General features: G+C 36.6%; 116 protein-coding genes, 1 pseudogene and 1 riboswitch (2 of these 118 running past the window's edge). Of the genes and pseudogenes, 84 read left to right on the forward strand and 33 right to left on the reverse strand.

Annotated elements, in window-relative coordinates; translation table 11 throughout:
- The 3 genes from pepT to M1D60_RS00555 all read right to left on the reverse strand — a co-directional run.
- Nucleotides 1-158, reverse strand: partial view of a peptidase T gene (gene pepT / locus M1D60_RS00545; RefSeq protein ID WP_456277286.1) — the start only. Its footprint begins 1,075 nt before the window's first position; only the first 158 of its 1,233 coding nucleotides appear in the window; the start codon lies at nt 156-158; the stop codon falls past the left edge of the window.
- 39 nt (nt 159-197) lie between these two features.
- Nucleotides 198-806, reverse strand: coding sequence for a hypothetical protein (locus M1D60_RS00550; protein ID WP_456277287.1), 609 nt, complete (start codon nt 804-806; stop codon nt 198-200).
- Between the two features lie 87 nt (nt 807-893).
- The gene (locus M1D60_RS00555; RefSeq protein ID WP_456277288.1) at nt 894-1,340 is read right to left on the reverse strand and encodes a hypothetical protein; all 447 of its coding nucleotides are present in this window, start codon (nt 1,338-1,340) and stop codon (nt 894-896) included.
- A gap of 382 nt (nt 1,341-1,722) precedes the next feature.
- Here M1D60_RS00555 and M1D60_RS00560 point away from each other — a divergent pair, with 382 nt between their 5' ends.
- The 26 genes from M1D60_RS00560 (at nt 1,723) to M1D60_RS00685 (ending at nt 29,818) form a co-directional block, all read left to right on the forward strand.
- On the forward strand, nt 1,723-2,463 hold the full coding sequence (locus M1D60_RS00560) for a YveK family protein (RefSeq protein ID WP_456277289.1): 741 nt from the start codon (nt 1,723-1,725) through the stop codon (nt 2,461-2,463).
- Entirely contained in the window at nt 2,456-3,160 is a 705-nt protein-coding gene (locus tag M1D60_RS00565) for a CpsD/CapB family tyrosine-protein kinase (RefSeq protein ID WP_456277290.1), read from the forward strand. The genes M1D60_RS00560 and M1D60_RS00565 overlap by 8 nt, the downstream gene beginning before the upstream one ends.
- Before the next feature lie 256 nt (nt 3,161-3,416).
- Complete coding sequence (locus M1D60_RS00570) at nt 3,417-3,557, forward strand: hypothetical protein (protein ID WP_456277291.1); 141 nt, start codon at nt 3,417-3,419, stop codon at nt 3,555-3,557.
- Between the two features lie 20 nt (nt 3,558-3,577).
- On the forward strand, nt 3,578-5,407 hold the full coding sequence (locus tag M1D60_RS00575) for a polysaccharide biosynthesis protein (RefSeq protein ID WP_456277292.1): 1,830 nt from the start codon (nt 3,578-3,580) through the stop codon (nt 5,405-5,407).
- Nucleotides 5,408-5,422: 15 nt separating this feature from the next.
- Nucleotides 5,423-6,313 (forward strand): UTP--glucose-1-phosphate uridylyltransferase GalU, encoded by an 891-nt coding sequence (gene galU, locus M1D60_RS00580; protein ID WP_456277293.1) that lies wholly within the window; start codon nt 5,423-5,425, stop codon nt 6,311-6,313.
- Nucleotides 6,314-6,320: 7 nt separating this feature from the next.
- Nucleotides 6,321-7,469 carry a glycosyltransferase family 4 protein gene (locus M1D60_RS00585; RefSeq protein ID WP_456277294.1) on the forward strand — a complete coding sequence of 383 codons (1,149 nt, stop codon included), beginning with the start codon at nt 6,321-6,323 and terminating at the stop codon, nt 7,467-7,469.
- On the forward strand, nt 7,454-8,557 hold the full coding sequence (locus M1D60_RS00590; RefSeq protein WP_456277295.1) for a glycosyltransferase family 1 protein: 1,104 nt from the start codon (nt 7,454-7,456) through the stop codon (nt 8,555-8,557). Before M1D60_RS00585 ends, M1D60_RS00590 begins: the two co-directional genes overlap by 16 nt.
- A gap of 3 nt (nt 8,558-8,560) precedes the next feature.
- On the forward strand, nt 8,561-9,451 hold the full coding sequence (locus tag M1D60_RS00595) for a glycosyltransferase family 2 protein (protein ID WP_456277296.1): 891 nt from the start codon (nt 8,561-8,563) through the stop codon (nt 9,449-9,451).
- A gap of 19 nt (nt 9,452-9,470) precedes the next feature.
- Nucleotides 9,471-10,541 carry an EpsG family protein gene (locus tag M1D60_RS00600; protein ID WP_456277297.1) on the forward strand — a complete coding sequence of 357 codons (1,071 nt, stop codon included), beginning with the start codon at nt 9,471-9,473 and terminating at the stop codon, nt 10,539-10,541.
- A 301-nt stretch (nt 10,542-10,842) separates the two neighbouring features.
- A complete protein-coding gene (locus tag M1D60_RS00605; RefSeq protein WP_456277298.1) occupies nt 10,843-11,445 on the forward strand; it encodes a sugar transferase in 603 nt (200 codons plus the stop codon).
- A 1-nt stretch (nt 11,446) separates the two neighbouring features.
- A complete protein-coding gene (locus tag M1D60_RS00610) occupies nt 11,447-12,085 on the forward strand; it encodes an acetyltransferase (protein ID WP_456277299.1) in 639 nt (212 codons plus the stop codon).
- Nucleotides 12,086-12,139: 54 nt separating this feature from the next.
- Nucleotides 12,140-13,264: a DegT/DnrJ/EryC1/StrS family aminotransferase gene (locus M1D60_RS00615; RefSeq protein WP_456279538.1), complete on the forward strand. Its 1,125-nt coding sequence runs from the start codon at nt 12,140-12,142 to the stop codon at nt 13,262-13,264.
- Between the two features lie 34 nt (nt 13,265-13,298).
- Complete coding sequence (locus M1D60_RS00620) at nt 13,299-13,649, forward strand: helix-turn-helix domain-containing protein (protein ID WP_456277300.1); 351 nt, start codon at nt 13,299-13,301, stop codon at nt 13,647-13,649.
- Between the two features lie 17 nt (nt 13,650-13,666).
- Nucleotides 13,667-14,818: a glycosyltransferase family 1 protein gene (locus M1D60_RS00625; protein WP_456277301.1), complete on the forward strand. Its 1,152-nt coding sequence runs from the start codon at nt 13,667-13,669 to the stop codon at nt 14,816-14,818.
- Nucleotides 14,790-15,971: a glycosyltransferase gene (locus tag M1D60_RS00630; protein ID WP_456277302.1), complete on the forward strand. Its 1,182-nt coding sequence runs from the start codon at nt 14,790-14,792 to the stop codon at nt 15,969-15,971. Before M1D60_RS00625 ends, M1D60_RS00630 begins: the two co-directional genes overlap by 29 nt.
- Nucleotides 15,972-15,981: 10 nt before the next feature.
- Nucleotides 15,982-17,019, forward strand: a complete 1,038-nt coding sequence (locus M1D60_RS00635) for a glycosyltransferase family 2 protein (protein ID WP_456277303.1) — start codon at nt 15,982-15,984, stop codon at nt 17,017-17,019.
- Between the two features lie 47 nt (nt 17,020-17,066).
- A complete protein-coding gene (locus M1D60_RS00640; RefSeq protein ID WP_456277304.1) occupies nt 17,067-18,260 on the forward strand; it encodes a glycosyltransferase in 1,194 nt (397 codons plus the stop codon).
- 14 nt (nt 18,261-18,274) lie between these two features.
- Nucleotides 18,275-19,474: a glycosyltransferase gene (locus M1D60_RS00645; protein ID WP_456277305.1), complete on the forward strand. Its 1,200-nt coding sequence runs from the start codon at nt 18,275-18,277 to the stop codon at nt 19,472-19,474.
- Between the two features lie 56 nt (nt 19,475-19,530).
- Nucleotides 19,531-20,712 (forward strand): glycosyltransferase, encoded by a 1,182-nt coding sequence (locus M1D60_RS00650; RefSeq protein ID WP_456277306.1) that lies wholly within the window; start codon nt 19,531-19,533, stop codon nt 20,710-20,712.
- A gap of 16 nt (nt 20,713-20,728) precedes the next feature.
- Entirely contained in the window at nt 20,729-21,703 is a 975-nt protein-coding gene (locus M1D60_RS00655) for a glycosyltransferase (RefSeq protein ID WP_456277307.1), read from the forward strand.
- On the forward strand, nt 21,700-22,599 hold the full coding sequence (locus tag M1D60_RS00660) for an SP_1767 family glycosyltransferase (protein ID WP_456277308.1): 900 nt from the start codon (nt 21,700-21,702) through the stop codon (nt 22,597-22,599). Before M1D60_RS00655 ends, M1D60_RS00660 begins: the two co-directional genes overlap by 4 nt.
- A 40-nt stretch (nt 22,600-22,639) precedes the next feature.
- Nucleotides 22,640-24,181: a lipopolysaccharide biosynthesis protein gene (locus M1D60_RS00665; protein WP_456279539.1), complete on the forward strand. Its 1,542-nt coding sequence runs from the start codon at nt 22,640-22,642 to the stop codon at nt 24,179-24,181.
- A gap of 115 nt (nt 24,182-24,296) precedes the next feature.
- Nucleotides 24,297-25,325 carry an acyltransferase family protein gene (locus M1D60_RS00670; RefSeq protein WP_456277309.1) on the forward strand — a complete coding sequence of 343 codons (1,029 nt, stop codon included), beginning with the start codon at nt 24,297-24,299 and terminating at the stop codon, nt 25,323-25,325.
- A gap of 89 nt (nt 25,326-25,414) precedes the next feature.
- Entirely contained in the window at nt 25,415-26,425 is a 1,011-nt protein-coding gene (locus tag M1D60_RS00675; RefSeq protein ID WP_456277310.1) for a glycosyltransferase family 2 protein, read from the forward strand.
- On the forward strand, nt 26,422-27,717 hold the full coding sequence (locus M1D60_RS00680) for a glycosyltransferase family 4 protein (RefSeq protein ID WP_456277311.1): 1,296 nt from the start codon (nt 26,422-26,424) through the stop codon (nt 27,715-27,717). Before M1D60_RS00675 ends, M1D60_RS00680 begins: the two co-directional genes overlap by 4 nt.
- Before the next feature lie 121 nt (nt 27,718-27,838).
- Nucleotides 27,839-29,818 (forward strand): asparagine synthase-related protein, encoded by a 1,980-nt coding sequence (locus tag M1D60_RS00685; RefSeq protein WP_456277312.1) that lies wholly within the window; start codon nt 27,839-27,841, stop codon nt 29,816-29,818.
- A gap of 217 nt (nt 29,819-30,035) precedes the next feature.
- Here M1D60_RS00685 and M1D60_RS00690 read toward each other — a convergent pair whose 3' ends face one another.
- Nucleotides 30,036-31,472 (reverse strand): DDE-type integrase/transposase/recombinase, encoded by a 1,437-nt coding sequence (locus M1D60_RS00690; RefSeq protein WP_456277313.1) that lies wholly within the window; start codon nt 31,470-31,472, stop codon nt 30,036-30,038.
- A 166-nt stretch (nt 31,473-31,638) separates the two neighbouring features.
- Between M1D60_RS00690 and M1D60_RS00695 the strand changes: the two genes are divergently transcribed.
- From M1D60_RS00695 to M1D60_RS00735, 9 genes are all read left to right on the forward strand, one after another.
- Entirely contained in the window at nt 31,639-31,776 is a 138-nt protein-coding gene (locus tag M1D60_RS00695; protein ID WP_456277314.1) for a paeninodin family lasso peptide, read from the forward strand.
- Between the two features lie 95 nt (nt 31,777-31,871).
- On the forward strand, nt 31,872-32,786 hold the full coding sequence (locus M1D60_RS00700) for an aldolase (protein WP_456277315.1): 915 nt from the start codon (nt 31,872-31,874) through the stop codon (nt 32,784-32,786).
- Between the two features lie 48 nt (nt 32,787-32,834).
- Nucleotides 32,835-34,013 (forward strand): nucleotidyltransferase domain-containing protein, encoded by a 1,179-nt coding sequence (locus M1D60_RS00705; protein ID WP_456277316.1) that lies wholly within the window; start codon nt 32,835-32,837, stop codon nt 34,011-34,013.
- Between the two features lie 15 nt (nt 34,014-34,028).
- Nucleotides 34,029-35,831 carry an ABC transporter ATP-binding protein gene (locus M1D60_RS00710; protein ID WP_456277317.1) on the forward strand — a complete coding sequence of 601 codons (1,803 nt, stop codon included), beginning with the start codon at nt 34,029-34,031 and terminating at the stop codon, nt 35,829-35,831.
- Between the two features lie 188 nt (nt 35,832-36,019).
- Entirely contained in the window at nt 36,020-36,313 is a 294-nt protein-coding gene (locus M1D60_RS00715; RefSeq protein WP_456277318.1) for a lasso peptide biosynthesis PqqD family chaperone, read from the forward strand.
- Nucleotides 36,314-36,336: 23 nt separating this feature from the next.
- Nucleotides 36,337-36,777 (forward strand): lasso peptide biosynthesis B2 protein, encoded by a 441-nt coding sequence (locus M1D60_RS00720; RefSeq protein ID WP_456277319.1) that lies wholly within the window; start codon nt 36,337-36,339, stop codon nt 36,775-36,777.
- A gap of 71 nt (nt 36,778-36,848) precedes the next feature.
- Complete coding sequence (locus tag M1D60_RS00725) at nt 36,849-37,046, forward strand: hypothetical protein (RefSeq protein ID WP_456277320.1); 198 nt, start codon at nt 36,849-36,851, stop codon at nt 37,044-37,046.
- A 458-nt stretch (nt 37,047-37,504) separates the two neighbouring features.
- The gene (locus tag M1D60_RS00730) at nt 37,505-39,316 is read left to right on the forward strand and encodes an ABC transporter ATP-binding protein (protein WP_456277321.1); all 1,812 of its coding nucleotides are present in this window, start codon (nt 37,505-37,507) and stop codon (nt 39,314-39,316) included.
- 83 nt (nt 39,317-39,399) lie between these two features.
- Entirely contained in the window at nt 39,400-41,136 is a 1,737-nt protein-coding gene (locus M1D60_RS00735) for an ABC transporter ATP-binding protein (protein WP_456277322.1), read from the forward strand.
- 63 nt (nt 41,137-41,199) lie between these two features.
- On the opposite strand, the gene M1D60_RS00740 is transcribed toward M1D60_RS00735, so the two are convergent.
- From M1D60_RS00740 to M1D60_RS00755, 4 genes are all read right to left on the reverse strand, one after another.
- Nucleotides 41,200-42,204, reverse strand: coding sequence for a hypothetical protein (locus M1D60_RS00740; protein ID WP_456277323.1), 1,005 nt, complete (start codon nt 42,202-42,204; stop codon nt 41,200-41,202).
- Nucleotides 42,205-42,302: 98 nt separating this feature from the next.
- Nucleotides 42,303-42,755: a signal peptidase I gene (locus M1D60_RS00745; RefSeq protein ID WP_456277324.1), complete on the reverse strand. Its 453-nt coding sequence runs from the start codon at nt 42,753-42,755 to the stop codon at nt 42,303-42,305.
- Nucleotides 42,745-43,011, reverse strand: a complete 267-nt coding sequence (locus tag M1D60_RS00750; protein ID WP_456277325.1) for a PqqD family protein — start codon at nt 43,009-43,011, stop codon at nt 42,745-42,747. Before M1D60_RS00750 ends, M1D60_RS00745 begins: the two co-directional genes overlap by 11 nt.
- Nucleotides 43,012-43,794, reverse strand: a complete 783-nt coding sequence (locus M1D60_RS00755; RefSeq protein WP_456277326.1) for a hypothetical protein — start codon at nt 43,792-43,794, stop codon at nt 43,012-43,014. It lies immediately after the preceding gene.
- A gap of 231 nt (nt 43,795-44,025) precedes the next feature.
- On the opposite strand from M1D60_RS00755, the gene M1D60_RS00760 reads away from it, so the two are divergent.
- The 5 genes from M1D60_RS00760 (at nt 44,026) to M1D60_RS00780 (ending at nt 47,618) form a co-directional block, all read left to right on the forward strand.
- The gene (locus M1D60_RS00760) at nt 44,026-45,129 is read left to right on the forward strand and encodes a nucleotidyltransferase family protein (protein ID WP_456277327.1); all 1,104 of its coding nucleotides are present in this window, start codon (nt 44,026-44,028) and stop codon (nt 45,127-45,129) included.
- A gap of 27 nt (nt 45,130-45,156) precedes the next feature.
- Nucleotides 45,157-45,618, forward strand: a complete 462-nt coding sequence (locus M1D60_RS00765; protein WP_456277328.1) for a VanZ family protein — start codon at nt 45,157-45,159, stop codon at nt 45,616-45,618.
- An 83-nt stretch (nt 45,619-45,701) separates the two neighbouring features.
- Complete coding sequence (locus tag M1D60_RS00770; protein ID WP_456277329.1) at nt 45,702-46,001, forward strand: DUF5658 family protein; 300 nt, start codon at nt 45,702-45,704, stop codon at nt 45,999-46,001.
- A gap of 84 nt (nt 46,002-46,085) precedes the next feature.
- Nucleotides 46,086-47,345, forward strand: coding sequence for an MFS transporter (locus tag M1D60_RS00775; protein WP_456279540.1), 1,260 nt, complete (start codon nt 46,086-46,088; stop codon nt 47,343-47,345).
- A 78-nt stretch (nt 47,346-47,423) separates the two neighbouring features.
- Complete coding sequence (locus M1D60_RS00780; protein WP_456277330.1) at nt 47,424-47,618, forward strand: hypothetical protein; 195 nt, start codon at nt 47,424-47,426, stop codon at nt 47,616-47,618.
- Between the two features lie 6 nt (nt 47,619-47,624).
- On the opposite strand, the gene M1D60_RS00785 is transcribed toward M1D60_RS00780, so the two are convergent.
- Complete coding sequence (locus tag M1D60_RS00785; RefSeq protein WP_456277331.1) at nt 47,625-48,959, reverse strand: hemolysin family protein; 1,335 nt, start codon at nt 48,957-48,959, stop codon at nt 47,625-47,627.
- 384 nt (nt 48,960-49,343) lie between these two features.
- Here M1D60_RS00785 and M1D60_RS00790 point away from each other — a divergent pair, with 384 nt between their 5' ends.
- From M1D60_RS00790 to M1D60_RS00925, 28 genes are all read left to right on the forward strand, one after another.
- A complete protein-coding gene (locus tag M1D60_RS00790; protein WP_456277332.1) occupies nt 49,344-49,790 on the forward strand; it encodes an ABC transporter substrate-binding protein in 447 nt (148 codons plus the stop codon).
- A 147-nt stretch (nt 49,791-49,937) separates the two neighbouring features.
- Nucleotides 49,938-50,903, forward strand: a complete 966-nt coding sequence (locus M1D60_RS00795) for an ABC transporter substrate-binding protein (protein WP_456277333.1) — start codon at nt 49,938-49,940, stop codon at nt 50,901-50,903.
- Nucleotides 50,904-51,292: 389 nt separating this feature from the next.
- Nucleotides 51,293-52,285, forward strand: coding sequence for a Gfo/Idh/MocA family protein (locus M1D60_RS00800; RefSeq protein WP_456277334.1), 993 nt, complete (start codon nt 51,293-51,295; stop codon nt 52,283-52,285).
- Between the two features lie 76 nt (nt 52,286-52,361).
- Nucleotides 52,362-54,077 (forward strand): ABC transporter ATP-binding protein, encoded by a 1,716-nt coding sequence (locus M1D60_RS00805; protein WP_456277335.1) that lies wholly within the window; start codon nt 52,362-52,364, stop codon nt 54,075-54,077.
- A gap of 134 nt (nt 54,078-54,211) precedes the next feature.
- Nucleotides 54,212-54,970, forward strand: a complete 759-nt coding sequence (locus M1D60_RS00810; protein ID WP_456277336.1) for a threonine/serine exporter family protein — start codon at nt 54,212-54,214, stop codon at nt 54,968-54,970.
- A 15-nt stretch (nt 54,971-54,985) separates the two neighbouring features.
- Complete coding sequence (locus M1D60_RS00815; RefSeq protein ID WP_456277337.1) at nt 54,986-55,438, forward strand: threonine/serine exporter family protein; 453 nt, start codon at nt 54,986-54,988, stop codon at nt 55,436-55,438.
- 114 nt (nt 55,439-55,552) lie between these two features.
- Nucleotides 55,553-56,269 carry an MBL fold metallo-hydrolase gene (locus M1D60_RS00820; protein ID WP_456277338.1) on the forward strand — a complete coding sequence of 239 codons (717 nt, stop codon included), beginning with the start codon at nt 55,553-55,555 and terminating at the stop codon, nt 56,267-56,269.
- Nucleotides 56,270-56,271: 2 nt separating this feature from the next.
- Nucleotides 56,272-56,841, forward strand: coding sequence for a WHG domain-containing protein (locus tag M1D60_RS00825; RefSeq protein ID WP_456277339.1), 570 nt, complete (start codon nt 56,272-56,274; stop codon nt 56,839-56,841).
- A gap of 153 nt (nt 56,842-56,994) precedes the next feature.
- Nucleotides 56,995-57,870, forward strand: a complete 876-nt coding sequence (locus M1D60_RS00830; RefSeq protein ID WP_456277340.1) for a carbon-nitrogen hydrolase family protein — start codon at nt 56,995-56,997, stop codon at nt 57,868-57,870.
- Between the two features lie 25 nt (nt 57,871-57,895).
- A complete protein-coding gene (locus M1D60_RS00835) occupies nt 57,896-58,570 on the forward strand; it encodes a GNAT family N-acetyltransferase (RefSeq protein ID WP_456277341.1) in 675 nt (224 codons plus the stop codon).
- A 177-nt stretch (nt 58,571-58,747) separates the two neighbouring features.
- A riboswitch (cyclic di-GMP riboswitch) is annotated at nt 58,748-58,830 on the forward strand.
- Nucleotides 58,831-58,950: 120 nt separating this feature from the next.
- On the forward strand, nt 58,951-60,672 hold the full coding sequence (locus M1D60_RS00840; protein WP_456277342.1) for a methyl-accepting chemotaxis protein: 1,722 nt from the start codon (nt 58,951-58,953) through the stop codon (nt 60,670-60,672).
- Between the two features lie 357 nt (nt 60,673-61,029).
- Nucleotides 61,030-61,755, forward strand: a complete 726-nt coding sequence (locus tag M1D60_RS00845; protein ID WP_456277343.1) for a GntR family transcriptional regulator — start codon at nt 61,030-61,032, stop codon at nt 61,753-61,755.
- A 96-nt stretch (nt 61,756-61,851) separates the two neighbouring features.
- On the forward strand, nt 61,852-62,913 hold the full coding sequence (locus M1D60_RS00850) for a PhnD/SsuA/transferrin family substrate-binding protein (RefSeq protein WP_456277344.1): 1,062 nt from the start codon (nt 61,852-61,854) through the stop codon (nt 62,911-62,913).
- A gap of 275 nt (nt 62,914-63,188) precedes the next feature.
- A complete protein-coding gene (gene phnC / locus M1D60_RS00855; protein WP_456277345.1) occupies nt 63,189-63,977 on the forward strand; it encodes a phosphonate ABC transporter ATP-binding protein in 789 nt (262 codons plus the stop codon).
- Nucleotides 63,967-64,752, forward strand: a complete 786-nt coding sequence (locus tag M1D60_RS00860; RefSeq protein WP_456277346.1) for a PhnE/PtxC family ABC transporter permease — start codon at nt 63,967-63,969, stop codon at nt 64,750-64,752. The genes phnC and M1D60_RS00860 overlap by 11 nt, the downstream gene beginning before the upstream one ends.
- A gap of 44 nt (nt 64,753-64,796) precedes the next feature.
- Nucleotides 64,797-65,618 (forward strand): PhnE/PtxC family ABC transporter permease, encoded by an 822-nt coding sequence (locus tag M1D60_RS00865; RefSeq protein ID WP_456279541.1) that lies wholly within the window; start codon nt 64,797-64,799, stop codon nt 65,616-65,618.
- A 416-nt stretch (nt 65,619-66,034) separates the two neighbouring features.
- Nucleotides 66,035-66,472 carry a phosphonate C-P lyase system protein PhnG gene (phnG, locus tag M1D60_RS00870; RefSeq protein WP_456277347.1) on the forward strand — a complete coding sequence of 146 codons (438 nt, stop codon included), beginning with the start codon at nt 66,035-66,037 and terminating at the stop codon, nt 66,470-66,472.
- Nucleotides 66,459-67,097, forward strand: a complete 639-nt coding sequence (phnH, locus tag M1D60_RS00875; protein WP_456277348.1) for a phosphonate C-P lyase system protein PhnH — start codon at nt 66,459-66,461, stop codon at nt 67,095-67,097. The genes phnG and phnH overlap by 14 nt, the downstream gene beginning before the upstream one ends.
- Entirely contained in the window at nt 67,085-68,209 is a 1,125-nt protein-coding gene (locus tag M1D60_RS00880) for a carbon-phosphorus lyase complex subunit PhnI (RefSeq protein WP_456277349.1), read from the forward strand. The genes phnH and M1D60_RS00880 overlap by 13 nt, the downstream gene beginning before the upstream one ends.
- A 17-nt stretch (nt 68,210-68,226) precedes the next feature.
- On the forward strand, nt 68,227-69,087 hold the full coding sequence (locus M1D60_RS00885; protein WP_456277350.1) for an alpha-D-ribose 1-methylphosphonate 5-phosphate C-P-lyase PhnJ: 861 nt from the start codon (nt 68,227-68,229) through the stop codon (nt 69,085-69,087).
- Nucleotides 69,078-69,929, forward strand: a complete 852-nt coding sequence (locus tag M1D60_RS00890; protein ID WP_456279542.1) for an ATP-binding cassette domain-containing protein — start codon at nt 69,078-69,080, stop codon at nt 69,927-69,929. Before M1D60_RS00885 ends, M1D60_RS00890 begins: the two co-directional genes overlap by 10 nt.
- 21 nt (nt 69,930-69,950) lie before the next feature.
- Nucleotides 69,951-71,147, forward strand: a complete 1,197-nt coding sequence (gene phnM / locus M1D60_RS00895) for a phosphonate metabolism protein PhnM (RefSeq protein ID WP_456277351.1) — start codon at nt 69,951-69,953, stop codon at nt 71,145-71,147.
- A gap of 14 nt (nt 71,148-71,161) precedes the next feature.
- Nucleotides 71,162-71,773, forward strand: coding sequence for a DapH/DapD/GlmU-related protein (locus M1D60_RS00900; RefSeq protein ID WP_456277352.1), 612 nt, complete (start codon nt 71,162-71,164; stop codon nt 71,771-71,773).
- Nucleotides 71,774-71,788: 15 nt separating this feature from the next.
- A complete protein-coding gene (gene phnL, locus M1D60_RS00905; protein ID WP_456277353.1) occupies nt 71,789-72,505 on the forward strand; it encodes a phosphonate C-P lyase system protein PhnL in 717 nt (238 codons plus the stop codon).
- 18 nt (nt 72,506-72,523) lie between these two features.
- On the forward strand, nt 72,524-72,961 hold the full coding sequence (locus M1D60_RS00910) for a GNAT family N-acetyltransferase (protein ID WP_456277354.1): 438 nt from the start codon (nt 72,524-72,526) through the stop codon (nt 72,959-72,961).
- Nucleotides 72,958-73,821, forward strand: coding sequence for a PHP domain-containing protein (locus M1D60_RS00915; protein WP_456277355.1), 864 nt, complete (start codon nt 72,958-72,960; stop codon nt 73,819-73,821). Before M1D60_RS00910 ends, M1D60_RS00915 begins: the two co-directional genes overlap by 4 nt.
- 146 nt (nt 73,822-73,967) lie before the next feature.
- Complete coding sequence (locus M1D60_RS00920) at nt 73,968-74,597, forward strand: DUF4004 family protein (RefSeq protein ID WP_456277356.1); 630 nt, start codon at nt 73,968-73,970, stop codon at nt 74,595-74,597.
- Between the two features lie 12 nt (nt 74,598-74,609).
- A complete protein-coding gene (locus tag M1D60_RS00925) occupies nt 74,610-75,398 on the forward strand; it encodes a polymer-forming cytoskeletal protein (RefSeq protein WP_456277357.1) in 789 nt (262 codons plus the stop codon).
- A 46-nt stretch (nt 75,399-75,444) separates the two neighbouring features.
- Here the strand turns inward: M1D60_RS00925 and M1D60_RS00930 are convergent, their stop codons facing one another.
- The 4 genes and pseudogenes from M1D60_RS00930 to M1D60_RS00945 form a co-directional block, all read right to left on the reverse strand.
- On the reverse strand, nt 75,445-75,954 hold the full coding sequence (locus M1D60_RS00930; protein WP_456279543.1) for a peptidoglycan-binding domain-containing protein: 510 nt from the start codon (nt 75,952-75,954) through the stop codon (nt 75,445-75,447).
- A 27-nt stretch (nt 75,955-75,981) separates the two neighbouring features.
- Nucleotides 75,982-76,494: pseudogene (locus M1D60_RS00935) on the reverse strand (peptidoglycan recognition protein family protein); the annotation flags it as partial.
- A 99-nt stretch (nt 76,495-76,593) separates the two neighbouring features.
- On the reverse strand, nt 76,594-78,120 hold the full coding sequence (locus tag M1D60_RS00940) for an FAD-dependent oxidoreductase (protein ID WP_456277358.1): 1,527 nt from the start codon (nt 78,118-78,120) through the stop codon (nt 76,594-76,596).
- A 480-nt stretch (nt 78,121-78,600) separates the two neighbouring features.
- Nucleotides 78,601-80,160, reverse strand: a complete 1,560-nt coding sequence (locus tag M1D60_RS00945) for an ABC-F family ATP-binding cassette domain-containing protein (RefSeq protein WP_456277359.1) — start codon at nt 80,158-80,160, stop codon at nt 78,601-78,603.
- Between the two features lie 204 nt (nt 80,161-80,364).
- Between M1D60_RS00945 and M1D60_RS00950 the strand changes: the two genes are divergently transcribed.
- Nucleotides 80,365-80,826, forward strand: a complete 462-nt coding sequence (locus M1D60_RS00950) for a DUF3052 domain-containing protein (protein ID WP_456277360.1) — start codon at nt 80,365-80,367, stop codon at nt 80,824-80,826.
- A 43-nt stretch (nt 80,827-80,869) separates the two neighbouring features.
- Here the strand turns inward: M1D60_RS00950 and M1D60_RS00955 are convergent, their stop codons facing one another.
- Nucleotides 80,870-82,432 (reverse strand): glycine betaine uptake BCCT transporter, encoded by a 1,563-nt coding sequence (locus M1D60_RS00955; protein ID WP_456277361.1) that lies wholly within the window; start codon nt 82,430-82,432, stop codon nt 80,870-80,872.
- 465 nt (nt 82,433-82,897) lie between these two features.
- Between M1D60_RS00955 and M1D60_RS00960 the strand changes: the two genes are divergently transcribed.
- From M1D60_RS00960 to M1D60_RS00970, 3 genes are all read left to right on the forward strand, one after another.
- Nucleotides 82,898-84,091 (forward strand): glycine C-acetyltransferase, encoded by a 1,194-nt coding sequence (locus M1D60_RS00960; protein ID WP_456277362.1) that lies wholly within the window; start codon nt 82,898-82,900, stop codon nt 84,089-84,091.
- A 45-nt stretch (nt 84,092-84,136) separates the two neighbouring features.
- A complete protein-coding gene (locus tag M1D60_RS00965) occupies nt 84,137-85,078 on the forward strand; it encodes an L-threonine 3-dehydrogenase (protein ID WP_456277363.1) in 942 nt (313 codons plus the stop codon).
- Between the two features lie 70 nt (nt 85,079-85,148).
- Nucleotides 85,149-86,321, forward strand: coding sequence for a class I SAM-dependent methyltransferase (locus M1D60_RS00970; RefSeq protein ID WP_456277364.1), 1,173 nt, complete (start codon nt 85,149-85,151; stop codon nt 86,319-86,321).
- A gap of 179 nt (nt 86,322-86,500) precedes the next feature.
- Here M1D60_RS00970 and rarD read toward each other — a convergent pair whose 3' ends face one another.
- Nucleotides 86,501-87,442, reverse strand: coding sequence for an EamA family transporter RarD (gene rarD / locus M1D60_RS00975; protein WP_456277365.1), 942 nt, complete (start codon nt 87,440-87,442; stop codon nt 86,501-86,503).
- Nucleotides 87,443-87,558: 116 nt separating this feature from the next.
- Here rarD and M1D60_RS00980 point away from each other — a divergent pair, with 116 nt between their 5' ends.
- Together M1D60_RS00980 and M1D60_RS00985 are read left to right on the forward strand one after the other, a co-directional pair.
- On the forward strand, nt 87,559-88,710 hold the full coding sequence (locus M1D60_RS00980; RefSeq protein WP_456277366.1) for a GNAT family N-acetyltransferase: 1,152 nt from the start codon (nt 87,559-87,561) through the stop codon (nt 88,708-88,710).
- A gap of 156 nt (nt 88,711-88,866) precedes the next feature.
- On the forward strand, nt 88,867-89,112 hold the full coding sequence (locus M1D60_RS00985) for a hypothetical protein (RefSeq protein ID WP_456277367.1): 246 nt from the start codon (nt 88,867-88,869) through the stop codon (nt 89,110-89,112).
- Nucleotides 89,113-89,181: 69 nt separating this feature from the next.
- On the opposite strand, the gene M1D60_RS00990 is transcribed toward M1D60_RS00985, so the two are convergent.
- Nucleotides 89,182-90,681: a glycine betaine uptake BCCT transporter gene (locus tag M1D60_RS00990; RefSeq protein ID WP_456277368.1), complete on the reverse strand. Its 1,500-nt coding sequence runs from the start codon at nt 90,679-90,681 to the stop codon at nt 89,182-89,184.
- A 196-nt stretch (nt 90,682-90,877) separates the two neighbouring features.
- Here M1D60_RS00990 and nfsA point away from each other — a divergent pair, with 196 nt between their 5' ends.
- Entirely contained in the window at nt 90,878-91,627 is a 750-nt protein-coding gene (gene nfsA, locus M1D60_RS00995; protein WP_456277369.1) for an oxygen-insensitive NADPH nitroreductase, read from the forward strand.
- Nucleotides 91,628-91,683: 56 nt separating this feature from the next.
- Nucleotides 91,684-91,944 carry a hypothetical protein gene (locus M1D60_RS01000; protein WP_456277370.1) on the forward strand — a complete coding sequence of 87 codons (261 nt, stop codon included), beginning with the start codon at nt 91,684-91,686 and terminating at the stop codon, nt 91,942-91,944.
- Nucleotides 91,945-91,946: 2 nt separating this feature from the next.
- On the opposite strand, the gene M1D60_RS01005 is transcribed toward M1D60_RS01000, so the two are convergent.
- The 4 genes from M1D60_RS01005 to M1D60_RS01020 all read right to left on the reverse strand — a co-directional run bounded on the left by M1D60_RS01005 (nt 91,947) and on the right by M1D60_RS01020 (nt 95,641).
- Entirely contained in the window at nt 91,947-92,519 is a 573-nt protein-coding gene (locus M1D60_RS01005; protein ID WP_456277371.1) for an LOG family protein, read from the reverse strand.
- A 78-nt stretch (nt 92,520-92,597) separates the two neighbouring features.
- The gene (locus tag M1D60_RS01010) at nt 92,598-93,572 is read right to left on the reverse strand and encodes a nuclease-related domain-containing protein (RefSeq protein ID WP_456277372.1); all 975 of its coding nucleotides are present in this window, start codon (nt 93,570-93,572) and stop codon (nt 92,598-92,600) included.
- Nucleotides 93,573-93,830: 258 nt separating this feature from the next.
- Nucleotides 93,831-94,322: a peroxiredoxin gene (locus M1D60_RS01015; protein ID WP_456277373.1), complete on the reverse strand. Its 492-nt coding sequence runs from the start codon at nt 94,320-94,322 to the stop codon at nt 93,831-93,833.
- A 68-nt stretch (nt 94,323-94,390) separates the two neighbouring features.
- Complete coding sequence (locus tag M1D60_RS01020; RefSeq protein ID WP_456277374.1) at nt 94,391-95,641, reverse strand: FAD-dependent oxidoreductase; 1,251 nt, start codon at nt 95,639-95,641, stop codon at nt 94,391-94,393.
- 313 nt (nt 95,642-95,954) lie between these two features.
- Between M1D60_RS01020 and M1D60_RS01025 the strand changes: the two genes are divergently transcribed.
- Nucleotides 95,955-96,410, forward strand: a complete 456-nt coding sequence (locus M1D60_RS01025) for an Rrf2 family transcriptional regulator (RefSeq protein WP_456277375.1) — start codon at nt 95,955-95,957, stop codon at nt 96,408-96,410.
- 133 nt (nt 96,411-96,543) lie between these two features.
- On the opposite strand, the gene M1D60_RS01030 is transcribed toward M1D60_RS01025, so the two are convergent.
- Complete coding sequence (locus M1D60_RS01030; RefSeq protein WP_456277376.1) at nt 96,544-97,776, reverse strand: aminopeptidase; 1,233 nt, start codon at nt 97,774-97,776, stop codon at nt 96,544-96,546.
- 209 nt (nt 97,777-97,985) lie between these two features.
- Between M1D60_RS01030 and M1D60_RS01035 the strand changes: the two genes are divergently transcribed.
- Nucleotides 97,986-98,384 (forward strand): thiol-disulfide oxidoreductase DCC family protein, encoded by a 399-nt coding sequence (locus M1D60_RS01035; RefSeq protein WP_456277377.1) that lies wholly within the window; start codon nt 97,986-97,988, stop codon nt 98,382-98,384.
- Nucleotides 98,385-98,534: 150 nt separating this feature from the next.
- Nucleotides 98,535-99,944, forward strand: coding sequence for an NADP-dependent phosphogluconate dehydrogenase (gene gndA, locus M1D60_RS01040; protein WP_456277378.1), 1,410 nt, complete (start codon nt 98,535-98,537; stop codon nt 99,942-99,944).
- 166 nt (nt 99,945-100,110) lie between these two features.
- On the opposite strand, the gene zwf is transcribed toward gndA, so the two are convergent.
- Nucleotides 100,111-101,601, reverse strand: a complete 1,491-nt coding sequence (gene zwf / locus M1D60_RS01045; RefSeq protein WP_456277379.1) for a glucose-6-phosphate dehydrogenase — start codon at nt 101,599-101,601, stop codon at nt 100,111-100,113.
- Nucleotides 101,602-101,806: 205 nt separating this feature from the next.
- Here zwf and M1D60_RS01050 point away from each other — a divergent pair, with 205 nt between their 5' ends.
- The gene (locus M1D60_RS01050) at nt 101,807-102,826 is read left to right on the forward strand and encodes a YkvI family membrane protein (RefSeq protein WP_456277380.1); all 1,020 of its coding nucleotides are present in this window, start codon (nt 101,807-101,809) and stop codon (nt 102,824-102,826) included.
- 295 nt (nt 102,827-103,121) lie between these two features.
- Here M1D60_RS01050 and M1D60_RS01055 read toward each other — a convergent pair whose 3' ends face one another.
- The 4 genes from M1D60_RS01055 to M1D60_RS01070 form a co-directional block, all read right to left on the reverse strand.
- Nucleotides 103,122-103,598, reverse strand: a complete 477-nt coding sequence (locus M1D60_RS01055) for an Hsp20/alpha crystallin family protein (RefSeq protein WP_456277381.1) — start codon at nt 103,596-103,598, stop codon at nt 103,122-103,124.
- Between the two features lie 377 nt (nt 103,599-103,975).
- The gene (gene pssA, locus M1D60_RS01060; protein ID WP_456277382.1) at nt 103,976-104,659 is read right to left on the reverse strand and encodes a CDP-diacylglycerol--serine O-phosphatidyltransferase; all 684 of its coding nucleotides are present in this window, start codon (nt 104,657-104,659) and stop codon (nt 103,976-103,978) included.
- A gap of 210 nt (nt 104,660-104,869) precedes the next feature.
- Entirely contained in the window at nt 104,870-105,694 is an 825-nt protein-coding gene (locus M1D60_RS01065; protein ID WP_456277383.1) for an HAD family hydrolase, read from the reverse strand.
- 12 nt (nt 105,695-105,706) lie between these two features.
- The gene (locus M1D60_RS01070) at nt 105,707-107,338 is read right to left on the reverse strand and encodes a glycoside hydrolase family 13 protein (RefSeq protein WP_456277384.1); all 1,632 of its coding nucleotides are present in this window, start codon (nt 107,336-107,338) and stop codon (nt 105,707-105,709) included.
- 79 nt (nt 107,339-107,417) lie between these two features.
- Here M1D60_RS01070 and M1D60_RS01075 point away from each other — a divergent pair, with 79 nt between their 5' ends.
- Nucleotides 107,418-107,669 (forward strand): YwdI family protein, encoded by a 252-nt coding sequence (locus M1D60_RS01075; RefSeq protein ID WP_456277385.1) that lies wholly within the window; start codon nt 107,418-107,420, stop codon nt 107,667-107,669.
- A gap of 317 nt (nt 107,670-107,986) precedes the next feature.
- The gene (locus tag M1D60_RS01080) at nt 107,987-108,292 is read left to right on the forward strand and encodes a hypothetical protein (protein WP_456277386.1); all 306 of its coding nucleotides are present in this window, start codon (nt 107,987-107,989) and stop codon (nt 108,290-108,292) included.
- Nucleotides 108,293-108,321: 29 nt separating this feature from the next.
- Here M1D60_RS01080 and M1D60_RS01085 read toward each other — a convergent pair whose 3' ends face one another.
- From M1D60_RS01085 to pxpB, 3 genes are read right to left on the reverse strand one after another with little or no spacing between them, the layout of a single operon-like run.
- Entirely contained in the window at nt 108,322-109,251 is a 930-nt protein-coding gene (locus M1D60_RS01085; RefSeq protein ID WP_456277387.1) for a 5-oxoprolinase subunit C family protein, read from the reverse strand.
- The gene (locus tag M1D60_RS01090) at nt 109,248-110,015 is read right to left on the reverse strand and encodes a LamB/YcsF family protein (protein ID WP_456277388.1); all 768 of its coding nucleotides are present in this window, start codon (nt 110,013-110,015) and stop codon (nt 109,248-109,250) included. The genes M1D60_RS01085 and M1D60_RS01090 overlap by 4 nt, the downstream gene beginning before the upstream one ends.
- Before the next feature lie 3 nt (nt 110,016-110,018).
- The gene (gene pxpB / locus M1D60_RS01095; protein WP_456277389.1) at nt 110,019-110,705 is read right to left on the reverse strand and encodes a 5-oxoprolinase subunit PxpB; all 687 of its coding nucleotides are present in this window, start codon (nt 110,703-110,705) and stop codon (nt 110,019-110,021) included.
- Between the two features lie 260 nt (nt 110,706-110,965).
- Here pxpB and M1D60_RS01100 point away from each other — a divergent pair, with 260 nt between their 5' ends.
- Nucleotides 110,966-111,337 (forward strand): DUF423 domain-containing protein, encoded by a 372-nt coding sequence (locus tag M1D60_RS01100; RefSeq protein ID WP_456277390.1) that lies wholly within the window; start codon nt 110,966-110,968, stop codon nt 111,335-111,337.
- A gap of 90 nt (nt 111,338-111,427) precedes the next feature.
- Here M1D60_RS01100 and gerQ read toward each other — a convergent pair whose 3' ends face one another.
- The 3 genes from gerQ to hemQ all read right to left on the reverse strand — a co-directional run bounded on the left by gerQ (nt 111,428) and on the right by hemQ (nt 113,384).
- Nucleotides 111,428-111,916: a spore coat protein GerQ gene (gerQ, locus tag M1D60_RS01105; RefSeq protein WP_456277391.1), complete on the reverse strand. Its 489-nt coding sequence runs from the start codon at nt 111,914-111,916 to the stop codon at nt 111,428-111,430.
- Between the two features lie 82 nt (nt 111,917-111,998).
- Nucleotides 111,999-112,424, reverse strand: coding sequence for a cell wall hydrolase (locus tag M1D60_RS01110; protein ID WP_456277392.1), 426 nt, complete (start codon nt 112,422-112,424; stop codon nt 111,999-112,001).
- Nucleotides 112,425-112,643: 219 nt separating this feature from the next.
- Nucleotides 112,644-113,384: a hydrogen peroxide-dependent heme synthase gene (hemQ, locus tag M1D60_RS01115; protein WP_456277393.1), complete on the reverse strand. Its 741-nt coding sequence runs from the start codon at nt 113,382-113,384 to the stop codon at nt 112,644-112,646.
- Nucleotides 113,385-113,606: 222 nt separating this feature from the next.
- Between hemQ and pta the strand changes: the two genes are divergently transcribed.
- Nucleotides 113,607-114,572 carry a phosphate acetyltransferase gene (pta, locus tag M1D60_RS01120; protein ID WP_456277394.1) on the forward strand — a complete coding sequence of 322 codons (966 nt, stop codon included), beginning with the start codon at nt 113,607-113,609 and terminating at the stop codon, nt 114,570-114,572.
- 26 nt (nt 114,573-114,598) lie between these two features.
- Here the strand turns inward: pta and M1D60_RS01125 are convergent, their stop codons facing one another.
- Nucleotides 114,599-115,343, reverse strand: partial view of a lipoate--protein ligase family protein gene (locus M1D60_RS01125; RefSeq protein WP_456277395.1) — the 3' portion only. 95 nt of this gene lie beyond the right edge of the window; 745 of the gene's 840 nt are visible here — the last part of the coding sequence; its start codon lies off the right edge, out of view — the gene reads right to left on this strand; its stop codon occupies nt 114,599-114,601.

Below are 115,343 nucleotides of genomic sequence, written 5' to 3' on the forward strand. Positions count from 1 at the left end.
ATCGTTACTTCCTCCATGCCAATCGATTTAAGCTCTTCAACAAGCAGGTTTGCCAGTGTTAACTGACCAGGTGTAGATGGACAAGTCGTGCTGTCTGCATCAGATTGGGTATCGACCTTAACATATGTAGTTAAACGGGAAATCAATTCTTGTTTCATTTTGGTGGCTCCTTTTATATGGTTTCTTTCTATTGTACCTTATGTAGTGATTTCTGTAGAAATATTAACTTTGGTTTTACGACTCTTTAAGAGAAAAGGAATGCTGAATGAACCGAATGAAAAGCCTATAATCGTCATCATACTAGCGGTTAAAGCAGTGACGACACCTTCTGTTAGAAAGAAAAAAGCGAAAGGTAATAAACAGAGTAAGCCTGAGCTAACGGAAAAAGCAATTGCTATGTAAAATATTGCTTTAGTATTCTGCTCTATCTTATACAACTGAAAAACCAATGAGAGTGCCCCTGTAAATAAGAACGCAGTACCAGGTAGAAGAAATAAAAGTCCATATGGGACGCTAGATAAAGAGTAATAAGTCTCAAATAAATGAAATGTTGAATTCAAAACGAATGCAATCGTGAGAAGTGTGATGGAAAAAGTAAGCTTCAGCTTAAATTTAGAAACAAGTACAAACAATCCACTTAGGCATAATAAAGGAAATAAAAACTCTACATAATCTAATGGATCGGATGACTGATAGCCTGTATGAAGGACTCTATCTAAAAACAGCCAATCATACAGAGGCTTTATTCCCCAAAGTAATCCTCCGACTAGACTGATCCAGGTAAATATTTTCATTTTTAAGGTCAAAAAATTCCCTCCTTCCGTAACATTCTTATATATATTCAGACAAGCTGGATTTTTTCCAAAAAAATAAAGGGTCCTTTAAAGGATCCCTTACCATTTATACCACGGCCAACAATAGTACTTCTTCCATATTTCTGCAGATGTTAAGCACTTTCCATACTTATTTCTTTCACAATCATATTCTTTGTCTTCATCTCGATCTTTTCTGTCTTTCCAATAATCTTCCCAATCTTTTTCATCCCAGTCTTTGTAGCCCCATTTCCAGCCCCAATCCCAATCCTTATTATCATCATGATGGTCCCACCAATCTCTATCGTAATTCGTGTCTCTGTCCCAATAGGAAGTCCCACTTATATACTGATCTTCATCTATAAAAATCTTGGAGAGAAAGGAATATAAGTTTGAGAAGGAAAAATCATAGGAATTAGAATAGCTGTAACTAGTATAGGAGTCTGAGTTAGCACTAGCTTGGTTGGGGATAAAGAGTAATAATATAAATGAAAGTACAATAAGTGACCTTGTTATAAACTTCAACATTTCACCTCTTCCAAATACGTTCTTTATTAAGAATTATAAAATAATATTTTTATCCTGTAAATGAATTTTTCTTTATTTATATTGTAGATAGGTAGAAATATTACAATAAATTTATACTCTGTTTATAAATGTTGATATTTATATATATATAATGAAAGATGGATACTTTTGGTTCTAATAGATCAACTTTATAAAAATACTGAAAACAAACTATTTAAAGAACAAAAAATACAAAAATATTGTTGACACGTTCTTTATATAAAACTAAAATGAGGATAAGGTAATCGAAGTTCATACAATTAGGTGTTTTGTTTTTTTGTCAGTATGTTCTTTATAGAGTTCTTTTTATACTAATGTCAATACCTCAAAAAAGGTGGTTTAAATGGATAACAATACCCAAACTAACTTAAATGAAAAGGTTAAGGAGATAAATTTAAAGGAATATTTTGACGTAATAAAAAAAAGGTTTTGGATACTCGTTATCGTTACAGCAGTCTTCACTTTAGCAGGATACCTTCACAGTATTTACGTGCAGGCACCTCCCCTTTACCAAGCTTCTAAGAGAATGGTTGTCAATACAAGTGCCGAGTATATGAGTACATTACTTGTTCTTGTTGAAGATCCAATTGTTCTAGACAAAGTAATTGAAGAGTTAGATTTGGATATGTCATCAGGGGCGTTAGCAGGACAACTTAATGCATTTAATATAAATGACTCACAAGTTGTGAAAGTAACTGCAACCAATTTCGATTCTGACCTAGCTTTAAAGATTGTGAATACCACTGTAGCAATCTTTCAAAATGAGATTAAAAGTCTATTAGGCTTTACAGACATGAGGATTATCCCAGAAACAAGAGAAGAAGGTCAGATTACAGCCATTTACCAAGATAACGATAGGACGTTATTGGCATTAGGAATTGGTATAATAGCTGGGATTGGTTTGATATTCCTCCTCGATTCTTTAGACAATAGTGTTCGAACACGAACTGATGTAGAAAAGTATTTAGGCCTTCCATTAGTTGGGGTTGTCTCTTCCATGAACAAGCGGAATATTGCTCCCAAAAGAGAAGATGATGATTATGACCAGGAGATCGAGATAAGAGGTGAATCCATAAATGCATAATAACTCAACACCCATTAAGGAAAATAAACAAAATATCATTAAAAACTCCATTAAAAAGATTATTAGAAAGAAAAAGAAGCGAAACCTGATTTGTTATACAAGTCCTACTTCATTAATAGCAGAACAGTTCAGAACCATCCGGACCAATATTCAAATAGTAATGGGCGAGGGTAAAGGACAAACGATCCTCATAACTTCATCTCAATTAGATGAAGGGAAATCTACTATGTTAGCAAACTTAGCTGTATCCATTTCCCAACAGAAAGGGAAGGTTCTATTAGTAGATGCGAATTTAAGAAATCCATACGTACATTCAATATTTAAATTTCCAAATAAAGAGGGCCTATCGACCTTATTAAAAGGAGAAGCTTCATTATCAGAAGTTGTTCGTTATACAGGTATAACTGGTTTAGATGTATTGGCAAGTGGACCGATTCCAACCAATCCTGCAGAGATGTTAGGATCAAAGGAAATGAAGGAGTTTTTAGGAACAATCAAAGATACATACGATATTGTTCTAATTGATACTCCACCCGTAATAGAATCTTCAGAGACCCGAATACTCGCTAACTTATGTGATGGTGTCATTCTAGTTGTTCAAAAAGGAAAAACCCTATTAGACAAAGCCATTGATGCAAAGAAAATATTAGAGTTTGCCAATGCCAAGGTAGTCGGTGTCATACTAAATGAAAAATAAGAAGTTTTTTTTTAGATTAACCGTTCTTTATTAAGAATTTAATGTGTTCTAAGAAATACAATTTGGTGATGCCTCCTTACCAGTATCAATGGAGGCACTCGGTCATGCTGTGGGTTGAGAAACCTTAGACACCTGTTGTCAAAAGTGTGATGTGAGGATGGGTTAGATGCCCTTATTATTTTAAAGTTTTTATGTATGTCCTCTCCTGTAAGAGAGTGTATACGTAAGAACTTTAATATTAGAAAGGGTTGTTTTAATGGAGAATTTTGATAAGTATCCAAAGTCTATAAAGAAAGCTATCCGTTATATCAAGCAGGATGCTTCGAAAGAACAGCTAGAGGAGATAAGGAAATTTATAGACTATGCAATAAAAAAGAGATCACTAACCCTAGACTAGTTAGTAGAGAGGAGGAAAGTATGACATACCGCCAGAGGTTATCACTGTTTATTTTCATTGATTCATGTATTGTCTTAACTGCTATTTATTTATGTAGCTTTTTAGTAAATGGTAGTACACACGTAATTACACTTCCTATCATAGTTAGTTCAATCACAGTCCTCATTAGCCATCATTTATTTTCAACCATGTATAAGCTTTATAAAAAAGCCTGGGAGTATGCAAGTATCGGGGAATTATTAATAATTTTTAAAGTAGTGACTTATTCAATTTTAACAACAGCAGTTATTCAGCAAATTGCGGTTCAAGAGATTTTCTTCCGTCAGCTAGCGGTTACTTGGATGTTACACATGCTCTTTATTGGAGGTTCTCGTTTCTTGTGGAGAATGTACCGAGACAATGTTTTCCTTAAGGTAGTAAATAAAAAGACAACATTAATTATAGGTGCAGGTGCAGCGGGAACGATGGTTGCGAGACAACTTCTACATAACAATGACCGTGATCTCCAACCGGTAGCTTTTATTGATGACAATGTAAAAAAGCATAACCTCGATATACTTGGCCTACCTGTTATAGGGGGAGTTGAACAAATTGAAACAGTGGTGAAGGACTTATCCATTGATCATATTATTATTGCTATTCCTTCCTTAAGTAAGATGGAGCTTAATCAAATTTTTCAAGAATGTGCTAAAACAAAAGCCAAAACGCAAATCCTCCCTAGAATTGAAGATTTAGTTACTGGGAAATTAACTGTTAACAACTTTCGTGATGTCCAGGTAGAAGATTTGTTAGGTAGAGAGCCAGTTGAATTAGATATCGAGGGCATTTCAGAATATGTCACTAATAAAGTAGTACTTGTAACGGGGGCAGGAGGATCGATTGGTTCTGAGATTTCTAGACAGATTTCAAAGTTTAAACCAAAACAACTCATACTGTTAGGTCATGGTGAAAACAGCATCTATTCAATCGAAATTGAATTAAGAGACACATTTAAAGACTCAGGAATTGAGTTTTCAACAGAAATTGCTGACCTCCAGGATCCTAAAAAGATGATGGATGTGATGAGTGCATATACACCGGATGTGGTGTATCATGCTGCAGCTCATAAACATGTTCCATTAATGGAGCGAAATCCAGAAGAGGCTGTTAAGAATAATATAATGGGAACGATGAATGTGGCGAGGGCTGCAAGTTGGGTGGGAGTTGGAACCTTTGTTATGATCTCCACTGATAAAGCAGTAAATCCAACGAGTGTCATGGGAGCCACTAAACGTTTAGCTGAAATGATTGTTCAGCATATGGACCAAGACAGTAAAACAAGATTTGTAGCAGTTCGATTTGGAAATGTTTTAGGAAGTAGAGGAAGTGTTATACCGCTATTTAAAAAGCAAATTGAAAAAGGTGGGCCAGTAACGGTTACTCACCCTGAAATGATTCGGTATTTTATGACGATTCCGGAAGCATCAAGGCTTGTGATTCAAGCGGGGGCAGTTGCAAAAGGTGGAGAAATTTTTGTCCTAGATATGGGAGAACCAGTCAAAATTGACGATCTTGCTCGAAACCTTATTAAACTATCAGGTTACTCCGTTGATGAAATCGGTATTGAGTATAGTGGGATAAGACCTGGTGAAAAGTTGTTTGAAGAGCTTCTACAAGCGGATGAAGTGACGGACCAACAAGTGTATCCAAAAATTTATATAGGAAAAACAGCTGAGTTATATATAGAAGAAATCGAGGAAATTTTAGCCCACTATTCAACTATGGACCGGTCCACTTTAAGAGATCGGTTAGTGAGGCTTGCAAATAATGTAACGAAACAACAAAAAGCAGTGTTATCCATACCAAGTTAAGAGGAGTGTAATGAGATGAAGGTAAAGAAGGCTATTATTCCGGCAGCTGGACTAGGAACAAGATTCCTGCCAGCAACAAAAGCAATGCCAAAAGAGATGTTACCAATTGTTGATAAGCCAACGATTCAATACATAATTGAGGAAGCCATTGAGTCTGGTATTGAGGATATTATCATTGTTACAGGTAAAGGGAAGCGCGCAATTGAAGACCACTTTGATCACTCATTTGAACTAGAGCAAAATCTGTTAGATAAAGGAAAGTTTGAATTACTAGAAGAGGTTCAGAAGTCTTCTAAACTAGTAGATATCCACTATATCCGACAAAAGGAACCAAAGGGATTAGGACATGCAATTTGGTGTGCACGTAAATTTATTGGAAACGAGCCATTTGCGGTATTGTTGGGGGATGACATTGTTCAGGCTGACACTCCTTGCTTAAAGCAGATGATGGATCAGTATGAAAGATATAATGCTTCTATCTTAGGAGTACAAACAGTAGGAGAAGATGAAGTTTCTCGTTATGGAATTGTGGATGGTAGTCAGCTTGGGGAACGGTTTTATAATGTAAATAATCTAGTTGAGAAACCTAAAAAGGAAGAAGCTCCTTCTAACTTAGCGATCATGGGACGTTATATTTTAAACCCGATGATATTTGATATATTAAACAATCAAAAGCCAGGAGCTGGTGGGGAGATTCAGTTAACGGATGCGATTGCTACTCTTAATCAGTTCGAAGCTGTCTATGCTTATGATTTCAAAGGTACTAGATATGATGTTGGGGAGAAGATGGGCTTCATTCAAACAACGATTGAATTTGCGTTGCAGCGTGAAGACCTTAAATACAGCCTACTAGAGTATCTTTCTACAGTGATGGAGAAAGAATTAGCTAAGAAAGCTTTAAGTTAGGTGGGATATGGCAAAGAAATTACTTTACTGTGCAACAGTCGACTATCATTTTAAAGCCTTCCATTTACCTTATTTAAAATGGTTTAAGGAACAAGGCTGGGAAGTTCATGTAGCAGCACATGGAGAGATGGAATTACCTTATGTAGATCAAAAATTCAATCTTCCTATCCAGCGTTCTCCATTTAATAGAAAGAACCTGCTAGCTTTTAAGGAATTAAAAGCAGTAATTGATCAAAATGAGTATGAAATCATTCATTGTCACACTCCAATGGGTGGAGTGTTAGCTCGCTTAGCGGCACGTAACGCTAGAAGGAAAGGGACTAAGGTTATTTACACAGCTCATGGCTTTCACTTTTGTAAGGGTGCACCATTAGTAAACTGGATAATCTACTATCCAATTGAGAAGTTCCTTGCACAACATACAGACTGCCTCATAACTATTAACCAAGAGGACTATGAGTTAGCAACGAAAAAACTAAAGGTACCTCATATCGAACATGTTCATGGAGTCGGAGTAAATACAGATAAGTTTAAGCCTTTAACTGAAAAAGAAAAACCGTTATTAAAAAAGTCATTTGGATATAAACCAGATGACTTTTTATTATTTTATGCTGCTGAGTTTAACAAAAATAAAAATCAACAGTTCCTAATTAGGGCAATTGCTTTGATAAAGGAAGAAGTACCCCAAGCAAAACTTTTACTTGCTGGTGAAGGAGTATTACAACAACAATGTAAGGATTTAGCAAAGGAACTTGGTGTACTTCAAATGGTTCAGTTCTTAGGCTATCGAAACGACATCGAGGAAATCCTTCCAATGTGTGATGTAGCGGTGGCTTCGAGTTTAAGAGAAGGATTGCCTGTAAATATTATGGAGTCGATGGCTTGTGGGTTGCCGGTTGTTGCGGTGGATAATCGAGGACATAGGGAGTTAGTTAATAATCTAAATGGATTTATTATATTACCAGAAAATCTTAATGAGTTTGCAAACAAACTATTATTGCTAGCACATGATAGTAAAGTCACACAAAGTCTTGGATCCAGTGGAAGAAGTACTGTTCAAAAATCTTACAGTATCTCTAAGGTATTGGATGAAAAAGTAGGAATCTATCAAACTTATATGAATGAAATGGAGGGTGTAAGGTGGGCGGTCCATTAAGGGTATTACATGTAGTAGTAAATATGAACCGAGGTGGAGCAGAGACACTCATCATGAACCTCTATCGTAATATAGATCGGTCAAAAGTTCAGTTCGATTTTCTAACGAATAAAGAAGGTGTGTTTGACTCTGAGATAAGGGAACTTGGTGGTGTTATTCATAGAATTCCATATATCACGGATGTGGGTCACTTTGGTTATGTAAAAGCTCTGGATAAATTTTTTAAAAATAATAATCAGTACAAAATCGTCCATTCACATCTGGATAAGATGAGTGGTTTGGTGTTGAGGGTTGCAAAAAAGGCAAATATTCCCAAGAGAATCGCGCATAGTCATAATACTCGGAGTGAAGGTGGGTTGGCTTCAAGAATGTATAAGACATATGCAGGGTCCTTTATTACAAAAAGTGCCACCGAGTTTTTTGCTTGCTCAAATACTGCAGCGAAGTGGTTATTTAATAGGACAGATATGAATCATAAAATCTTAAACAATGGAATTGAATCAGATAAATTTGCTTACAATGATACTGCACGTAATGAAATTAGAGAAGAACTAAACATACCAAAAAGTACAGTAGTATTGGGGCACGTTGGAAGGTTTAATCATCAAAAAAATCACCAATTCCTTATAGAGGTATTTGCTGAGTATAAAGTTGATGAACCAAACGCTGTTTTAGTGTTAGTTGGTGAAGGAGTACTTAAAAATGAAATAGAGCAGAAGGTAAAAAAATATAATTTAATTGATTCAGTTAAATTTCTAGGGGTGCGAGAAGATATACATTGTTTACTTCAAGCTTTTGATGTTTTTGTTTTCCCATCACTACATGAGGGATTACCGGTAACATTGATTGAAGCACAGGCCTCTGGTTTACCATGTATCATATCAGACACTATAACTACTGAAGTAGATATGGGATTAAATTTAATTCATTTTAACTCATTGAGTAACAAGGATCATTGGATCCAGACAATAAGAAGAAATATATCACCTAATAGGAAAATTAACAATAACATTCTAATAGCAAATGGATATGACATTAGGCAAACAGCCAAGGATATGCAAGCATCATATTTATCACTAGTGGGGTGAATTATGAAAAAACTTACAGTCTTCACACCGACTTATAATAGAGCATATTGCTTAGATAGGTTGTACGCTAGCCTTAAAAATCAAACAAATAAAGAGTTCATATGGCTAGTGATAGATGATGGTTCCACGGATAATACAAGACAAATTGTTGATAACTGGATATTAGAAGATGAAATTGAAATTATTTATCACTGGCAAGAGAATCAAGGAATGCACGGTGCACATAACACGGCCTACAAACTTATTGAAACAGAATTAAATGTTTGTATAGACTCTGATGACTATATGCCGGTGGATGCGGTTCAGAAAATCATAATGTTTTGGAATATGCATGGAAGTGAAGGAGTAAGTGGTCTGATTGGCTTGGATTCAGATAAAAATAACAATGTAATTGGAACACTACTTCCTGAAGAGTTAAAAACTTCTACTCTATTTAATCTGTACTATAAGCATGGTGTAAGAGGAGATAAAAAGCTTGTTTATAGGACTGACCTAATAAAGGAATATCCTTATCCTATTTTTGAAAATGAACGATATGTAGGATTAGCCTATAAATACTATAAGTTAGATGAAAAATATGAAATGTTATTAATGAATGAAGTACTCTGCTGTGTTGAGTACCTACCAGATGGATCATCCCTTAATATGTTTAATCAATATAGAAAAAATCCAAAAGGATTTGCTTTTTACCGGAAAGAATTAATGAAACTACCCTTTGTTAAATGTTCTTTTAAATATAGGCAAGCAATTCATTATGTATCAAGTAGTTTATTAGATGGCAATATTAATTTATTTAGAGAGTCACCACAAAAGTTACTTACTTTACTGGCACTTCCCTTCGGATTAATCCTTTATTCGTTTATAAGGATAAAAACAAGGACTGTGCAAATTTAAACCCATAGGGAGATATAAAATGTCAATACTATGGTTAACACTAATTTTAGTATTTCTATTTGCCTTTTTTGCAAGATATGCATCAAACTTCCAGTTAGTAGACTCTCATGATATGGTCAAACCGAATATTTTGTTTACAATGCTATCAATGTTGACGTTAGTTATAGTTTCAGGATTAAGGAATAATATTGGTGATACTTATTTTTATATACATAGTTACAATACAATGGATTTTACCTGGGATTACATTCTTAAGGAAAAAGACATTGGCTTTGGAATATTACAAATGATATTACAGAGTATTTCAGAAGATCCTCAGATTATGATCTTAGTAACAGCGATTATTACTAACATCTTAATTGTCACTGTGCTCAGAAAATACTCGAGATTGCTGGATATTAGCTTATATGTATATATAACAGGTGGTATGTTCCTTGTTACAATGAACGGTATTAGACAATCTTTGGCAGCAGCAATCATTTTTCTAGGTACGAAATTTTTAATAGAGGGTAGGTTTTATAAGTATACTACTTTAGTAATAATAGCTTCTCTATTTCATCAAAGTGCTTTAATCCTTATTCCAATCTATTTTCTAGTAAGGACTAAGGCTTGGACAAAGGCAACTTCTTTATTGGTCTTCTCAGCTATTATAATAGTTATTGGATTTGATCAATTCTCTACTATTTTATTTAGTACGATAGAGAATACCCAGTATGCACATTATCAGAATATTAATGAGGGTGGGGCTAATATAATAAGAGTTATCATTTATTCAGTGCCACTTTTAATTGCATTTTTAGGTAGAGAGAAATTTAATAAAATCAATAAGAATAACGATATAATAGTTAATATGTCTATCATCGGATTAGTGTTTATGATAATAGCAACTCAAAACTGGATTTTTGCTAGATTTACTATTTATTTTAATCTTTATCAAATTTTACTAGTCTCTTGGATCGTTAAATTATTTACCAACAAAGATCAAAAATTTATTTATTACATGATATTAATTTTTTACTTTATGTTCTACTTCTATGAAAGTGTAATGACTTTAAATATCATATATAAAAGTGACTATTTAACCTGGTGAATATTTGAGAAGTATTCTAATAGCTAATCTAATTTTAGGACTACATTTAAAAATAACGTTAAGAAGGTTCGTGCACAAAACACGGACCTTTTTATATTCAAGGAAGTGGATAAAACATGTGGGGTTCTAATGAACTTACGTTGACACAACTTAAGGAACTACTTATTAACATTAAAGATTATGAAAAAGAGAATATACATTTAGAAGTTAAAGAAATAATCGGAGAAATTAAGGATAAACTTCTTATAAATATCACAACTTCAAAATAAAATTTTTCAAATAAAGTTGGGGTGTAATACTGTTGAAAAGAATAAGCGATTTATGTATTGCAATAATACTCATAGCCATATTCTCACCGATTATTTTAGTTACTGCCTTTATGATCAGAATAAAAGTAGGTACACCAATATTGTTTAAGCAGCTTAGGCCTGGTTTAAATGAGAAACCATTTTATCTTTACAAATTTCGAACTATGACAAATGAGACTGATAAAAATGGAAATGTATTATCAGACCAAATGAGATTAACGGAACTTGGGGAACTTTTAAGAAGGTATAGTTTAGATGAATTACCTCAGTTATTTAATGTCATTAAAGGTGATATGAGTTTAGTTGGGCCGAGACCCCTATTAATGGAATACCTATCTCTGTATACAAAGGAGCAAGGAAAACGGCATCTTGTAAGGCCTGGTATTACCGGATGGGCACAGATAAATGGTAGAAATGCAATTTCATGGGATGAGAAGTTCAAATTAGATACTTGGTATGTGGAAAATCAAAGCTTTGCTCTTGATCTCAATATAATCTTAAAAACGATTATTAAAGTGATTAAACGTGAGGGGATTAATCAAGAGGGACATGTTACGATTGAAAAATTTAAAGGCTCAAAAGAAATGAGTATGTGACATGAATATTATAATAATAGGAAACGGCGGCCATAGTAAAGTAGTTCAGGACATTATTCACATGAATAAGGATTATAAATTAATTGCTATTCTTGATGATCAGATTAACTCAAGTAGGACAGAAAATGAAATTATCTATGCACCACTATCCTTTATTCATTATTTATCAAATGAAGAAACAAAGGTATTGATAGCTATAGGGAGTAATCAAGTAAGAAAAAGAATAACAGAGCAACTCGAATTAAAAGAGGATCGGTATATAACCGTTATTCACCCCTCAGCTATTATTAGTCCATCAGCTAAAATAGGCAGTGGAACTGTCATCATGCCGAATGCAGTAGTTAATTCGGGAGCCTATATTGGAAACCATTGTATTATCAACACAGCCTCCGTAATAGAGCACGACAATCATATAGAAGATTTTGCTCATATTTCACCTAATGCAACTCTAACAGGGAATGTGAAAATTGAAGAAGGGGTCCATATAGGTGCAGCAGCTACCGTCATACCTGGAAAAACGGTAGGTAGTTGGTCGACTGTCGGAGCTGGGTCAACGGTTATTAATGATATTCAGCCTCTTAAAACCGTGGTAGGTAGCCCTACTAGGATTATTAATAAATTGGAGCATAAAGTAATATAAAAAAGGAAGGTGATACCAGTGGCTACTAATCGTATATATTTATCTCCACCACATATGAGTGGATTGGAATTACAGTATATTAAGGAAGCATTTGATTCCAATTGGATTGCCCCACTTGGACCACATGTGGATGCCTTTGAAAAAGAATTAGCCTCTTATGTAGGAGTCAATGAAGCTGTTGCCGTTAGTTCAGGAACTGCAGCGATTCATTTGGCTCTTTCTTTATTAGAAGTGGATAAAGGTGATACAGTCTTTTGCTCCAGTTTAACCTTTATCGCAAGCGCTAATCCAATTATCTATCAGGGGGCAGAGCCAGTATTTATAGATTCTGAACCAGATACGTGGAACATGTCACCTCAAGCATTAGAGAGAGCAATGAGGGATGCACAATACGAAGGTAAGCTTCCAAAGGCAGTCATTGTTGTGAATCTATACGGACAAAGCGCAAAAATGGATGAAATTCTATCAATCTGTAATCACTATGGCGTTCCTATCATAGAAGATGCTGCTGAATCACTCGGATCTACTTATAAAGGAAAACCAAGTGGTACATTTGGTAAGTTTGGAATCTACTCTTTCAATGGAAATAAAATTATTACTACTTCTGGTGGAGGTATGCTTGTTTCGAATGACATAGATGCTATGAGAAAAGCAAGATTTCTAGCCACTCAAGCAAGAGACCCAGTACCTCATTACCAACATAGTCAAATTGGTTTTAATTATCGTATGAGTAATATACTAGCGGGTATTGGAAGAGCTCAATTAAAAGTACTAGATGAAAGAGTTCAAGGTAAACGGCAGGTGTTTAAACTGTACCATGATGAACTAGCGTATATCCCAGGAATAAGATTTATGCCTGAGTTAGAAGAAACAGTGTCAAATCGGTGGTTAACTACATTAACAATAGAAGAAAAGATAACCGGAGTATCAGTACATCAAATACTAGAGTTAATGGTCCAACGAAATATCGAAGCTAGGCCAGTTTGGAAGCCACTTCATCTACAGCCTGTTTTTCGTAATAGAAGATACTACCCTCATTCAGAGAATTTAAGCATCTCTGATCAACTATTTGAATCAGGAATATGTTTACCTTCTGGTACAAATATGACTAAAGAAGAACAGTCAAGGGTAGTTGACTGTGTAACAGATAGTATTTTGCTAGAGGTGAAGAACCTATAAATAAAGAAAAAAAGCGGATGATAGAGGGATAAAAATGATAGGAAAAAACATATTAGAGATTCGGAAAAATAGAGGTCTCACGTTAACAGAATTAGCAGAACGTGCCTCAATTTCGAAGTCTTATTTAAGTAATATTGAACGAGATCTAAACCAGAACCCTTCCCTTCATGTAATGAAGAAGGTAGCAACTGTGTTAGATGTAGATATAAAAACATTACTAAAATACGAGGGAAATGAAGAGAAATCAGTTCTAATTGAAACTGAATGGATCGAGTTTGTAAATGAGTTAAAAGAAACAGGAATTGATAAGGATCAATTACAAGATTATAAAACTGTTATAGAGTTTATAAAATGGCAAAACCAAAGTGTTGAGAATAAGTCTTAGGGATAAAGGGAGAAACCATGGATCATAAGCCATTAAAAATCCTTCATGTTGTAGGAGCTATGAATCGAGCTGGTACAGAAACAATGTTGATGAATGTATATCGAAATATCAATCGGAAAAAGATTCAGTTTGATTTTATATCATTTAGTAACGAAGAAGCACATTATGATCAAGAGATTAAAAGGCTGGGTGGAAGAGTAATTATGCTTTCCAGGACACAATCTATTAAGGAAATATATAAAGCGATTACAAGGTATGGTCCTTACGATGCTGTTCATGCACACACACTTTTCCACTGTGGAGTAACAATGATTGCAGCATATTTCGCAGGAGTCAAAATAAGAATATCACATGCACATACAACTCAAGATTATAGTAGCACTTTAATTAGGAAGTTCTATATAAATTCTATGAGACTAATAATCAATAATTTCTCAACTAAATTATTGGCATGTAGTGAAGAAGCAGGAAAATATTTGTTTGGGGAATTAGGAATCCTAAGTGGGAAGTACTCTTACTTTCCTAACATCATTAATTACTCTCAACTACTAGAAAATCCCAAAGCAAAGGTTAATGAATTTAAATTAAATCAAGGGATAGGTAGTAGTTTAGTTATTGGACATATAGGACGCTTTATTGAGCCAAAGAATCATTCATTTTTGCTTGATATTTTTAAAAACGTTCAAAAAAAAGTGCCCGATGCAAAACTATTATTGGTAGGTGATGGAGATTTAAGAAGTGCTATAGAAAGAAAAGCTAAACAAGATGGAATTTCTAAGAATATTCGATTTGTAGGAGTAAGAGAGGATATACCCACATTGCTACATTCCATGGATGTGTTTGTGTTTCCATCAAAGTATGAAGGGTTAGGTCTTGTCTTATTAGAAGCACAAGCAAGTGGGGTACCTTGTTTGGTGTCTGAAGCCATTCAGCCTGAAGCAGATATACAATTAGGTTTGATAGAAAGATTAACTTTGAATGAATCTACAGAAATATGGGCTGAAAAAATCCTTGAATTAAGAGAAAATAAAGAAAGAAGCACTACAAAAATTACAAGGTATTTTGAAGAAAGCGGATACTCATTGGAAAAAGGGATATCTAAACTAGTAGATATATATAAACGTAATGGTGGAGAGGGTTATGAAGAATATATTGATCGCCTCCTTTGATATGGAGGTAGGAGGGGTAGAACGAAGCCTCATTAGTTTATTAAATAAATTTGATTATAACAACTATCAGGTAGATTTAATGCTTTACAGCCACACAGGAGATTTTATGAAGTTACTACCTAATGAACCAAACTTATTAAATGAAATACCAGCTTACAAAACCTTCAGAATGTCAATCTCAGAGGTCTTAAAAAAAGGAAACATCCCTATAGGGGTTTCACGAATTCTTGCTAAGATGATTGCAAGTATACGGAGTAGCTCTTCAGAGGTTGGGTACAAACAGATGCAATATATGTGGAAATATGCAGTTCTATTTCTTCCGAGAGCAAAGAAGGAGTACGATGTCGCTATCAGCTATTTGTGGCCTCACTACTTTGTAGCGGAAAAGGTTAAGGCAAAAACAAAAATTGCTTGGATACATACTGATTTCTCAACAGTAGATACAGATACAGAAGTGGATCTAGAAATGTGGAATAAATTTAATTATATCGCTGCCGTTTCTGATGAGTGTAAAAATGCTTTTATAAAAAAATATCCTGAATTGAAAAATAAAGTAATAGTCATTGAAAATATTACATCTACTGACATTGTTGAATCATTATCAAAGGAGATAGTTGATAATCCGATGTTAGAAGATCAAAGGTTCAAAATAATTACGGTTGCAAGGCTATCACATGCAAAAGGAATTGACCAGGCAGTAAAAGCTTTAAAACAGTTAAAAGATAAAGGCTATGAAAACATATCATGGTATGTTGTTGGTTATGGTGGGGATGAACAAGTGATAAGAAAATTAATAGAAGAAAACGACCTTGAAAACCAATTTTTCTTGTTAGGAAAAAGAATAAATCCATATCCATATATTGAAGCTGGAGATCTTTATGTTCAGCCTTCTAGATATGAAGGGAAGGCGGTTACGGTTGTAGAAGCACAAATTCTAGGAAAACCTGTTATGATTACTAACTACACTACTGCAAAGAGCCAAGTTATAAATGGCGTTGATGGGTATATCTGTGAACTTTCGGTTGAAGGAATCGTAGAAGGGATAGAGTATTTATATCAAAGTGATTCTATAAGAAGAACAATAGCTGACTATTGTAGGTCCAAAGATTTCAGAAATGATACTGAATTGAAGAAAATCTACCAAATTATTTAGGGGGAGCAATATGAATAATAAAAATCCACTTGTTAGCATTATTGTTCCAATCTATAAGGTAGAGAAATATATTCACAGATGTCTGGAAAGCATCACTTCTCAATCCTACTATAACTTAGAAATTATTCTAGTTAACGATGGTTCTCCTGATGACTGTGGGATAATCGCAGATCGGTATGCTGAGGTGGATCGGAGGATAAGAGTAATTCACAAGGAGAATGGTGGACTATCCGATGCTAGAAATTATGGAGTGAAAGAGGCTACGGGCGAGTATATAGTGTTTATTGATAGTGATGATTGGATAAAGCACAATATGATTGAAGAATTAGTCAAAAATGCTCTAAATCTTAATGCTGATGTAGTGCAATCAGCTTTTTATTATGCTTATGAAGACAAATTTTTATTTGATAACAGATATTACGATAGAGATGCTGCACCACAGATAATAGATAAAGAACAGTTAATGAAGCAACTTATAAAAAATGAAAAAGTAAAGAATTTTGCATGGGGGAAAATCTACAAAACTAACCTTATTAAAGATATTCCTTTTAAAAAAGGTGTTTTGTTTGAGGATGTATTTTGGGCTCACCAAGTTCTGCATAGGGTAAAGGTATTTGTTTTGTTAAATCAGCCTCTATGCTATTATTTCCAACGAGATAATAGTATCGTTTCAACTTACACTATTAAAAACCTTGATTTTATTAAAGGTTTGCTAGAAAGGCATAAATTTATTAATAAATACTATGGAAATCTAAGTAGTGAATCATTAGTATCAATTTTGAAAGCCTCTCTAATACATTACAGATTACTATTAATAAATAAAGGGAAGGATCCGAAGAAATTTTATAGGAAAAAATTGCAAATGTATATAAAACAAAATAGGAATGAATATTATAAAGTATTTAAGAAACATCCTGAACTTGTATTTCAGTTATTCTTATTTAACCTAACCCCGTATTTATATTTGCTATATCTAATAATTAAAAAGGTAATTAGAATATTAAATTTAAAGAAGGATGCTTCTGGTCTAGAAGAGATAACCCTTTAATTATAAGAATCTAAATCTTACTTTTGTTCATGAATAGAGGTTGAAATATGAAAAAAAAATTGCTGTTTGTTATTGATTCATTACATTGCGCAGGAGCAGAAAAAAGCTTAGTAACATTACTATCATTATTAGACTTCTCAAGATACAATGTTGATTTAATGTTGTTTACTTATGGTGGGGTATTAGAGGAATTAGTCCCTACAGAAGTAAATATTCTAGGTCCTTTAGAATATACAGAGTACACTAAACTTTCGTTAAAAGAATCTGTAATTCAAGCAATCAGAAATAAATCAAAAATCAAACTATTGCTTTCAAGGTTAAGATACTCTTCAACTATTCGGTTGGGGAAATACGGTAATCCTGAGAAGGCAAGGTTTTTTTGGAAGAGCACTTCAGGAGTAATAGAGGTGAATCCAAAAGAATATGATGTAGCAATTAGCTATGCACAGGGAATTCCTACCTTTTATGTTGCAGAAAAAGTGAAGGCTATTAAAAAGATAGCTTGGGTTAATGCAAGTTACAGTCTAGATAAGAGAGATAAAATCTTTCAAAAGAATTATTATGACATGTTTGAAAAAATTGTAGTTGTGTCAGAATCGGCAAAAGATATCTTTAAAGAGACCTTTCCAGAGTATAAAACAAAAGTAGAGGTTATATTTGATATTATTAATCCAGATTTTATTTATAAAATGGCTGATCTAGATATATCGCAGGAAAGTCAATTTGAGGGGATTAAAATTCTTACTATTGGAAGATTTGATTATCCCAAGGGATACGATATTGCACTTGCAGCTTGTAAATTACTTAAGGAACACGGAGTGAATTTCAAATGGTATGTTCTGGGGAATGGACCTTTAGAAAGACAAATAGAGGAATATATTAGAAAAAATAACCTAACAGGCTATTTTGAGTTATTAGGTGTAAAACCAAACCCTTACCCATACATAAAGGCTTCTGATATATATGTTCAAACATCTAGGACAGAGGGGTTTGGTTTAGCTATTGCAGAGGCAAGAATGCTAAATACTCCAGTAGTCACAACGAGGTTCGATGCCGTTTATAATCAAATGGTGGATCAGAAAAATGGCTTAGTGGTAAATATGGATGCTGAATCAGTTTTTGAAGGTATTATGAAGTTTATAAATGACTCAGATTTATATAATAGAGTTGTTAGCTACTTGAAGGAAGAGAAGAAGGGGAATTTAGATGAAGTTGAAAAGATATATAAATTAATTGGTTAAAAGGAAGATTCTTAATGAAGAAAAAGATTTTATTTATGGTTATCAATATGAACATCGGTGGAACAGAAAAAGCACTATTAAACATGATTGCAGAAATACCCAGGGATAAATATGACATAACTGTTTTTATGTTAGAAGAAAAAGGTGGATTTTTAAAGTCCCTTCCATCGCATGTAAATATTAGAGTACTTGATAATTATACAGATATTAAGTGGAAAATTGAAAAGTCCCCTAGAATCCTAGCCGAGGAATTTTTAACTTCAGGTGAATATAAACAAGCGTTCACTTATACTATTTTTTACCTCATAGAAAAATTAACTAAAGATAAAAGTATTTATATGAGGTATATCCTTAGAGATTTTTCAGTTTTTGATGGAGGGTACTACGATTTAGCTATTGCTTATGCTGGGCCAATGGATCTAATTTCTTATTATGTTTCAAATATGATAAATGCAAAATATAAAGTTCAATGGATTCATTTTGATATTACAAAAATAGGGTTTAATAAATTTTTCGCAAAGAAAATATACATAAAGTTTAATAGAATCTTTGTAGTATCAGAAGAAGGTAAGGATAAGCTAAAAAGATTAATTCCTAAATTAAATGATAGAATAGACATATTTTCGAATGTTTTATCTAATAAAACAATATTAAAATTAGCTGATTTGGAAGATGGGTTTGTTGATGATTATAATGGAATTAGAATCCTTACTGTTGGGAGGCTAAGCAAGGAAAAGGGGCAAGATTTAGCAATTTCTGTTTTATCAAGACTAAGAAATGAAGGGTATAATGTTCGATGGTATTTTGTTGGTGAAGGGAATTCCAAAGAGGAATATACAAACTTAGCAAAGAATTATGGAATCGAGAATGATATTATTTTCCTTGGTAGCACCTCAAACCCCTATCCATATATAAAACAATGTGATATGTATGTGCAGACATCTCGGCATGAAGGGTATTGCATAACATTAGCGGAAGCAAGAAGTCTTTGTAAACCTATAATAAGTACTGACTTTAATGGTGCTAAAGAACAACTAAAACAGAATGAAACAGGATATATTGTAAAGTTTAACCAAAATGAAATGTATGAAGCGATAAAAAGGTTAATTGGTAATAGAGAATTAAGAGAGAAACTCAGTTCAAATTTAAGAAAAGAAGAAGTAGATACTACGAGAGAATTAGAAAAGTTATATTCAGTTATAGATGGTTCTTAAAAATACCTCAAGGTACTTGAGGTATTTTTAAGTTTCATTTTTTAGGAGGAACTATTTTGAAAAAAATATTATTTGTTCTATCTAGTATGAACATAGGAGGGGTTGAAAAATCTCTATTATCCCTATTGTCAATAATGTCAAAAGAAAAGTTTGATATAACAATTTTACTCTTAGAGAAGAAGGGGGGGTTTTTAGATTCTCTTCCGGATTGGGTAAGGGTAGAGGAGGCCCACTGGTATGAAGAAATAAAGCCAGCGATTATGCAGCCCCCACAACTAACATTAAGAGAGTATTTTAATAATGGAAAACTATTAAAAATGCTGGAATTTGGCGGAATCTACTACATATCAAAGAAACTTAATGATAGATACTTATTTTATAAACATGTATTTAAGAATATAAAAAAGGACCAAACCAGATATGATATTGCAGTATGTTACCAGGGACCTACTGATATCTTAGATTATTTCGTTGCCTACAAAGTAAATGCAGCGCAAAAAGTCTCCTGGATTCACTTTGATGTAACCAAGCATATCATTAATGAGAAATTATATACAAGATTATATAGCGATTTTGATAAATTGTTAATCGTGTCAAAAAAGGCAAAGGAGAGTTTGATATCAATTCTCCCTTTATGTAAAGAAAAAGCTGATGTTTTTTATAACATTGTTCCCTATGACTTAATCAAAGATATGTCTTCGGATCCTCTTATTCTCGACCAAGACTTTGAAGGGCTAAAAATAGTTACTGTTGGAAGGTTATCAATAGAGAAGGGGCAAGATCTTGCAATAAAAGTACTGGCAAAACTTAAGCAAAATGGATATAACGTGAGGTGGTACTGTATAGGAGAAGGAAATGATAGACAAACATTTGAAGAATTAATCGATATCTATGGTTTAAAAGAAGAGTTTATTTTATACGGATCAACCTCCAATCCATATCCCTTAATAGCGCAAGCTGATTTATACGTGCAAACTTCAAGACATGAAGGATATTGCTTAACTCTAGCGGAAGCAAAATGTTTAAAGAAGCCAATTATAACTACTAATTTTATTGGTGCTTATGAACAGATAAAAGATGGATATAACGGATTTATTGTTGAAGATAGTGAAGAAGAACTCTATAAAAAAATCCAGTACCTTATAGAAACCCCCAATGTCAAAAATATGCTAGTAGATAATTTAAATTTAGAATTCCAGGCAATCCCCTCTCAAATAGATAAGTTAGTCAATATATAATGAAAGGACGTATATTATGAAACCCAAAATTAGTATTATAGTTCCTGTATATAAAGTAGAGCCCTATTTAGAGAAATGTATAGAATCAATATTGTCACAAACTTTTCGCAACTTTGAGTTAATCCTTATAAATGATGGATCCCCCGATAACTGTGGTAATATTTGTGACGGGTACTCGAAAAAAGATAGTAGAATAAAAGTTATCCATAAGCAGAATGGTGGCCTTTCTTCAGCAAGAAATGCAGGTTTGGAAATTGCTCAAGGAGATTACATTGGATTTGTGGATAGTGATGATTGGATAGAACCTGAAATGTACGAGTTATTACTTAATTTGTGTGAAGAGAATAACTGTGAAATTAGCAGCTGTTCAAGCATTATTCATTATTCAGATAAGACTATAGTTAATGGTGGCCATACTAAGCAGATTTACAATAGAAATGTAGCTATGAGGATAATGCTCGAAGGAGATCTCTATGATGAAGTAGTATGGACAAAAATTTTCAAGAGAAATGTAATTGGTGATATACGATTTACAGAAGGTATTGTTTATGAGGATACAGATTTTACTTATAGAGTAATACATAATAGTAGTAGTGTAGGTTGCATTGGGAAACCTATGTATCATTATATAAAACGTGAAAATAGCACAATGGATCAGGCAATTAAAAATATAAGAATTGATTCAGTCCTAGTTTATAATAACATGTTTAATTTTTTAGAGAATAATTATCCTGAATTAAAAAAGCTCATAGTTAAAAAGCTTACCGATAGCTGTCTACATGTTTTGAGATTAATTTCTATTAATAATAGATTTGATAGCTATAAAAATGAATATTATAGTGTGGTATCTATTTTAAATAACTACTTTACTTTATCTATTAGATTAGAATATCCACGAGCTGTAAAAATTTTATTAATAGCTACTAAAATTCAACCTTTCTTATATAGATTTATATTAAGAGCTATAGTTTTAAGAAAGGAGTTAGTATGAAACGATCTGTTCTAAAGGTTTATTACATTCTACTTCCATTTAAAAATTTCTTAGTAATCCTTTATAACAGGCTTATAGCTTTTACGACAAAACCTCCAATTGTAAATTCGTTAGATAAAACTATATATGAGGTTGTTAATAATAGAAAAAGTGTAAGCAGATATGGTGATGGGGAGTTTTCCCTTATGAGGGGAAAAAATTTACTATTTCAACCATGTAACGAAGAACTCAAAAATAGACTAAGAGAAATAATAAAAAGCCAGGAAAGTAACCTTATTATATGCATACCTGATGTCTTCCAAAATATTGATTGGTGTGAGGAGAAACCCAAGAAGTATTGGAAAACTTATCTTGAATTAAATAGATACAGAATTTATAAAATGTTGGATAAAAAAAAGATGTATTATGATGCGCTTATGACGAGATTATATATAGATCGAATTGATAAGTACAAAACAGGAGAGAGATTTAATAAATTAAAGACATTATGGAAGGAAAGAGATGTAATCATTGTTGAAGGTAATAAAAGTAGACTAGGTGTAGGTAATGATTTATTTAGTAATTGTCTATCCATAAAAAGAGTTATTTGTCCATCAATAAATGCATATGACAGCTATGGTCAGATTTTAAGGGAACTCAAAAAGCATCATAAGAATACACTAATATTAATAGCGTTAGGGCCAACTGCAACTGTGCTTGCTTATGATTTAGCAGTCGCAGGATATCAAGCGGTAGATATAGGTCATATAGATATCGAATATGAATGGTTTCTACTAGGGGCAAAGGAGAAAAAACCAGTATCCAATAAATATATCGGGGAAATCCCAGGTGGAAATGAAGTTGGAGATTTAAAAGATGAAAAATATGCAAGTGAGATTATAAGAACAGTAAGATAATTAATACATGTCAAAAAAATTTGCATATAAAGGATTAATTATGAGAACTAAACTTTCATTTAGAAATATGTATGTTGGAATACTATCACAATTAATAATAGTTTTATTAGGTTTTATCTCTAGAAAGGTATTTATTGATAGTCTAGGTATTCACTATCTTGGACTCAATGGGCTCCTCACTAGTATATTATCAATGATGGCATTGGTTGAAAGTGGAATTGGAATAAGTATAGTTTATTTACTTTACAAGCCTCTTGCAGAGCAGGACCATCCGAAAGTTATTGCACTAGTACAGTTATATAAAAAGTTTTATTGGATACTATCATTAATAATACTACTGATTGGTTGTTGTATCTTCCCCTTTTTACACAACTTTATAAAGGATGGAGCATCAATTTCTAATCTTACAATTATTTATTTCTTATTTATTGCTAAGAGTATGGTTTCTTATCTTAATGCACATAAATGGTCACTTATCACTGCAGATCAAAGAGGTTATATAATTACAAGTTTAAATACAATCTATCAAATAATTACAACAATTATTAAAATCGTTATTTTGCTCTTAACCCAGGACTTTATTTTATATTTACTCGTTGAATTAATCATATATATCATACAAAATATTGCAAACGGTAGAGTTGTGGATAAAAGGTATCCTTATATAAAAACAAATATAAAATATAGACTTGATAGTGAAACTAGGAAAAACTTAATTAAAAATGTAAAAGCATTATTCCTCCATAACATTGGGGGTTTTCTTGTATTTGGGACAGATAATTTACTTATTTCATCATATATTGGGATAGCAACAGTAGGGCTATATTCAAACTATACTATGATAACTCAGCAAATAACCGCCTTAATAAATCCAATTTTGGGGGGAATAGATGCAAGCGTTGGGAATTTAATTGCAACTGAAAATAGAAATAAGAATTATTCAATATTTAAGATAACCTACTTGATGAATTTTTGGATATTTTCTATTATAATAATTTGTTTATTTAATTTACTTGAACCCTTTATTAATTGGTGGATAGGCGAAGGATACTTATTAGATAGGTTAACATTTACATTTATATTAATAAATCTTTATTTAACGGGAATGAGAACCGCTATAGCAATTTTTAAAAACAAGGCTGGCTTATTTACACAAGATAAATTTGCGCCATTAATAGAGGGGGGAATAAATTTAGTTGCATCATTAATCCTAGTTAAATATTTTGGACTTGCAGGTATTTTTATGGGTACAACAATAAGTACACTTTCTACTATTTTCTGGACTCAACCAGTAATTGTATATAAAAATCTATTTGTGCAAAGAGTATATTCTTACTTTTCAAAATACGCCTATTTTGGGGCCTTAACATTAATGACATGTATTTTAACAACATTTATTTGTAATCAAATAGTAGTGGAACAGGGCTTTCTATCCTTAATAATCAAGGGTATAGTTTGTTTAATTATTCCTAATATCATTTATTTAATATTGTTTCATAAAACAGAGGAATTCCAATATATAAAGAAAGTCTTAGGAGGATCATTACTCCGTGTAAAAAGTAAAGCTACACTTAGTGGTTAATGGGTAATAATTGAAAAAGACCATATTGTAATACAGGGATACTTTTAAAGATAACTAAGGCTACAAATTATATTAATCTAATGTATAATATGCTAAAAAATGAGGGGGTGGAGTAATGTCAACGAGACTAAAGACAATAGATATAGTAAGAGGAATCACAATTCTATTAGTAGTTGGAGGGCATGTGGGTATCCCTTTTAACAGTTTCTTTGCCAGTTTTAGAATGCCGCTTTTCTTTATAGTCTCTGGTTATTTATTTAGCTCAACAAAGTACGGAAATAATGTCTTGGGTTTAATAAAGAGTCGTTTTTGGACACTGCTTGTTCCTTACTTTACAACGGGAATTACTGCTCTGTTTTTTTTGTTTTTACTACAGTATATTGGTAGAGATGGACCAGACATCTCTGATAATCTTATTGGAATTATACTGAGTAATGGCTTAGAGGTAGGTACTCTACCAAATGGTCCGATCTGGTTTTTAACATGTTTATTTTGCTCATTAATAATCTTCTGTCTAATGATCAGTATGTTAGGTAATAGCAATAATATATTCCAAGTGATGATATTCCTTATTTTAGGGGGAGCTGGATATATTATTAGTCGTTATATACACCTTCCTTGGAGTATGGATATTGCCTTAATTGTTCAACCATTCTTATATATAGGCTATAAACTAAAGCAACTAGAGCTACTGAGAAATAAGATGAACCTTATTTCAGTTATATTTTTACTATCCATATTTATATGCTCATATTATTTCAATGGCTTTGTTAGTATGTTTGCCAGGGAATACCATAATATTTGGTTATTTTATCTAGGTGGAATATCAGGCAGTCTTTTAGTTCTTGAAGGATGTAAATATTTATCAAAACTAAATCTTGTAAATAGGCTACTAACTTATATAGGGAAAGAATCACTTTCTATATTGACTTTACATTTTGTTTTTGCTCACACTACTTTCACGATAGCTTATGAATTACTTTTCGGACATTTCCCAAACTGGTATATAAACAGTTTCTTTATAATAACCATTTGTTTACTTGCAAATAGTTTAATTAAGAAGATTCCAACTCTAAACATGTTATTTAATGGAATAAGATTAGAAAAAAGAGGAAGAAACTCTAATGTACAAAAAGCTTCATGAGGGCTATAATGCACTCATTTTAAATCTAATCCATTACTAGTATTAGTGATTTTATAAAATGGACATTTTATATAATGAAAGGATCTTTCATGAATCCTAAGATAAGTGTTATCATGCCTGTTTATAATGTAGAGACATATTTAAGAAAAAGTATTGAGTCCGTCCTGATGCAAACGTTGAGTGATTTTGAGTTAATAATAGTAAACGATGGTTCTACGGATAAGTCAGAAGCAATCTGTGAAGAAATGTCAAAAATAGATCAACGTTTAAAGGTTTTCCATACCGAACACAATGGAGTATCATCTGCTAGAAACTTGGGTTTAAAGATAGCGAAGGGCGATTACATAAGTTTTGTAGACAGTGATGACTTTATCCATGAAGAAATGTATCAAATTTTATATGATACTGCTCAAAAAACAGAAGCCGATTTAGTTGTATGTGACTTCAAAAGAGTTAATGCTCAGGAACTATTAAAAATAGAGGGTTTTTCAAATTTTGAAATAAAAAATTACACCAATATTCAAGCACTATATCACCTATATAATATCCAGGATGGGATTTGTAAAAGTGGAGCAGGACAAACAATTAAATGGATTACGGTATGGAATAAATTATACAAGAGATCATTGTTTTCTAATATTGAATTTCCTGAAAGGAGAATCTTTGAAGATGAATTAATCTCCCATCAAATACTTTATAGGTGTAATAAGATTACATTCATCCCTCTTAAGCTTTATTATTATGTGAAAAGGCCACAAAGTATATTGAACTCTCCTTTTACCAAACAAAAATTAGATAAAGTTCATGCTCTTCAGCATAGAGTTGATTTCTTTAAACAAGTCAATGATAAGAAATTATATGCTATGGCATTATCGAACTATTCTGACGTATTTTTCTGGTATTACATAAAAGGAAAGAAAGATCTAGTAAATATATCCAATGAATTAGATTTAATGAAAAGAGAATATAGAAAATATTTCCTTTGCTTAATGAAAAACCCATATCTCACATTGAAACAAAAAGTTATTATTCTTCTTTTTACTATTGTACCAATTCAGATAGAGAATAGATTAATAGAAAGTAATAGGAGAGATACATGAAGATATGCTTTTATTTAGATAATAGTAGAAGAAAAGAAGTAGATTATTCTAATCCTAAACGAGGTAATCCTGGAATTGGTGGAACAGAGTTCATGATTTGGACTATTAGTTATTATCTCCATGAATTATATGATGATTTAGACATTCATATTTTAGCCCCAGTCATTAACAAATTACCTAAGGGAATAAATACACATGAGTGTTTTAGCACAACCCAAGCGGTTAAGTTAGCTAAACACATAAGTGCAGATATATTGATAATACGAGGTTTAACATATAAAAAAGAGGTTTATGACCTTATTGATGAATTGAAATTAAAGACACTTATCTGGTCACATAATTTTGAAACACACGACTCCCTAAAAAATGTTGGGAATTGTAATTATGTAAAAAGATTTATAACAGTTAGTAAAGAACAGTATGATCGTCTTCGTGATCATGAAGTTTTTTTAAAAGCATGTTACATATACAATGGCATTGATTTAACTAATTATCCTCAATATAGTAGTATTGAGAATAAAGAGAACATTGTTTGTTATGTTGGTGCGATCAGTCCAATTAAAGGATTTGAAGTGTTAGCGCGTTGTTGGAGTCGAATCGAAGTGGCAGTTCCTAATGCTCAACTATATATAATTGGTGGTGGGAATCTTTACAATAATAATACAAAGTTAGGCCGATATGGTATTGCAAAAGAAGAATATGAAAGTAGCTTTGTACATTATCTAACAGACCATACGGGAAATATAAAGCGTAATATAAGATTGTTTGGTGTCCTAGGTAATGAAGAAAAACTTAAGGTGATGTCACAGGCTAAAATAGGTGTTGCAAATATTGCAAAAGATGAAACTTTCTGTCTGACTGCAGTTGAATTTGAAGCAATAAAGATTCCAGTAGTGGGAAAAAAGGGGTATGGATTACTCAATACAGTTAGCCATAGGAATACAGGTATTTTAATAGAATCAGAAAAGCAATTTATAAACTCTGTAATCTGGTTACTAAAAAATGAAGAGGTAAGAGGAAGGTTGGGTAGTAATGGTTTTAGATATGTGAAGGAGAACTTTGATGTTTTTGACATCTGCAAACATTGGTATCAACTATTCTATGATGTTTTAAATGAAAAAGAGCCAACTATTAATATAAGGTCATCAAACTATAGATATAACCATAAATGGCTAAGGGAGCTAAATAGAAGATTAAAGACAAATAAACTTTGTAATGGTTTACCTGCATTATTAGAATATCCTGAATGTATATACAGTAGTGCTATATATAAAAAAGTAAGGGGAAACTAAAAAATTGGTCATATATAAATTTTATCTAAATGGTTATAGTAATGTTGACTCATGATTCTTAATAGCGTATATTTATTTTATTAAGTTCTTTAAAAAGAACGAGAGTGAGTTGGAGGAATAAATGAGCGCAATTGTTGGATCCATCAATACCGGGAATTTACCTATTAATAATGAAGAGATAAATGGACTCATGTCCTCCTTAGAAAAGTTTCCTTCTGATGCTGTTAAGATGATAAGAGAAGAAAACTATTTTCTTGCCTGCTCCTTGCAGTGGATAACTCCAGAATCAGTGGAAGAAGAGCTTCCTTATTATAGTCATATGAAGAAATTAGCAATTACTTCTGATGCCATAATTGATAACCGAGAAGAATTATTTGAATCACTACAGGTAAAAAAAGAATATAGAAATAACATTCCTGATAGTCAATTGATTCTCTTAGCATATGAGAAATGGGGAGAAGAATCACCTAAATATTTAGTTGGTGACTTTGCCTTTATGATCTGGGATGAAAAGAAACAAAAATTATTTGGAGCTAGGGACTTTTCTGGCGCTAGAACTCTATATTATTTTTCTAGTCATGAAAGGTTTGCTTTTGGAACAATTATTCAACCCTTACTAAATTTACCATATATAAAAAACGAATTTAATGAAGAATGGTTAGGCGAGTTCTTAGCAATTCCTTGGAATTTTGAATCTATTGATACATCATCAACGGTCTATAATAATATAAAACAGCTACCGCCTTCACATAGTATTACTGTTGTGAATGGGAGAGTTGTAATAAAGAGATATTGTACTTTTAATCTTGATAAAAAAATAAAATTAAAATCAAACAGTGAATACGAAGAGGCATTTCTAGATGTATTTAAAACTGCCGTGAAATCAAGATTGAGAACACACAGAAATGTAGGTGCCCATTTAAGTGGGGGACTGGATTCTGGCTCAGTTTCAAGTATAGCTGCGAACATGCTAAATGGAAATCAAAAAAAGTTACATACATTTAGTTATATTCCAGTTGATGGCTTTAAAGATTGGACACCTAGAAGTAGGGTTGCGAATGAAAAACCTTTTATACAATCAACTGTTGATTATGTAGGAAATATAGAGCCAAACTTCTATAGTTTTGATGAAAAAAACCCTTATTCTGAGATAGATGACTGGCTAGATACAATAGAAATGCCTTATAAGTTCTTTGAAAACTCATATTGGTTAAGTGGAATTTATGAAAAAGCTTACGACAAAGATATTGGGGTTTTACTAAATGGGCAGAGAGGAAACTGGACAGTTTCCTGGGGACCGGCTACTGACTTTCAGGCTTTACTATTTAAGCAGCTAAAATGGACTAAGTTACAAAGAGAAATTTCATTATATAGTAGAAACTTAGGTGTACCCAAGGGTAGAATTGGAAAATTGGTTAGAAAAAAGGTTATCTCATCTATAAAAAATAAGTTTGCTCGCACTAATGATCCAAATGATAGTGTTTTTCCTATGATGATAAACCCTAATTTTGCTGAAAAATTAAAGGTATATACAAAGCTTCAAGAGCAAAATGTTGATTTAACAGGTAAATCTGTAACCAATTCGTATGAAGTTAGAAAACTTCAGTTTAATAATCTTTACTATTGGAATATAAATGGAACCTATTCAACAAAGCTATCCTTACGTTATAAAGTCTGGGATCGTGATCCAACCAATGATTTAAGGGTCATTAACTTTTGTTTGTCTGTTCCTGAAAACCAATATGTTCAAAATGGCATTGATCGTTCTTTAATAAGAAGGGCTACAAAAGGGTTATTACCAGATAACATAAGGCTTAATCAAAAGATTAGAGGAATACAGGGTACAGATGGTATTTATCGAATGACCCCGAATTGGAATCTATTTATTAATGAACTTCAAGAGGTAGTGAATGATCCTCTCGCCAAGCATTATCTAAATATTCCTCTTATGGAGCAATACATTGCAAAATATAAAAATGGTGCTAAAGCTAACGATGTTTTTGGATTAGATTTTAAAATGTTGATGAAAAGTCTAATTTTTATCAGGTTTTTAAGACGGTCTATTTTGGGTAGTGTCAAAAGTTCTATGAAAACTACCTGAAGATTTAAACCCTCTCCTAGTTATTGGGATGGAGGGCCACGCAACCGCTCTTGACAAACACGCCAATGGTTTGATGGTAGTTTAACAAGGGCGAAGGGGACAAAAAGATGGCAAGCCAAATAGCCCTTGGTTATTTCCATTTTAAACCATTGGCAAGTTCGGTTTGTCAAGAGTTCGCTCCGCCGATTGCTGAATTAGGGCTCTGCTAAACAAAAAGTTAGGCAGTCTGTTCTACAATCCAATGTTGTGCTAACTCAATCAATTTTGTCCACCGTGCAGGCATATTAGGAAGCCCTAATAGTTCTGGATTAACGACTGGCACCTTTCCTTCCAAAGAAGCATGTGGTCTTAGAAAGTTAAAATAAGCCACAAATAAGGTGACATAGGATACTGATCCATGTTCCGATCCAAACCCGTGAGTAGATCGATAATTGCTCTTAAAAGTGCGATTAAGTCTCTCAATAATTTGTTTCAATGGTCGGAACTCCTTTGATACTTCATCCTCATTGGTTAGCCCAATAACTTGTGTGACATCAAATGAGATTCCGTGCTGAGCGAAAAAGTGTTGTGCTAGTAGATAGATGGGATTACCATCTACCACGAATGTAAGGTTCTCAGGAATGTCTTTCATTTTTAACAACACTTCATCAATTGCACGAATGGCAGACGTTGTATCTCGGTTTGCTGACACTGGATAGGAAAGGATGATCTTTTTCACCGCGTCAAAGAAAAAGAAAAGGTAGTGCCATCGGCCGTTTACTCTGATGTAGGTTTCATCACCACAGAATTGATCAGATAGTTCATATGGATAATGATCCACATAAGGCTTAAGCATTAATGACACGCTGTTTTCGTAGTTCAATATGGTCTGGTGTGAAATAAGCACACCATGAACATCCTGCATAATGGCAGCTGTTTTACGGGCCGAAAGGCCATAGTTGACATGATAGGTTAATATCAGTCCTAATGTATGTGGCGAAGCATGAAGCCTAGATAAATCAACCTTTGGTCTTTTTGGAGAATCCTTCGACAGTGGTTGAAATTCAATGTGAAACTGACGGAAAATGTATCTTAATTTAAATGCCTGAGGATGTTTTTTAAATTGATTTCTCTCTTTAGATGACATCGCGTTTAACTTTTTTTGATAATACGGACACTCATCGTTCTTGCATTTGAACACGTGAAAGTCTTTTCTTTCTTTGATCTTTTCAAGATTTTTGGAACAATGCGGGCACTTTAATACGGCTTCTTTTGAAAAACGGTTTTTATCACTGAACAGACAGGAACAGACCTTACACTGATACTGCCCTTTATCTCCATTATTGGTATAAAGGTAAGTAGATGGAGCACCACACTTTGGACAGATCGTAGATTTTGGTACCGTAACCTTTGTGTTCTTATGCCTGCGTACAGGTTTCAAGGGTTTACCATTTTTCTCTACGTATTCCCTGAGGAGAACTTGATAATCTTGTTTTTCTGGAATTTCAATGATCGGCAGATCATCAACCTGGAGTTTACGATAAGGTTTATTTATAGGCTGTTCAGTCGGTTTATCAAACATATTTTTTCCAATAAGTAAAGTTAGTAATGTTCGAATAATTTGTTCTTGGTAGTTTATAAAAGTTAATAAATAGGTTATAATTTGAGGGTACAAATTGTCGCTTCCTTTCTAAGGTTGTTGAGAGTGTCGTAACCTCAATTATCCTTAGAATTCAGGGGGTGGCAATTTTTTTGCTTATAAAGCCCTCTATAACAGTATTCTATAACCTATTTCTTATAAAAGTTTTGACAATACGCTATTTTGAAGGGGGGTGAAAAATATGAAAATGGAATGGAAAAAGCCATCTCTAGAAGTATTAAATGTTAGTATGACTATGGCAGGTCCTGGTATTGCGAATCCAGATGCGGTTCAACCGGATCCGGATGCACATGAGCACGATGTCGTGAATTATAGTTAAGTTAATATATTAAACCGACTCTACTAATTAGAACAGCGGCCCTTATATTGAGATATAAGGGTTTTTTAAAAGTAAGTTTATATGGAGTGAAAAATATGAATATAACCTTAAAAAACAAGATAGTCTACAAGGCTTTTGGATTAATAATAGATAGTGAAATTCCACTACCTGAAGTAAACAATTATCAATCAGGGGAGTATTCTCCACAGGTTATCATAAGAGTTAGAGAATTAACAGAGAAATGGGATCGATTAGGTATAAAGGGGAACTTTAAAGGAAGGAAGAATTCGGTTATATTCAGAGTTCCAAATACAGCGATTTTTTTGATTGAAGAAGGAGAAAGAGTTATCGTTTCACCAATAAAGGGTTCAGATGAAGAAAAAATTCGACTATATATATTAGGAACATGCATGGGAGTTCTATTAATGCAAAGGGGTATTTTACCTTTACATGGTAGTGCAATTTCCATTATGGGTAAAGCCTATGCAATTGTCGGAGATTCTGGAGCTGGGAAATCCACTCTGGCTTCTGCCTTTATAAGTAGAGGAAATCAATTATTAAGTGATGATGTGATAGCTGTTTCTCTTTCCCAAGAAAGATCAATTGTTTATCCTTCTTTTCCCCAACAAAAGTTGTGGGAAAAAAGCCTTAATGAATTTGGAATGGACAAAGGAAAATATCGTCCACTTTTTGAAAGAGAGAATAAATTTGCTGTTCCTGTTGATAAAAACTTTTACTCTGAACCATTACAACTTGCTGGAATCTTTGAGTTAAATATAAATAATAAAAATGAAATATGTATAAGAGAGATTTCAAAACTCGAACAGCTATATAGATTGTATCTTCATACTTATCGACAATTTCTCATTAAAGAACAAGGATTAACCGATTGGCATTTTAATATAACATCACAATTGGCTAATAAGGTAGATTTCTATAAAATTGAAAGACCAAACGAGAGATTTACAGCAAATGAATTAGCTGATCTAATCCTTGAAAAGATTAAATGAAATGTAGGAAGTAATAGAAGGAATTAGATGGAAAGTTAGGTGTTATAATTGCAATCTAAGAATGTTCTTAAATTAGAGAAGGTATCGAAGGAGCTATTACTATTACTAGAGATAATAAGTAAGGAAGAAAAACTACTTATTAACATGAACGTAACTGAAGGGAATTATAATTGGAATCAATTTATTGATCTAGCATTTCACCATCGAATTTATTCTTATATTTATCCAAAGCTTAAAGCTGTTAATTGGATTCCTCAACAAGTGCTCAAGGCTCTGTCATCACAATATAAGAGAAATATATTATCTATGCTTCAACTATGTGGAGAAATGGATGTTGTTAATAATAGTTTTATAAAGAATGATATTCCTTTACTATTTTTGAAAGGTCCAGTCTTAGCTGATAGTTTATACGGTGATATTTCACTAAGAACATCATGTGATATTGATGCATTAATTCCAATTAATCAACTGGATAAGGCTGAGGCGATATTATTGGAGTTTGGTTATGTTAAGGATGACTATATTGAAACAGTTTTAGGCGATTGGAAATGGCGCCATCATCACATAACATTTTTCCATCCTCTTAAGAGAATAAAGTTAGAATTGCATTGGAGATTAAGTCCGGGTCCGGATTTCGAACCGAAATTCAAAGATCTATGGAATCGGAGGAGAGAAAGTTCCCTTAGGACCTCTTCCACGATTAACTTCTTAGGCAAAGAAGATCTTTTTATGTTCCTTATTACGCATGGAACCAGACATGGTTGGTCTAGGCTCCGCTGGCTTTTGGATATAAAAAAATTAGTTGAACTTGGTTTGAATGAAGGAAAACTAAAGCCTTTACTAAAGAAGTATCAGTCTAAACAATTAACCGGCCAAGCTTTAATCTTGGTATCAGAGCTTCTGGAAACGGTGATTCCTCATAAGCTACTCTCATTAATCAGCCAAAAGAAGTCCAGATTAAATGCTCAGCAAACTATTTTTTATTTGGAGCGGCAAGTGAATTTACATTCAGAGCCACTAGAAAAAGAGGTTTCAGATTATCATAAGAACTATTTACTTTCTATTAAAACGATAAAACAAAAACTACTCTTTAATCTAAGCTGCTTACATCCGTACCCTACTGACTTGAAAACCTTACCATTACCAAAAACATTTCATTTTCTTTACTTCCCTTTACGTCCTTTTTTATGGTATTTACGGATAAAGAGGAAGAATGCTCTAATATAAAGGGAGATTAGGTTCATGAAATATATATTATATTATATTAAAAAATTAAATAGTTCCTCGGGTAAGATTCTATATCTAAACTCAATAGGAATGGTGCTGCTTAGTCTATTGGAGGCAATTGGGATACTGCTGTTGATTCCATTAGTTAGTATTAGCGGTATACTTGATACAAGTGATATCATTCCCCAGTTTAAAAGTTTTTCATTGTTTTTTGAGTCAATACCAGAAACCGCAGGGTTATTAATTATATTATCAACTTACTTTTGTATTATAGTGGGACAAAATCTAGTACAACGTAATCTGACCATTAAGAATGTAAAGATTCATGAAGGGTTTAGTCGTAGTCTAAGAATTGAAATTTACAGTTCTTTATTAAAGGCTAATTGGTCCTTTTTTATTAAGAAAAAGAAGACTGACTTAGTCAACTTATTGACAACAGAATTAGCTAAAGTAATAGGAGGAGTTAAACTCTCACTTCAATTGTTTTCTAATATAGTATTTACAATAATTCAAGTTGGAATTGCCATTTGGGTATCACCAACTTTATCAATATTTGTACTTTTAAGTGGACTTATTCTTAGTTTTTTCTCAAAGAAGTTTATAAAAAAATCAAAGCAATTGGGAAAACAAACATCGATTCATGCTCAAAACTATTTAGGCGGTATAACTGAACAATTGAATGGAATTAAGGATATTAAGAGTAATACATTAGAAGAATCACACGTTTCTTGGCTACATTCTTTAACAGCAAGAATGAGTCAAGAACAGATAGATTATATTAAACTCCGTACAGGGTCACAACTATTTTATAAGGTTGCTTCAACATTTCTTATTGCTTTGTTTGTTTTCTTATCACTAAAATTATTTCAAGGTAAGCAGGAACAACTACTGCTCATTTTACTAATATTTTCACGTCTATGGCCAAGGTTTACGAGTATTCAATCAAATCTTGAACATTTGTCCATGTCCATTCCAGCTTTTAAGTTTATTTTCAATTTACAAAGAGAGTGTAATAAGGAAAGAGAATTTGAATTACCTTTGGATCAATATGAATTAGTAAGCCCGCAGCCAATTAAAATAGGTCTAGAAGGCCGAAATATAACATTTAGATACAACAAATCTGAACCAGTTTATTCTTTAAGAAATCTAAACTTTTTTATCCCGAGTAATCAGATGACTGCAATAGTAGGGCATTCTGGTGCTGGGAAAAGTACCTTAATAGATTTGTTAATGGGTCTAAACCGACCGGAATCAGGTGAAATTTTAATTGATGGTAAGAAAGTAAATGATGAGGATATACTTTCGTTAAGAAGATCAATAGGATATGTATCTCAGGATCCATTCTTGTTTAATACTAGTATTAGAGAGAACCTTCTACTGATTAAGCCAGATGCTAAAGAGGATCAATTATGGGAGGCACTAGAATTTGCTTCTGCAGCAGATTTTGTAAGAAAGCTATCTCAGGGTTTGGATACTATAATAGGAGATCGTGGAATAAGGTTATCAGGTGGAGAATGTCAACGTATAGTTTTGGCTAGAGCCATTCTAAGGAAGCCTACAATTTTAGTTTTAGATGAAGCTACCAGTTCACTGGATACGGAGAATGAAGTGAAGATTCAAGAAGCGATAGAACGGTTAAAAGGGAGAATGACAATCATTGTAATTGCCCATCGATTTTCAACAATAAGAAATGCAGAGCAAGTCATAGTATTAGAAAATGGTCAAATTATTCAGCATGGTAGCTTTAAACAACTAGCTTCTGAAACTAAAAGTAAGTTTAGTAAATTATTGAGTAGTCAAATGGAAGCAGTTAGATAATCATGTGGTTTTGTATTGACAGTGTTGAGAACTCATGATATTTTATTATTAGTTTATTCTCCATTGAGAACAAAGATGCATTGAAATTCTTACTCCTATTTTAAATATGGAGTTTATTATTTGAATTATTGTTCTTTTTAGTGAACAATAACATTTAATTATTTATATGGAAAAGAGGAGTGATAAAAATGCTGAAAATTGAATTTATTACATTAGAAGATGCAATTCAACAATCTGAAGGAAACCTTGTCAGTGACATGGATGGAGAAAAAGTAATGTTAAGTATTCAAAATGGAAAGTACTATAACTTGGGGGAAGTTGGTGGAGAGATTTGGGACTTGATCCAGACTCCTAAAAACATAAGTCAGTTGGTATCAAGTCTAACGGAGAAGTATGAAGTAGAAAAAACTGAGTGTGAGCAACATGTCCTTTCTTTTATACAACATCTTTATGAGGAAAACTTGATTAAAGTAAATGTATGAAAACTGATGAGTAGGCGATTAGAATGAGGATATTAAAGTTATTCCTATCTTTAGACCATAATATGAAATGTCTTTTATTTGAAGCGTACTTTAGTTTAGCTTGGGCTAGGGTGCTAAAAGCTCTTCCATTCTCTAAAATAACTCCTTTTCTAGGAGAGCAAATGAAAGAAACCAAGGAACAGATAGGCAGCCAAGAAATGAAAGTAATTCGACGTGTTTCACAGGCAATAGGTATTATGAGTGATTATACCTTTTGGGAAAGTAAATGTTTAGTGAGGGCAATTGCAGGGATGAAAATGTTAGAAAAACGAAATATAGATTGTACTCTTTATCTCGGGACAGCCAAAGAAAATGGAAGTATGAGTGCACATGCATGGTTAAGAAGCGGACCTTATTATGTAACAGGTGCAGATGTTATGAAGAGGTATTCTGTGGTGGCTAAGTTTGCGAAGGAAATAAAATGATATTTTCATTTTAGATAGAGAATAGATTATTTCGCTTGCTGAGTCGTTAAAAAAAGTAAGGAGGTGATAAAATGACAAACTTTCTTTATGAAGCACCCAAAGTGCTTTTACATCAAAAGTTACAATTCGAAACAGCACAAAGTTGGAATAAGGGAAGAGGTAATTTAAAGCATCCTGGGACTGGTAATGACGGTATAAATTATCCTAATCAACCATATACAGGTACTCGTAAAAGTAATGGTGGGGGTAATGGAAATGGGAAAAATTAATTATTTATTGACCTCAACTAATATTGAGATTTATTAAACTATAATCAAGATGTTTTTAGCGTGAATAATGAAGTTAATAGTGATCACTAAATTTGTTACGAACTCCTTGGACTGAGGGACGACAAGCAAAGTTGCAGGGTAAGGTTAAATAAGAAAGTATTTATAAACACCCTCCAACAGGAAGTAATAATTTACTTTTATTAATGAAAATGATAACTGTAACTTTATTCTATATAATGTCTCTTTATTAAGATAGGAGACATTATTTTTATATAACATTAGAAAGGCTTAATTACTATGGGATTGGATCCTATCGAGAGGAAACGAGTCTTTTAGAGTTACAATATAAGTTGAGAATCTTGAAGTAAACAGGTTACTAATATCAAGTACTTAAGGATTTTATTAGGAAATATTTGAAGAAAATAGATGGAATAGAAGTTGTCTTTAGAGGTGTATAGATGAAGGTAAAAGCACTTATACATAATATAGAAGTAAGCAAGTATATTTCATTAAGTGAAATCAAAAGGACATTTCTAACCTTATATCCTTATATTTACACGCACAGAAAAGCATATATGGGTATGTTTTTTATCATGTTCATTGATATTGGATTAGCAGTAGGTTATGCATGGTTTTTTGGAAACATTATGGATGCTGCAGTTGAAGCAGATTTTGATAGATTAAAATTTCTCTTAGTCGTAGGAATTAGTTTAACACTATTAAGTATAATAACTAACTATATTGATATCTACTTAGAAACAATTGCTATCAATGGAGTGAAGAGAGACTTAAATATTGACCTGTATAAAAAAGTGCTAATCCTATCAGGAAAAGATACATCAGAAATCCATTCTGGTGAAATGTTATCCTATTTTACAAATGATCTAGATTATGTGGATGGGTTAATAGGAAGAGGGCTATTAAATCTAGTAAGATTTCCTATTATATCAATAGCTGCTTTTATTTATTTAGTTAATATTAGTTGGAGTTTATCCCTCTTTAGTCTGATACTCTCCCCGATAGCAGTGGTTGGAGGAGCGGTGTTTGGTTTCTTGCTTCGAAATAATAATCGCAAGGTTCTTTCTTTAATAAGTAACATCAATAAAAATCTAAATGATACATTTAATGGATTACAGGTGATTCGTTCATTTACATTGGAAAAGATTTTTCATAATAAGTATTCAAGCTATCAACAGGAGCTTTATTTATTAGATTTAAAGGATGCTAAACTTCGTGGTTGGTTTTACACAGGTGGGGCAGCTGTCGGATCTATAACGTTCCTAACCAGTTTGGTTTTAGGAGCTTATTTTGTTTCAAATAGTGTAATAACTGTTGGTGCACTATTTACTTTCATCAATCTAGTCAATTATTTGGTTTCACCACTTACTGGTCTTGCAGGACAATGGGCCGGATATCAATACTCAGCAACTGCATTGGAGAGAATCATAGATTTGTTAGAGAAAAAAACTGAATATAGTGAACTTCCGTCCTATTCCCCATCAAAGCTTTCACCTATTTCCTCTATAAGAGTTAACAATATCACGTTTAGTTATGATGGACATAGTAATGTGTTTGAAAATCTACACTTTGAATTTCCGATTGGTAAGATGATTGCACTGGTTGGACCCAGTGGGGCTGGTAAATCGACTTTAGTAAATTTGCTTCAAGGTCTTTATTTACCTCAAAGTGGTTCAATATTATTAAATAATCAATCTATTTCTGATATGAAGGTATCCGAGCTAAGAAGTTCAATAGCTTATGTTCCTCAAGAGACATTTTTATTTAGTGGTACATTAAGAGAAAACTTAGAGTTAGCTAAACCCAATATATCGGAACTAGACATGATTCAGGCTTGTAAGGCAGCAAACATCCATGAGTTTATTCAATCATTACCAAAAGGGTATAATACTGAAATTGGCGAACGAGGTATTAGGCTTTCAGGCGGTCAGAAGCAGCGAGTAGCTATAGCAAGAGCTCTATTAAAAGATGCACCTATTTTATTATTGGATGAAGCTACTTCAGCATTGGACAATGAAACAGAATATAGGGTAAAAGAAGCTTTGAATTTGGTAGTGGAAGATAGAACGACAATTGTCATTGCACATCGATTATCAACAATACAGCAGGCTGACTTAATTGTTGTAATGGATGAAGGAAAGATCGTGCAATCAGGTACACATGACGAACTCATACATCGTCCAGGATTATATCAACAATTACATAGAAGTCTTTCTTATAATCAGGTTGAAGAAGAACTTCTAATTCTATAAGAGAAAAGTTGAGAAGAATTTTTTTCAATTCTAAAGGGATTTATTATTATTGTTTAACTTTGCACCATTTAGGAGGCAGTACAGTGAAAGAACTACTACACTACATAAAAAAGCTATATTCATATTCAGGGAAAATCCTATACATAAATCTAGCTGGTATGGTAGTTGTTAGCTTACTAGACGGGGTAGCAATTCTTTTTTTAATCCCTATGCTTAGTGTTAGTGGTATCCTTTCACTGTCTGAGGGTCCATCAACTTTATGGGGATTATCTAATGGGCTTACTTCGTTTCCTGTAATGATAGGGCTAACTATTATTCTAGGAGCATATCTCTTTTTAGTTCTATGTCAAAACTTCTTACAGCGGAGTATTACGATCCGGGATATTAAGCTTCAACAAGGATTTATGAATCAAATAAAGGAACAAGTATACCAGAATTTATTGGAAGTGAAATGGGAGTTTTATTTAAGGAATAGAAAGTCTTACATCATTAATACCATGACAAAAGATATTACTAGAGTAACGATGGGAATCAAGATGTTTATGCAGTTTTTGACTAACATTGTATTCACCCTTATGCAAATAGGACTTGCCTTTTGGATTTCCCCACAGATTTCTAGTTTAGTGGTGATTTGTGGGTTAGGACTGGCCTTTTTCTCATGGAGGTTTGTTAAACAATCCAAGGATTTGGGAAAAGAAAATATTCAGTTATCTCAAGAATATCTTGCAGGTATGTCAGATAATCTACATGCAATTAAAGATATAAAGACTAATTCATTAGAAGCATCCCGTATGTTTTGGCTTAAATCATTAAACAGTAAAATGCTCATGGAACAAGTGAATTTTACTAAAATACAGACTAATTCTCAGGTTATTTATAAATTTGTATTAGCTTTTATCCTTTCCGCTTTTATTCTATTAGCAGTAACCTTCGTTCAAACAAGGCCTGATCAGTTATTAATAGTAATTCTTATTTTTGGCCGGCTATGGCCTAGATTTGTAACCATTCAATTTAATCTTCAACAGCTAGCATTAATGTTGCCATCTTTTAAAATATTGTATGATCTCCAATCTGAAACAAGTAAGGCTAAGGAAATTAAAACTATTCCTACACAAGAATATATGGAGATTAATGAAAAGATAGAGTGTAAGAATGTCCATTTTAAATATAAAGGTAACCATCATTATGCACTTCAAGGTATTAGTCTTGAAATTCCTGCTAAATCAATGACGGCCGTTATAGGTGAGTCTGGGGCTGGAAAAAGTACATTGGTGGATTTATTAATGGGGTTGAATTTACCGGAGAGTGGTGCTGTCATAATCGATGGTATTCCATTAAAAGAGGAGAATTTATTATCCTATCGAAAACAAGTAGGTTATGTTCCACAAAACCCCTTTTTATTTCATACAAGTATTAAGGAAAACTTGTTAATTATGAATCCAGAAGCTACTGAATCTCAATTGTGGGAAGCTTTAGAAATCGCTTCAGCTGCGGAGTTTGTTAGAAGATTACCAGAGGGCCTTGGGACAGAAATTGGAGACCAAGGGATACGATTATCTGGTGGGGAAAGACAACGTCTTGTTCTTGCAAGAACTCTATTAAGAAAGCCGGCTCTTTTAGTGTTAGATGAGCCGACGAGTGCATTAGATCCAGAAAATGATGAAAAAATACAGCGTGCTTTGCAGAAATTAAAGCAGTCCATGACTATTATCATTATTGCTCACCGAATGTCTACGATTCGTCATGCAGACCAAATTATTGAATTAGAAAAGGGACAAATATTGGTGAATAATATACAAAATGTAAAGAGTATTGGTTAAGGTAAATCAAGCTAAACAGCACCCTCCAGGAATACTGGAGGGTGCTGTTTGTATTTCAGAATCTTATTGATTTCCTTCACTCGTGTTATCTTCATTACTTTCTGTAGGGAGATCAGTAGCAGGATTTTCAATTCCATCATCGGAATTCTCAGTCTTAGGTAAATTACTAGTTCCACCATCTTGACTATTTTCATTCTCAGTTTCTTGTTCATCATCAAATCCAGTATCAGTTGTAGTTGCCTCTTTAAAACTACCATCTGAGCTATCCTCATTGTGATCAGGTTCATTGCAGCTACCTAAGATAGTTTCATTAGAAGTATTAGTACTAGGAATCATCCCGTTTGTATGTTCATTTTCTATGGTAGTACCATTTGTTCCCCAACCATTTTCAATACTATCTCCAGTGGTAGAGTCTTTACCCCAACCTTCCTCAATGCTATTGTGTTTAACCTCATTAGCTACGATGTCAGTTTCTTCTGTTTTATCAACGCCCCAGTTAGTTAAGGAATCATTTCCATCATTAGCGATTTCTTCAGTTACAGAAGCAGCAGAACCGTTGTCGGAAGTAGTGTCAGTCTCGGCAGCAGCAGCAGTACTGTTTTCAGAAGTAATGTCAGTTTCGGCAGAAGTGGCATTACTGTTGTCGGAAATAGTGTCAGTTACAGCAGAAGTAGCGGAACTGTTGTCGGAAGTAGTGTCAGTTACAGCAGAAGCAGCAGAACTGTTGTCAGAAGCAGTGTCAGTTTCGGCAGAAGTGGCAGTACTGTTGTCAGAAGCAGAGTCAGTTACAGTAGTATCGGTAGAACTGTTCTCAGAAGTAGTATCATTCCCACTATCTGTGTTTGCGCTGCTGTCAGAAGTAATGTCAGGATCAGACACTGTGTTGTTATCTACATTAGAACCTGCATCATTAGGTACAGTAGTGTCATTGTTATTAATAGAGTCACCATCATTATTAAGATTAGTATCCACGACGTCTTCATTAAATCTTTCAGATATTGGACTGTAAGTGTAATCACTAATTAGTTCGCTCGATAAGCAATCAGTTTCCATGCTACCACTTATCATCGTCTCAAATTTCAGTGGCTGATGGCTAATGACTATTGGGGCAGTATAAGTGGATTTAGTCACAATGAATCTTCCTCTCCTTTATCAAACATAAATATTTATGTACTAGAGTTTGCTTTATTTAGATAGTATCTAAGAACTCCGGAAGTTTGGGGGATTAATAGTAAGACACATTTCCATAAGTTATTTATAAAGTTATTTTGGCTTATTTTAAGCCATTTTTTATTAATGATTTCTAATCTACCAATAATCTGCTTTCTCTCAATTGGTTCATCAGGTGCAAGATTAGTATCACCTTTGAATATGTATTTTGTTTCGTCATCGATTACTGTTTTAGTTAAAAAACGGTGAGAAACCAGTGTTCCAGTACTTGATTGAAAAAGGACAATATCACCTTTTTTTATCACGTCAATATTTACATTTGAAAACTTGCAAATATCACCTTCCCGTATTAGCGGAAACATACTTGTACCATGAGCAGGTAATTCAATCCACCCTGTGTTGTTTATTTCTTTTTGTAGTACCTGTAGGATATGAGAATCAATTTGCATGTTTCACAAGTCCTATTTTTATCATTTCATCTAAGAATCCTTCGATATCGATGTTTATGGACTTTGAGGGTAAAGTAAAGTTTTTGGTGATTTCCTGAACAATCGAATCGAGCGTAATCGGTCTATTTAATAAATTCCAGCAAAAACCCCCGATTTCATTCAGAGTTGTTACTGTATAGCTAGTTGTATCTAAAAGAATCCATTCGTCTTCTATTTGAGTGGTATCCAATTCACGGCTTCTTACATAACTTTTCATTTATGAAATCAACTCCCAAAATGTTGGATCTTTTTTAAACATTAAATCATAAGTTGGAACTTGCATAACTACTGTCTGGAGAAGGTGCATAATGCTCCTGTATTCATCATCTTTATATGGCCAATAGAACACTTTGTCTATTAACTTAATCAATCCATTAGACTTTTTTAGTGTTGTTCTCTTGGTGTATAGGGATTGATGCAAAAACTGAATGGATGATAACGGAACAGGATCCATAGGTTTTTTCATATTTATTTCACTACGAAACGGAGACGGGAAAACCGTGATTCCATCGCTTGACACCTTAATAATCGTAGCTTCATCTGAAAGCAAATCTCGAGGATAGGATAGTTTTGCAGCAGTTGATTTTCCTGCTCCTGAAGCACCAGCAAAAATATGAGCGATTCCTTTATCAATTACACAAGAAGAGTGAATCAACAATCCCCAATTATGATGTAGGATGAAAGAGCTATATAAGTTTAATAGGGCGTGCTTTAAAGCAAGTTCATCATAAACGTTTATTCTGGCTGTGCTATAACTAGGGTCTACTACAATTTGATAATCAGCTCTTGTAAAGCTAATAGAATTAGCATCGTTGGAAACAACCACATTATAATTCACAAAAGGAACACCAAATCCTTTCTCAACATGGATTATGATAGCCGGATCTGCAGATGACTCTTCATGTGTTTGGTAATTTCGACTGAAAAAGGAAAGTGTACTCTTAGATTTAGACTTAATTAGGAAATGATGTTCTCCGATTAGTAAATTTAAATTAAACATTTTTGTTCTCCTTATTAATAAGAATGTTCCTAATTGCGAACGGGCAAGGGTGAAAATAAAGAAACTAGAGTATACAGTTATAATTATTATATAAAAAAAATTGTTCTTAATAAAGAAGTTGTTTTCGACAATTTATGCTGTTTGAATAATTAAAACTTATAAAATTTTGCATTGTGATTTTAGTAAGTTTATAGTATTGTTCATTATAAAGAACTGGTAAGGAGGAGAGATATGTTAGATACATTCATTAGTGAACTATATGATCCATCAGAAGTATTACCAAAACAAGCAGAATATTATCAAAGGTTGCTCAATGAAATAGATCAGCATGGAATTTCCTCTCAAATTTATAATGTATTACATAGACAAGGAAGATTAAATCAGACTCCCGTTTTTTTTCAGGAATACCTACATAAAGAGTATAAGGAAACACTATACTTGAATTTATTTATAAAGAACCAACTTAAAATGATTCTGTCAGCCTTCGAAGAAAAGTCTATTGAAGTTATCCCAATAAAGGGTATTGGGTTTGCAGAGCACTATTTTGGTCACATTGGAGCAAGAGGTACTTCTGATATTGATATTTTAATTAATAGAGAAGATTTAGTTTCAGCTATTGAATGTGTTAAATCGCTAGGGTTTATTTTATTAGATGAACAAATACCTTTCCATTTTCACGTTAGTTTGAGTAAGAACATTCCTGGTTCACCACTGCCTTTAAATGTAGAAATTCATTGGAATATTGTAAAGGATCAAACCTCAAGCTTTGAAATCTCTGAGTTCTGGAAGCGTTCTTCAAACATGGAAGGGTATGAGTATGTGAAAAAACTGTCTGATTATCATACTTTCTATCTGATTTGTCTACATGGCTGGAGACACAATTTAGACTCTGCCAAATACTATATAGACTTAATACAATTGATTATGTATGTAAAAGACATTGATTATAAGCTTTTACTAGAGGATGCTAGGAGACATAAAACATATAGAAGAATGATTAGAACATTGAGCATACTTTATAAAGAGTTTCCTTTTCTACATAAGGTGATTCGATTTCCTTATGCCAAAGACAAAAATTACATCACAACCTTCAATAACCAAGATGCTAGTAAATTAGAGGTTTATAAAGACTTTATTGCCTTTCAATTTTTAAGCTATGATTCATTTCGGCATATCTTTCTTGAATTTGGTAATTGGTGTATTCCAACTAGAAAGGAAATCTTAGTTGAATTAAAAAAGCATAAAGCTGAGGAATCATATTTTGCGGATATAAAAAGCTTATATACCCATAGGATTTCAAGTATAGTTAAAGCATTATTTGTTAAAACTCAATAAGGTTATCTCATTGAAAGTAGGAATTACATGAATAAATATATTTTGAGATTTATTCTATTGCTTGTACCGATTGTATATATGGCTTTTATTTGGTATCAATCAGCAAAATTTAACCCAAGTTTATATGAACACTATTGGACTAACTCCTATATATTCCTAATTTTCGGCGCCACCCTAGAACTAGCCCATCTAATCGAGTTTGGAATACTGTATTTTTTAATCATTATTGCTTTTTTATCATTTGGAAGGCTTACAACGAAGAAAGAAATTTTTGCATTGGTTGTGTCATTGGTATTTGCAGCTTCAGATGAAATTCACCAATATTTCGTACCGTATCGCTCATTTTCTATATTTGATATGGTTAAAAACACAATTGGTGTGTGGGTAGTGTGGTTTCTAATTAGGAGACGTTATTATAGTCAAAAGCCATCAAGGATTGGTAACTTTTTACGCGGTATTACTAAAGATAAATCGAATATAAATTTATAAAGGCCTGCCTGTAGGGGTCTTTAATTTTAACAAGGTGTTCTTTAATGAGAACAAAATGTAAAATTGAGAGGAGATTTCCTTAAATGAAACGAACATTTCACTACCTAGCCATACTAAATTTACTAGACGGACTTCTCTCTTTTTTCGGCCTTCAATTATCCGTTATGGAAGAGGCTAATCCGATTATGAATGAACTGTACACGATCCACCCGATTTTATTTTTAACAGTAAAAGTATCCTTCTCCATCATTTTATACCTTTTTATCATCTTAAATAAAATTCCAAATAAAATCTGGTTCAAATACCTAACCTATCTAGCCACCACTCTTTATACAGTAACTCTCTTCCTCCACGCAACCTGGATCTATCATGCATTTGCTTAAAATCCTCTTTACATTTTATTAACTTGACTTCCAATTAATTTCCAATGATAATTCTCCTAGGAAAGGTGGAGATGATCCGTGGAAATGGTCCAAAATCAAGGCGCACCCATACTGCCAGGGAAGCCTGCTAGTATATTTGCGAATCGAATTGTTCTTGCTATCATGGCTTCGAACTTCTTGCTTCAACTTGGAATTTGGATAAGGAATTTTGCTATTCTTTTGTATGTCACAGATATCACAAACAATGATCCTCTTTATGTTTCATTAATCTCGGTTGCGGAGTTTGCACCGATTTTTCTCTTTTCGTTTATTGGAGGAACTTTTGCTGATCGGTGGAAGCCGAAGTTGACGATGGTGTGGTGTGATTTTCTTTCAGCTGTCTCAATCTTTGTTGTGTTATTTGCGTTGATGTATGGGTCATGGTACGCCATCTTCTTTGCGACGTTAGTGTCGGCGATTCTTTCACAGTTTTCGATGCCTTCTGCAATGAGACTATTTAAGCAGCATGTTCCGACTGAACAGCTACAGGGTGTGATGGCGATGTTCCAATCATTAATGGCCATTTTCATGGTAGTGGGTCCGTTAATTGGAACGTTTGTTTATCAGAAGTATGGAATTTTTACATCCATCGGCGTGATGGGTGCAATGTTTGTACTTTCAGCAGTAGTGCTGTTATTTTTACCACGTGATCTTGAAAAGGAAAAAAGTGATGAGCCGAGTAATTTTAAGAAAGAATTAATAGATGGTTTTAAGTATGTGATGTCTAAAAAGGTGTTAAAGGTCATGGGGGGAGTATTTGCAGTCTGTGGTATAGCAGTTGGATTGATTCAGCCTTTGATGATTTTCGTTACAATTGAGAATCTTGGGATGTCTAAGGATTTCTTACAATGGTTGTTGATGGCTAACGGGGCGGGAATGCTTGTCGGTGGTGGAATTGTGATGGTGATTGCGAAGAAAGTAAAGCCGCAGGCACTATTAACCATTGGGATTTTGGCCAGTATGATTAGTACAATCGGAATAGGTTGGTCTACGCTAATACCACTCACCATTCTCTTACAAGTGTTTAACGGATTATTCTTCCCTTGTATTCATATTGGAATCAACACGTTAATTTTGAGTAATACGGACGATGCGTTTGTTGGTCGTGTAAATGGAGTGCTCAATCCGATGTTCATGGGAATGATGGTTGTTGGAATGTCCGCTTCCGGTGTTTTGAAAATACCGTTAACTTTATCTGGAGTTTATCTGTTTTCTGGTGTTTTGTTTTTAATAGGGTCGTTATTGATTCTACCTCTTTTAAAAATGAAAAGTGAAGAGAATGTGAGTAATAGCTTAGGGAATTAAAGGATGAAACTCAAATGAGTTCATCCTTTTTTCATTTTTCATGATAAAATATAGTGAACAAAGATTAGGAGAGACTTTATGAAACCAATTCCACAAGATCAATTATATTTATTTACTTCTATTTGTTTTGCATTTGGTAGTGTAGCATTTCTCGTTTCTGGCATTCTAGGAGGGTTTAAACCTTTAAATATGTTGCTACCTCTGCTTTTTGCAATTAATGCATTTTTATTTTTTACGATTCATAGGGTTAATAAGAATAAACAGAAGGGTTAAGAGTAATTACTCCATTCCCTTTTCTGTTTCCTCTTCCTCTTTTATACTAACTTCCACACTAATAATCCGTTTTTCATTTACTTCCTTCACTGTAAATAAAAAATTCTTATACTCTATAACAGGCTGTTCACCATTTGCTGGTATATATCCCAGTTGACCAATTAAAAATCCGCTTAAAATATCATAATCGTCAGTTGGAAATTCTGTTTTTAATAGGTCTTCTACTATATAGAGATTAGTGGTACCTGGCATGATATAGGTACCGTCCTCATTCTGAAGAATCGCTTCTTCATCCATATCAGGTTCGTCGTACTCATCAAAAATATTCCCTACAATTTCCTCGAGGACATCCTCGATCGTCACAATTCCATCTGTGCCCCCGTATTCATCGATCGCAATAGCCATATGGATATTATGCTTTTGCATATCCCGAAAGAGAATATCAATCGGTTTTGACTCAAGAACGAAAAAGGGATCTCGAATCAGTTCTCTCATATTAAAATTGGCTTCCTCACAATTCTCTACAAATTGAATGAGATCTTTTCCGTGTAGGATTCCAACTATGCGATCGATACTATCCTCATAGACAGGGAAGCGAGTGTATTTTTCGATATTAACGAAACGGACGGTTTCTAATAATGTTGCATCAATAGGTAATGCAATGATATTGGTTCGGTGTGTCATGATATCTGAGACGGTTTTATTATCAAATTCAAAAATATTATTGATCATGACCTTTTCAGCTTCTTGAATCGTACCATTCTCTTTTCCAACATCAATCATCATACGGATTTCTTCTTCCGTTACATTCTCTTCCTGAGCATTTGGGTCAACCCCGAACAGACGAACGATTAAATTAGTGGAGATGGTCAGTAATTTAACAAAAGGTGCGGATGCCTTTAGTAAAAAGGAAAGAGGAGCTACCGCAAATTTTGAGATTGCTTCCGCTTTTTGTAAAGCTAGCCGTTTTGGGACAAGTTCCCCAAAGACAAGCGTAAAATAGGAAAGCAATAAGGTAATCACAACTACGGAGATGGTATCAAGAAGCCTTGGATTAAGTGGAACCCCTAAGTTAATAAGAAGCCCTGTTAGTTGACCAGCAAATGTTTCCGCTGCAAAGGCACTAGCTAAGAAACCAGCCAGAGTAATTCCTATTTGAATCGTTGCAAGAAAGCGACTTGGTTCTGAGAGGAGATTTTCTAGCATGATTGCTTGTTTATCTCCGTTTTCAGCCTGGGCTTTTATTTTATTATCATTTAATGAAATAAGCGCAATTTCCGATGCAGCGAAAAAGGCGTTTACGATAATTAAAATGACTAGAATGAATACTTCGATTCCCATAAAATCCACCTCCAGTAAAACAAAGCAATTTGAAAAGTATGGCTGTGTTAAAGTACACGGTTGAGTTTAGCAGAGTTGATTGAAGTGGAAGGATGCGAGACTCCTGCGGGAGAAGCGTGGTGAAGGAGACCCCACAGGCGTGAAGCGCCGAGGAGGCTCCCGAACCCGCCCGCGGAAAGCGAGTGTCCTGGAACGAAAATCAACAACAAACATTAACAGAGCCGAAAAAATAAAAAGCAGTTCTTCCGTATTTTTCATTAACAGCTAGGTTATTATGCATTCCATAAATTGTTGTAAATTCATCCTAACGATGGATATCCTCATTAAGACTCGAGTATATATGAGTATCTTTAAAAAAGGAGCTGTTATATGAGGGGCAATGGAATGATTTATGTAGTGGATCCTTCGCCGTTAAATTGGCTTTATGTATTGTTTAATACAATGGAAGAGGCAGTTCGAGCAGATCGTGTAGGTCGAATTGTTCCTTCACTTGCTTCTAAGTGGAAGTGGTTGGATGAACAAACATTAGAGCTAGATCTTAGAGAGGGTGTCATTTTTCATAATGGTCAGCCGTTTACCATAAAAGATGTGATCCGAAACTTTGAACAGGCGGAGCCATGGATTGCACCTCATCCTCCAGGGACATGGTTGAATTTGCCGAAGAAGAGAAAGCTAGAAATCATTAATGAATATAAAGTCAGAATTCACTTTCCAAAGCCTGATGGACTAGCGTTAGGCAAGTTACGTGGTTATCATTTTGCCAATAAGCTGTTTTGGCAGGAACTCGGTTTTGGTTATAAGACACTCGGTACGGCAGAGGGACATTGGTGAGTACTGGATGCTTCTGGCCCGTGGGGCACGGGTCCATTTGTTTTATCAGACGGATATTCTTCCATTCAAAATGTGCAGGCTGTTATCAATGAAGAGCCGTTCTCTTCCACATGGATTACCACAGAGGAGGTAAGAGCTCCTTATGTAGTGTTGGATGCCAATCCTTATTATTGGAATCAAAAGCGGGGACCAAGACTGGATCGCGTTGTGTTTCGTAATGATGTAGCACCAGATGAAGCCTTACATTTATGTGTGACAACAGAGGGGCAGGTTGATCTTGTAACAGGGGTTAAACCTATTGATGCACCTAAGGTTTTAGCTTCTAGGCATGCTAATTTAGTCAATGTGAACGGGAACAAGGTGTTAACAGGACTCTTTAATCGTTTTAGGCAGGATGTCGACTATGATGATAAACGAATTCGGCTAGCGTTTAACCTAGCAGTCGATCGAGGGAGACTTGTCCAAGAAGGATTCCTTGGATATGCAGACGTAGTTCCGGCACTGACACCACCATGGGCACTCGATTTTCCAGAAGATCTAAAGCCAAGAACATACCAACCAACTGAAGCTAGAAGACTTTTAATAGAGGCGGGTTGGCCTCAAGAAAAAACCTTTGAAATAGCTACATTTAAGGAGTTTGAACAACCAGCTTTAGCATTAGCAGAGCAACTAAGGGAATCCTTACAAATGAGTATACAGGTCACCATTTGTCCTATTGAAGATGAGGTGAAGTGGAAGAGGCTAGTTGCAGAGAAAAGGCTAACACCAAGTTGGGATCTACTCCTTGCCAGTGCGGAGTCACTATTTTTGGAAGCCACACCTGCATTCTTTCATCGTGAATTTTTTGGAGCAGATGGAGCTTTACGAACAGGGCCAATTATCCCTAAACTTGAAGCATTGTTTAAGAAATTTTCAGCTCAGGTAAATCCACTGAAGTTGAAAGAAGCTGCCAAAGAAATCGATCGATATGTATATAAGGAAGCACTGGGGTTGTTCTTATGTAGTCCACAGGACTTATATGCCGTGAATAAACAAGTGTTGTTTAGACCATATCGGACTTCACTAGAATTTGCCGAGACAGAGGTAAGCCCATTGCATTGGTCGAGGAGGTAAGATGAGAGTAGCTGAATTTTGGCTACTCATTTTTTAGTTTTTTAATTAGAAAAAAACCTTTAAATATGCACTGTTGATTGAAACGGAAGGTGCTTGACTCCTGCGGGAGATCGAGGGAAGTGTGAGACCCCACAGGCGAAGCTTGTCTAGTTGCAGTGCCCAGCTCCTCGAGGTCAAATAACCCTCTAGAAGGAACATTTGCTTGTCGGAGCTAACGGTGCACTTCCACTTTTCGATTGAGGAGGCTCACATCCCTCCCCGCGGAAGCAAGTGCCTGGAGTGAAAATCAACACCATGTTAAAAAGGAATGCCGTTTGTAACCAAACTTTGTCAGTTTTTACAAATTCATATATGATAAAAGATAGAAAAATCAGAAAGGGAGTGCCTCTATGATTAATTGGGGGATTTTAAGCACGGCAAATATCGCACAAAAAGCAGTTATTCCAGCATTAAAAAATGCAACAAATGCAAATGTATACGGAATTGGAAGTAGTAATGATAAAGTCCATGGAGTAGCAAAGGAATTTGATATCCCAAATGTTTTTTCAAGCTACGATGCACTGTTAGATGATCCTAATATTCAAGCAGTCTATATTCCACTACCAAATAAACTACATAAAGAATGGGTAATTAAAGCGGCAAGTAAAGGTAAGCATGTTCTTTGTGAAAAGCCAGCAGCCTTAACGAGTCAGGATGTGCAGGAGATGGTGGATGCGTGTGAGCAAAATAATGTTTTGTTCATGGAAGCTTTTATGTATCAATTTCAACCTCTGCATGCGAGAGTGAAAGAGATTATTGAGAGTGGTGAAATTGGAGAGGTTAAGCATTTTCAATCAACCTTCACCTTCAAATTGAATCTTGAGGATAGCGATAATATTCGATTAAATGCGGAGCTAGGTGGAGGTAGTGTCTGGGATGTAGGTTGTTATTGCATTCATTCTGCAAGGCTAATTCTTGGTCAAGAGCCAACTGAGGTATATGTGAATGCGAATATTCATCCTACCTATCAAGTTGATACTAGTGCGACAGGAATTTTAACGTTTCCTAATAATATGACCGCAAGTATTTATTCTGGCTTTGAACAGCCGATGAATGATCCTTATGCAGTGGAAGGAACGAAAGGGAGAATTTCTGTTCCGATGGCCTTTAGACCAGATCGTCGTGAGGATGGTTTAGGGGAAATCATCGTAACAACTGAAAACGGAGAAACAAGAAGTGAGACCTTTAGTGGTAATCAGTATGTGTTGATGGTCGAGCATTTTTCGAATGCTATTTTAACAGGTGGAAAGCCTTCTTATACAGGGCAGCAAACAATCAATAATATTAGAACGATTGAGGCTTGCTATGAGTCCATGCGTTCTGGGAAAACTGTCCAGTTATAAGTCCTTGTATAACCGTCAGATTAGAAATATAATTCCAATATAGAAAAAGTAGTAGTACAGACGGGGGAACAGCTAGATGATTCGGCGATTTTTTACTTATTATTTACCGCACAAGAAGTTATTTGTGCTAGATTTTAGTTGTGCAGTGTTTGTAGCCCTTTTGGAGCTTGGGTTTCCATTAGCGGTTCAGTGGTTTATTGATTCGTTACTCCCTACTCAAAACTGGTCAGCGATTGTTTGGGTGAGTATTGGACTTTTTGTTTTATACATGACGAGTACATTTGCTCAATTTGTAGTGAACTATTGGGGACATATGCTTGGTATTAATATTGAAACAGATATGCGTCAGCAGCTGTTTCAACATGTGCAGAAGCAGTCATTCCGATTCTTTGACAATACGAAGACCGGTCATATTATGAGTCGTATTACAAACGATCTATTTGACTTAGGAGAGCTTGCTCACCATGGTCCTGAGGATGTATTTATTGCAATTATGACGTTCTTAGGTGCATTTTGGATTATGCTTACGATTAATGTAAAGCTAGCGTTTGTATCGATTATCGTCATGCCATTTTTAATACTTCTGATTGTTTTTTGTAACTTAAAGATGAATAAGGCATGGAAGAGAATGTATGGTGATATTGCAGATGTCAACGCACGAGTGGAAGATAGTGTGTCTGGTGTGCGCGTTGTGCAATCTTTTACAAATGAAAAGTTTGAAAACGCAAGGTTCACTAAAAATAACCAGAGATTTCGTCAAGCAAAGTTAAATGCTTATAAAATTATGTCGTTTAGCTCCTCTGGTGTTTACATGCTCACTCGTTTTATTATTCTAATCGTGTTAGTGTATGGTGCTTGGTTAAGCTTTACTGGGGAATTAACGTATGGAGAATTAGTAGCTTTCGTTCTATTTATAAACGTGCTTCTACGTCCAATCGATAAAATTAGTGCCTTAATGGAGCTTTATCCAAAAGGAATGGCAGGCTTTAAACGTTTTACCGAGCTAATTGATATGGAGCCTGAGGTGGAGGATGCAAAGGATGCAGTTGAAGTACCCAACCTTCGTGGGGACATTAGGTTTAACGATGTAAGCTTCCGTTATGATGAACATAAGACCGTGCTTGAACATATTAATCTAAATATTAGAGCGGGAGAAACGGTTGCATTCGTTGGACCCTCTGGTGCTGGGAAAACAACGATTTGTTCATTGATTCCTCGTTTTTATGATGTAAATGAAGGGTCGATAACAATTGATCAGATGGATATTAGAAAAATGACGAAGCATTCGTTACGCTCTCAAATCGGAATTGTTCAGCAGGATGTTTTCCTTTTCACAGGGACGCTTCGTGAAAACATTGCATACGGAATGCTAGGTGCAACAGATGCACAAATTGCGGATGCGGCTAGACGAGCACATTTAGAGGACTTTATAAACTCTTTACCATTTGGATATGATACCCAAATTGGAGAGCGTGGACTTAAACTGTCTGGTGGTCAAAAGCAACGTATTGCGATTGCTAGAATGTTCCTGAAGAATCCACCGATTTTAATACTAGACGAAGCTACATCAGCACTAGATACAGAAACAGAAATGATTATTCAGCAGGCATTAGCAGAGCTTGCGAAGGATCGAACAACTCTAGTGATTGCTCACCGACTTGCAACGATTCGTAACGCTGACAAAATTGTTGTGGTTACAGAGGATGGAATTGCTGAAGAAGGTAGTCATGATGAACTGTTAACTAAAGGTGGCATTTTTGCGAATTTACATCGTGTACAGTTTTCGAAATAATGTAGAACCCTTAGTCATATATTGGCTAAGGGTTTTTTGTCTTTTTTTCAAAGAATTTAGAGTGAAAGTGATGCTGTAAAAATAAAGGTATGTTACCGTAGGTTTAGGTGAATATTCAAATTAGGGTGATACTCATGAAAGAAAAAGAACAACAAAGGCGCTATGACATTATTGACGTATGCTTACTAGCAGGTAAAATCATGCTGCAGAGTGGAGCTGAGACGTATCGGGTAGAAGATACGATGGCCAGAATTGCTGCTTCATTTGGAATTAACTATTCCGAGAGTTATGTGACGCCCACTGGGATTATCTTTTCTACAGGTGGTCCAGAGCCAACGAAGTTAGTAAGGATTATGAGTCGTACAACGGATTTACATAAAGTCACAGTGGTCAACAGCATTTCAAGAGGTATTAGTAATGGGGAACTTTCATTAGATGAAGCGCTTGAGCAACTATTACATGTTGATCGTTCCAACGAATCTTTTCCATTGTGGCTACAAATCTTATCAGCTGCTATTGCAAGCGGATGTTTCCTTGTCATGTTCCAAGGTGGTTGGAGCGATTTTTTCCCTGCCTGTATAGCCGGAGGAATCGGCTTTATCGTTTCTGATTATATAAATCGTGCGATTGAAATTAAGTTTTTCGCAGAGTTCTCTGCTTCCTTAGTGATTGGTTTACTGGCTTTATTATTTGTGGTGACGGGAGTAGGGCAGGAGCTAGATAAAATTATTATCGGCTCGGTGATGCCACTTGTTCCAGGTCTATTGATTACAAATGCAGTTCGTGATTTAATGGCAGGTCATTTGGTTTCGGGAATTTCCAAAGGTGCTGAAGCCTTTTTAACAGCAACAGCTATTGGTGGCGGTATTTCGATGGTGATTTTACTATTTTAAGATGGGGGTGCTGCTATGTGGATTCAACAAGTGGTCACAAGCTTTATTGCATCAGCTGCTTTTGGGATCTTATTTAATGCACCGAAAACTAGCTTGGTGAAGTGTGGATTTGTTGGAATGGTAGGTTGGATGATTTATTTTATACTAGTTGAATTTAAGGTTGATGTAGTCATTGCAACCTATGCAGCTGCATTTTTTATCGCATTCATTAGTCAGTTTTTCGCAAGACGATATAAGACTCCGATTATTATTTTTTCTGTAGCGGGCATTATTCCACTCGTTCCTGGTGGGTTAGCTTATGACGCGATGCGCAATATTGTATCGAATGAGTATAACTTTGCGATTGAATCTGCGGTAAAGGTTTTTTTAATTTCAGGGGCAATTGCGATCGGACTGGTTTCCTCTGAGGTGGTTAATCAAGTAATTCGGAAAATTCAATTTAGGCGACAAGAGAAAGTTCAAGGATAACACCCATTTTAGAGGTGTTATTTTCTTTATGGTAAAAACCTCTTGTAAAAACTAATGGTGTTAGTTTATTATAAAACTAATGATATTAGTTTTTAAAAAGGAGAGAGGATAAACTTGAGATTAACTCGTGTTGGTTCTATTTATCAAATAGCATTTATGCCGACTATTTTTCCGGTGAATTGTTACTTTGTAGAGGAAGAGGATGGTTTGACGTTAATAGATACAGGAATGAAGTTTAGTGTGAAGGGGATTGTTGCTGCTGCGAAGGAGATTGGGAAACCGATTGTAAGGATTGTTCTGACTCATGCCCATGATGACCATGTTTTAGGTTTAGATTCATTGAAGGAACTATATCCTGATGTTCCGGTGTATCTTTCTAAACGAGATTCCCGGTTGCTAGTGGGAGATAAGTCACTTGATCCAAATGAACCGGGTACGCCTATTAAAGGTGGGGTTCCGAAGAATGTGAAAACTCGTCCAGATATATTGTTAGAGGATGGAGACCGGATTGGCTCGTTGTTGGTGGTATCCACTCCTGGTCATACACCAGGTTCAATGTCATTTTTTGATACGAGAAGTAAAGCGCTTGTCGCGGGTGATGCTTTTCAAACAAAAGGAGGATTGGCTGTTTCAGGTAAGCTAAACCTTGTGTTTCCTTTTCCAGCCATGGCAACATGGAATAAGGAAGTAGCGATAGACAGTGCCAAGAAGATTAGAGAGCTTAATCCAAGTTTATTAGCGGTAGGACACGGGAAAATGATAAAGGATCCAGTACAATCTATAGATCTAGCAATTGAAGCTGCATTTCGAGCAGTAAATAAGGAGAGATAAGCATGTCACCAAGAATGGGATTAGATAAAGGAACGATTATAGAAGTTGCAGTTGAGCTAGCCAATCATGAAGGAATGGAAGGCGTTACTCTTGCAACGCTCGCCAAAAGATTAAATATAAGAACCCCATCTTTGTATAACCACATTGAAGGATTGGATGATTTAAGAAGTGAATTAGCATTGACTGGTATGAACCGGTTATTACATGTTTTAAAGATAGCTGTCATGAATAAAACGGGTGACGAGGCCGTTCATGCAATGTCGATTGCCTATATACAATTCTCACGACAAAACCCAGGCCTATATGAACTAACCTTAGCTGCCCCCAACCCAGAGGACACCGAAATCCAACAAGCAGGAAACAGTATTGTCGAGCTGATTATACAAGTCCTAAAAGATTACAAGCTAGATGAGGAAGCCGCCATCCATGCCGTACGAGGCTTACGAAGCCTACTCCACGGATTTGCCTCCCTCGAACAAAAACAAGCATTCGGCCTACCCGTAGACCTAGACAAAAGCCTACATCTCCTAATCAAAACCTTTCTTGCAGGATTATATTCAATGAAAATATAGAGAGTGTTTAGTACTTTAAAGCGGTGGGGGCCTGGCCCCCACTGCTTTAAAGGGTTAAAATGTGTGGAATTTAATGTATTTGAGCAATATCCCTTGAGATTTCATGTGAAATGTTTATAATCAAATTAAATTGTTTTTGAGAGGGGTAGATAGATGAAATATCGTGTTTCTGCAGTTCAGTATCACTTGCATACCATTCAGTCTTTTGAGGAATTTGCTGCACAATGTGAACATTACGTAAAAACAGCAGCTGAATATGGTTCAGAGTTTGTATTGTTCCCTGAGTTTTTAACGACACAGCTTTTATCAATTGGCAGTAATCATGGAACAGGCTTAACCATTAATGAGCTTCCTGGTTTTACTGAACAATATATTACGTTATTTACTAGATTAGCTTTAATTCACAAGATGCATATTATTGGTGGTACTCATGTGATCAACAGAGATGATAAGTTATACAATGTTGCACATTTATTTTACCCAGATGGTCGTGTGGAGGAGCAAGCAAAGCTTCATATTACACCAACTGAGGTACACGAATGGAATATGGCTGCGGGTAATGATTTTAGAGTGTTTGACACTGAAAAAGGAAGAATCGCAGTTTTAACCTGCTATGATATAGAGTTTCCTGAAATTGTTCGAATTGCTAAAGCAAAAGGAGCAGATGTAATCTTCGTTCCTTCTTGTACAGATGACCGTCACGGCTTCCACCGTGTTCGTTACACAAGTCATGCACGTGCCATTGAAAACCAAGTGTATGTGGTATTAACGGGAACAGTCGGTTCCCTACCAACTGTTGATTTTATGAGAGCGAATTTTGGTCAGGCGGCAATCATTACGCCAAACGATATTCCATTCCCACCGCAAGGTTTGTTAGCTGAAGGTGAGTTGAATAATGACATGCTTGTAACGGCAGATTTAGATTTAAGCCTTTTATATGAAGTTCGTGAAAAAGGATCGGTTACAACGTGGAGAGATCGCAGAACAGACCTTTATACAGATTGGCACGATATTAAAATTAACGGATAATCTACCAGAGAAGGAGATTTAAACAATGGAATATGTAAGAGTTCAAAGTATAGACGATCCATTATTTAAGCAATTACACGATCTAATGAAAGAAGTATTTCCTCCAGAAGAGGTACTAGAATTCTCCCTTTGGAAAGAGCCGTTAGAGGATCCAGCTATTTTTGTATATGTGGCTGTTCATGAAGGTAAGGTGGTTGGAATCACGGAGTACCGCTACTATCCACAGTGGAATGTAGCAATGACTGATTTCACGATCGTAAGTCAAGCGGGGCTAAGCCTAGGACGCTTCTTGGCTAATAATCGTTTATCTCACCTTCAGAAGCTTGCTGCCGAAAATGGTGGCCAGCAGCTTAAAGGTATGTTTGCTGAAATCTATGATCCTTATCAAAAAGAGGACTTTGATTTCGGTGGGGTTCCCATGATGAATCCATTCGTTCGTCGTGAAGTATTATCACACCTAGGCTACCAACGTCTAGATTTTAAATATGTCCACCCTTCATGGGAAAACAATGGAGCAGCCGTATCTGGTTTAGACCTTTGCTTCATGCCAATGAGTGAAGAGCTAACTGAACTACCAGCATCTCTAGTAGTTGATTTCCTTTCTACTTATTACTCAGTACTACCAGATAAGCCAGCAGAATGGCTAAGCATGGTAGAAGAGCTAAGGAAGAAAGATACAGTAGCTTTACAACCATTATAAAAAATCAGAACCCCTTATTAGCATATAAAGCAAATAAGGGGTTTTTTAGTGGTTTTTGGAAAATGATAGATGTGGGTATTTATTCCTTGAAAATTTTTAAAACGGACATAAAAATGTAGGTACTTTTAACTAATATATGATATAGTGATATAGTGAAATTTAGCACTACATTAAAAATATTGAAAAAGGCAAACTTATTGAAAAATAAGGACGCAAAGCGAAGGACCTAAGGTAGATGCTATGGTAGCCTAGCCGCCAAGAATAATTTTCTGATCCATAATGGTGAACAGAGATAATTCTGTTTGCCTTTTTTTATGCTGAAATGGCAGAGCAGCAAAGAAATTAATTTAGAATACTAAATCGCAAAGGGAGAACTCATCATGAACCGAAAGATGCAGCAAAGATTTAGCAAGAAAATAAGCATTAAACAAAAACTTATTGGTAGTTTTATATTGGTTACTTTGATTTTTGGTTTAGCCTCTTTTTCCTCATTCCAAAATATGAAAGAAACGAATGAAGCATATGATTATTTGATAGACAGGGTATCTGAAATTAGGTCTATTTCTCAAGAAATTCAGTATCATACGGAAGTTCAGTTGAGTTCATATACAGCATACTTACTGTACGTAGATTCTGATTATATCGAAGTGATGAATCAAGCCAATGCTTCGATTGATGAATTAATAGTAAGAGCAAGAGAGTTAGGTACTTTACAGGAAACACAGGATCGTTTAGATGAAATCGAAAACTCTAATCAAGAGTTTAGTATAAATGCCAATCGAATCTTATCTTCCATCTACACAAACAGAAACCAAGCTATTAAGGATGGAAAAGAACAACTTTTACCTACTAGTGATAAATTAATCGAACAGACAAAGTCCTTTCAAAAGTGGTTGACGGACGATATCTTAGTAAATAAAGTAGCTGAAACAAAAGAAAAGTCTCAAGCAGCTGTGACACAAGTGTTAATTCTTAGCTCTATTGCGGCATTATTAGCAATTAGTGCCGGAATTATCATCTCTAGATTCATAGCAAACCCAATTGTCCAACTTGGTAAAGTAGTAGGATTGGTAGCTTCAGGGGACTTAAATGTAGAAAAAATAAACATAAAAAGTAAAGATGAAATCTATGAATTAAATCAATCCTTTGAGCGAATGACTAACAATCTAAGTGAAATGATTGGTAGTATTGCGAATAATGCCGACCAGGTGGCAGCTTCGGCCGAACAGCTTAATGCAAGTGCCGAGCAATCTAGTCGAGCAACTGAAACCATTTCTGCTTCAATCCAAGAGATTGCTAGTGGAGCAGATGTAACAACTAGGAAGATGGACAAAAACTCCACTGCTTTACAAGAAGTGTTAGAAGGAGTAGTAAGAATCTCTGAAAGTGCTTCGGTTGTGTCTGAGCTATCTAGACAAACGAATGCAGAAGCAGAGGATGGTGGGAAAATTGTTAGTGAAAACCTGAAGCAAATGAAGTTTATTCATGAATCCGTTAATCGTTCTAATCAGGTGATCGGCACATTATCAGAGCGCTCTAAAGAGATTGGTGAAATCTTAAACGTCATTACGGCTATTGCTGAACAGACGAACCTTTTAGCCTTAAATGCTGCGATTGAAGCAGCTCGAGCTGGTGAGCATGGTAAAGGATTTGCGGTAGTAGCTGATGAAGTCAGAAAGCTTGCCGAACAATCAAAACAATCCACACAAAATATCGGAAACCTTGTCACACTGATCCAAAAGGATACTTCCGAATCGGTAAAAATCATGAGTGAAGTGATGAATAACGCAGAAAATGGTGTGAAGGTTTCTGAGCAAACATCTGCCAAATTTAACGTTATATTAGAAAGTACAAGAAATATTACACCTCAGGTTGAAGAAGTAACAGCAACCGTTGAAGAAATTTCTGCTAGCATCCAAGAGGTTTCTGCTTCTGCAAATGAGATTGCTAGCCTATCACAATCTAACACAACAAGTTCAGAAGAAGTGGCAGCATCTGCTGAAGAACAGCTAGCCTCTATGGAAGAAATCACTGCTTCCGCACAGGCACTAGCATCCATGTCAGAAGAGTTACAGGTGCTCGTAAGTCGATTTAAGCTTTAATTTGGAAGTTAGTAGATAACACCAACCCCCTTATCAGGAATACTGGTAAGGGTTTTTTTGTTGTAAATTTTTACAAACTAATAAACTTTCGATGGTTCTTGTTTACCTAATCATATTGTGAATCCTAATTGCTGATCGCATTTTCTAGCTTGGTTCTCGTAACTAACCTGTGAGTCAGCAATTACCTATTTGGAGTTGATTGTCTAAAGTGTAAATGAATTGTAAAAAAGGGGATGAAATGTTTTCCATATATGTACAAATCCCATTTAACTTTATGAGTTTTTAACAACAGCTTAACCATACTAACTTGTTAACAAGTTAGTATAAGTTTTGTAAGCAGATGAAAGGGGAGAGAGAATGACGAAAATTCGGGAGGAGCCTCTTCAGCATTTAGAAATTGCTGAGTTCTTAATTCATAATATTCGTTCAAGTGTTTATGAAGTGGATCAAAAGATCCCATCCGAAAATGAGCTTTGCCGTCAGTTCAATGTGAATAGGCATGTAGTGAGACAGGCAATTGCTAGAATTACTAACCTAGGATGGGTGACTCCTTTACAAGGTAAGGGCTGCTATGTCAACCAGATACCTAAACCTATATTGTATGTATTGTCGTCTCAAACTCGTTTCTCTGAAAATATGGAAAGTCAAGGAATTCAGCATAAAAGCAAACTGCTAGATTGGAAAAAAGGTGAACCGACTCCAAATGAGAAAGAGCAGCTAGCTTTACAAGGTAATGAGTTTGTATATCGTCTTGAAATTCTAAGGTATATCGATGGAAAACCAATTTCGATTACCACAACGGTTTTTCCAGAATCAGAGGTTCCGAATTTAGAAGAACATTTCTATAAGTTCCATTCCTTATATGGAATCTTACTAGAACACTATCAATTACGACCTATCCGCTCAAGCTCTACTTTCCAAGCGAGCCTTCCGATGATGAAGGATGCAGATTTTCTTGAGATACCGGAAAGCATTCCGATTGTACAAATTGAAAGCATCATGAATCATCCAAGTGGGCATCCGATTGAGTATAGTGTCGCGCGAGTTAGAGGGGATATGCACAAGTGTTTAGTAGAGTTTTAGAATGTTAGTCATTCTACATATAGGCTGTCATCAACATTGGTTCTGCCAATGATGATTATAAACATTTTTTGAAAAACGAGAGGAGAAACACCACTAATGAAAAAAGCACTTTTATCATTGTTAGCTTTATCGTTCGCTTTAATTTTTGCAGCATGTTCATCATCAACTGGTTCAACAAGTACGGATACAGAAACTGGAAGTGAGTCTAGTGAAAAGGATACGATTACGATTGCTTGGTATCCAAACGAATCAGGTGCGGATTTAAAGGATTCTCGTGATGCACTAGGTAAAGTCATTGAAGAAGCTACTGGTAAAAAGGTTGAACATAAAACAACAACTGACTATATTATTGCAATCGAGTCAATTGCAAATGGCAATGCTGACGTAGCATTCATGGGAGCTCAAGGTTATGTTGAAGCTCATAATAAAAATGACAAAGTACTTCCATTAGTTGTATCTTCAGGTGCATCTGGAACGTTAGATGACGCTGTTTACTACAGCTGGTTAAATGTTAAAAAAGGTAATGAAGGTGAGTACAAAGATGGAGATAACTACTCTATAGATAACATTGCTGACAAGAAATTCTCATTTGTTTCTAACAGTTCTACTTCAGGATTTAAAGTACCTTCTGCTGGAATCGTGTCACATTTCAGTAAGCAAGATGACTATAAAGAATTGACGGCTGAAGATTTATTAGAAGGTGGAGCGTTCTTTAGTGAAGTGTTATATGGTGGATCTCACCAAGGATCTGCAGTTAACTTATTAACTGACAAAGCAGACGTTGCTGCTTTCTGTGATGTTTGTGTAAAGAACTACATTGAAGTAGTAGAAGGAGAATGGAATCGTCCAGGATCTGTGTACGAAGTATTAGCAGATGCTGCAGAGCCTTTCAACACAATCCCTGGTGAGCAATTTGTTTCCATCTCAGTTACACCAGTATTAAATGCACCATTCGTTGTAAACACAGAAACACTTAGTGAAGAAGATGTTGCTGCAATGAAAGAAGCATTCACTTCTGATGAAGTAGCAAACGATCAAACGATTTTCATTCCAAAAGATTCAGAAGTTAAAGGCTTATTCTCTAAGTCTGATCAAGAGCGCTTTTTAGAAGTAGAAGATGCTTGGTTTAACCCAGTAAGAGAGTTATCTGGTAACTAATTTATAAAAAATCAAAGCACTATCCATCCAGCAAGTCATCACACTTGGGTGGATAGTTGTCATTTTTAAATAAAGGCTATGTTAAAGTACAATGTTGATTTTTTTGCACAGTTGATAGAAGTGGAAGGACGCGAGACTCCTGTGGGAGTAGCGTGACAGGTGAGACCCCACAGGCGCAGCCGAGGAGGCTCACCGCACGCCCCACGGAAAGCGAGTGTCCTGCAACGAAAATCAACAACGAAGTTTAACACAGCCTAAATAAAAAGGAGTTTATCATGACAACGTTATTAGAATTAAACAATGTATCAAAGCAATATGGGAAAGATACGTTAGCGTTATCTGATGTTAGCTTCTCTGTAAAAGAAGGAGAGTTTGTTTCCGTCATTGGTCCTTCAGGAGCCGGGAAGTCAACTCTCCTTCGTTGTATTAATCGAATGATTGATTCAACTAGTGGAGAAATTGCCTTTGATGAAATGGACGTATTGCAATTAAAAAAGAAGGAACTCCGTAAGTTGCGCACGAAGATTGGGATGATTTTTCAGCATTACAACTTAGTCAATCGTTTAAGTGTGATTGAGAACGTTCTTCATGGGAGACTCGGCTACAAGTCAGTGGTTACGGGAGCACTTGGTATTTATACAGAAGAAGAAAAACGCCATGCCCTGCATATTTTATCGTTATTAGGATTAGATGATCAAGTGTATAAGCGCTGCGATCAGTTGAGTGGTGGACAAAAGCAACGTGTAGGGATTGCGAGAGCGTTAATTCAAGATCCTAAAATGCTTTTATGTGATGAGCCTATTGCATCATTAGATCCAAATTCATCTAAGGTAATAATGGATCATTTGAGAAACATTTCTACCTCGATGGGTATTACGGTCTTAATCAACCTCCATCAAGTTGATGTTGCCCTTAGGTATTCTGATCGGATTATTGGAGTTAGTAAGGGAAAGGTTGTCTATAATGGACCACCAAACCTTATTACAAATCATGAAATTCAACAAATTTATGGATCAGAGGCAGATGAGCTGATGATTGATGTAGGTGGGAAAAATGCAGGATAAATTCTTTTTAAAGAAGAGAGTCAACTCACTACTTTTAATTGGAATCCTCTTACTCGTGACGTACGGAAGTATGGCGATAACAGAATATGATATCGTGAAAGGATTTACATCTATTCCTGATGCAATTGCATGGGGTGTCAATAATTTTTATCCAAATGCAGAATCCCTTGAAAAGCTACCTAGAATTTGGGGAAAACTACAGGAGACCATTCTTATCTCCCTTGCTGCTTCAACAGGTGCAGGTCTATTTGCCCTAATCTTTGCGATTTTAGGTTCAAATACGACGAGAGTCAATAATTTCCTTGGGACGTTTGCTCGTGGAATTGCGACACTATTCCGTAATATAGATGTTGCAGCTTGGGCAATGATTCTCTTATTTTCTTTTGGTCAAAGCTCGTTAACCGGCTATTTTGCTTTATTCTTTGTATCATTTGGATTCTTAACAAGAGCTTTTATCGAAACCATCGATGAAGTGAGTAATAGCTCTGTAGAAGCATTGACGGCTACAGGTGCAAGCTATTTATCTATCATTATTCATTCTGTCATTCCAGCTAGTATTCCTCAAATGATTAGCTGGCTGTTATTTACGATTGAAACCAGTATACGTAGTGCCACGCTTGTAGGTATTTTAACTGGTACTGGGATTGGATTCTCTTTCAATCTCTATTACAAAAGCTTGGATTACAATTCTGCAAGCTTAGTTGTAGTCACGATTATCATTTCTATTTTTATCATTGAATATATTTCAAACTATGTAAGAAGGGTGATTTTGTAGTGGGGTTTCAAGTTAAGCCAGTTGCAACTGGTCCAAATGGTCAAATACCGTCATCTTCCGTGAAACGGATAAAAATCAAGCCGATTACAAAAGAAACAATGGTGATTCGAACCACTTTAATTAGCCTAGTTATTTTAACAATCTATGGGTTTATAACCTTTGATTATAAGGATATTAGTTTTATAGGTGGAGTGTTTTCAACACTTCAAAATTTTGGTGTTATGTTTTTTCAACCCCATTTTTCTCATTTCACGTTTTGGCATGCTGCTTATCAGGTGCTGATTACGCTTGGAATTGCAGTCCTTACAACCTTGTTTGGGTCAGTAATCGCACTTATGCTTGGATTGTTATCTGCTCAAAACCTATCAAATAAAGCGTTGTCTAACACTATTAAAGGGATCATTGCTTTTATTAGAGCAATTCCAACGGTACTATGGGTGTTGATTTTTGCCGTGGCAGCAGGACTTGGCAGTGTCGCAGCTGTTATTGGAATGACCTTTCACTCAGTAGGTTATTTAACGAAAGCTTACTCAGAGTCATTTGAAGAATTAGACACTGGTGTGATTGAGGCATTAAAAGCTAGTGGTGCGAGCTGGTGGCAAATCATCTTTCAAGCTGTCATACCGTCCTCTATTACGTATTTAATTTCATGGACCTTTATGCGTTTTGAGATTAACTTTGGTGTGGCTGTCGCAATGGGAGCTGCAGCAGGTGCGGGTGGAATCGGATTTGATATGTTCATGGCTAGTGGCTTCTACTATGACTTGCGTGAAATTGGAACGATCACATACTTTATCTTAGTCGTCGCGATTATTTTAGAGTTTATTGCGATGAGAATTAAATCTAGATTGAGAACAACTATATAAGAGAGAATACCGGACTCTAGGTCTGGTATTTTTTTTGTTTAGCAAATTATAAAATAAATCATTTGTGGATAACTAGAGTCAGTGGATTTGAATCCAGCTCCAGCGCCCAGCCCCCAGCCCCTCGAGGTCAAATAACCCAAGAGAATAAAAGGGAATTTCGCCCTTTTCTTCTTCTTGGAACATTTGATATGCCTGAGGCTAAACAGGGCGCTTGCGCCTTTTGTTCATTCCGGAAAACAAAGAAACTAAAATACTAGGAGCTAGTTTCCCCAAAACAAAAAGTACCTGCAACGTCCTCTAAATCAGATGTAAATGTATGTTTTACAAACCTGTAACCTTTGTAACTTGTCAATAAGATAGATTGAATGTGTGAAAGAAAATTGAAAGTATTATTGGAAAGGAGATCCGTCTAATCTATGAAAAAATCAGAATTAACCAAGATCTTAGTGGAAGGAAATCCAGAATTACTAAAGCAATTATCATTACAAGCAGAAGAGTTAGTAGTTATTAAAATAGAGCGTAAACCGAAGACCGGATTAATTATGTTAAAAGTAAGAGATTCCGTATCCATGCAACCATTTTACATGGGAGAGGTTCTCGTTACGGAATGTACCGTTTCCATTGATGGTATGTACGGAATGGGAACGATTATGGGGGAGGAATTTGAACGTTCCTATCAAATTGCAGTCATTGATGCGGTGTTTAATGTAGGTTTACCAATTGTACAGGAATGGTTACCCATACTCGAGGAAGAGGCAATGTCCATTAAACGAAAACATCAAAAAGAACAAGCAATGGCGGTTAGTTCGAGAGTGAATTTTGACACAATGGAGGATTATAATGCCAAAAGTTAATAATGAAACCTTTGATTTTATACATGGCACTCAGCAAATCTTTCGTTTACTAGTTGATAGTATGGCAAGGCCTGGGAAAATAGTCTCCATTCAAGAGTCCACTAGATATATTGATGAGAACACTGGTCTATCAAAAGAATTGATTGCACTGGCTTATACATTACTTGATCGCGAAGTATCTTTTCATTTGGTAGGTGATGAAAAAGGAAAAACAGCACAGTATTTAGAGTGGAGTACCTTTAGTACAACTGAAGCGGTACAAACGGCTGATTATATATTTATTCCATATTCCCTATCAGAAGGAGACTTACTGGACTTAATGAATGAGGTAAAGTGTGGAACTTTGACAGACCCACATAATAGCGCAACTTTAATTTTTCATGTAAAAGAGGTATCTTCATTTGGGCCACACGGAAAGAAGCTAGTGATGTCTGGACCTGGAATTAAAGAGAATTCTAGTTGTTATATAGAGGGTCTACCTTCCAATTTCATTAAGGTTAGAAAGAAAATTAACAAAGAGTTTCCAATTGGCATTGATCTTATTATTGTCTCATCAAATGGCGATATGATTGCAATCCCAAGAACGACGAAGTTAGAAAGTGAGGATCATGTATGGGGTATGTAGCTGTAACCGGAGGCCAAAAAGCAATTGAACAGGCAGCAAGACTTGTCCAAGAATACCGACTTTCAAGTGTGAAAAAAGTGTTAGAAACCTCGGAAATAAAGAATCAATTTCGGTTATTAATTGACCGTGTTATGGGTGAGGGAGGACTGTATGCTCCTGAATATGCGGCACTAGCCTTAAAACAGTCAGAAGGGGATCCGGCAGAAGCTGCATTTCTGTTAAGAGCATATCGTTCAACCTTACAAAGAACGCAATATTCACTAACCGTAGATCCAAGTAAAATGCGAGTGATTCGTCGGATTTCTTCCTCATTTAAGGATATACCAGGTGGACAATTGCTAGGACCTACCTATGATTATACGCATCGATTATTAAATTTTGATCTACGACAGGAGGAAAAAGAGCCTCTCCAAGACTTTTTGGAAGAGTTTGATTTAACTATAGATGAGGGTGACGTGACTTATCAAAAAGTAGCTGAGCTTTTAAGAGAGCAAGGGTTACTGGGTAATGTCTCAATAAATGAATCAGAGCCATTCGATGTGACAAGGGAAAAGCTGACATTCCCAGCACCTCGCTCTGCTCGTTTGCAAATTTTAACAAGAGGGGAAACAGGAGCGATGACTGCTCTTGCATATAGCAGTATGAGAGGGTATGGGGTGGTTCACCCAACAATTGGAGAATTACGAGTAGGGTACACCGATGTGCATATACCTTATCCGTTTAGTAAGGAAGAAGAGGATTCTGTTTACATCGGGGAAATCATGGTAACAGAAGTCGAAACAATCAACTCGTTTACACAAAATAATCGAGGAGAAATCGAATTTATGCTCGGCTATGGCCTGACGTTTGGTCAAAACGAGGTAAAGGCAATTGCGATGGCCATTTTAGAGAGAAGCTTAGCGACAACAGGGCAGACGCCAACGCAAGATGAGGAATTTGTTCTATTACATATCGATAGTGTGGAAGCACACGGATTTGTCTCTCATTTGAAGCTTCCACACTATATTACCTTCCAATCGATGCTTGACCGGATCCGGCAAGTTCAAGAAGGGACAAAGGCAAGTAATAAAATAGGCCAACAAGGTCATGAAGTATCATTTAGTCATTCATAGAGAGGTGTTGAATTTTCATGAGTGGGCAGCTTGAGCAAATATACAATTTTGCCTTTTTAGATGAAGGCTCTAAAAAAGAAATTCGTCGTGCCACTATAAAGGCAATTGCTATTCCAGGGTATCAGGTTCCTTTTGCTTCAAGAGAAATGCCAATCGGAAGAGGCTGGGGAACAGGGGGACTTCAATTAACCTTGGCGTTAATTGGTGAGCAGGACAAATTGAAGGTAATCGACCAGGGACATGATGATAGTGTAAATGCGGTTAGCATTAAGCAATTAATAGGAAAATGCACAGGTATTCCAACAACAAACGATTCTGAAGAAGCAACTATCATCCAAACTCGTCATCGTGTACCTGAGGTTCCATTACGCGAGGATCAAATTTTAGTACTGCAAGTTCCACTTCCAGAGCCATTGCGAAGAGTAGAAGCAAAAGAAAGTGAAACAAAACGGTTGCATGCAGAGATGGATTATAGCAGTATGTGGCTACGATTATATGAAGACATTGTACTGTACGGAGAAATAACCATTGGGGCAGATTACCCAAGTATGGTGAATGAACGCTATATTTTCAATCCAAGTCCAATCCCGCGTTTTGACTTACCAAAGCTACATCAAGCTGAAGGGCTTTACCTTTTTGGGGCAGGTCGAGAAAAGAAGATTTATGCGATTCCTCCATTTACTGATGTAAGGCCATTACAATTTGAAGACTATCCATTTGAAGTGGAAAATTTTAATGGCTTGTCATGTCATCTATGTGGCAGTGAAAATGTGTATCTTGATGAATTGTACGATTCGAATACAGGAGATAAGAAATACCAGTGCTCTGACACTGGCTATTGTTCAATTCAACAGGAGAAAAAGGGGGTATCACAATGATTGAAACTCCTCTTTTAACAGTAAAAGGCCTAAATAAGCGTTACGGAAAAGGTTGCCCCAGCTGTCAAACACCTCAAATGTTTACAGGACAAGACAATCGCTGTCTCTCATGTGGAAGTGTGTGGGCTTGTATGGATGTTAACCTTGAGCTCTATAAGGGAGAGATTTTGGGGATTGTTGGAGAAAGTGGGTCTGGAAAAAGCTCACTTGTTAAAAGCTTATATTTTGATGATGAGGTGACATCAGGTATAGCTAGAATTTCTTCTTATAAAGAGGGAGAAGTTAATGTTTTTGAAGAGTCATCTCAGCAAAAACGGTATATTCGCAATTACTTAATGGGAATGGTGTATCAAAATCCTTGGTTAGGGTTGAAGATGTCATTTTCAAGTGGTGGAAATATTGCTGAAAAATTAATTGCTTCTGGCTCTTTTCACGTAAGAGATATCAGGAAACGAGCTGCAGAGCTATTAAATCATGTGGAAATTCCGCTAACAAGGATGGATGAATTACCAAAAAACTTTAGTGGTGGTATGCAACAACGTGTTCAAATCTCAAAAGCTCTTGCTAACAACCCTTCTATTTTATTGCTAGATGAAGTGACAACAGGCTTAGATTTATCGGTTCAAGCAAGGGTTTTAGATTTAATTCGAAAGATTCAACGTGAGTTTAATGTGGGCATGATTGTTGTTTCGCATGATTTAGGTGTCATTAGGATGCTGGCTGATCGAACGATTGTGATGAGACATGGACAAATAGTAGAGCATGGTCTAACAGATCAAGTATTAGAAGATCCAGAGCATCCTTATACACAGCAACTGGTTCACTCTCTTTTACACGTATAAAAAAGCCTTGAGGTGATGAAAATGAGCAACACATTTAGAATCGTAAATGCAAAAATTGTAACGCCTAGTAAGGTTATTTCAAATGGTTGCATTGAAATAGAAGATGGAATGATTGTAAACATTGAAGATAGATCATTGGTTTCAGTACATTCAAGGGATATCGATGCAAATGGAAGCTGGGTGATTCCTGGCTTAGTAGATTCACATAGTGATGCCATTGAGATTGAAATGGAACCTAGACCAAGTAGTATTTTTCCGTTAGAGGTTTCCTTCTATGAACTTGAAAAGAAACTGGTTGGAGAAGGGATTACTACTATCTATCATTCTCTTTCATTAATGGAAGAGTATGCAAAAAAGTGGATGAGACAAAACCAAACGGTGATGGATCTTATTAAGGAAATCCATGAACGGTCAAAAGGGCAGCATTTGATTCGTCATAAGACTCATCTTCGTTATGAAATCTCGAATACGAGTGCCGTACATGATGTTGAAGAATTAATCAAAGCGGGAAAGATTGATCAACTATCCTTTATGGATCATACGCCAGGTCAAGGACAATTCCGTGATATTGAGGTTCATAAGAAGCTCTTAGTTGAACATCGTCATTATACGGAAGAACAAGCAGAGAGCATGATTCAACATGGCTTACTTCAGGAAAAATTAGATTCAGATGTGATTGAGCAATTAGCCCATTTGGCAATAGAAAACGGAATACCAATTGCTTCTCATGATGACGATACGGTTGAGAAATTGTTAGTCGTGAAAAGCTGGAATGCAACAATTAGTGAGTTTCCAATTGAACTAGAAGTCGCTAAGAGAGCAAAGGAAATGGGTTTATATGTGGTAATGGGTGCCCCTAATGCCCTCCTTGGAAAATCGCATAGTAAAAATCTTTCAGCTTTAGAAGCCATCCAAAATGGAGCAGTCGATATCCTTTGCTCGGATTATTATCCGTCATCTCTGTTACATGCAGCTTTTAAGCTGTATCATCAGCATAACCTACCAATCCATGAGGCTATTAATATGGTATCAATCAATCCAGCAAAGGCTTTAGGAATCGACAATGAAGTGGGTTCTATTGAAATGGGTAAGAGGGCAGACCTTTTAATTGTGTCTGAACAAGGAACACGTCCTGTATTAAAAACTGTTTTAGTTAATGGTATTGTTGTTTGTCAAATGAACTATCAATTTCCTTCTCTAGTCGGAAATTTAAGCTGAAAGGATAGACTGCAATGAAACAATTAAGTGAAAGCCCAACAATTCATCCAAGCTCAATCGTGCATTTAAGTGATCTAGGAAATTGGACCGAAATTGGGCCAAATACAATGATTCAGGAATCTACTTTTGGAGATTATAGCTATACCGCTGGCGATGCTCAAATCATATATGCAGAGATCGGTAAATTTTGTTCAATTGCCTCCCATGTTCGAATGAATCCGGGTAATCATCCGATGTGGCGAGTGACCCAGCACCACCCAACTTATCGAAGAGAGCAATATGGTTTAGGACAAGATGACACAGAGTTTTTCCAATGGCGTAAAGCTCATAAAGTAACGATTGGTCATGATGTGTGGATTGGCCACGGTGCAATTATTATGCCGGGAGTGACAGTTGGAACTGGTGCTGTAATTGGAGCAGGAGCTGTTGTAACAAAGGATATCCCTCCTTATATGATTGCGGTGGGCGTACCAGCTAGGCCACTTCGTGAACGGTTCCCGAAGCACTATGCAGAGAAGCTGCTAAAAATAGAATGGTGGAACTGGGACCGTGAAACATTGATAGAGCGGTTTGATACATTAAATGACCTTGAGAGATTCATTGAATTGTACGGTGAAGATGTATAAGTGTTAAGGAGGGGCATGATGAAGGAATTAATGAGAGTGGAAGATTTAGAAAAAACATTTACCATGCATCACTTACAAGAGAAGCATATAATCGCTTGCAGTGGAATTAATTTTTCGCTAAAAGAAGGAAGCTTCCTTGGTATTACTGGAAAAAGTGGAGCTGGGAAATCGACAGTATTGAAAAGCCTATATCGAACGTATAAATCAACCTCAGGAAGAATCTTATACCATTCTGATCAATTTGGACCGATTGATTTAGTGCAAGCAACAGAAAGACAAATGATTAAAATTCGGAAACATGAAATTGGGTACGTTTCACAATTCTTGAATGTTATGCCACGAGTGACGGCACTAGAAGTGGTAATGGATGCAATGATGGAAATGGGTGTCGATTTGGATGCAGCACGAGAAAAGGCAAAAATGATTTTGGCTCACTTTAAACTTCCAGAATCTCTATGGGATACATTTCCGAGAACGTTTAGCGGTGGAGAAAAACTTCGACTTAACCTAGCACAGGCAATGGTAAAACGTCCTAAGCTCCTTTTATTAGATGAACCGACTGCATCTTTAGATCAATCATCTAAGGAGTCAGTAAAAGAAATGATTATGGAATTGAAAGAAGCGGGAACCAGTATGATAGGGATTTTTCATGACTTAGATTTTATGGAAACGGTCATAGATGAACAATATCATTTGGCGGATGGTTTGTTTAAAAAGGTAGTCACAGTTTAAATAAAGGAGAATTTTCTTATGAAGTATCGAGAGCTTGATATAGAAGATATACCGCTGTATTTGGAGTTGTTAAAAGAATTAGATGCCGACAATGCTTTGACGTTAGCACAGGCTGGAAATATGCTTTTAACGATTGGAACGTATCCGTTCTATAAACTGTATTTGGCTTTAAAAAATGACAAGGTCGTCGGAACGTTTTCACTTATTATTTGTGATAATCTCGGACATGGTGGTCAAAAATTTGCAGTTTTAGAAAATGTAATCGTTCATCCTTCCTATGTAAGAACGGGGATCGGGAAAGAGATGGTACAGAAAGCGATCCGTATATCTGCTGAAAATGGTAGCTATAAATTAATGTTATCGAGTAATGACATTCGAACTGATGCCCATGCTTTTTATGATGCACTCGGATTTAAAAGGCATGGAGTAAGTTTTGTGACGGAGGTAAGTCTATGATTATTGACTTACATTGTCATACGAAAATATCAGATAACACTTATACAACAGAGGAAGTCATCCAATTAGCACATGTAAATGGAGTCACCCATTTAGCGATTACCGACCATGATACCACGGTGGGGTTACAAGAGGCAGTGGAGCTTGGTAAGAAACATGGGGTTGAAGTGATTCCAGGGATTGAAATCTCAGCGTATGATTATAAAAGAAAATCGCGTGCTCATATGTTAGGATTGTTTATCACTCCAGGTCATGAAGCGATTGATCGTTTGTGCGGTAGCCTAATAGAGGAGCGACACCAGGCATCCTTTCAAATGGTACAGCAGATTATTCAAGCAGGCTACAACATAACTTGGGAAGAGGTTCAAGGGTATGCAATTGGTGGAACAGGAATGTATAAGCAGCATATTATGCATGCTCTTCTAGATAAGGGCTACACGGATCAAATTTATGGTGATCTATATAGGAGGCTATTTTTTAGAGGAAGTGAAACGGAACAACCTGGTGTTGCCTTTATCCCCATCTCATATGTGGATGCTAAGGATGCAATCCACGCAATCAAGGAAGCGGGTGGAATTCCTATTTTAGCACATCCAGGTCAATTTAATAGCTTTGATGCAGTTGAAGAATGGGTAGAGGCAGGGTTAGAAGGTATTGAGGTCGAGCATCCATTACATTCTGCTGAAGATAAACAAAAAGCGTTAATGTTGTCTGATAAATTCAACTTATTAAAAACAGGAGGCTCTGACTTTCACGGCTTTTACGGTGATGCCAATGTATCCATTGGAGATTATGTGACTAAAGTAGAGTGGTTTGAGGAAATGAAAAGAAGAAGGTTACGATTGGTAGCAAGGTCATAGTGAAAAGGGGTAATTTCAATTAGAAATTGCCCCTTTTTCATTTTTTAGGGATTTTTTGTAAATATAAGTTGTTAACAAAACAATGTTATGTTACATTAGTACCAGATTAATAAAACAATGTTTTGTTACAAAGGGGTGAAATAAACATGAACGAAGAACTTTTATCCAAAAAGGAGCTATTGGAGCATACCTCAATTTCCTATGGTCAGTTATATCGGTGGAAGCGGATGGATCTGATTCCGGAGAGCTGGTTTATTAAGAAATCAAGCTTTACAGGGCAAGAGACTTATTTTCCAAAGGGGAAGATTCTAGAGCGGATTCAGAAAATCATCGAGTTAAAGGATGCTTATTCGTTAGAAGAGCTAGCAGCGTTCTTTTCGCCTAATCCATCTGAAGTAAATGTAAGCTTCACAGATTTACGAGAAGTTCTCAAGGAGGACACGATTAACTATTTTCAATCGATAAATTCAGAACTGAAAGCACCCTCGTTTCATGAGATTTTCTATTTATACTTGTGTGAAAAAATTGAAGTAAAACACAAACTCGAGATTAAAGGATTGTTTCAGGAGCTTACCTTTCTTAAAGAAATCGACTTTAGTAAGCATCCTACGGCTTTCGATTTAGTAGCCTTACAAAAGGAAGATGAAATCGTCTGGATGCTTACACCATCTGAGAGTCCATTAATCATTCAACATCAGGCTTCAATACACTTGAAGATTAGCTTGATTGACTATTTAAATGAGTTAAAAATCATACTTTCAAATTTAAATTTATAGGAGGTTGTCAGAATGGGTACAGACTTAAAAGAGACTCAAAGTATCAAGATTAATGGTTCAGGGACATCTGGTGGTGGAAAGTTTGAGGACGTAAAAATTAATGGTAGCGGTAAAGTGTTAGGAGATATTGAATGCCAGTTATTAAAGATTGATGGTTCTGGTCGTATTGAAGGAGCAGTTCAAGCAGATACAGTAAAATTTAATGGTGCGGCTACGATAGAGGGGGATCTTAATACTTCTACTCTAAAAATTAATGGAAGTGCCTCTCTAGAAGGTAATGTTATGTCAAATGAGATCATCGTAAACGGGTCAGGTAGATTTAAGAAAGACATACAAGTAGTAGATTACGAGGTAAATGGTAGTTGTGATGTAAAAGGTAGAATAACGGGTGGGCAGGTAAAGGTGAACGGTATGCTAAAGGTAGAAGATAGCTGCGAGGTAGAGTATTTTAAATCATACGGAGGCATTCGAATTGAAGGGCTGTTGAGTGCTGATCTAATTGAAATAATGCTTGGTCATTATTCTCTTGCAAAAGAAATCGGTGGAGAAAAAATTGTCGTGAAACAATATGGCTCCTCAGGTATTATAAAGCAAATCATTAACTTCTTTAAACAGCGTACAGATATATTAGAATCAGATCTAATCGAAGGTGATGACGTTAACTTAGAGGTAACGAAGGCTAAGCTTGTCAGAGGGAAAAATGTAGTAATAGGAGAAAAATGCGAAATTGCCAGAGTGGAATACACAGATTCCATTACAATCCATCCACAAGCGAAAGTCGGCGAATCGCTTAAAATATAAAAAAAGGGAACGAGGCTTTTTAAATGGGCTTCGTTCCTTTTGCTGTCTATTGATCCTCTAGTTCCATTCGGATATATTTTCTAGTGTTAGGTCCATAAATTCCATCGTTGGCTAAAGCTCTATAGTTTGATTGGAAGCGTCTTACGGCTGCTTCTGTATTAGGCCCATAAATACCATCAACAACACCGGGGTCAAAATTAATCTGCTTTAATGCACGTTGAAGCTGTCTTACTTCAGCTCCTTCATCTCCAGAACGTAGGATTCCATCTGGTAAAGTAAATACATTTTTAGGTTTATTTGCTCCTAACACCTCATTTAGTCTATTCAATGTGTTAGGTCCGACTAGTCCATCTACTGTTAAACCGTATCGGCGTTGAAAACGCATGACGGCAGTTTCGGTTTCCTGGCCATATACACCATCTACTCCGTATCGAGGAAGAGCAAATCCAGCTTGGATTAATTCCTGTTGTATTTCACGAACGAACTGACCTTCGTCTCCTATACCTAATGGAAGGTCAACTGAAACACCTCCAACAGAGGGTTGATCATCGCTCATATCCTGACCTTCAACGAAGATCGTTTGATACGATTCTCGTACATCTGCTAAAAATTGATTCCATGAGATTCCGTAACGCTGTAAGGCGTTTTGAGGGTCTCTCCTACGCTCAGGATCAAGTGTGCTATGTGCCACTATATCCTCATCAGGGTCTAATCCAAAACGGTCTAGTAAATAAGCATGATACCATACATATCGCTTATAGGCCTCATTAAAATTAATACTACCTCCCCAACAAAGCTCGACACCAATTGCTGCATCATTAGCATCAGCTCCGTATAGACGGTCATCCGTTGATACATTATAGCGGACATGGTAGGCGACTTCATCCAGAGGAATAATTTCTAATATATAATTGTCATCAATAAATGTGTGAGCAGAAGCAGATGGTTGTACAGAATCAAAATAGTTACGGTTTCCATATGCTGTCGAACCAGCATTACCTGTATCATGACTCACAATAAACTGAATCGTATTATTCGAAGTACCTGGACGTGAGTTACCACGATCAATATAATCTCTTGTAATGTTATATCGCATAGTAAACCTCCTTCACATTAAAAATCATAGTATTATATGTGAAGGAGTTACTACCGGTTAATCTTATTTATAAGATGAGAAATGCGACCTATAGAACAGTTAACTCATATCAATTTTTTTGAGCGGTTTTGTAGCCGGTCCTTCGACGACTTCTCCATCAAAGGAAAATCTAGAACCATGACACGGACAATCCCAGGTGCGCTCCCCATTATTCCATTCAACCTCACAGCCTAAATGAGTACAGGTGGTATCAACAACGTGTAGCTTCCCATTTTGATCTTTATAGCAGCCTGCTCGTTGACCGTTAACCTTTACAACGGCTCCTTCGTTGTTCTGAATTTCCTCTATTTTTTTGTGAACCATACCGACCTTACCTGCAATAAAGTGACCAGCAACATCTAGATTTTGTGAGATAAAGTGTTTCACAGAAGGATCCGCATAGAAACGAGATGGCGTATACAACTGCTCATAAGGATTTTCCTTTTGCAAAATTAAGTCACTAAGTAGGATGCCTGCTGCCGTTCCGTTTGTCATTCCCCATTTACGGTAGCCTGTTGCTACAAAGATATTTGGTGTATCCTTATTCATCGGCCCGATATAAGGAACCTTATCTAAAGTCGTAATATCTTGTGCAGACCAGCGGTTGACGATCTCCTCAATGCCAAACAACTGATCTCCAAATATGGAAAGGTCTTCATAATGCTTCATCGTATTGATTCCATGTCCCGTTTTATGCTTTTCTCCAGCAACAATGACAAGCTTTTCACCCTTAAAGGTGGTATAACGAAGGGAGCGCTTAGGTGTTTCTGCACTTAAATACATTCCACCCGGGTAGTCCTTCTTTGTTTTGACTGCCAACAAGTACGAACGCTCCTGATACATTCTTGAAAAATAAAATGCTTTATCATAAAACGGGAAATGTGAGCCTTGGACTAGATAATCACACGTAATTTTATGCCCGTCCCTAGTAGTGATGATGGGCTGTGTTCCCTCCTGAACATCAGTAGCAGTTGTATGTTCATAAATACTTCCACCTGCTTCTACAATCTTCTCTACTAACACCTTTTGAAAAGCTAACGGATGGTACTGTGCTTGGTTTCTCATAACAATGGCTGATTTCATTTCAACATCAAGGGGCATAGAGGAAACCAGTTCTCCAGAGATGTTTAGACGCTGATAAGCAGCAGCTTCTTTATGTAGTTTTGATAATTTTTCATCTGAATTCGTATATACATAGGCATCATCTTCTATAAAGTCACAATCAATATGAAGCTCTCTCGTCGTCTTCTTAATAAATTTGAGGGCATCTGTATTGGCTTCATAATAGAGACGAGCTTTTTCTTCTCCCATATGACTAATTAATTCATCATAAATGATATCATGCTGTGCTGTAACTTTAGCAGTTGTATGTCCAGTTATTCCATTCAGTAGCTTACCAGCCTCAATGATTGCTACATTTAAACCTTGTTTAGTAAGAAGATAAGCAGTAGTAATTCCTGATATTCCCCCACCAACAATGGCAACATCTACTTTTTTATCTTCAGTAAGCTTCGGAAAGCTTGGAAGCTTGGTTGTATCACGCCAATATGGCTCCGGAAATTGAGGAAGCTTGTTTTCCCAGCTCATCAATGAACTCCTCCTAATAATGTATTTGTTTGTAATTTTTCCTAATTGCTCCAACCTATACAGGTATGGGAAAATTTTAATGGAGAAAGTTAAAAGGAAGTGGTACCGAGTAAACATACTTATGCCATTTCAATTGGGCATGAGGAGTCCGTTTATGAGGTGGTAAATAATATGTACTTTGGTTTAGCATTCGAGAATACTGTTACAGTTAATTATTAAATAGCCCATTAAATCTTGTTGAGTGATTTAATGGGCTATTTAAATTAGATATTTAAGTAATGCTTGTATATGTTAATAACAGAAACTTGAAAAATGCACAAGTTGATTGGAGCGGAAGGTGCGAGACTCCAGGGGGAGCAGCGGGAAAGGTGAGACCCCGCAGGCGCACGCCGAGGAGGCTCGCCGCCCGCCCCCCGGAAAGCGAAGCATCCTGCAGCGGAAATCAACTACCCATGTTAATAAAATGTCTACGAAACTAACCTACTTCGTCACACTCTCCTGTGCCCATTCCTCAACATCCCACACTTTAGTAATCCAGTCTTCATAAAAGTCTGGTTCGTGACATACTAGGACAACGGTGCCTTTATAGGCTTTGAGTGCACGTCTTAACTCTTCTTTTGCGACTACATCTAAATGGTTCGTTGGCTCATCAAATAGTAACCAGTTACTTTCATTCATCAGTAGCTTACATAGACGAACCTTTGCTTGTTCGCCTCCGCTTAACTGGCTTAACGGACGAGAAATATGCTCGTTCTTTAACCCACATTTAGCTAATGCTGCACGAACTTGATGCTGGTCCATGCTAGGGAAAGCATTCCAGATTTCATCAATTGGAGTGATGTTTTCTGCTTTTACTTCCTGTTCAAAGTACGAAGGATATAAGAAATCCCCTTGAACAGCTTTTCCGCTAAGCGGTTTAATTTTACCTAAAATCGTTTTTAAAAGAGTAGATTTACCAACACCATTACAACCAACGATTGCAATCTTTTCACCACGTTCAATCGTCATTGAGAGCTTTGGAAGTAGTGGGAACGTATACCCGATTTCAAGGTCTTCACCTTCAAACACATAACGTGAACTACCGCGTGATTCTTTAAATTCAAAGGTTGGCTTGAGAGCTGTTTCAGGACGGTCAATTCGTTCCATACGATCAAGCTGCTTTTGTCTACTTTTCGCTCGTCCTGTAGTTGAGTAACGAGCTTTGTTTTTAGCAATAAAATCTTCCTGCTTCTTAATGAATTCCTTCTGCTTTTCGTACGCATTAATATGCTGATTTTTATTAATTTCAGCAAGCTCTAGAAACTTTTCATAGGTTGCGGTATAACGCGTAAGCTTACTGAACTCAAGGTGGAAAATGACACCTGTTACTTGATTCATAAACTCCGTGTCATGCGATATTAATAGAAAGGCATTTGGATATTCTCTTAAGTAACCAACCAGCCATCTGATGTGCTCGACATCAAGATAGTTAGTAGGCTCGTCGAGTAAAAGAACTTCAGGCTGCTCTAGTAATAGTTTGGCTAGAAGGACCTTTGTACGCTGACCACCACTTAGTGCAGACACATCGCGGTCTAACCCGATTGCATCTAGCCCTAGACCTCTTGCGGTTTCTTCGATTTTAATATCTAGCATATAGAATCCACCAGCTTCCAGACGGTCCTGAATCTCGGCCATTTGCTCTAGTAGTTCTTCTAATTCCTCAGGGGTAGCAGTCCCCATCTTTTCAGTTACTTCATTTAGTTCTTTTTCTTTCTCAAATAAAGGTAAAAACGCATCGCTTAAAATATCACGGATCGTTTTCCCTCTCGTTAACACGGTGTGCTGATCTAAATAACCATATTGAACAGTCGGCAACCATTCCACACGACCTGTATCGTATACAATTTGCCCTGTTAAAATATTCATTAATGTTGATTTCCCAACTCCATTAGCACCAACTAGACCGATGTGTTCACCAGCTAGTAGGCGGAAGGAAACATCCTTAAACAACGTACGATCACCAAAACTATGTCCTAAACCTTCTACTGTTAATAAGCTCATGAATTAATTCCCTCCCAATCATCACCGAATTCAAAACATATCTTGACTCATCATACTACGCTCTGACTGTTTTCGCTACACCTCACTATTGTCAAAGAAGGTAAAATTCAACAGGGGAAAACTCATCCGAATTTATGGAGGAAGTTGATTTGGTATAAGGAAAGAAATAGAATATGTGTAGAATCCAGGTAAGGAGTGAGCGGTTTGACTGAGTTACATCCTGTTTTGAAAAAGCTGCAATATAAAGGACAAGGCAATAAAGTATTGGTGTTACACGCACCAAAGGAATATGACGATATTTTAAAAGCATTCCCGACAACGGTACATTCGAACGTAGAAGGGGAGGAGTACCCTTTCGTACAGGTATTCGGGACGTCGAATGAACAAATAAGGGATTTAGCGACAAAGGGATTACCAGTCTTAGCAGAGGATGGTTTGCTGTGGCTTTGTTATCCAAAGAAGTCCTCGAAAGTGTATAAAGGTTCAGATTGTAGCCGTGAAACGGTGGCCGGTTTATTAGCGGATCAAGGGTTTGAGCCTGTAAGACAGATTGCCATTGATGAGGATTGGTCTGCCCTACGGTTTAGACCAGTTGAAAAAATTAAATCAATGACCAGAAAATTCGCTGTAACAGAAGAAGGAAAAGAACGGACGAAGGGGTCGTAAACAAACAAAAACCACCTATGTAGGTGGTTTTATGTCTTTATGATTACTTACTTTCTGTTGCCTCGGATTCCTTCAGTAGCTCTTCTAGCTTTTTAATTCTTCGTCGTTCTTTCCGTTTTTGATCATATAATTCTTGATTTAATGCCTTATTTAATGAAAAGACCATTAATATGACAATCAAGGCAAATGGTAATGCAGCCACAATAGATGCTGTTTGCAAGCCATTTAACCCTCCACTCCATAATAAAACGGCAGCGATGGAGGATTGTAGTACTCCCCAGATTAATTTGGTGGAGGTGGCTGGGTTTAATGCACCATTTGATGTTAGCATTCCAAGTACAAAAGTAGCTGAATCTGCTGAAGTGACGAAGAATGTGATAATTAACAGCGTCGCTAATGTACCGATGATGCCTGCTAATGGAAACTGTTCTAATGTGATAAAAAGGGCAGTTGTTAAATCAGCGCTAACTGCTTCTGAAATACCTCGTTGTTCAAATAAATCAAAGAAGATAGCTGATCCTCCAAATGCTGCAAACCAGATGGCACCAAAAATAGTCGGAACGAGTAATACCCCAAGTACAAATTCCTTGATGGTTCGCCCTCTAGATACACGGGCGATAAAGGTCCCAACAAACGGTGCCCAAGAAATCCACCATGCCCAGTAGAAAATGGTCCAGGCTCCGACCCAGGTTCCTTGTGTAAAAGGAGTTAGTCGAAAGCTCATTGGAATGATAGCTCCTATATAATCACCAATTGTTGTCGTTAGTGCGTCAAAAATAAACGCAGTTGGACCCATAATGATGACGAATAGGAGGAGTCCAAGCGCTAGTCCTAAATTTAAATTACTCAGGTAACGGATCCCTTTATTTAAGCCAGTAGTCGCAGAAAGCATATATAAGACTGTGACCACTAAAATAATTAACATTTGTACAGCTATGGTATTAGGAATACCAAGTATATAAGATAACCCACCATTGATTTGTAGGGTCCCGAGTCCTAATGAGGTTGCTACTCCAAATGCTGTCGCAATCGTAGCAAACGTATCAATGCTTTTTCCAATTGGGCCGTTTACACGGTCACCGAATAGCGGTTTAAAGGTAGAACTAATGAGTCCTGATTCTCCCTTTCTAAATTGTGCATATGCTAAAGCAAGTGCGACAATCGTATAAATCGCCCATGGGTGAAGTCCCCAGTGGAAAAAAGAATACCTAAGCGCAGTTCGAGCTGCCGCTGGTGTTCCTCCTGGAATGTCCAAAGGAGGTGTAATAAAATGATAAATTGGCTCTGCTACTCCCCAGAACACAAGACCAATCCCCATTCCTGCTGAGAACAGCATCGCAAACCACGTAAAATAAGGATACTCCGGATCTTCATCATCTTCCCCTAGCTTAATACGACCATAAGGCCCAAAAGCCAAGTACACAGCATAAGCTAAGAAAATGAACGTAGCCAATAAATAAAACCAACCAAATGATTTGGTAATAAAGCTAAGTGCATTAGAAGCAGATTCAGCAAGAATCTCAGGTGCCAAAAAGCCCCAAAGCACAAATAACACAATAACAATTACAGAAATATAAAAGACAATTCCTAGTTTTTCATTTTTCATAAATGATTCCTTTCTTTCTTAAAATAGGCTTTGTAATTAAGAACAAGTTGATTTTTAGCAGAGTTGATTGGAGTGCAAGGTGTGAGACTCCTGCGGGAGCAGCGGGACAGGTGAGACCCCGCAGACGTTTCACGTCGAGGAGGCTCACCGCCCGCCCCGCGGAAAGCGAACACCTGGAACGGAAATCAACACCATGTTTAACAGAAATAAAAGATAAAATGACTATATCCTGTTTAATAGGATTATAAACATCTTGTTTATTTATACAAATTTAAGGAAAAAGATAACTTATTATTGTAAAAGCTATTTTAGGCAAGCTTTAAAAGTTTTTTGAATTATACAACAAGAAACTTTTGACTAAAAATATGATACTCTTATAGTAGTCGAGTAACAACTCGCTTTTACATAATAACTTTAATAAATACATATATAAAACGCTTACAAAAAATCTTAGGAGGTACAAACATGTCAAGTAAATCACTAGATCTATTTTTAAATGAAAATCTAGAGGATCTAAAAACAAGAGGCCTATATAATGTAATCGATCCTCTAGAAAGTCCGAATGGTCCCATGATTACGATTGATGGGAAAGAGTTAATCAACCTGTCCTCCAATAACTACTTAGGTCTTGCAACGGACCAACGGTTAAAGGATGTAGCAACAGAAGCATTGGAACGATACGGTGCAGGAGCAGGAGCAGTACGTACAATCAACGGCACGCTAAAAATCCATATCGAGCTAGAAGAGAAAATTGCAGAATTCAAGAAAACAGAAGCTGCTATTGCTTACCAATCCGGGTTTATGTGTAATATGGCAGCTATTTCAGCTGTTATGGATAAGAATGACGCGATTCTATCTGATGAGTTAAACCATGCATCGATTATTGACGGATGTCGTTTATCACGAGCAAAAATTATCCGTTATAACCACTCTGATATGGAGGACCTACGCGCGAAGGCAAAAGAAGCGAAGGAATCTGGTCAGTATAATAAGCTCATGATCATTACAGATGGTGTGTTTTCAATGGACGGGGACGTTGCGTTACTACCTGAAATCGTGAAAATTGCTGAAGAGTTTGACATTATGACGTATGTAGATGATGCACATGGTTCTGGTGTATTAGGTAAAGGTGCTGGAACGGTTAAGCATTTCGGACTTCAGGATAAAGTTGATTTCCAAATTGGAACTCTTTCAAAAGCAATTGGTGTAGTTGGTGGATATGTGGCAGGTAAGCAAAACTTAATTGATTGGTTAAAAGTAAGAAGCCGTCCATTCTTGTTTTCTACTTCTTTAACGCCTGCTGATGTGGCTGCTAGTAAAAGAGCTATCGAAATTTTACAGGAAAGCACAGAGCTTCATGACAAGCTTTGGGAAAATGGAGATTACTTAAAGAAGGGTCTCAAGAAGTTAGGTTTTAATATCGGAAATAGTGAAACACCAATTACTCCTTGTATCATTGGTGAGGAAGCTTTAACACAGCAGTTCAGCAAACGTTTATATGAAGAAGGGGTGTATGCAAAGTCGATCGTCTTCCCAACGGTACCTCGTGGAACAGGTCGAGTTCGTAATATGCCAACAGCTGCTCATACAAAAGAAATGTTAGATGAGGCAATTGCTATTTATGAAAAAGTAGGCAAAGAGATGGGGATTATTTCGTAATTAGCATGAGATAAAACTTGCAGGTGCAATGGGGGAAGCTTTTACATGAAAAAGATATTATTGACGGGTGCATTAGGACAAATTGGAACCGAGTTGACCGAAAAGCTAAGAAAAACCTACGGAACAGATTCCGTAGTTGCTACAGATATTCGTGAAAATGACAGCCATGTCGTAAAGGATGGCCATTTTGAAATTCTAGATGTAACAGACGTAAACGCAATGGGTGAGATTGCGAAAAAATATCAAGTGGATACGGTTATTCATTTGGCAGCTCTTCTTTCTGCAACCGCAGAAGCAAAGCCTTTACTAGCATGGAATTTAAATATGGGTGGTCTTGTGAATGCTCTCGAGGTGAGTCGTGAGTTAAACTGCCAGTTTTTTACGCCTAGCTCAATTGGTGCTTTTGGCCCGATAACACCAAAAAGCCAAACTCCACAGGATACGATTCAACGTCCGACAACGATGTATGGGGTGAACAAGGTAGCGGGAGAGCTATTATGTGATTACTACTATCAGAAGTTCGGTTTGGATACAAGAGGGTTACGATTCCCAGGGCTAATTTCCTATGTAGCTCCTCCAGGTGGCGGAACAACAGACTATGCGGTTGAGATTTATTATGACGCGATTGAAAAGGGTTCCTATACATCTTATATTGATAAGGGAACTTACATGGATATGATGTATATGCCAGATGCTTTAAATGCAATTGTAAATCTGATGGAAGCAGATCCATCCAAACTTAAGCACCGTAACTCTTTTAATGTAACAGCAATGAGCATTGAACCAGAAATGGTTGCAGCTGAAATTCGTAAGCATATCCCTTCTTTTGAAATTAGCTATAAGGTGGATCCTGTCCGTCAAGGAATTGCTGACAGCTGGCCAGATTCAATTGATGCGTCAGCTGCTGCAGAAGAATGGGGCTTCAAAGCTGAATATAATTTAGAAAAAATGACAATAGATATGTTAACGAAGCTAAAAGAAAAATAAGCATAATCAACAGTGGCTGATCCAAAAGGGGTCAGCCTTTTATCTCTTTTGAAAAGGAGGGGAATGGAAAATGGGCAAAGTAGATGCGTTAGTCCGATTTGGAGTCACACTAAATGAGCTAACACCTTACCGGTTTACAGGTTCAAGCGCATTATTGCTACAAGGAATGGAAATTGAATCTGAGGTTGAAACGGTGCAGATTCAATGGGATTTACTTGAACAAGTGTATGAGCATTTTCAGAAAGATGTGATCGGGGAAATCACTAAGACGAAAAATCAGGCACAGTTTATGGTGGCTTTTGAAGACTTGAACATTCTGGTTGGTTGTCAGTTTAATGTGACGGTCCGGACAGATCCATATCATATACCGGTGAAGGTGAACGGCGAAGAAGTATGGGTGGAGTCTTTATATGCTCATTTATATAAGGAGAACACTTATCGGTCCGAAATCCATCAGCATTTATTTCAGCTTCAACAGGAACTCACCCATCAAAATCAGCTCGCCTGGAATCAGGATCAATATAATGCTCTCGTTGAGCGTTACGGCGAGCCTGCCAAGATGGCTGAGAAGATTAAGGATCATCCAGAATGGCGTTTACATCCTTTTTATCACTATTTTGGAGAGGTTAAAGGAAAGAAGATTGTTCATTTACTAGGTTCCACAGGAATTAAAGGGGTAGCCCTTTCTTTGCTTGGAGCAGAGGTCACCATTATTGATTTTTCAAAGGAAAATGCGGCCTATGCAAAGGCCCTAGCCGAAGAGGCAGGAGTAGAGTTAGATTACATAGAATCTGATGTATTTTCCGTTTCTGATGATAAGCTCAATGGTAATGCTGATATCGTGTTGATGGAACTTGGGGTTCTTCACTATTTTATTGATTTGCAGCCACTCGTTCAATCGATTAAGGCGTTTTTGAAAAAGGGTGGAATCTTTGTCCTACATGAGTTTCATCCGATTTCCACGAAGCTAATTACCTCAGCTGGTAAAAAGCATAAAGTTACAGGTAATTACTTTTCACCCCTTGTAGAAAGTGGACAGGTTGCTTTTTCAAAGCATATGGGTGAACAGCAAGAACAGCTCGTACAGGTGTCTCAGCGTAAATGGACGTTAGGAGAAGTGATCACTTCCCTTGGTCGAGAGGGAATGATGGTAAGGACGTTAGAAGAGGAACCGAATCATAAAGTCCATGACATAGGCCTACCGAAGACCTATACCATTGTTGCTGAAAAAATCGAGGTATAAAAATAGTACCATCTTCATATGTTGTAGGAGAAAAGGAGGGCTACGCTATAGGCTTTTGTACTAAAAGTCGAGATAGCGTGGCTTTTCTTATTTTTATGTTTTGGGGTGTTTCCTGGTTGGGTGGTTTGAATCCACATATTCTTTGCCCCACAAAAAAAGAATAAGAGAGTTAAACCCTCTTATCCTTGCATAGATTTCCTATTAGTATAAAGTCTATTTTCCATCGAAATAAACCATTTAGTTCTTGAAATAGTATAGATTGTTAAGGCGGTCCAGATACAGATGAATGAAGCTAGGTGAGCTTCAGTAAATGGCTCTTTATAGAGAAAGACGCCTAATAGTAGCATTATCGTTGGGGCGATATATTGTAAAAAACCGACCATCGAAAGTGGAATCCGCTTTGCTCCACTTGCAAATAACAGAAGTGGGACGGCAGTTGCAATTCCTCCACCCATTAATAGGAGAGATAGATTCCAGTCAGCGCTGTAGACTCCTTCTCCTCCGATATGAACGGAGCCAAGAAATAATAGAGCAAAAGGTAAGATTAATAGAGTCTCAATTGCTAGCCCGACTAATGCTCCAAGCTGAATCATTTTTTTAATTAATCCATAAAATCCGAAGCTTATAGCAAGTGCTAACGCTACCCAGGGCACTGTTCCGAAGTATATGGTTAAGTTAATCACTCCGATTGTGGCAAGAATAAATGAGATCGTTTGCCAGATTGTTAGTTTTTCTTTCAACACAAGGATCCCTAGTAAAATACTGATAAGTGGGTTTATATAATAACCAAGGCTAGCCTGAATCACATGATCGGTGTTAACGGCCCAGATGTAAATACCCCAGTTGATACTAATGACGATGGAAGCTGCAGAAATACCAAGTAGTCTTTTACGATTGGTAAGCAGTCCTTTTAGATCAACTTTTAATTGCCTAATCTTTCCAACAGCTAGTAAAATAAGAAGCATAAAGATAAAAGACCAAACAATTCGATGTGCAAGAATTTCTCCTGGTGAGACATCTGAAACTAGCTTCCAATATAGGGGAAGAAAACCCCAGATTAAGTAGGAACCGGCGGTGGCGGCAATACCAACAGCCTGTAAATTATCCGTAGATGAGTTCATGTTACTAACCTTCTTTACTTTTAAGTTGTTATAAGTGTAGGAGGTATTTGGGAATATTGCAATGATAAAATTTCGGAAATCGAGATAAATTTTATAGGGATGGAGAAATGAGCGATATGCGTGAAATTCGAAAACTAACTGAAGATGATTTTAGAGAGAGTCTGGAGCTTTCTCAATATGCTTTTCAATACAAGGTAGCCGAGGCGGATCTTCCAAAGCGTAAAGAGAGCTTTACGACTCATGAAGTGTGGGCTGAATTTGAGAATGGGGTGTTAACCTCAAAGCTACATATTATTCCACTCGAAATCTTTCTAGGTAACCAACCAATTTCGATGGGAGGTATAGCGGGAGTTGCCACTTGGCCTGAATATCGAAGAAACGGTAGTGTTTCAAGACTGATAAGTCAATCATTACAGTCAATGAAAGAGAATGGACAATCAATTAGCTTTCTTCATCCATTTGATTTTCATTTTTACAGAAGGTTTGGCTGGGAGTTCTGTTTTTCTCAAAAGAAGGTGACGGTTGAGAAGAAGGATCTCCATTTTATGAAGCTGACCACTGGTAAAGTAAGTCGGTTAAGTAACTTAGAGAATCTTTCCGTGATCAACGAGATATATGAGGGCTTTGCCAAGAAATACAACGGTATGCTCAAAAGAAGTTTAACCTGGTGGAAGAACAATGTGTATTCACCAGATTATCAATTTGTCGTATATACAAACTCTGAAAACACACCGACAGGATATCTGTTATATAAAAATGCTGAAAAGCTATTGGATGTTCAAGAGTTTATTTACGTGGATGAGGAAGCAAGAAGTGGGCTTTGGAACTTCATCTGTCAGCATGATTCCATGGTGGATAAGGTCGAGATGATGCTTACGGAGGATGACCAACTACCGTTTTTATTAAAAAATCCAAAGGTGAAAATAGAAGTAGTTCCTTACTTTATGGCGAGAATTGTTGATGTTCAAGCGTTCTTAAGTCAGTATCCAATTGCGAAACAAGAGTCAGAAATTGTGTTACATATAACGGATGAACACGCTGAATGGAACACGATTTCATTGAAGCTTGCTAATGGATTGGTGACTCAAGCAGACCCGGAGGAAAACGGGCTCTCGGTAGATGTTCAAGCATTAACAGCCGCGTTATTGGGGGCTCAAAAGCTGCAATTTTTATATGAAGCGGGATTCATACAGGGTGAAGCATCAGACATCGCATTATTTGAGCAGCTCATGCCGAACAGGACGACAAGCTTAATTGACTTCTTTTAATGGTTAAGAGTAGCTTATGAAACATACTCTTATTCATTTGATAATATTGAAGGAGAATTCATTAAGGGACTTGTTGAAAACTCCTCCACAGGATAGTATACAGCAACTGCCTACCACATGCCCTATGGTGGGACTGCTGGAGGTGTGAATATATTAGTGGAAATTACTGATCATGATAAGGGTGGGGAAAATCAGAGGGTATATTTTAGTGGTGCAAAATGGAGCTTTTCTATGGAATGGAAAGATGAAAATATTTTAAGTATAGTCAATGATGATCCACAGTTTTTAAGTGAAAATAGAAATATTGAATGGGAAATTGGCAAAGAAATTTATCATGAAGATGGCTCAGCTTGTGATAGTTGGGTGATGAAAGATGAGTATGAAACTTGCTATCAAAACTAGAGATCTTTATAAAACGAGAAGCAATAACAAATAAATCGCTAGGATGATTTCCTAGCGATTTATTATAGTTTAAACCAAAGGTTTCTTCTTTGGTACGGGCGGTATTTCCTTTTTGAAATCCTTTAACATGGAAAAGCACATTGCGATCAGCACAAAGGTTAGAGGAAAGGCACTTACGATAATCGCTGTTTGCATCGCGCTTAAACCACCAGATGCCATTAGAGCAACAGCAGATAAGGCTAATACAAGACCCCAAGTAATTTTAACCACATTATTCGGATTAAGACTGCCAAATGTTGTTTGCATACCGAGAACAAATGTGGCAGAGTCTGCTGATGTAATAAAGAAGGTTGAGATTAAAATCAGAGTTACAATGATTAAAACATTGGTAAGTGGCAGCTGCTCATACATATAAAACAGAGCCGTTTCTAAGCTTTGACCGGCGATATTGGTACCTTGCAAATAGTCGAAGTTAATCGCTGTCCCACCAAATACAGCAAACCATATTGCGCAGACAAGCGTTGGTATAATTGTTACTGCTAGAACAAACTCTCGAACGGTTCTACCTTTTGATACGCGGGCAATAAAGGTACCAACAAACGGTGCCCAAGCAATCCACCAAGCCCAATAAAAGATGGTCCAACCCTGAACCCATGAAGCTCTTTCTGCATAAAATGGTGCTAATCTAAGCCCCATACTAGGTAAGTTTTGTACATAATCACCCATAGTGGTAACAAATAGATCTAAAACAAATACTGTAGGCCCTAGGAATAGCACTAAGACGAAGATAATGATTGCTAAACCCATATTTGCATTACTCAAATATTTGATTCCTTTTTGAATACCAGTTGAGGCTGAAAGGATAAAGAGTACTGTCACAATGGAAATAATAATAAGTTGAGTAGCAAATGTATTGGGGATACCAAATACATAATTTAAGCCCCCATTAATTTGCTGTGCGCCCAATCCTAAAGATGCGGCAACACCGAATATTGTGGCAAACACTGCAATCGTATCAATCGTCGTGCCTATTGGTCCTTTTATCCGATCTCCTATTAAAGGATAAAGTGTCGCGCTCATTAGGCCGGGAAGTCCTTTTCGAAATTTATAATACGCTAAGCCAAGTGCGATAGTCGCATAAATCGCCCATGCATGAAAACCCCAGTGCAGATAAGTATATCTCATTGCTAGCCTTGCAGCTTCTGGTGTTCCTCCTTCTCCAAATGGAGGACTCATAAAGTGTGAAATGGGTTCTGATACTCCGAAGAAAAGTAAACCAATCCCCATTCCTGCACTAAAAAGCATGGCAAACCAAGTTGCACGGTTAAATTCAGGTTGATCTTCATCTTTTCCAAGTTTGATTTTCCCGTATTTGCTGAAGATTAAAAACAAGGCAAATACAAAGAAAAAGGAAGCAGCTAGCTGATAGAACCAGCCAAATTGGGTTAAAAAGAATCCCTTTGTTACATCCATTACTCCAGCTAAATGTTCAGGTGCAAGAACTCCCCATAAGACAAAGATTATTGCAATAACAAGTGAAATCCAATAAACTTTTGAAACATCCTTCATGTGATAATCCTCCTTTACCACATTAGTATTTACCACTATTTTCTCTTTATCATAAAAAAAGTAGTGATGAAAAAAGTTATTTTTATACAGATATTTGCGCTTCAAAACTGACGTAAAATCAAGAAATTTGAAGTAATGGAAGTTTTTCCTTATCATGAAATGGAAGCTTAGAATTTCTTGGAGGGGATAGGTTATTATGAACACTGTTATTGAAACAATTCTAAATCATCGGTCGATACGAAGCTTTGAGGATCGCGCTTTAACCGATGAGCAAATTAAGACCATCGTAGAGTGTGCTCAAGCTGCCTCTACATCCAGTTTTGTTCAAGCCTATAGCATTATTGGTGTGAAGGATCCTGCTAAGAAAAAAGAACTTGCGGCACTTGCGGGGAATCAGTCTTATGTTGAAGATAATGGTCATTTCTTCGTGTTTTGTGCAGATCTTCATCGTCATGAGGTAGCGGGTGAGATGGAGAATCTACCTGTAGAAGAGTCATTAGAAAGCACTGAAAAGTTTATGGTAGCTGTGATTGATGCGGCATTGGCTGCTCAAAATGCATCAGTGGCAGCAGAGTCTATGGGACTTGGAATTTGCTATATTGGTGGATTACGTAATCAGTTAGAAGAAGTATCGAAGGTATTAAATACTCCAAATCGTGTCATTCCGTTATTTGGTTTATCTGTTGGATACCCGACATCAGATTCTGGTAAGAAAACGAGATTACCATTTGAACATATTTATCATGAAGATCAATACCAGCAGGACCCAAGTGTTTATAAAACCCAGCTTGAGCAATATAATGAAACCATTTCTACTTATTATAAAGAGCGTACGAATGGTAAACGGGCAGATACATGGACATCACAGATGGCCCATTCACTTAAGGTTCCAAAAAGAATGTACATGAAAAAGTTTATTGAAGATAAAGGTCTTAATAAAAAATAAAGAAAACATAAGGTCAATTCTTTTGAATTGATCTTGTTTTTTTAGGAGTGGAAGAAATGCTAGTTACTTTCTTAATTATCGCAGCCATTATTATTACGATTTTATGCATTCGTATGACAGCCAAACAAAAGAAGAATAGAATAGTCACTGGAGTAGTTGTTATTCTTTTTTCTATTTTAGGCTATCCCCTGCTAGTTCCTTTATTTGGAGAATGGATGGCACTAGAAGGAGTAGCCAGCTTGATCGTTTTTCATTTCTTACTTCTCGTAGGTGGAGTGATTACATTGATTACGGGTTTCTTCACGAAATCAGCCTAACTTCAACCCCACTTATCTATGGTCTTGCTTTCAAACGCTCGCATTTTATCTACTAAACCTTGAGGATGTTCATCCACAATCATACTGGTTAGATAGTCTTCTTTTAAAAATCCTTCATTGACCATATGTTCTAGAAGCTGGATGAACTTCTCATAAAATTGGTTAATATTATAAAGGGCAATTGGCTTACCATGATAACCGATTTGATACCACGTCATCACCTCTGCAAGCTCCTCTAGTGTACCAATTCCACCAGGCAAAGCAATAAACCCATCGGATAGCTCGTACATTTTTGCCTTTCTTTCATGCATATTCTCTACCACATGAAGGTTGGTTAGCTCTACATGATCCACTCGTTCATGAATCAGTTTAGGAATAACCCCAGTTACTTTCCCACCATGAGCCATCACCGTTCTTGAGATTTCTCCCATTACCCCAACATTGCCACCGCCATAAATAAGTTCAATATCCTGTTTTGCCAAAAATGCCCCAAGTAACTTAGCTTGCTCTATGTAATTAGAATGTGCACCTGTACTTGATCCGCAAAAAACACAAATCCGTTTAATCTCATTCAAGCTTCTCAGCCGCCCTTCGTTTCATCATCAACTACCATTTTTACATAAATAGGATGGTAAATCCATGGAGTGTAAAAATTATTTAATATGAAAAGGTGAATGATAGACCCTGCCTTTTGTTTTACCACTATAGGTTAAATCCATATTTGAGAGTAAGCGATAGGAGAGATCGAGTGAAGTAATTTTTAGGAAGTTTTCTGCTTCACTTGAGGTAATCGTTGGAGAGTGTAAAAGGAAATAATCCTGAATGGCTTGAATATGTGCAGTTTTCGAAGTTTCCATACAGCTCGGGCAACTCCATCTTGTTGAGACTCTATTCATCGGGATGAACTCGCAATGTGGACATTGGACGCCCTTTGCTAATTGTATCGGAACAACATCATACGCTTCTTTCATATCAAATTGAAGGGGGGGTGTATGTGATTTAACTAATAGTTTAGCGAGCTTTTTAAGTGATTTTGTATCAAGTAGAGGTGAGGAGGACGGGGTTAATTCTTTAATATAAGTAAGTAAACGATGAACATGAATGACTTGCTTTTGAATGATTCTAGCAGTCGCTTTATCTTCGGTTTTTATAATGGTAGAAGGATTGCTGATGATCACCAGGGACTTAATCGGTAAGGAGTATGAGATGGTTTTTAGAAATGTTTCAAGATGTTCAGATTGTCGCTTTACTTGTGAAATAGGATCCGTAAAGCCCTCTTGTTTATCATTGAATGTACGGATCATCTGATTAAAAGTTGTATCAAATAGAAGAGTCCCTGCCATATTTTTAACTTCAATAACTAAAGCATAGTGAGGTGTGAGAATGAGAGTGTCAATCTGAAAAAATGAGTGATATATAGGGAGGCGTAAATCTTGAAGTATGTAAAAGTGTGGGTCCTGAATCATGTTTAAATGGTAATCTAAAGCTTGTTCACCTCTATAACCTGCTTTCCTCCTTCGATAATCTTCTTCAATTTCACTTCTACGCGGAAAATCAGCAGAAAGTCTCCTTAACAAGGCTTCATTTGCTAATAATCTAACTGGTTCAGACCGTTTTTTTATAATCAAGTGCTCACTCCTTTTGATTTGGTAATAGTAGGTTCTATATATTGCCTTGAAATACCTGCTACGGGTGGGAATTCCGCGAAAATTTTGGTTATTCCACGAAAATATTATTTATTCCAGTAATTTAAACGTTAATTCCGCGAAAAATTCCATAATTCCACGATTTCAACCAATAATTCCGCGAAAAGCATAAATCTCTTTAACACAGTAAAGGAGTGGGGGCCTGTCCCCCACTCCTTTAAAGCGCTAAACCGTAAAAAATTATCTATTCTCAAGCTTTGCAAGCTCAGTTAGAATTTCTTCGTTTTCTGGTAGCTTGTCAATTGGGTGCACGTCGATAAAGCGGATGATTCCTTCTTTATCAATAATGAATAATGCACGCTCTGACATACCGTTTACATGACGAACTCCATAAGCATCTGTTACTGCACCGTGTGGGTGGAAGTCAGCTAATAATGGATAAGAAATTTCACCTAAAGACTTTTGCCATGCTTCATGGCTTGGTACACTGTCTACACTAATACCCAAAACTTGGGTATTTAAGCCTTCAAAATCTTCGAGGTCATCCTCGTAAGAAGGCATTTGCGCGCCTCAGACAGGGGTCCAATCTAAAGGATAGAATGCGATAAATACGTTTTGCTTGCCAAGGTAGTCTGATAGACTAACTTCGCGATTGCCATGTGCTTTTAATGTAAAGTTAGGTGCTTTATCACCAACTTTGAGCGTTTTAGTTTCTGTTGCTCCTTTTGGCATCGGTTATCCTCCTCTAAAAAATATGTAATATATATAATTAGCTAAGAGAGTCGAAACTCCCTTAGAAATTAACTGTATTGTGGTCTCATTTGTTTACGCTTATTAACATGCTGATCGGCACTTAATGCGGCAATACAACCATCAGCAGCAGAAATGACTGCCTGCTTAATTGGTGTTCTTCTAGCATCTCCACCAGCATACACACCGTCTACACTTGTTTTAAGTGTCGCATCGACATCAACATAGCCTTCAGCATCTCTCTTAACTGCATTTCCTAGGAAGTCTGTTCCTGGCTTTAAACCGGCTAAGTATAAAAATACTCCATCCACTTCCCATGTTACTTCATTCTTTTCAGCGTCGCGGATTAATAGTGTTTTAACTTTCTTATCCCCATTAATCTCTTTTAAACGATGGTTATAATAAATGGTAACATTACCAGCAGCTTTTAACTCATCAATATTGGCATCGCCCTTAAACTTGTTGGTTGGCACAAGTAAAAGAACTTCTCTAGCGAATTTAGCAAGTGCAAGTGACTCATGAACGGCTTCATCCGTGTCTCCAACAACAGCGACTGTACGATCCTGGAAAAATGCTGCATCACATGTTGAGCAATAGCTAACCCCGCGTCCAGTGAACTCTTCTTCACCTTTAATCTTGCTTCCAGGAGCCTTGGCACCAACTGCGATAAATACACTTTTAGCTTGAATTGTACCTTCTGGTAGTTCTAATTTTTTTATTTCATCATCAGAGAAATCTACACTAAGTACATTAGAACGAATCATGGTTGTTCCAAAGTCTTTCGCTTGTACATGCATTTTTTCTAGTAATTCTTGTCCCGTAACTTCACCAGGTACACCAGGATAATTGGCAATCTTATGAGTGATTGCTAGTGTTCCAGACGTAGGTGATTTATCAATGATTAATGTTTTCATTCTAGCACGAGCAGCATAAAGGGCTGCAGAAGCTCCAGCAGGTCCTCCACCGATCGCAACAAAGTCATAAACCTCATCAAACACTTTGTTCGAAGGTTCCTCAAAGAAAACAGGTGCTACTTCACTAGATTGAGTGGATGAGACTTGATTTTCTGTGACACCAAGTGCCTTTTTCATCTTCTTTGGACGATACCCTATAAAGGCTTCACCATCGATAAATACGACTGGGGTAGAAAACATACCTTGTTCATGAAGATCATCAAAGAACTGAGGGTTGTCGGTAACATTTCGTTCCTCGTATGTATAGCCCCATTCTTTTAATTCAGTTTTTATTTTTTCACAATACGGACATCCTGTACTACTATAAATTACGATAGTCGGCATCATCTTTCCCCCTCACCTTTATAATCAAATCCTACCTTATAATAATAGGAAATATGAGTCAAGTCAAAATGGAATAAAATCGCTTTTTTAAAATAGCGTTATTGGTATATAAAACTCTTACACTAGCAACAGTATTCTACATGTAGGTATAGAAATAGTGTGCCCTAATATCAAACTAGTAAAACAGAAGAATGATATTTAAAGTTCAAGGTTTTCATATTAATTTACAAATATGTAAAAAAATAAAAATACTTCTAAATCCGAAGCATTTTTGTGATATGATTAGTACAGAATTTTTGGAAAAAGGAGAAACGCTTTGAGGCTTACTAGTTACACCGACTACTCGTTACGAGTACTTATTTATTTAGCAACCTTACCTGAAGATCGACTAGTTAACATTAAAGAAATCGCCGAAGTTTATCAAATCTCTAAAAATCATCTGATGAAGGTGATTTATGATTTAGGAAAACTAGGATATCTAGAAACGGTAAGAGGAAGAAATGGCGGAGTGAAGCTCGGGCTAAACCCTGAGGAGATTAACATAGGCGAGGTCATTCGAAAAACCGAGGATGATTTCTATATGGCTGAATGCTTTGATCCTTCTAAAGAAGGCTGTATTATAAGTCCTGCCTGTAAATTAAAGCATGTACTTCATGAAGCGGTAGATTCTTATTTATCTGTACTAAATGAATACTCACTGGCTGATATTATTGAAAATAAGTCTGACCTACAACACCTACTTCAACATGACAACATAAAAACACGATGCTAGATTCACGGGAATCATTTGCATCGTGTTTTTTTTAGGCTCTTTTTCTTTAGCACAATCTTAATACTAGTTAAAGTCCGACTTTTGGTGATTCTTTACACAAATCAACTCGCTTTTTTATAATCTTCTTCCTCTTTTATATAGCCCAATCACCATTTCTAAATAATGCTTCTATCGTTCCATCCTCATTTTCAGCATCAATATCCATATTAGCTGACCCTATCATAAAGTCTACATGAGTCAAACTTGAATTTGATCCTTCCTTTGCTAGTTCCTCACTACTCATCTTTGTTCCGTTCTCAATACAGATTGGATAAGCCGATCCTATCGCTAAATGATTGGAAGCATTTTCGTCAAAAAGAGTATTGTAGAATAATATATTTGATTGTGAAATAGGAGATGAATGTGGGACTAGTGCGAGCTCGCCAAGATAATGTGAACCCTCATCAGTTTCAATTAATCTCTTAAGTGTTTCCTCTCCTGTTTTAGCTGTAAAGCTGACAATTCTGCCGTTTTCAAACGTTAAAGTGAACTCATCGATCATATTCCCACCATAAATGAGCGGTTTGGTACTACTGACAACTCCGTTAACACCGTCTCTCATTGGTGTAGTAAATACTTCTTCAGTCGGCATATTCGGTATAAAGTTAACGCCATCCGCGGTTTTTGCGCCACCACCGACCCAAATATGTTTGTTAGGTAGCTCGATTGTCAAGTTAGTTCCAGGTGCTTTTAAATGTAGCTTTTTATACTTTTTATTGTTTAGGAAATCTACTTTGCTGAGAAGGCTTTCTCCGTGTTCTTTCCATGCCTGAACAGGGTCTTCCAAGTTTGAACGAGTACAAGTAAAGATTGCATCCCATAATGCATCTACTTGATCTTCTTTAGGGAGATTAGCAAACACCTTTGCTGCCCATTCTTGTGTAGGTACAGAAACCACACACCAGCTGATTTGACTGGATTGAGTCATTTTTCTGAATTCTTTCATATGCTGTGCAAAAGTCTTGTTTACTGTTGCGATTCGGTCAGGATCGATTCCGGAAAGTAAGTCAGGATTTGAAGCAACAATTGATAGGTATGCGCAACCATCCTTTGCCATTTCTTCGTAGCCCTTAGCTTTCCATTCTGGGAAATCTGTTAATGATTTCTCAGGAGCTTCCTCTAATTTAATCTTAGTAATTTGTTCATCTGCCCATTCGATATGTACATCCTTAGCACCTGCTAGGTAGGCGGCTTTGGTTACATCTCTAACGAACGGAGCAGAAACAATAGGTGCGGCAATTAATAACCTTTGATCTTGTTGAATGTTTAACCCAACTTTAACGGTCAGTTCTGCATATTTTTTCAAATTTGTAGTTAAAATATCCAATTGGAATTCCTCCTCAAAATGTGTATACCTTTATTTTAGTTGAATAAAGAAGAATTGGAAATAATATTATCTTAATAAAATAAAAAAATTCCAAATAATTGTTTTTAATAAAGCGCTATCATTAATAACTCATCTTTATAGACATATTCTGCTTTTTTTGGTTAGCTAGAGATAATTAGATGATGATTTCATAGTAGGGGTGAGTAGGAATGAAAACTCCGATCGTATTCTTTGATGGGGAATGTAATCTTTGTAATGGTGCGGTTCAGTTTTTGTTAAAGCATGATCGAAAGGAGAAACTAAAGTTTGCATCACTTCAATCTAATGCCGGACAAAAGCTTTTACAGAAAGAAAAGCTTGATGCTAAGGTTTTTGATAGTATGATTATGACAAAGGATGATAAAGTTTTTGTGAAATCTGATGCTGTCCTTGCTATATGTAGAGAACTAGGGGGAAGCTATAAAGGACTCCTGCTATTGTATGCAGTTCCACGGCCTATAAGAAATTTTTTTTATACGATCATTGCAAGGAATCGATATAAATGGTTTGGAAAAAGAGATCAATGCATGATACCTACTCCAGAGCTAAAAAAAAGATTTTTAGATTAAATGATAACCATTACTTAAAAAGTAAATAATAAATTTGTGGCTTGAATTTTTTATTTTGGGTTTTTACGTTTATAATAGAATAGAGAATAAATAATGACATTAACCATACATAGCCTTTAAATAGGCAAGGGAAAGGACGTACGTTAAGCTATGGCAAAACAACAAATTGGTGTAATTGGACTAGCTGTTATGGGTAAAAATTTAGCCCTAAATATTGAGAGCAGAGGGTATACGGTTTCTGTATTTAACCGTTCTCGTGAAAAAACAGATCAAATGATGCAGGAGAACGAAGGTAAACAACTAACACCTACTTATACATTAGAAGAATTTGTAGAATCATTAGAAATGCCTCGTAAGATTCTAATCATGGTTCAAGCCGGAAAAGCAACGGATGCAACGATTGAAGGGCTTCTTCCTTTATTAGCAGAGGGAGATATCATCATAGATGGTGGGAATGCTTATTTCCCAGATACGATGCGTAGAAATAAGGAACTTGCTGAAAAAGGTATTCGATTTGTTGGAACTGGAGTATCTGGTGGGGAAGAAGGGGCTCTTTTAGGACCATCGATTATGCCAGGTGGACAAAGAGATGCGTATGAATTAGTTGAATCTATCTTAAAGGATATTTCTGCAAAAGTAGACGGAGATCCTTGTTGTACATATATCGGACCAGATGGTGCTGGCCACTACGTGAAAATGGTTCACAACGGTATTGAATATGGTGATATGCAGCTTATTAGTGAAGCGTATTTCTTATTGAAGAATATCGTAGGAGTTTCTGCTCAAGAGCTTCACGAAATCTTTGCTGAGTGGAATAAAGGTGAATTAGATAGCTATCTGATAGAAATCACTGCTGATATCTTTACAAAGGTTGATGAGGAAACAGGCAAGCCAATGGTAGATGTAATTCTAGATAAAGCTGGTCAAAAAGGAACAGGGAAATGGACTAGCCAAAGTGCATTAGACCTAGGAGTTCCACTACCAATCATTACTGAATCAGTATTTGCTCGATTTATTTCAGCCCTTAAAGACGAGCGTGTGAAAGCAAGTAAAATTCTAAACGGTCCTGAAAAGAAAGAGTTTGTTGGCGATAAAAAGGCATTCATTGAATCTGTTCGTAAGGCTCTATACGCAAGCAAAATTGTCTCTTACGCTCAAGGTTTTGCACAAATGAGAGCGGCATCTGAAGAATATAACTGGGATTTAAATTATGGGGAGATCGCGATGATTTTCCGTGGTGGCTGCATCATCCGTGCGCAATTCCTTCAAAAAATTAAGGAAGCCTACGACCGCGATCCAAAGCTTGCCAACCTATTATTAGATCCATATTTCCAAGAAATTTTAGAAAGCTACCAATCAGCTATGCGTGAGATCGTATCCGTATCGGTTATGAACGGGATTCCTGTACCATGCTTATCAAGCGCAATCGCTTACTACGATAGCTACCGTACGGAAACACTACCAGCTAACCTACTACAGGCACAACGTGACTACTTTGGAGCTCACACCTATCAACGTGTTGATAAAGAAGGTACCTTCCATACGAATTGGATGGAATAAATATACTGTAGAAAAACCTCGTTTCAGTGGAAACGGGGTTTTTTTATTGGTTTTGGTTTGAGCTTGCTTAAAACGAGGTTCAAGTCGTGCGGGGTTGGTTGCCCAACAAACACAAAAAAGCCCACCCAAAATCTAGGTAGGCTACAAAATCTATAACACTCTACTTCTAATTACTCAACGTCCACCAATGGAATCCGTCTTTTTCTAACAACATATCCGCTTGGTCAGGGCCCATTGAACCAGCTTCATAATTCGGGAAATAAGATGCCTTTTTATTGGCCCATGCCTCTGAAATGGAATCAATAAACTTCCAAGACAGAGCTACTTCATCCCAATGAGTAAAGTTCGTCGCATCACCACGTAAGCAATCGTAAATAAGTCGTTCGTATGCTTCAGGTGTATTAATACCTGCGGTGCTTTGGTTACTAAACTCCATTTTAATTGGAGTGGTCTCTCCGGAAGGACCTGATTTCTTAGCATTAATATGTAAGGTGATCCCTTCCTCTGGCTGGATATGAATCACAAGCAGATTTGGTTGCTGTTCTTCACCAGCTGGGAAATATAAATTCATAGGCAGATTTTTAAACTCAATGACAATCTTTGTTGATTTGACACTCAATCTTTTTCCAGTACGAATATAGAAAGGAACGCCTGCCCAACGGAAATTATCTATTAGTAGCTTTCCAGCGACATAGGTTTCCGTGTTTGACTCAGGTAATGTTTGGGATTCATCTCGGTATCCAATGACCTCTTTATCACCAAGAGTTCCAGCTTTATATTGTCCTCTTACAAAATAATCGTCCACTTCATTGACTGAAATAGCTCGTAAGGAGCGGAACGCTTTTACCTTTTCACTGCGAACTTCCTCTGTGTTTAAACGGCTTGGTGGTTCCATGGCCAGTAATGCAACCATTTGTAGCATATGGTTTTGAACCATATCGCGAAGTGCACCAGACTTTTCATAATAACTAGCTCGATCACCTACACCCAATGTCTCACTTGAGGTAATTTGAATATTAGATATATAACGATTGTTCCATAATGGTTCAAATAGTGCATTAGCAAAACGAATGACCTCAATATTTTGGACCATTTCTTTTCCTAAATAGTGGTCAATTCTGTAGATTTCATCCTCAGAAAAAGCACTTCTTATTTGCTCGTTTAGCTCTTCTGCAGAAGGGAGGTTTCGGCCAAATGGCTTTTCAATGACAAGTCGCTTCCAGCCTTCAGTTTTTGTTAAGCCCTCTGATTTTAAATTAGATGCAATTGTTCCAAAGAATTCAGGAGCCATCGCTAAATAAAAGATCCGATTCCCACTTGTTTGGTAGTCCAGGTCTAATTTTTCTAAAAGCGTTTTTAACTGTAAATAGGAATCACTGCTTGTGACATCAAAAGGATGGTAATAGAAATGTGTACAAAACTTATTAATTTTATCATCGTCTTGAGGCGGAAGACCTGCTTCAAGCAATGCTTCTTTTACATCTTCTCTGAATTCTTCATTGGTTTTAGGTCTTCTCGCCACGCCTACTACGCCAAACTGTTCAGATAGTTTCTCACCTATGTACAAACGATATAAAGAAGGGAAAAGCTTGCGGTTTGCTAGATCTCCAGTCGCCCCAAAAATAACAATCAGTGATTTAGGATTCTCTATATTCACTATGTAAGACCTCACTTTATGAATTGCACTCTAATACTAGTAATGACTAGTACTAGTATATGCGATTATTAGCTCTCAAAACAAATTCCGTCAAATTGATTTAAAATAAGACAAAACTGCCATATCCATCATACCAAAAAAGCTCGTCTTTTCACCAACTTTTAAACATATAGTGTAATAAATAACTTTACGAGAAGGTGAAACAGTGAGAGACGTAAAAGCGATATTACAGGTTGCAGCAACTTACATAGGAACCATCGTGGGGGCAGGATTTGCTACGGGAAAGGAGGTTGTCCAGTTTTTCTCACAATACGGCATGATTGGATTAGTGGGAATTTTAATAAGTGGCTATCTATTTGTGTGGATTGGAATGAAATCCATGTTGATTGCGAAACGAATTGATGCCAATTCCTATCAAGAGGTAAATGATTATTTATTTGGTGAGAAGATCGGCCGGTTTGTTAATGCCATTTTATTAGTCATGCTCTTTGGTGTTACTTCGGTTATGCTTTCAGGAACAGGTGCTGTCTTCAAAGAACAGCTAGGGCTACCAGCTCAGCTTGGGATATGGTTGACGTTAGTACTTTGTTACATAGCTGTTATTCGTGGAATGAGAGGACTATTGTTGGTAAACTCGATTATTGTTCCTTTAATGATCCTGTTTAGTTTAATCGTAATTACCGCTTTTCCAGAAGCATCTAGTTATTATGGTGAAAGCTCAAATATAGGCAAGGTACTGTTAAGCGCGCTCGCCTATGCTGCATATAACCTCGTGCTCGGCCAAGCCGTCCTTGTACCACTCGGCAGGGATAGTGAAAATGAGAGGATTATTAAATGGGGAGGCTTTCTAGGTGGACTTGGACTAACATTTATCCTAATCACCAGCCATTTTGCTTTAATAACGATTCCAGATATGACCTCCTACAGCATTCCAATGGGAGAAATCATTAAATTAATCGGAACGGTTGTCCATCTCTTGTTCATCATTGTAATTTATAGTGAAATTTATACGACGTTAATTGGAAACGTATACGGAATTGCCCGAAAGCTTTCTTTTAGCGATACGCCGAAGAAGGCTGTGATCGTTTCGGTCTTGCTTGTTTGTTACTTTATTAGCTTGATTGGCTTTGATTCTCTTGTAAAATATCTATATCCTTTGTTTGGATATATGGGATGTGTGGTTCTGCTATCCTTTATCTTTAAAAAGATGCCGAAAGCTAGATAAGAAAGGAGATTCGCAGCCTTTTGGCTTGCGAATCTCTGTTTTTTCTTCTTGGTCAAGGCAGTAGAGATTGATTTAACCCTGCTGAAAGTCAGTTAACGACGAAAAGGTAGGGTTTATCAACGAAAACCTGTCTGGTATCAACGAAATTTTCCGTTTAACAACGAAACCCACAAGTTTATCAACGAAAATCATCTATTTATCAACGAAATTACTTAATTTTCCAAACCCCCGCCCAAACTACAACCCCAGCACCAACCCCAGCCGAAACACTAACTAACCTAACCCCCAAAACACCCTACTCCTCAATCTGAATACGACTCTTCCGTCTTTGCCCCTTGGGTGCTCTAATTTTCAAAATTCCGTTTTGATAGCTTGCTTTGACCTGTTTTTCAGAGACGGGGTAAGGAAGCTGAACATTTCGCTCTGAACGTTGGTAGGCTCTTTCACGTCTGTAATAATTTTGAACGGTATTGGTTTCTTCTATTTCATTTTCATGTTCGACAGAAATGCGTAATGTATTGCCGACAATATCCAAATAAATTTGTTCTCTTTTTACTCCAGGGATTTCTGCCGTGATGACCAGCTCATCCTTTGTCTCATATAAATCTACAGGGAAGCTTGGAACAAAAGAGCGTGAAAAAAAGTCATCAATTGAGTTCATTACTCCTTTTAATGGTTTGGCATTAAAAAAATCATCCATAGACTTCATCACATGCTTGAATGGATCCTGAGGCGAAGAAGACAGTTGGTTTTTCTTAGATGGTTCATTCATAAAAGCTACACACCTTTCTAATATTTGGATAGCCAAAAAATACTCTTAAAGAGTCTAGATATGTTATATAATTATTCTATTGTAGTCTTTTTCAAATGGACTATAGGCAAGTGCGGAATTTTAGAAACGGAGATTAGATCAGCTTCAAAAAGGATTGATAATATGTCACAAACACAAGTAAATTGCTTCAAGTGTAAGCATTTTTATACAACCTGGGATAAGAGCTTTCCAAGAGGGTGTCGTGCATTCAATTTTAAAACACCTCATATGCCATCTGTTGCTGTGCATACCTCTTCTGGGAGTCCTTGTATGAGATTTGAAAAAAAGCAGGGACAATAAAAAAATAAACCAAGCCCTTGTAATAAACAGGACCTGGTTTATTTTTTCTTTACCTTAATAAATAAATAAGCTAAATAGGCGATATAGACAGGCGTTGCTATGTAGATCAGATACGGAAATTGCTCATAGGTTCCTCTGTAAATTAAATAGAGGAGACATCCTAGAAAAAGGGTCACGATGGTACCGTATTTTGGAAGCGGAACGTCCTTTAAGCTTGGAATTCGAATCCGGCTTACCATTAAAAAGCATAGTGCCGTAAAGACGACGGTTGTCACGATTTGTGGAAGCATACCACCGAATAAGGTTAGCAATGCGAGAATTCCACCGGCTGCCGTGATCGGTACACCAACAAAATAAGAAAGAGACGACTTAGTTGGAGCAATGTTAAACCGCGCCAAACGGTAGGCACCGAATAATGGAAACAAGCCAGCAATGGCTAAGCCGAGAACACCGAATTTATCAAAGTATGTATAATACACTAAAAAGGACGGGGCAACACCAAAGGTGACGATATCAGCAAGCGAGTCAAGCTCCTTACCGAGTTCACTATCAACGTTTAGCATCCTCGCGATTCGACCATCCATACTATCTAACATCATTCCAATTAAAATAAGAATGGCAGCATTATTAAACTGTCCATATGCGGCAAAGCCAATTGACAAGAAGCCACAATATAGATTTCCAAGGGTAAACATATTGGGTATGTGCTTTGTATAACGCATTTTCACCCTCCGTTTCAATTGTAAGTATGATTAGTGTAAGGTGCTGTAAGGATTTTGTAAAGATATAGTAAAAAATATCATTATATAGGATACTCACTTCACCTATCTAAAGGAGTTCATTTGTAAAACAAACTTACCACAGGCGAATCATAAAAAAGCAGTGAGGTTCCCTAGCAGAATCTCACTGCTTTTTGTATAAAAGACTAATTTCTACGCCCACACATTAGCTAAAGTCGGTATCACCACTAGTTGTTGTGGATCTTCAGCTTCATGAGATGGGTGAATATACACAGCTTTCATACCGAGCTTTAAAGCAGGTGCGATCTCATTAATAAAATTATCACCGATTGAAACAGCTTCACTTGGCTCGCATTCATATTGTTGAAGGAGCTTTTTAAAATGATCCTCTGTGTTCGTTGGTTTCATTGAGGAAGGTAAAATATGTTCGAAAATGGTATCTAGCTCAAGCTCTTTTAGCAGTCTACCTACATCGTCAATATCACTATTGGTACAAAGGACTAACTTTTTAGTTTCCTTAAGCTGTAATAAGCCATTTTTAAGACCTGGGGTTTTGGTTAATTCAAACTGATCTGTAACCATATACTCTTTAGTCTGATTGTAGCTTGTATACGTATCTTTTACTCCATAGTGCTTAGCAGCTACAAAAGGAAGCCACCAACCATCACCAATTGCAATCATATTTTCAAAATTAAATTGAAGTGGCTTCTGATAAAGAGAACCAATTTCCGATTGGTTGATGGATTCACCAGCCCAGTTGTGAACCTCGGTTATTTTAAGAGTCATCGGATCAAGTGTTAGCACATAATCCTTTTCCACATCATAAGCCTTCCCGATTTGAACAATATGATTTCCAGCCTTCATAGCTTCATAATCGCGATCATAAAGACTTTGTTCATGTTCAGGTAACTGTTTCTTTAGTAGCTCTGCATAATGATCAAAGTGATCGGTATCCTCATAAAGAGTTCCATCCAAATCAAAAATGATTAGTTTTGCTTCTTCTAACAATGATTTCATAGCTTTCTCCTTTTACTGCAACTCCAAAATTACGGCCTCATGTGGTCGTAATTCAATGCTTGTTTGTTTACTAGTAATCGTATCATAATTGTGAAGGATTGGTTCCATTTTTTTATTCGAAAAAGCGTCTGGTAAAGGAAATTCACCATTCTCGTTTGAATGGTTTAAAACAATCAACCATGTTTTGCCCTCAAGCTCGCGAGTATAGGCATAAATCGTATCATGCCCCTTTGAATAATCAGTAAAACTTCCATACACCATCACCGGATTTTCTTTTCTAAGCTGAATCAACCTTTTATAATAATAAAAGACAGAATGAGGATCCTTCAGTGCAGCTTCAACATTAATACTTTCATAGTTTGGATTGACCTTAATCCACGGTGTCCCGGTGGTAAAACCGGCTTGTTCGGAATCATTCCATTGCATCGGTGTTCGAGAATTATCACGGCTAAGTGGAAGTAAGCTTTCAAACACTTCCTGTGGATCTCTACCTTTGGCTACTTCCTCTTTATATTTATTTTTCATGGCAATATCGTTATAATCCTCGATTGATGAAAACCGAACCCCAGTCATTCCGATTTCTTCACCTTGGAAAATATAGGGCATTCCTGGCATCGTGTGTACCATGGTTCCTAATAGTTTGGCGGACTCAACACGGTACTCTTCGTCATTTCCATATCGAGTTACTTGTCTTGTATGGTCATGATTATTTAAGAACTGTGAATTCCAGCCATTACCCCATAAGCCCTCATACCAGGTTTGTTGAATTTCCTTATAGCGAAGCATGTTCCAGGTGGGCATATCATCAGCCACCTCAAAATGGAATAAGGTATGTAATTCATTACGGTGTTCTCCTACATATAAAACCCCGTCCTCAGGAGTAACAAATGGTATTTCTCCGACTGAAAAAATATCATAATGGCGAAGGACTCTTTCATTCATTTCCTGAAGATACTCATGAATACCTGGATTGTTTCCTAAGTAGTTAATATGCTGAGGGTTGTCCGCATTTGGAAAGCCGTCAATTTTTGCAAGTAAATTAATAACATCCATCCGGAAGCCATCAATTCCTTTATCAAGCCAAAAGCGCATCATACGGTAAATTTCTTCTCGTACCTCTTCGTTTTCCCAATTTAAATCAGGTTGCTCGACTGCAAATGAATGGAAATAATACTGCTCTGTTTTTTCATCAAACTCCCATGTAGACGGTGCAAAATAAGATCGCCAATTATTAGGTTCCTTGCCGTTAACAGGATCCTTCCAAATATACCAGTCTCGTTTAGGGTTTTCTTTGGAAGAACGAGATTCTTGAAACCATGGATGCTGATCCGAGGTATGATTCACGACCAAATCCATAATCAGCTTCATTCCACGCTTATGAACCTCACTCAGTAATTCCTCCCATATTTCAATAGTCCCGGCCTTGTCCATAACTCCATAGTAATCTGAAATATCATAGCCATTATCTTTATCAGGTGACTCATAGCAAGGGTTGAGCCAAATTACATCTACACCAAGTTCTTTTATGTAATCAAGTTTTGCAATGACACCTTTAAGATCACCATAACCATCTCCATTAGTGTCATAAAAACTGCGCCAGTATACTTGATAGACAACGGCCTCTTTCCACCATGTTCTCTTCATCAGTAGCCTCCATGTTCATTGATAATAATGTTTATATAAGATACGATAACATTGATAAACTAATAAGGTTGTGAAACAAATGAATATACCATTAAAGCAAATTCTAGAAAAGATGGATCAAGAGTTAAAGTCTGCTCTTGCTAAGGATGATGAACAGGTTCGCGATCATCTTTTAGTAATCCGTTCATTATGCGACTTAGTCATTCAAGAACGACCGAAGAATGTACAAATGTTCACTCCACCAGTACCTTCTCATTCTTTACAAAATACACCTAAAAAAAACATCAAAGAAGATGAAGACGCAAATGGAGATTCTTTGTTTGATTTTTAAATAAGGCTCTTTTTTTAAGGGTGTGATATTTGAAAAGCTGTGTTAAAACATTGAGTTGATTGGAGCGGAAGGCACTCGACTCCAGTGGGAGATAGAGGGAATCGTGAGACCCCGCAGGCGAAGCCGAGGAGGCTCACGTCCCTCCCCGCGGAAAGCGAGTGCCTGCAGCGGAAATCAACGGACAGTGTTAATCGATCGAGTCTTTAGTAAAATTCCCAATAATCATTTAAAGAACACCTCCTGCAAAGTTTACCATCTATATTTCAAATATCTAAGGAGAAAATGATGGTACGAAGTAAAAATGGGAGGTGATATTCATGTATACAACAAATCCTAACAGCACTTCAAATAATACCGTCATTCTTACAGGTGGTATGGAAAACACGGACATGAAGCTAAATCATGATCGCTATGATGTATATGTCAATGGAGAATTCGTCGGAAACAAAGTACTGTTAACACAGTCTGAGGACATTACCGATGTAAATGATTTTCTAAAAACTCAAGGTTTCAAAGGCTTTGAGGGTCGACTTGACGGTGATCATTATGAACTTCATGTAGCTGATGAACAAAGCTCAAATGAAATGCGAGAAGCACTTCAAATATACTTGCAGATTCGCTAAAAAATAAGTCCCTCATGTTAAATGGGGGACTATATGTACTTGTACGGTGTCGTTTCTAGATAACGTTTTTTATAAATACGATGTGCTTCCTCAATGCTTACCTTCGTAAAACTAGCTGTCCCTTTTCTCATCGGTAATTGAACAACTTTGGAAAGGTCAGTTGAAATGACAGTTCCGATTCGTGGATAACCACCGGTTGTTTGTCGATCAGCGAGAAGAATAATTGGATTTCCATCAGGTGGTATTTGAATCCCCCCAAGTGGAATCGGATCTGAAGGAAGGGTTGCTTGATCTTTAGTCTCAATCGGTGTTTCTGCCTGAAAACGATAACCCATTCGGTCACCTTGTGTAAGTGAAAAAGACTGCTTTTCAAAGTGGGTGATAGAATCCTGCTGGATGTACGACTGATGAGGCCCGATAATAAACTTAGCCTTTATATGATCCTCGTACTTTGGAATAAACTCAGAATTTAACCCTCTATTTCTTTGTAAACATTGCGGAAATCCGCTAATAGTTAAACCCTCTGTAATCACAGTTCCGATATTAGCTTTCGCATAAGTAGATTGACTCCCCATCACCATCTCACTATGAAAACCACCACTTACTGCTAAATACGCATAGTTTCCTGATACCTGTTTTCCAAAAGCAAGCTCATCTCCTGTTTTTCCTTTATATGTGCGCCAACCTTTTATAGGTCTGCCATTAAGTATTGGGGAAAGGTCTGCTCCACAAATCGAAAAGGTTACATCTTCCAGGAAGGTGAGAGTAGGACCAATGAGGCAGACTTCAATGCAGGCTGAATTAACTGGATTTCCAACTAATATATTTGCCCACTGCAAAGCTTCAAGATCCATTGCACCAGAGGTAACCACTCCATACCGCTGAAAACCATACCGCCCAGCATCCTGAAAGCTAGTTGCTAAACCAGGTTTTTTGACTTGGAAAATGGCTTTACTCATTTTTGTACCTCTAATGATTTCACAATGACACCTTGCTTGGCTAACTCTTCACGAAGAGCAATCGCCAAATCAATGGCTCCTTGATGATCACCATGAATACATAGAGTATCTACTTCAAGAGGAATGATTGTTCCATTAAGTGTGGTAACCTGCTGTTTTAAGACAATCGAAAGTGCCTGCTCAATGGATTCCTCAATTGAATGGAGAGTGGAGCCTTCAATTTGTCTTGGAGTAAGCGATCCATCCTCCTGATAGGTTCGATCGATAAAAGCTTCTATTGCATACGGCATATTATATTCAACACATGCTTGTATCAGCTCGCTATTAGCAAGTCCATAAATGATTAGAGCGGGGTCGAATTGTTTGACTGCTTGAACAATGGCTTTTGCAACATAAGGTTCTTTAGCAGCAATATTATAAAGAGCTCCGTGTGGCTTCACGTGTACTAATGGGACTTGATGATAGGTGCAAAAGGATTTAATCGCACCAAGCTGGTAGAGCATTAGGTTTTTAATTTCATCTGCACTTAGTTGAAAAGGTCGACGCCCAAAACCGTGTAAGTCATAGAAGCCAGGGTGTGCTCCGATACTTACTCCCTTTTGTTTAGCGAGATAGACAGTTTCGTTCATAATATTTGGATCACCAGCATGAAAACCACAAGCAATATTGGCTGAGGAAACGTATTGTAAAAGCCCCTCATCATTACCTATCGTATAATGTCCAAAGCCTTCTGCCATATCACAATTAATATCAATTTGCTTCATCAGTTAAACCTCCTTAGTTAACCGCTCAAATTCATTTTTTGATATAGGAACAAAGCTGACTTGATCACCAGGCTGAAGAATAAAAGGTTCCTCCCTCTTGTGATTAAATAAAGTGAGTGGAGTCTGTCCAATAATATTCCATCCTCCTGGTGATGGTAGGGAGTAAATGCCTGTATAGGTCCCGCCGATTCCGACTGCTCCTTTTGGTACATATGTCCTTGGTGTGGATTTTCGAGGTGTATGTAAGGTTTTTGGCAAACCATTGATGTAAGGGAATCCTGGTAGAAAACCCATAATCGCTACTTGATAGGTGGCATTGCTATGAAGATGAATTAATTCATCTACTGAAATAGAGTGCCTGGCTGCTACTTCTTCTATATCTAAACCGAAGGCAGAATCGTAGCATACTGGTATTTCGATATGATTAGTCACTTGTGTATGGTGGTTTTCATGAAGCAGTAAAAGCGGTGTTAATTTTGTTTGCATTTCTTGGTATGTATAGTGTAGTGGATCATAATAAATCGCCAATGATTCAAAGGCAGGGACGATATCCTTCAGTCCAGCAATTTCTTCGTCCAACAGCTGCTGAGTTAAGGAGTGGATAAAAGGGAGAAGCTCTTGATTATTTTCACCTGTAAACTGAATAATTAATCCGTTATCACTAATAGGCTGTATGGTGTAATTTTTCAATAGCTACATTCCTTTCTGAATATTTTATAGAAACACTTCCGCTTTTCTATTTGTCTAGCTTCGGTGCCCTGCCCCTCGAGGTTAAATAACCCTCCATAAATAAAAGGGCAGATCACCTTTTCTTTATGGAGGAACATTTACTTGTCGGGGCAAAACCGGTCACCTACGCTTTTCTATTTTACCATATTGGGGTAAATCGTTGGTTTTTTTACTGAAATCTATTATGATGTAGGAAGAATCTAGAGGAAAAGGTGAAAAACGTGAAACTGTTTATTTTATTAGGAAGCATCAATGCATTTATTGCTGTGGCGTTAGGGGCTTTTGGTGCGCATGGCTTAGAGGGTAAGGTTTCTGAAAGAATGCTAGAGGTATGGAAAACCGGCGTTACTTATCACATGTTTCATGCTCTTGGTTTATTTATTATTGCAATACTGATCGGAAAGTTTCCAAATGTGGCATCCTTTACGTGGGCAGGCTGGATTATGTTTGTTGGAATTCTCTTCTTTTCCGGAAGCCTATATGCGTTAAGTACGACAGGTATTAAGTTCTTCGGCCCGATTACACCACTTGGAGGACTAGCTTTCTTAATTGCGTGGGTGTTAGTGGCAGTTGGGGCAATGAGGTATTTGTAAGTCGATGCATATACAAAAAAGCGGGAGTGCAAAAACCACTTCCGCTTTTTTACATATAATGAGAGATCTAACCAGATCAAAGGCTTAGCATCATCTAGGAGGATAGGAAGTTAACGGTGTTGTGCCAGGTACTGCTGCGGCAGTGTAGCCTGGGTATTCATAGCTAAGCTCTTCATCGAATGTTACATAATCTAAGTAAACCATTAATAGTAAGTATCTCATTCCTGTTTGTGGATCACTTAAGATAATATGGTCACGGCCAGCCGCTTCTACAATTCCTGTGAATGACTTTTGAACATTATCACCAAAAGTCATGTATACACGAGCTAGTTTTCCTTTATTTAAACGTAAGATATTTTCGATGTAGGATTCCTCTAATGGAAGCATACCCGGTACGTATTGGGCAGGGTTTGGAACACCTACATTTGGTGCACCAGGCTGAAGGATTGGTCCACCTGATTGTGCATAAGGATTGTAAGTTGTGCTAGGTGGAGTGTAAACAGGTTGATTCCCATAACCAGTAGGCGCCTGATTACCATAATACGCATAAGGATTTGCTTGTGAATATTTTTGAGACATGAAAAAACCTCCCTATTCTCAGATGATTTTTAACTATAGGCTGATTTCGTGGTTAAAATGCAACAAAGTTTTAGAAAAAAGCCTAACTATAGACAGAAGGACAATCTTCAGCAGTTGGTTTATAGAAACAGTGAGATTTATGTCTTCCTGCATTCCATTGGTTATACCATTGTTGTGGACAATTTCCTTCTGGTCTAAAAAACCATAAGGCAAACTCTGCAGGATGATGACGCTGACCTGCTAAAACCTTACGAGCGAGTTCAATTTCTTGATCTCTAGGTCTTTGATAAAAATATCCCTTTTGAGTTGCTTCAAAACCTCCAGGACTTTGGTATACCATTTTGCGAATGGTTGTGATTTTCTTGAAATCTAGGCATGCCGAGCGAGCACGATTTACCCCAGTATTTCCAACCATTAACATCCCAAGCTTTCCATCACCTTCAGCCTCTGCACGCATCAATCTTGCTAACAGCTTCACATCTTCTTCGTTATGAGCAACAACAGCCATTTTTCTCACTCCTCATTCATACACTTAAAGCCTTCATTAGCTTATGGGCGGTGAATGAAAAGGGTGCAAAAAATATAAATACTCGGACTTCTAAATCCGCTACTTGATACTATGTATATTGAAAAAAGAATATGACAAAAAAACTCCTTACTTATAAAGTAAGAAGTTTTGTAGTGAAAACTATGGGTTAATCAATTTTTGCTCAAAAGCTTGTTATTTCTATAAACGAAGAAACTCTGGAAGTTTTTCGTTAGGTAGGATATTACCTACGAAGAATGATCCGAATTCGCCGAATCTTGCACTAACTTCGTCAAATCTCATTTCATAGACAAGCTTTTTGAATTGAAGTACGTCATCTGAAAATAAGGTAACGCCCCATTCGAAATCATCTAAGCCTACAGAACCTGTAATGATTTGCTTTACTTTACCAGCGTATTGTCTACCAATCATGCCGTGCTTTCTCATCATGTTACGGCGATCTTCCATCGAAAGCATATACCAGTTGTCTTCACCATTACGACGCTTATCCATTGGGTAAAAGCAAATATGCTTTGCCTTTGGTAAGGTAGGGTAAAGTCTAGCTAACACTTGAGGGTTCTGATATGGATCTTCACCAGCTGGAAGATAGTTACTTAATTCCACGACTGATACATATGAATAGGTTGGGATCGTAAAGTCAGCAAGCATCGTCTTATTGAATTCTAATTCCATTTCGTTTAGCTCTTCTAAAGTTGGACGAAGTAACATCAAGATAAAGTCTGCTTTTTGACCAACGACTGTGTATAGGGCCTGACTGCCAGCATTATTTGCTTCTGCAACGCCCCATTTTTCTAATAATCCTTGGAACTCTGAAATGGCTGCATTTCTTTCTTCTTCCGTTACGCTCTTCCAAGCTGTCCAATTGATTGAACGAAGATCATGTAGGGAATACCAGCCATCTAGTGTTTGTGCTGCTTCCATTTATAACACTCCTTTATTAGATGAAAATTTTATGTGTTTTCGGTAAAGCTATGTATGAATCTACTATATCATAGTTTTCCCAATTACATGGTTAGATAACCGATTTGTATTATTAACGATTTTGTGACATCTATCGATTACAAATGGTATATTAGGGAAAAATAGTAGGTATGTCATTGATAAAGCTATACATATTTGAAATACAAGTCAGGAGGAGTAAGTGTGAGTTTATTTTCAACTATAAAAGAGTCATTAAAAGGGAAGAACAAAAAGCTTGTATTCCCTGAAGGAACCGATGAACGTATTCTAGCAGCTGCCAGTCGCTTAGCTAAGGATGGATTGCTTACACCCATTCTGCTAGGAAGCGAAGAGGAGATTAATGCTAAAGCTAGTTCATTAGATCTATCACTAGAGGGGGTTCAGGTGGTAGACCCTGCAAAAGCTGCTAGTGATGAAATGGCCCAGGCCTTTGTCAACAGAAGGAATGGAAAGGCTACGATTGAACAAGCAAGACAAATTCTCTTAGATGAAAATTACTTTGGGACGATGCTAGTTTATATGAATCAAGCAGATGGATTAGTAAGTGGAGCGGCCCATTCAACCGCTGATACGGTCAGACCTGCTTTACAACTAATAAAGACAAAGCAAGGGATAAAGAAAACCTCAGGAGTCTTTATTATGGTAAGGGAAGAGGAGAAATATGTTTTTGCTGATTGTGCTATTAATATTTCGCCTAATAGTCAAGATTTAGCAGAAATAGCAGTAGAAAGCGCCAAGACCGCTAAGCTGTTTGGAATTGAGCCAAGGGTCGCTATGCTGAGTTTTTCAACGAAGGGATCAGCCGTTTCTCCTGAAACAGAAAAGGTCGTAGAAGCAACTAAAATCGCGAAAGACATCGATCCAACCTTGCTTCTTGACGGGGAATTTCAGTTTGATGCAGCATTTGTTCCATCGGTCGCTGCTAAAAAAGCACCAGATTCTCCAATTCAAGGTGATGCGAACGTGTTTATTTTCCCAAGCTTAGGAGCTGGAAATATTGGCTATAAGATTGCCCAACGTCTTGGTAAGTTTGAAGCAGTTGGACCCATTCTTCAAGGCTTGAATCAACCCGTTAATGATTTATCACGTGGTTGTAATGAAGAGGATGTTTATAAACTTGCTCTTATCACTGCAGCGCAGTCATTATAATGCGAAAAAGCACTGAATGCTTAGGTTTAAGCTTCCAGTGCTTTTTTATTTCTGTCGATCATTCGTTTCATATTTTCCTCATAACGGAGTAGCTCATCTTCTGAAAGCTGCGAACCTTCGAGGTCTGCACCGAGTCTCTTTAATGTGGAAAAGATAGAAAACATAATGGTAGGGATCGTGATTTGTTGATTGAGAAGCTCGGATAAAGATGCCATGGTTGAAGGAACAATGGTAGGGAAGTGAATTTTAGTTTCTGTTGTTCCTTTCCCGATTTCGTAAAAGTTTTTAATCGTTTCTGCGCGCTGTGAGCCGCTTTCTGCTACACAGAGGTAGATTTGAACCGCAATCCCACCGCGAAGTCTCCGCTGTGAAATTCCCGCAAACTTTTTCCCATTGATGCTAAGGTCGTAGCTACCTGGACAGTAGGAACCAACAATTTCACCTGCTTCAAAGGAAGCACCATAATCAGCTAGTAAATAGGTGATCAGTTCAACCATTGCTTCATAGCCCCGATTTATATCAATGCCTTTGTCAGTGTCAGGAAAAATAAGTGAAAGGTTTAAAACTTCTTGGTCAAGAACGACTGCAAGTCCACCTGAGTTTCTAACAATGACGTGGTAGCCTTGTGTTTGAAGGTATGAGGCGGCCTCTAGTAGATGAGGTAGTTTGGTATCTTGAATTCCTAGGACAACTGTTTTTGGATGAACCCATGAACGTAGCGTTGGGGGAGAGGTGCCGTTTCCAACAGAGGCACATAATGTATCGTCTACT

The sequence above is a fragment of the Bacillus sp. AK128 genome (genome assembly GCF_053903075.1).

Bases quoted from the DNA above. Each gene is read 5' to 3' on its own strand.
- phnH (WP_456277348.1), top strand. From the start codon at position 66,459: ATGCCAAAAGTTAATAATGAAACCTTTGATTTTATACATGGCACTCAG.
- M1D60_RS00560 (WP_456277289.1), top strand. From the start codon at position 1,723: ATGGATAACAATACCCAAACTAACTTAAATGAAAAGGTTAAGGAGATA.
- M1D60_RS00980 (WP_456277366.1), top strand. From the start codon at position 87,559: ATGCGTGAAATTCGAAAACTAACTGAAGATGATTTTAGAGAGAGTCTG.
- M1D60_RS00730 (WP_456277321.1), top strand. From the start codon at position 37,505: ATGAAGGTAAAAGCACTTATACATAATATAGAAGTAAGCAAGTATATT.
- M1D60_RS00660 (WP_456277308.1), top strand. From the start codon at position 21,700: ATGAAACGATCTGTTCTAAAGGTTTATTACATTCTACTTCCATTTAAA.
- M1D60_RS01080 (WP_456277386.1), top strand. From the start codon at position 107,987: ATGTATACAACAAATCCTAACAGCACTTCAAATAATACCGTCATTCTT.
- M1D60_RS00720 (WP_456277319.1), top strand. From the start codon at position 36,337: ATGAGGATATTAAAGTTATTCCTATCTTTAGACCATAATATGAAATGT.
- M1D60_RS00750 (WP_456277325.1), bottom strand. From the start codon at position 43,011: ATGAAAAGTTATGTAAGAAGCCGTGAATTGGATACCACTCAAATAGAA.
- phnG (WP_456277347.1), top strand. From the start codon at position 66,035: ATGAAAAAATCAGAATTAACCAAGATCTTAGTGGAAGGAAATCCAGAA.
- M1D60_RS00745 (WP_456277324.1), bottom strand. From the start codon at position 42,755: ATGCAAATTGATTCTCATATCCTACAGGTACTACAAAAAGAAATAAAC.
- M1D60_RS00765 (WP_456277328.1), top strand. From the start codon at position 45,157: ATGAATAAATATATTTTGAGATTTATTCTATTGCTTGTACCGATTGTA.
- M1D60_RS00810 (WP_456277336.1), top strand. From the start codon at position 54,212: ATGAAAGAAAAAGAACAACAAAGGCGCTATGACATTATTGACGTATGC.
- M1D60_RS00770 (WP_456277329.1), top strand. From the start codon at position 45,702: ATGAAACGAACATTTCACTACCTAGCCATACTAAATTTACTAGACGGA.
- phnC (WP_456277345.1), top strand. From the start codon at position 63,189: ATGACAACGTTATTAGAATTAAACAATGTATCAAAGCAATATGGGAAA.
- M1D60_RS00600 (WP_456277297.1), top strand. From the start codon at position 9,471: ATGTCAATACTATGGTTAACACTAATTTTAGTATTTCTATTTGCCTTT.
- M1D60_RS00755 (WP_456277326.1), bottom strand. From the start codon at position 43,794: ATGTTTAATTTAAATTTACTAATCGGAGAACATCATTTCCTAATTAAG.
- M1D60_RS00625 (WP_456277301.1), top strand. From the start codon at position 13,667: ATGGATCATAAGCCATTAAAAATCCTTCATGTTGTAGGAGCTATGAAT.
- M1D60_RS00715 (WP_456277318.1), top strand. From the start codon at position 36,020: ATGCTGAAAATTGAATTTATTACATTAGAAGATGCAATTCAACAATCT.
- galU (WP_456277293.1), top strand. From the start codon at position 5,423: ATGAAGGTAAAGAAGGCTATTATTCCGGCAGCTGGACTAGGAACAAGA.
- M1D60_RS00825 (WP_456277339.1), top strand. From the start codon at position 56,272: ATGTCACCAAGAATGGGATTAGATAAAGGAACGATTATAGAAGTTGCA.
- M1D60_RS00610 (WP_456277299.1), top strand. From the start codon at position 11,447: ATGAATATTATAATAATAGGAAACGGCGGCCATAGTAAAGTAGTTCAG.
- M1D60_RS00850 (WP_456277344.1), top strand. From the start codon at position 61,852: ATGAAAAAAGCACTTTTATCATTGTTAGCTTTATCGTTCGCTTTAATT.
- M1D60_RS01000 (WP_456277370.1), top strand. From the start codon at position 91,684: ATGCTAGTTACTTTCTTAATTATCGCAGCCATTATTATTACGATTTTA.
- M1D60_RS00585 (WP_456277294.1), top strand. From the start codon at position 6,321: ATGGCAAAGAAATTACTTTACTGTGCAACAGTCGACTATCATTTTAAA.
- M1D60_RS00630 (WP_456277302.1), top strand. From the start codon at position 14,790: ATGAAGAATATATTGATCGCCTCCTTTGATATGGAGGTAGGAGGGGTA.
- M1D60_RS01055 (WP_456277381.1), bottom strand. From the start codon at position 103,598: ATGAATGAACCATCTAAGAAAAACCAACTGTCTTCTTCGCCTCAGGAT.
- M1D60_RS00945 (WP_456277359.1), bottom strand. From the start codon at position 80,160: ATGAGCTTATTAACAGTAGAAGGTTTAGGACATAGTTTTGGTGATCGT.
- rarD (WP_456277365.1), bottom strand. From the start codon at position 87,442: ATGAACTCATCTACGGATAATTTACAGGCTGTTGGTATTGCCGCCACC.
- M1D60_RS00915 (WP_456277355.1), top strand. From the start codon at position 72,958: ATGATTATTGACTTACATTGTCATACGAAAATATCAGATAACACTTAT.
- M1D60_RS00565 (WP_456277290.1), top strand. From the start codon at position 2,456: ATGCATAATAACTCAACACCCATTAAGGAAAATAAACAAAATATCATT.
- M1D60_RS00570 (WP_456277291.1), top strand. From the start codon at position 3,417: ATGGAGAATTTTGATAAGTATCCAAAGTCTATAAAGAAAGCTATCCGT.
- M1D60_RS01035 (WP_456277377.1), top strand. From the start codon at position 97,986: ATGAAAACTCCGATCGTATTCTTTGATGGGGAATGTAATCTTTGTAAT.
- M1D60_RS00695 (WP_456277314.1), top strand. From the start codon at position 31,639: ATGAAAATGGAATGGAAAAAGCCATCTCTAGAAGTATTAAATGTTAGT.
- M1D60_RS00680 (WP_456277311.1), top strand. From the start codon at position 26,422: ATGAAGATATGCTTTTATTTAGATAATAGTAGAAGAAAAGAAGTAGAT.
- M1D60_RS00710 (WP_456277317.1), top strand. From the start codon at position 34,029: ATGAAATATATATTATATTATATTAAAAAATTAAATAGTTCCTCGGGT.
- M1D60_RS00815 (WP_456277337.1), top strand. From the start codon at position 54,986: ATGTGGATTCAACAAGTGGTCACAAGCTTTATTGCATCAGCTGCTTTT.
- M1D60_RS00940 (WP_456277358.1), bottom strand. From the start codon at position 78,120: ATGAGCTGGGAAAACAAGCTTCCTCAATTTCCGGAGCCATATTGGCGT.
- M1D60_RS00860 (WP_456277346.1), top strand. From the start codon at position 63,967: ATGCAGGATAAATTCTTTTTAAAGAAGAGAGTCAACTCACTACTTTTA.
- M1D60_RS00640 (WP_456277304.1), top strand. From the start codon at position 17,067: ATGAAAAAAAAATTGCTGTTTGTTATTGATTCATTACATTGCGCAGGA.
- M1D60_RS00575 (WP_456277292.1), top strand. From the start codon at position 3,578: ATGACATACCGCCAGAGGTTATCACTGTTTATTTTCATTGATTCATGT.
- M1D60_RS00725 (WP_456277320.1), top strand. From the start codon at position 36,849: ATGACAAACTTTCTTTATGAAGCACCCAAAGTGCTTTTACATCAAAAG.
- M1D60_RS01065 (WP_456277383.1), bottom strand. From the start codon at position 105,694: ATGAAATCATTGTTAGAAGAAGCAAAACTAATCATTTTTGATTTGGAT.
- M1D60_RS00700 (WP_456277315.1), top strand. From the start codon at position 31,872: ATGAATATAACCTTAAAAAACAAGATAGTCTACAAGGCTTTTGGATTA.
- M1D60_RS00835 (WP_456277341.1), top strand. From the start codon at position 57,896: ATGGAATATGTAAGAGTTCAAAGTATAGACGATCCATTATTTAAGCAA.
- M1D60_RS01085 (WP_456277387.1), bottom strand. From the start codon at position 109,251: ATGAGTAAAGCCATTTTCCAAGTCAAAAAACCTGGTTTAGCAACTAGC.
- M1D60_RS00665 (WP_456279539.1), top strand. From the start codon at position 22,640: ATGAGAACTAAACTTTCATTTAGAAATATGTATGTTGGAATACTATCA.
- M1D60_RS00880 (WP_456277349.1), top strand. From the start codon at position 67,085: ATGGGGTATGTAGCTGTAACCGGAGGCCAAAAAGCAATTGAACAGGCA.
- M1D60_RS00805 (WP_456277335.1), top strand. From the start codon at position 52,362: ATGATTCGGCGATTTTTTACTTATTATTTACCGCACAAGAAGTTATTT.
- M1D60_RS01090 (WP_456277388.1), bottom strand. From the start codon at position 110,015: ATGAAGCAAATTGATATTAATTGTGATATGGCAGAAGGCTTTGGACAT.
- M1D60_RS01070 (WP_456277384.1), bottom strand. From the start codon at position 107,338: ATGAAGAGAACATGGTGGAAAGAGGCCGTTGTCTATCAAGTATACTGG.
- M1D60_RS00655 (WP_456277307.1), top strand. From the start codon at position 20,729: ATGAAACCCAAAATTAGTATTATAGTTCCTGTATATAAAGTAGAGCCC.
- M1D60_RS00595 (WP_456277296.1), top strand. From the start codon at position 8,561: ATGAAAAAACTTACAGTCTTCACACCGACTTATAATAGAGCATATTGC.
- M1D60_RS00555 (WP_456277288.1), bottom strand. From the start codon at position 1,340: ATGTTGAAGTTTATAACAAGGTCACTTATTGTACTTTCATTTATATTA.
- M1D60_RS00785 (WP_456277331.1), bottom strand. From the start codon at position 48,959: ATGGGAATCGAAGTATTCATTCTAGTCATTTTAATTATCGTAAACGCC.
- M1D60_RS00800 (WP_456277334.1), top strand. From the start codon at position 51,293: ATGATTAATTGGGGGATTTTAAGCACGGCAAATATCGCACAAAAAGCA.
- M1D60_RS01110 (WP_456277392.1), bottom strand. From the start codon at position 112,424: ATGGCTGTTGTTGCTCATAACGAAGAAGATGTGAAGCTGTTAGCAAGA.
- M1D60_RS00925 (WP_456277357.1), top strand. From the start codon at position 74,610: ATGGGTACAGACTTAAAAGAGACTCAAAGTATCAAGATTAATGGTTCA.
- M1D60_RS00830 (WP_456277340.1), top strand. From the start codon at position 56,995: ATGAAATATCGTGTTTCTGCAGTTCAGTATCACTTGCATACCATTCAG.
- gndA (WP_456277378.1), top strand. From the start codon at position 98,535: ATGGCAAAACAACAAATTGGTGTAATTGGACTAGCTGTTATGGGTAAA.
- M1D60_RS00900 (WP_456277352.1), top strand. From the start codon at position 71,162: ATGAAACAATTAAGTGAAAGCCCAACAATTCATCCAAGCTCAATCGTG.
- M1D60_RS00615 (WP_456279538.1), top strand. From the start codon at position 12,140: ATGAGTGGATTGGAATTACAGTATATTAAGGAAGCATTTGATTCCAAT.
- M1D60_RS01075 (WP_456277385.1), top strand. From the start codon at position 107,418: ATGAATATACCATTAAAGCAAATTCTAGAAAAGATGGATCAAGAGTTA.
- M1D60_RS00840 (WP_456277342.1), top strand. From the start codon at position 58,951: ATGAACCGAAAGATGCAGCAAAGATTTAGCAAGAAAATAAGCATTAAA.
- M1D60_RS00740 (WP_456277323.1), bottom strand. From the start codon at position 42,204: ATGATAAGTGGTAGCATGGAAACTGATTGCTTATCGAGCGAACTAATT.
- nfsA (WP_456277369.1), top strand. From the start codon at position 90,878: ATGAACACTGTTATTGAAACAATTCTAAATCATCGGTCGATACGAAGC.
- M1D60_RS00780 (WP_456277330.1), top strand. From the start codon at position 47,424: ATGAAACCAATTCCACAAGATCAATTATATTTATTTACTTCTATTTGT.
- phnM (WP_456277351.1), top strand. From the start codon at position 69,951: ATGAGCAACACATTTAGAATCGTAAATGCAAAAATTGTAACGCCTAGT.
- M1D60_RS00960 (WP_456277362.1), top strand. From the start codon at position 82,898: ATGTCAAGTAAATCACTAGATCTATTTTTAAATGAAAATCTAGAGGAT.
- M1D60_RS00675 (WP_456277310.1), top strand. From the start codon at position 25,415: ATGAATCCTAAGATAAGTGTTATCATGCCTGTTTATAATGTAGAGACA.
- M1D60_RS00990 (WP_456277368.1), bottom strand. From the start codon at position 90,681: ATGAAGGATGTTTCAAAAGTTTATTGGATTTCACTTGTTATTGCAATA.
- M1D60_RS00910 (WP_456277354.1), top strand. From the start codon at position 72,524: ATGAAGTATCGAGAGCTTGATATAGAAGATATACCGCTGTATTTGGAG.
- M1D60_RS00775 (WP_456279540.1), top strand. From the start codon at position 46,086: ATGGTCCAAAATCAAGGCGCACCCATACTGCCAGGGAAGCCTGCTAGT.
- M1D60_RS00670 (WP_456277309.1), top strand. From the start codon at position 24,297: ATGTCAACGAGACTAAAGACAATAGATATAGTAAGAGGAATCACAATT.
- M1D60_RS00790 (WP_456277332.1), top strand. From the start codon at position 49,344: ATGATTTATGTAGTGGATCCTTCGCCGTTAAATTGGCTTTATGTATTG.
- M1D60_RS00845 (WP_456277343.1), top strand. From the start codon at position 61,030: ATGACGAAAATTCGGGAGGAGCCTCTTCAGCATTTAGAAATTGCTGAG.
- pssA (WP_456277382.1), bottom strand. From the start codon at position 104,659: ATGCGTTATACAAAGCACATACCCAATATGTTTACCCTTGGAAATCTA.
- M1D60_RS00955 (WP_456277361.1), bottom strand. From the start codon at position 82,432: ATGAAAAATGAAAAACTAGGAATTGTCTTTTATATTTCTGTAATTGTT.
- M1D60_RS00685 (WP_456277312.1), top strand. From the start codon at position 27,839: ATGAGCGCAATTGTTGGATCCATCAATACCGGGAATTTACCTATTAAT.
- hemQ (WP_456277393.1), bottom strand. From the start codon at position 113,384: ATGGAAGCAGCACAAACACTAGATGGCTGGTATTCCCTACATGATCTT.
- M1D60_RS00885 (WP_456277350.1), top strand. From the start codon at position 68,227: ATGAGTGGGCAGCTTGAGCAAATATACAATTTTGCCTTTTTAGATGAA.
- phnL (WP_456277353.1), top strand. From the start codon at position 71,789: ATGATGAAGGAATTAATGAGAGTGGAAGATTTAGAAAAAACATTTACC.
- M1D60_RS00620 (WP_456277300.1), top strand. From the start codon at position 13,299: ATGATAGGAAAAAACATATTAGAGATTCGGAAAAATAGAGGTCTCACG.
- M1D60_RS00635 (WP_456277303.1), top strand. From the start codon at position 15,982: ATGAATAATAAAAATCCACTTGTTAGCATTATTGTTCCAATCTATAAG.
- M1D60_RS01020 (WP_456277374.1), bottom strand. From the start codon at position 95,641: ATGATGCCGACTATCGTAATTTATAGTAGTACAGGATGTCCGTATTGT.
- M1D60_RS00970 (WP_456277364.1), top strand. From the start codon at position 85,149: ATGGGCAAAGTAGATGCGTTAGTCCGATTTGGAGTCACACTAAATGAG.
- M1D60_RS00930 (WP_456279543.1), bottom strand. From the start codon at position 75,954: ATGAGCGATGATCAACCCTCTGTTGGAGGTGTTTCAGTTGACCTTCCA.
- M1D60_RS00965 (WP_456277363.1), top strand. From the start codon at position 84,137: ATGAAAAAGATATTATTGACGGGTGCATTAGGACAAATTGGAACCGAG.
- gerQ (WP_456277391.1), bottom strand. From the start codon at position 111,916: ATGTCTCAAAAATATTCACAAGCAAATCCTTATGCGTATTATGGTAAT.
- M1D60_RS00645 (WP_456277305.1), top strand. From the start codon at position 18,275: ATGAAGAAAAAGATTTTATTTATGGTTATCAATATGAACATCGGTGGA.
- M1D60_RS00920 (WP_456277356.1), top strand. From the start codon at position 73,968: ATGAACGAAGAACTTTTATCCAAAAAGGAGCTATTGGAGCATACCTCA.
- M1D60_RS00760 (WP_456277327.1), top strand. From the start codon at position 44,026: ATGTTAGATACATTCATTAGTGAACTATATGATCCATCAGAAGTATTA.